The 114,194-nt window shown below is 62.1% G+C and carries 103 protein-coding genes, 2 tRNA genes and 12 pseudogenes (1 of these 117 only partly in view); 78 read left to right on the top strand and 39 right to left on the bottom strand.

Annotated features, from left to right (window positions below):
• Positions 1–747: 747 nt before the first annotated feature.
• On the bottom strand, positions 748–1,527 hold the full coding sequence (coxB, locus tag K6I40_RS10630; protein WP_222918976.1) for a cytochrome c oxidase subunit II: 780 nt from the start codon (positions 1,525–1,527) through the stop codon (positions 748–750).
• A 220-nt stretch (positions 1,528–1,747) separates the two neighbouring features.
• On the opposite strand from coxB, the pseudogene K6I40_RS10625 reads away from it, so the two are divergent.
• Together K6I40_RS10625 and K6I40_RS10620 are read left to right on the top strand one after the other, a co-directional pair.
• Positions 1,748–4,029, top strand: a pseudogene (locus K6I40_RS10625) (DUF6789 family protein).
• Between the two features lie 2 nt (positions 4,030–4,031).
• Positions 4,032–4,616, top strand: coding sequence for a hypothetical protein (locus K6I40_RS10620; RefSeq protein WP_222918975.1), 585 nt, complete (start codon positions 4,032–4,034; stop codon positions 4,614–4,616).
• A gap of 142 nt (positions 4,617–4,758) precedes the next feature.
• On the opposite strand, the gene K6I40_RS10615 is transcribed toward K6I40_RS10620, so the two are convergent.
• Positions 4,759–5,664: a manganese catalase family protein gene (locus K6I40_RS10615; RefSeq protein ID WP_222918974.1), complete on the bottom strand. Its 906-nt coding sequence runs from the start codon at positions 5,662–5,664 to the stop codon at positions 4,759–4,761.
• A gap of 210 nt (positions 5,665–5,874) precedes the next feature.
• Between K6I40_RS10615 and K6I40_RS10610 the strand changes: the two genes are divergently transcribed.
• Together K6I40_RS10610 and K6I40_RS10605 are read left to right on the top strand one after the other, a co-directional pair.
• Entirely contained in the window at positions 5,875–6,276 is a 402-nt protein-coding gene (locus K6I40_RS10610; protein WP_222918973.1) for a hypothetical protein, read from the top strand.
• Positions 6,277–6,393: 117 nt separating this feature from the next.
• Positions 6,394–6,576: a hypothetical protein gene (locus K6I40_RS10605; RefSeq protein ID WP_255681959.1), complete on the top strand. Its 183-nt coding sequence runs from the start codon at positions 6,394–6,396 to the stop codon at positions 6,574–6,576.
• Between the two features lie 63 nt (positions 6,577–6,639).
• Here K6I40_RS10605 and K6I40_RS10600 read toward each other — a convergent pair whose 3' ends face one another.
• The gene (locus tag K6I40_RS10600) at positions 6,640–7,548 is read right to left on the bottom strand and encodes a heme-copper oxidase subunit III (protein WP_222918971.1); all 909 of its coding nucleotides are present in this window, start codon (positions 7,546–7,548) and stop codon (positions 6,640–6,642) included.
• 163 nt (positions 7,549–7,711) lie between these two features.
• A pseudogene (locus K6I40_RS10595) lies at positions 7,712–9,102 on the bottom strand (NAD(P)/FAD-dependent oxidoreductase).
• Between the two features lie 397 nt (positions 9,103–9,499).
• Here K6I40_RS10595 and K6I40_RS10590 point away from each other — a divergent pair.
• Both K6I40_RS10590 and K6I40_RS10585 read left to right on the top strand, forming a co-directional pair.
• Positions 9,500–10,471, top strand: a complete 972-nt coding sequence (locus tag K6I40_RS10590; protein WP_222918970.1) for a D-2-hydroxyacid dehydrogenase — start codon at positions 9,500–9,502, stop codon at positions 10,469–10,471.
• Between the two features lie 158 nt (positions 10,472–10,629).
• Positions 10,630–11,061, top strand: a complete 432-nt coding sequence (locus K6I40_RS10585; RefSeq protein WP_222918969.1) for a universal stress protein — start codon at positions 10,630–10,632, stop codon at positions 11,059–11,061.
• Between the two features lie 88 nt (positions 11,062–11,149).
• Here the strand turns inward: K6I40_RS10585 and K6I40_RS10580 are convergent, their stop codons facing one another.
• From K6I40_RS10580 to asd, 3 genes are all read right to left on the bottom strand, one after another.
• Positions 11,150–11,458, bottom strand: coding sequence for a HalOD1 output domain-containing protein (locus tag K6I40_RS10580; RefSeq protein WP_222918968.1), 309 nt, complete (start codon positions 11,456–11,458; stop codon positions 11,150–11,152).
• 53 nt (positions 11,459–11,511) lie between these two features.
• Positions 11,512–12,156: a helix-turn-helix domain-containing protein gene (locus K6I40_RS10575; protein ID WP_222918967.1), complete on the bottom strand. Its 645-nt coding sequence runs from the start codon at positions 12,154–12,156 to the stop codon at positions 11,512–11,514.
• A 197-nt stretch (positions 12,157–12,353) separates the two neighbouring features.
• Positions 12,354–13,388: an aspartate-semialdehyde dehydrogenase gene (gene asd / locus K6I40_RS10570; RefSeq protein WP_222918966.1), complete on the bottom strand. Its 1,035-nt coding sequence runs from the start codon at positions 13,386–13,388 to the stop codon at positions 12,354–12,356.
• Between the two features lie 215 nt (positions 13,389–13,603).
• Between asd and K6I40_RS10565 the strand changes: the two genes are divergently transcribed.
• Positions 13,604–13,870 (top strand): hypothetical protein, encoded by a 267-nt coding sequence (locus K6I40_RS10565; protein ID WP_222920340.1) that lies wholly within the window; start codon positions 13,604–13,606, stop codon positions 13,868–13,870.
• Positions 13,871–14,018: 148 nt separating this feature from the next.
• Here the strand turns inward: K6I40_RS10565 and K6I40_RS10560 are convergent, their stop codons facing one another.
• The 3 genes from K6I40_RS10560 to K6I40_RS10550 all read right to left on the bottom strand — a co-directional run bounded on the left by K6I40_RS10560 (position 14,019) and on the right by K6I40_RS10550 (position 15,965).
• Positions 14,019–14,210: a 30S ribosomal protein S17e gene (locus K6I40_RS10560; protein ID WP_222918965.1), complete on the bottom strand. Its 192-nt coding sequence runs from the start codon at positions 14,208–14,210 to the stop codon at positions 14,019–14,021.
• Between the two features lie 277 nt (positions 14,211–14,487).
• Positions 14,488–15,117 (bottom strand): DUF447 domain-containing protein, encoded by a 630-nt coding sequence (locus K6I40_RS10555; protein WP_222918964.1) that lies wholly within the window; start codon positions 15,115–15,117, stop codon positions 14,488–14,490.
• Complete coding sequence (locus K6I40_RS10550; RefSeq protein ID WP_222918963.1) at positions 15,114–15,965, bottom strand: triphosphoribosyl-dephospho-CoA synthase; 852 nt, start codon at positions 15,963–15,965, stop codon at positions 15,114–15,116. Before K6I40_RS10550 ends, K6I40_RS10555 begins: the two co-directional genes overlap by 4 nt.
• Before the next feature lie 114 nt (positions 15,966–16,079).
• On the opposite strand from K6I40_RS10550, the gene K6I40_RS10545 reads away from it, so the two are divergent.
• Entirely contained in the window at positions 16,080–16,424 is a 345-nt protein-coding gene (locus K6I40_RS10545) for a cupin domain-containing protein (protein ID WP_222918962.1), read from the top strand.
• A gap of 247 nt (positions 16,425–16,671) precedes the next feature.
• Here K6I40_RS10545 and K6I40_RS10540 read toward each other — a convergent pair whose 3' ends face one another.
• The 3 genes from K6I40_RS10540 to K6I40_RS10530 form a co-directional block, all read right to left on the bottom strand.
• Positions 16,672–17,433, bottom strand: coding sequence for a tRNA-dihydrouridine synthase (locus K6I40_RS10540; protein ID WP_222918961.1), 762 nt, complete (start codon positions 17,431–17,433; stop codon positions 16,672–16,674).
• A gap of 1 nt (position 17,434) precedes the next feature.
• Positions 17,435–18,427: a 2-phospho-L-lactate transferase gene (gene cofD, locus K6I40_RS10535; RefSeq protein WP_222918960.1), complete on the bottom strand. Its 993-nt coding sequence runs from the start codon at positions 18,425–18,427 to the stop codon at positions 17,435–17,437.
• A 100-nt stretch (positions 18,428–18,527) separates the two neighbouring features.
• Positions 18,528–19,961, bottom strand: coding sequence for an FAD-binding oxidoreductase (locus K6I40_RS10530; RefSeq protein WP_222918959.1), 1,434 nt, complete (start codon positions 19,959–19,961; stop codon positions 18,528–18,530).
• Between the two features lie 255 nt (positions 19,962–20,216).
• Here K6I40_RS10530 and K6I40_RS10525 point away from each other — a divergent pair, with 255 nt between their 5' ends.
• The gene (locus K6I40_RS10525; protein ID WP_222918958.1) at positions 20,217–21,614 is read left to right on the top strand and encodes an FAD-binding oxidoreductase; all 1,398 of its coding nucleotides are present in this window, start codon (positions 20,217–20,219) and stop codon (positions 21,612–21,614) included.
• A 36-nt stretch (positions 21,615–21,650) separates the two neighbouring features.
• Here the strand turns inward: K6I40_RS10525 and K6I40_RS10520 are convergent, their stop codons facing one another.
• Complete coding sequence (locus K6I40_RS10520; protein WP_222918957.1) at positions 21,651–23,204, bottom strand: hypothetical protein; 1,554 nt, start codon at positions 23,202–23,204, stop codon at positions 21,651–21,653.
• Positions 23,205–23,678: 474 nt separating this feature from the next.
• On the opposite strand from K6I40_RS10520, the gene K6I40_RS10515 reads away from it, so the two are divergent.
• From K6I40_RS10515 to K6I40_RS10465, 11 genes and pseudogenes are all read left to right on the top strand, one after another.
• Positions 23,679–24,884: a DUF4157 domain-containing protein gene (locus tag K6I40_RS10515; protein WP_255681958.1), complete on the top strand. Its 1,206-nt coding sequence runs from the start codon at positions 23,679–23,681 to the stop codon at positions 24,882–24,884.
• Positions 24,885–24,887: 3 nt separating this feature from the next.
• The gene (locus K6I40_RS10510) at positions 24,888–25,802 is read left to right on the top strand and encodes a hypothetical protein (protein WP_222918956.1); all 915 of its coding nucleotides are present in this window, start codon (positions 24,888–24,890) and stop codon (positions 25,800–25,802) included.
• Positions 25,803–25,941: 139 nt separating this feature from the next.
• Positions 25,942–27,711, top strand: coding sequence for an ATP-dependent DNA ligase LigA (gene ligA / locus K6I40_RS10505; protein ID WP_222918955.1), 1,770 nt, complete (start codon positions 25,942–25,944; stop codon positions 27,709–27,711).
• A gap of 397 nt (positions 27,712–28,108) precedes the next feature.
• Positions 28,109–28,888, top strand: a complete 780-nt coding sequence (locus tag K6I40_RS10500; protein WP_222918954.1) for an SDR family oxidoreductase — start codon at positions 28,109–28,111, stop codon at positions 28,886–28,888.
• Between the two features lie 388 nt (positions 28,889–29,276).
• Entirely contained in the window at positions 29,277–30,431 is a 1,155-nt protein-coding gene (hisC, locus tag K6I40_RS10495; RefSeq protein WP_222918953.1) for a histidinol-phosphate transaminase, read from the top strand.
• Positions 30,428–30,981 (top strand): annotated as a pseudogene (locus tag K6I40_RS10490) (adenylate kinase family protein). The gene hisC and the pseudogene K6I40_RS10490 overlap by 4 nt, the downstream one beginning before the upstream one ends.
• Positions 30,978–31,592, top strand: coding sequence for a CDP-alcohol phosphatidyltransferase family protein (locus K6I40_RS10485; protein WP_222918952.1), 615 nt, complete (start codon positions 30,978–30,980; stop codon positions 31,590–31,592). Before K6I40_RS10490 ends, K6I40_RS10485 begins: the two are co-directional and overlap by 4 nt.
• A gap of 85 nt (positions 31,593–31,677) precedes the next feature.
• The gene (locus tag K6I40_RS10480) at positions 31,678–32,223 is read left to right on the top strand and encodes a multiprotein bridging factor aMBF1 (protein WP_222918951.1); all 546 of its coding nucleotides are present in this window, start codon (positions 31,678–31,680) and stop codon (positions 32,221–32,223) included.
• A 76-nt stretch (positions 32,224–32,299) separates the two neighbouring features.
• Entirely contained in the window at positions 32,300–32,944 is a 645-nt protein-coding gene (tpiA, locus tag K6I40_RS10475) for a triose-phosphate isomerase (RefSeq protein ID WP_222918950.1), read from the top strand.
• 81 nt (positions 32,945–33,025) lie between these two features.
• Positions 33,026–33,451, top strand: a pseudogene (locus K6I40_RS10470) (hypothetical protein); the annotation flags it as partial.
• 85 nt (positions 33,452–33,536) lie between these two features.
• Entirely contained in the window at positions 33,537–34,175 is a 639-nt protein-coding gene (locus K6I40_RS10465; protein WP_222918949.1) for a toll/interleukin-1 receptor domain-containing protein, read from the top strand.
• On the opposite strand, the gene K6I40_RS10460 is transcribed toward K6I40_RS10465, so the two are convergent.
• Positions 34,148–34,921 carry a J domain-containing protein gene (locus K6I40_RS10460; RefSeq protein WP_222918948.1) on the bottom strand — a complete coding sequence of 258 codons (774 nt, stop codon included), beginning with the start codon at positions 34,919–34,921 and terminating at the stop codon, positions 34,148–34,150. The two genes, K6I40_RS10465 and K6I40_RS10460, sit on opposite strands and share 28 nt — an antisense overlap.
• Before the next feature lie 450 nt (positions 34,922–35,371).
• Here K6I40_RS10460 and K6I40_RS10455 point away from each other — a divergent pair, with 450 nt between their 5' ends.
• The 4 genes from K6I40_RS10455 (at position 35,372) to K6I40_RS28370 (ending at position 38,155) form a co-directional block, all read left to right on the top strand.
• On the top strand, positions 35,372–35,797 hold the full coding sequence (locus tag K6I40_RS10455; protein WP_222918947.1) for a DUF3054 domain-containing protein: 426 nt from the start codon (positions 35,372–35,374) through the stop codon (positions 35,795–35,797).
• Between the two features lie 296 nt (positions 35,798–36,093).
• Positions 36,094–36,309: a hypothetical protein gene (locus K6I40_RS10450; RefSeq protein ID WP_222918946.1), complete on the top strand. Its 216-nt coding sequence runs from the start codon at positions 36,094–36,096 to the stop codon at positions 36,307–36,309.
• A 69-nt stretch (positions 36,310–36,378) separates the two neighbouring features.
• Complete coding sequence (locus K6I40_RS10445; RefSeq protein ID WP_222918945.1) at positions 36,379–37,377, top strand: ornithine cyclodeaminase family protein; 999 nt, start codon at positions 36,379–36,381, stop codon at positions 37,375–37,377.
• Between the two features lie 139 nt (positions 37,378–37,516).
• Positions 37,517–38,155, top strand: a complete 639-nt coding sequence (locus K6I40_RS28370) for a hypothetical protein (RefSeq protein WP_255681957.1) — start codon at positions 37,517–37,519, stop codon at positions 38,153–38,155.
• Between the two features lie 278 nt (positions 38,156–38,433).
• Here the strand turns inward: K6I40_RS28370 and K6I40_RS10435 are convergent, their stop codons facing one another.
• On the bottom strand, positions 38,434–39,864 hold the full coding sequence (locus K6I40_RS10435; protein ID WP_222918944.1) for a zinc ribbon domain-containing protein: 1,431 nt from the start codon (positions 39,862–39,864) through the stop codon (positions 38,434–38,436).
• Positions 39,864–41,042 carry a thiolase domain-containing protein gene (locus K6I40_RS10430; protein WP_222918943.1) on the bottom strand — a complete coding sequence of 393 codons (1,179 nt, stop codon included), beginning with the start codon at positions 41,040–41,042 and terminating at the stop codon, positions 39,864–39,866. Before K6I40_RS10430 ends, K6I40_RS10435 begins: the two co-directional genes overlap by 1 nt.
• Before the next feature lie 259 nt (positions 41,043–41,301).
• Between K6I40_RS10430 and K6I40_RS10425 the strand changes: the two genes are divergently transcribed.
• A complete protein-coding gene (locus tag K6I40_RS10425) occupies positions 41,302–42,300 on the top strand; it encodes a bifunctional oligoribonuclease/PAP phosphatase NrnA (RefSeq protein WP_222918942.1) in 999 nt (332 codons plus the stop codon).
• Between the two features lie 100 nt (positions 42,301–42,400).
• Here the strand turns inward: K6I40_RS10425 and K6I40_RS10420 are convergent, their stop codons facing one another.
• Complete coding sequence (locus K6I40_RS10420; protein WP_222918941.1) at positions 42,401–42,865, bottom strand: Hsp20/alpha crystallin family protein; 465 nt, start codon at positions 42,863–42,865, stop codon at positions 42,401–42,403.
• Positions 42,866–43,017: 152 nt separating this feature from the next.
• Here K6I40_RS10420 and K6I40_RS10415 point away from each other — a divergent pair, with 152 nt between their 5' ends.
• The 9 genes and pseudogenes from K6I40_RS10415 to K6I40_RS10375 all read left to right on the top strand — a co-directional run bounded on the left by K6I40_RS10415 (position 43,018) and on the right by K6I40_RS10375 (position 52,526).
• Complete coding sequence (locus K6I40_RS10415) at positions 43,018–43,707, top strand: type 1 glutamine amidotransferase domain-containing protein (RefSeq protein ID WP_222918940.1); 690 nt, start codon at positions 43,018–43,020, stop codon at positions 43,705–43,707.
• Positions 43,708–43,840: 133 nt separating this feature from the next.
• Positions 43,841–44,875 carry an ABC transporter ATP-binding protein gene (locus tag K6I40_RS10410; protein WP_222918939.1) on the top strand — a complete coding sequence of 345 codons (1,035 nt, stop codon included), beginning with the start codon at positions 43,841–43,843 and terminating at the stop codon, positions 44,873–44,875.
• An 85-nt stretch (positions 44,876–44,960) separates the two neighbouring features.
• The gene (locus K6I40_RS10405) at positions 44,961–45,764 is read left to right on the top strand and encodes an ABC transporter permease subunit (protein WP_255681956.1); all 804 of its coding nucleotides are present in this window, start codon (positions 44,961–44,963) and stop codon (positions 45,762–45,764) included.
• A gap of 525 nt (positions 45,765–46,289) precedes the next feature.
• Positions 46,290–46,511 (top strand): DUF1918 domain-containing protein, encoded by a 222-nt coding sequence (locus K6I40_RS10400; RefSeq protein WP_222918938.1) that lies wholly within the window; start codon positions 46,290–46,292, stop codon positions 46,509–46,511.
• Between the two features lie 90 nt (positions 46,512–46,601).
• Positions 46,602–47,054, top strand: a complete 453-nt coding sequence (locus tag K6I40_RS10395; protein ID WP_222918937.1) for an RNA-binding protein — start codon at positions 46,602–46,604, stop codon at positions 47,052–47,054.
• 167 nt (positions 47,055–47,221) lie between these two features.
• The gene (locus K6I40_RS10390; RefSeq protein WP_255681955.1) at positions 47,222–47,848 is read left to right on the top strand and encodes a TetR/AcrR family transcriptional regulator; all 627 of its coding nucleotides are present in this window, start codon (positions 47,222–47,224) and stop codon (positions 47,846–47,848) included.
• Positions 47,845–49,283, top strand: a pseudogene (locus K6I40_RS10385) (MATE family efflux transporter). Before K6I40_RS10390 ends, K6I40_RS10385 begins: the two are co-directional and overlap by 4 nt.
• 144 nt (positions 49,284–49,427) lie before the next feature.
• The gene (locus K6I40_RS10380; RefSeq protein ID WP_222918936.1) at positions 49,428–50,666 is read left to right on the top strand and encodes a cation:proton antiporter; all 1,239 of its coding nucleotides are present in this window, start codon (positions 49,428–49,430) and stop codon (positions 50,664–50,666) included.
• Between the two features lie 96 nt (positions 50,667–50,762).
• A complete protein-coding gene (locus K6I40_RS10375; RefSeq protein ID WP_222918935.1) occupies positions 50,763–52,526 on the top strand; it encodes a YcaO-like family protein in 1,764 nt (587 codons plus the stop codon).
• Between the two features lie 22 nt (positions 52,527–52,548).
• Here K6I40_RS10375 and K6I40_RS10370 read toward each other — a convergent pair whose 3' ends face one another.
• Complete coding sequence (locus K6I40_RS10370) at positions 52,549–53,076, bottom strand: hypothetical protein (RefSeq protein ID WP_222920336.1); 528 nt, start codon at positions 53,074–53,076, stop codon at positions 52,549–52,551.
• Between the two features lie 271 nt (positions 53,077–53,347).
• Between K6I40_RS10370 and K6I40_RS10365 the strand changes: the two are divergent.
• The 6 genes and pseudogenes from K6I40_RS10365 (at position 53,348) to K6I40_RS10340 (ending at position 59,212) form a co-directional block, all read left to right on the top strand.
• A pseudogene (locus tag K6I40_RS10365) lies at positions 53,348–53,826 on the top strand (cupin domain-containing protein).
• 72 nt (positions 53,827–53,898) lie between these two features.
• Positions 53,899–54,510: a (d)CMP kinase gene (gene cmk, locus K6I40_RS10360; RefSeq protein WP_222918934.1), complete on the top strand. Its 612-nt coding sequence runs from the start codon at positions 53,899–53,901 to the stop codon at positions 54,508–54,510.
• Between the two features lie 352 nt (positions 54,511–54,862).
• Positions 54,863–55,372 (top strand): hypothetical protein, encoded by a 510-nt coding sequence (locus K6I40_RS10355; RefSeq protein ID WP_222918933.1) that lies wholly within the window; start codon positions 54,863–54,865, stop codon positions 55,370–55,372.
• Positions 55,365–56,951 carry a sodium/proline symporter gene (locus tag K6I40_RS10350; RefSeq protein ID WP_222918932.1) on the top strand — a complete coding sequence of 529 codons (1,587 nt, stop codon included), beginning with the start codon at positions 55,365–55,367 and terminating at the stop codon, positions 56,949–56,951. Before K6I40_RS10355 ends, K6I40_RS10350 begins: the two co-directional genes overlap by 8 nt.
• Before the next feature lie 75 nt (positions 56,952–57,026).
• The gene (locus K6I40_RS10345; protein ID WP_222920335.1) at positions 57,027–57,485 is read left to right on the top strand and encodes a hypothetical protein; all 459 of its coding nucleotides are present in this window, start codon (positions 57,027–57,029) and stop codon (positions 57,483–57,485) included.
• A gap of 71 nt (positions 57,486–57,556) precedes the next feature.
• Positions 57,557–59,212: an AMP-binding protein gene (locus tag K6I40_RS10340; RefSeq protein ID WP_222918931.1), complete on the top strand. Its 1,656-nt coding sequence runs from the start codon at positions 57,557–57,559 to the stop codon at positions 59,210–59,212.
• 35 nt (positions 59,213–59,247) lie between these two features.
• Here K6I40_RS10340 and guaB read toward each other — a convergent pair whose 3' ends face one another.
• Positions 59,248–60,750: an IMP dehydrogenase gene (guaB, locus tag K6I40_RS10335; protein WP_222918930.1), complete on the bottom strand. Its 1,503-nt coding sequence runs from the start codon at positions 60,748–60,750 to the stop codon at positions 59,248–59,250.
• Between the two features lie 587 nt (positions 60,751–61,337).
• On the opposite strand from guaB, the gene K6I40_RS10330 reads away from it, so the two are divergent.
• The 4 genes from K6I40_RS10330 (at position 61,338) to K6I40_RS10315 (ending at position 65,268) form a co-directional block, all read left to right on the top strand.
• Positions 61,338–62,255: a DUF5794 domain-containing protein gene (locus tag K6I40_RS10330; protein ID WP_222918929.1), complete on the top strand. Its 918-nt coding sequence runs from the start codon at positions 61,338–61,340 to the stop codon at positions 62,253–62,255.
• 57 nt (positions 62,256–62,312) lie between these two features.
• A tRNA-Trp gene (locus K6I40_RS10325) sits at positions 62,313–62,487 on the top strand.
• 811 nt (positions 62,488–63,298) lie between these two features.
• Positions 63,299–64,129 (top strand): IS5 family transposase, encoded by an 831-nt coding sequence (locus K6I40_RS10320; RefSeq protein WP_222912741.1) that lies wholly within the window; start codon positions 63,299–63,301, stop codon positions 64,127–64,129.
• A gap of 110 nt (positions 64,130–64,239) precedes the next feature.
• Entirely contained in the window at positions 64,240–65,268 is a 1,029-nt protein-coding gene (locus K6I40_RS10315; protein WP_222918928.1) for a hypothetical protein, read from the top strand.
• A 759-nt stretch (positions 65,269–66,027) separates the two neighbouring features.
• Here the strand turns inward: K6I40_RS10315 and K6I40_RS10310 are convergent.
• Complete coding sequence (locus K6I40_RS10310) at positions 66,028–66,291, bottom strand: winged helix-turn-helix domain-containing protein (RefSeq protein ID WP_222920334.1); 264 nt, start codon at positions 66,289–66,291, stop codon at positions 66,028–66,030.
• Positions 66,292–66,521: 230 nt separating this feature from the next.
• On the opposite strand from K6I40_RS10310, the gene K6I40_RS10305 reads away from it, so the two are divergent.
• From K6I40_RS10305 to K6I40_RS10295, 3 genes are all read left to right on the top strand, one after another.
• Positions 66,522–67,001 carry a helix-turn-helix transcriptional regulator gene (locus K6I40_RS10305; RefSeq protein ID WP_222918927.1) on the top strand — a complete coding sequence of 160 codons (480 nt, stop codon included), beginning with the start codon at positions 66,522–66,524 and terminating at the stop codon, positions 66,999–67,001.
• Positions 66,998–67,135, top strand: coding sequence for a hypothetical protein (locus K6I40_RS10300; protein WP_222918926.1), 138 nt, complete (start codon positions 66,998–67,000; stop codon positions 67,133–67,135). Before K6I40_RS10305 ends, K6I40_RS10300 begins: the two co-directional genes overlap by 4 nt.
• 290 nt (positions 67,136–67,425) lie before the next feature.
• The gene (locus tag K6I40_RS10295) at positions 67,426–68,124 is read left to right on the top strand and encodes a hypothetical protein (protein ID WP_222918925.1); all 699 of its coding nucleotides are present in this window, start codon (positions 67,426–67,428) and stop codon (positions 68,122–68,124) included.
• A gap of 53 nt (positions 68,125–68,177) precedes the next feature.
• Here K6I40_RS10295 and K6I40_RS10290 read toward each other — a convergent pair whose 3' ends face one another.
• On the bottom strand, positions 68,178–69,203 hold the full coding sequence (locus K6I40_RS10290) for a M48 family metalloprotease (RefSeq protein WP_222918924.1): 1,026 nt from the start codon (positions 69,201–69,203) through the stop codon (positions 68,178–68,180).
• A 69-nt stretch (positions 69,204–69,272) separates the two neighbouring features.
• On the opposite strand from K6I40_RS10290, the gene K6I40_RS10285 reads away from it, so the two are divergent.
• Complete coding sequence (locus tag K6I40_RS10285) at positions 69,273–69,641, top strand: hypothetical protein (RefSeq protein ID WP_222918923.1); 369 nt, start codon at positions 69,273–69,275, stop codon at positions 69,639–69,641.
• Here K6I40_RS10285 and K6I40_RS10280 read toward each other — a convergent pair.
• Together K6I40_RS10280 and K6I40_RS10275 are read right to left on the bottom strand one after the other, a co-directional pair.
• Entirely contained in the window at positions 69,585–69,794 is a 210-nt protein-coding gene (locus K6I40_RS10280) for a hypothetical protein (RefSeq protein WP_222918922.1), read from the bottom strand. The two genes, K6I40_RS10285 and K6I40_RS10280, sit on opposite strands and share 57 nt — an antisense overlap.
• A gap of 89 nt (positions 69,795–69,883) precedes the next feature.
• Positions 69,884–71,674, bottom strand: coding sequence for an ATP-binding protein (locus tag K6I40_RS10275; protein WP_255682178.1), 1,791 nt, complete (start codon positions 71,672–71,674; stop codon positions 69,884–69,886).
• Positions 71,675–71,792: 118 nt separating this feature from the next.
• Here K6I40_RS10275 and K6I40_RS28365 point away from each other — a divergent pair, with 118 nt between their 5' ends.
• The 4 genes from K6I40_RS28365 to K6I40_RS10255 all read left to right on the top strand — a co-directional run bounded on the left by K6I40_RS28365 (position 71,793) and on the right by K6I40_RS10255 (position 74,851).
• Complete coding sequence (locus K6I40_RS28365; RefSeq protein WP_255681954.1) at positions 71,793–72,695, top strand: hypothetical protein; 903 nt, start codon at positions 71,793–71,795, stop codon at positions 72,693–72,695.
• Between the two features lie 255 nt (positions 72,696–72,950).
• A complete protein-coding gene (locus tag K6I40_RS10265) occupies positions 72,951–73,280 on the top strand; it encodes a hypothetical protein (RefSeq protein ID WP_222918920.1) in 330 nt (109 codons plus the stop codon).
• 163 nt (positions 73,281–73,443) lie between these two features.
• A complete protein-coding gene (locus tag K6I40_RS10260; protein WP_222918919.1) occupies positions 73,444–73,842 on the top strand; it encodes a hypothetical protein in 399 nt (132 codons plus the stop codon).
• A 415-nt stretch (positions 73,843–74,257) separates the two neighbouring features.
• Positions 74,258–74,851, top strand: a complete 594-nt coding sequence (locus K6I40_RS10255) for an NAD(P)H-dependent oxidoreductase (protein WP_222918918.1) — start codon at positions 74,258–74,260, stop codon at positions 74,849–74,851.
• A 21-nt stretch (positions 74,852–74,872) separates the two neighbouring features.
• Here the strand turns inward: K6I40_RS10255 and K6I40_RS10250 are convergent, their stop codons facing one another.
• Positions 74,873–75,517, bottom strand: coding sequence for a hypothetical protein (locus K6I40_RS10250; RefSeq protein ID WP_222918917.1), 645 nt, complete (start codon positions 75,515–75,517; stop codon positions 74,873–74,875).
• A 472-nt stretch (positions 75,518–75,989) separates the two neighbouring features.
• On the opposite strand from K6I40_RS10250, the gene K6I40_RS10245 reads away from it, so the two are divergent.
• From K6I40_RS10245 to K6I40_RS10210, 8 genes and pseudogenes are all read left to right on the top strand, one after another.
• Complete coding sequence (locus K6I40_RS10245) at positions 75,990–76,544, top strand: hypothetical protein (RefSeq protein WP_222918916.1); 555 nt, start codon at positions 75,990–75,992, stop codon at positions 76,542–76,544.
• A 179-nt stretch (positions 76,545–76,723) separates the two neighbouring features.
• Positions 76,724–77,779, top strand: coding sequence for a site-specific DNA-methyltransferase (locus K6I40_RS10240; RefSeq protein ID WP_222918915.1), 1,056 nt, complete (start codon positions 76,724–76,726; stop codon positions 77,777–77,779).
• A gap of 113 nt (positions 77,780–77,892) precedes the next feature.
• Positions 77,893–81,047 (top strand): annotated as a pseudogene (locus K6I40_RS10235) (PAS domain S-box protein).
• A gap of 109 nt (positions 81,048–81,156) precedes the next feature.
• Positions 81,157–81,456 (top strand): HalOD1 output domain-containing protein, encoded by a 300-nt coding sequence (locus tag K6I40_RS10230; RefSeq protein ID WP_222918914.1) that lies wholly within the window; start codon positions 81,157–81,159, stop codon positions 81,454–81,456.
• 370 nt (positions 81,457–81,826) lie between these two features.
• A complete protein-coding gene (locus K6I40_RS10225) occupies positions 81,827–82,987 on the top strand; it encodes a DUF4367 domain-containing protein (protein WP_222918913.1) in 1,161 nt (386 codons plus the stop codon).
• Positions 82,988–83,192: 205 nt separating this feature from the next.
• Positions 83,193–84,070: pseudogene (locus tag K6I40_RS10220) on the top strand (universal stress protein).
• Between the two features lie 111 nt (positions 84,071–84,181).
• The gene (locus K6I40_RS10215) at positions 84,182–85,582 is read left to right on the top strand and encodes an aryl-sulfate sulfotransferase (protein WP_222918912.1); all 1,401 of its coding nucleotides are present in this window, start codon (positions 84,182–84,184) and stop codon (positions 85,580–85,582) included.
• 245 nt (positions 85,583–85,827) lie between these two features.
• Positions 85,828–87,378 (top strand): ATP-binding protein, encoded by a 1,551-nt coding sequence (locus K6I40_RS10210; RefSeq protein WP_345779429.1) that lies wholly within the window; start codon positions 85,828–85,830, stop codon positions 87,376–87,378.
• 94 nt (positions 87,379–87,472) lie between these two features.
• Here the strand turns inward: K6I40_RS10210 and K6I40_RS10205 are convergent, their stop codons facing one another.
• Positions 87,473–87,994 carry a VTT domain-containing protein gene (locus tag K6I40_RS10205; protein WP_222918911.1) on the bottom strand — a complete coding sequence of 174 codons (522 nt, stop codon included), beginning with the start codon at positions 87,992–87,994 and terminating at the stop codon, positions 87,473–87,475.
• A 181-nt stretch (positions 87,995–88,175) separates the two neighbouring features.
• On the opposite strand from K6I40_RS10205, the gene K6I40_RS10200 reads away from it, so the two are divergent.
• On the top strand, positions 88,176–88,703 hold the full coding sequence (locus K6I40_RS10200; protein ID WP_222918910.1) for a metal-dependent hydrolase: 528 nt from the start codon (positions 88,176–88,178) through the stop codon (positions 88,701–88,703).
• Here the strand turns inward: K6I40_RS10200 and K6I40_RS10195 are convergent.
• Both K6I40_RS10195 and K6I40_RS10190 read right to left on the bottom strand, forming a co-directional pair.
• On the bottom strand, positions 88,700–89,212 hold the full coding sequence (locus K6I40_RS10195) for a metal-dependent hydrolase (RefSeq protein WP_222918909.1): 513 nt from the start codon (positions 89,210–89,212) through the stop codon (positions 88,700–88,702). The genes K6I40_RS10200 and K6I40_RS10195 overlap by 4 nt on opposite strands.
• Positions 89,213–89,280: 68 nt before the next feature.
• Positions 89,281–90,300, bottom strand: coding sequence for a lysylphosphatidylglycerol synthase transmembrane domain-containing protein (locus tag K6I40_RS10190; RefSeq protein WP_222918908.1), 1,020 nt, complete (start codon positions 90,298–90,300; stop codon positions 89,281–89,283).
• Positions 90,301–90,673: 373 nt separating this feature from the next.
• On the opposite strand from K6I40_RS10190, the gene K6I40_RS10185 reads away from it, so the two are divergent.
• The 8 genes and pseudogenes from K6I40_RS10185 to K6I40_RS10150 all read left to right on the top strand — a co-directional run bounded on the left by K6I40_RS10185 (position 90,674) and on the right by K6I40_RS10150 (position 99,180).
• Complete coding sequence (locus tag K6I40_RS10185) at positions 90,674–92,350, top strand: sulfatase (RefSeq protein WP_222918907.1); 1,677 nt, start codon at positions 90,674–90,676, stop codon at positions 92,348–92,350.
• A gap of 127 nt (positions 92,351–92,477) precedes the next feature.
• Complete coding sequence (locus K6I40_RS10180) at positions 92,478–93,341, top strand: hypothetical protein (RefSeq protein WP_222918906.1); 864 nt, start codon at positions 92,478–92,480, stop codon at positions 93,339–93,341.
• A gap of 93 nt (positions 93,342–93,434) precedes the next feature.
• Positions 93,435–94,418, top strand: a complete 984-nt coding sequence (locus K6I40_RS10175) for a glycosyltransferase family 4 protein (RefSeq protein WP_222918905.1) — start codon at positions 93,435–93,437, stop codon at positions 94,416–94,418.
• Positions 94,419–95,514 (top strand): annotated as a pseudogene (locus K6I40_RS10170) (glycosyltransferase).
• 176 nt (positions 95,515–95,690) lie between these two features.
• Positions 95,691–96,275 (top strand): FixH family protein, encoded by a 585-nt coding sequence (locus K6I40_RS10165; RefSeq protein WP_255681953.1) that lies wholly within the window; start codon positions 95,691–95,693, stop codon positions 96,273–96,275.
• A gap of 134 nt (positions 96,276–96,409) precedes the next feature.
• Positions 96,410–97,843 carry an FAD-dependent oxidoreductase gene (locus tag K6I40_RS10160; RefSeq protein WP_222918904.1) on the top strand — a complete coding sequence of 478 codons (1,434 nt, stop codon included), beginning with the start codon at positions 96,410–96,412 and terminating at the stop codon, positions 97,841–97,843.
• A gap of 135 nt (positions 97,844–97,978) precedes the next feature.
• A complete protein-coding gene (locus K6I40_RS10155; RefSeq protein ID WP_222918903.1) occupies positions 97,979–98,233 on the top strand; it encodes a hypothetical protein in 255 nt (84 codons plus the stop codon).
• 437 nt (positions 98,234–98,670) lie between these two features.
• Positions 98,671–99,180 (top strand): hypothetical protein, encoded by a 510-nt coding sequence (locus K6I40_RS10150; RefSeq protein WP_222918902.1) that lies wholly within the window; start codon positions 98,671–98,673, stop codon positions 99,178–99,180.
• 87 nt (positions 99,181–99,267) lie between these two features.
• On the opposite strand, the gene K6I40_RS28360 is transcribed toward K6I40_RS10150, so the two are convergent.
• Positions 99,268–99,393, bottom strand: coding sequence for a hypothetical protein (locus tag K6I40_RS28360; protein ID WP_255681952.1), 126 nt, complete (start codon positions 99,391–99,393; stop codon positions 99,268–99,270).
• Positions 99,390–99,656, bottom strand: coding sequence for an SWIM zinc finger family protein (locus K6I40_RS10145; protein WP_222920332.1), 267 nt, complete (start codon positions 99,654–99,656; stop codon positions 99,390–99,392). The genes K6I40_RS28360 and K6I40_RS10145 overlap by 4 nt, the downstream gene beginning before the upstream one ends.
• A 165-nt stretch (positions 99,657–99,821) precedes the next feature.
• On the opposite strand from K6I40_RS10145, the gene K6I40_RS10140 reads away from it, so the two are divergent.
• The gene (locus K6I40_RS10140; RefSeq protein ID WP_222918901.1) at positions 99,822–100,862 is read left to right on the top strand and encodes a hypothetical protein; all 1,041 of its coding nucleotides are present in this window, start codon (positions 99,822–99,824) and stop codon (positions 100,860–100,862) included.
• 61 nt (positions 100,863–100,923) lie between these two features.
• Here the strand turns inward: K6I40_RS10140 and K6I40_RS10135 are convergent, their stop codons facing one another.
• Positions 100,924–101,295: a hypothetical protein gene (locus K6I40_RS10135; RefSeq protein WP_222918900.1), complete on the bottom strand. Its 372-nt coding sequence runs from the start codon at positions 101,293–101,295 to the stop codon at positions 100,924–100,926.
• Positions 101,296–101,529: 234 nt separating this feature from the next.
• Between K6I40_RS10135 and K6I40_RS10130 the strand changes: the two genes are divergently transcribed.
• On the top strand, positions 101,530–101,757 hold the full coding sequence (locus K6I40_RS10130; protein ID WP_222918899.1) for a hypothetical protein: 228 nt from the start codon (positions 101,530–101,532) through the stop codon (positions 101,755–101,757).
• Positions 101,758–101,850: 93 nt separating this feature from the next.
• Here the strand turns inward: K6I40_RS10130 and K6I40_RS10125 are convergent.
• Positions 101,851–102,001 (bottom strand) — tRNA-Met (locus tag K6I40_RS10125).
• Between the two features lie 102 nt (positions 102,002–102,103).
• Between K6I40_RS10125 and K6I40_RS10120 the strand changes: the two genes are divergently transcribed.
• Positions 102,104–103,285 carry a hypothetical protein gene (locus tag K6I40_RS10120; RefSeq protein WP_222918898.1) on the top strand — a complete coding sequence of 394 codons (1,182 nt, stop codon included), beginning with the start codon at positions 102,104–102,106 and terminating at the stop codon, positions 103,283–103,285.
• On the opposite strand, the gene K6I40_RS10115 is transcribed toward K6I40_RS10120, so the two are convergent.
• On the bottom strand, positions 103,282–103,692 hold the full coding sequence (locus tag K6I40_RS10115) for a DUF5830 family protein (protein ID WP_222918897.1): 411 nt from the start codon (positions 103,690–103,692) through the stop codon (positions 103,282–103,284). The genes K6I40_RS10120 and K6I40_RS10115 overlap by 4 nt on opposite strands.
• Positions 103,693–103,885: 193 nt before the next feature.
• Between K6I40_RS10115 and K6I40_RS10110 the strand changes: the two genes are divergently transcribed.
• Together K6I40_RS10110 and K6I40_RS10105 are read left to right on the top strand one after the other, a co-directional pair.
• The gene (locus tag K6I40_RS10110; protein WP_222918896.1) at positions 103,886–104,860 is read left to right on the top strand and encodes a TFIIB-type zinc ribbon-containing protein; all 975 of its coding nucleotides are present in this window, start codon (positions 103,886–103,888) and stop codon (positions 104,858–104,860) included.
• Positions 104,857–105,120, top strand: a complete 264-nt coding sequence (locus K6I40_RS10105; protein WP_222918895.1) for a MarR family transcriptional regulator — start codon at positions 104,857–104,859, stop codon at positions 105,118–105,120. The genes K6I40_RS10110 and K6I40_RS10105 overlap by 4 nt, the downstream gene beginning before the upstream one ends.
• Before the next feature lie 125 nt (positions 105,121–105,245).
• On the opposite strand, the pseudogene K6I40_RS10100 reads toward K6I40_RS10105, so the two are convergent.
• From K6I40_RS10100 to K6I40_RS28355, 3 genes and pseudogenes are all read right to left on the bottom strand, one after another.
• Positions 105,246–106,403, bottom strand: a pseudogene (locus K6I40_RS10100) (multicopper oxidase domain-containing protein).
• 163 nt (positions 106,404–106,566) lie between these two features.
• Positions 106,567–107,646, bottom strand: a complete 1,080-nt coding sequence (locus K6I40_RS10095) for a trypsin-like peptidase domain-containing protein (RefSeq protein WP_222918894.1) — start codon at positions 107,644–107,646, stop codon at positions 106,567–106,569.
• Between the two features lie 125 nt (positions 107,647–107,771).
• A pseudogene (locus K6I40_RS28355) lies at positions 107,772–107,945 on the bottom strand (aldehyde dehydrogenase family protein); the annotation flags it as partial.
• A 231-nt stretch (positions 107,946–108,176) separates the two neighbouring features.
• On the opposite strand from K6I40_RS28355, the pseudogene K6I40_RS10085 reads away from it, so the two are divergent.
• Positions 108,177–108,533, top strand: a pseudogene (locus K6I40_RS10085) (cupin domain-containing protein).
• Here the strand turns inward: K6I40_RS10085 and K6I40_RS10080 are convergent.
• Positions 108,494–109,126: a uracil-DNA glycosylase family protein gene (locus K6I40_RS10080; protein WP_222918893.1), complete on the bottom strand. Its 633-nt coding sequence runs from the start codon at positions 109,124–109,126 to the stop codon at positions 108,494–108,496. The pseudogene K6I40_RS10085 and the gene K6I40_RS10080 overlap by 40 nt on opposite strands.
• A gap of 136 nt (positions 109,127–109,262) precedes the next feature.
• On the opposite strand from K6I40_RS10080, the gene K6I40_RS10075 reads away from it, so the two are divergent.
• Positions 109,263–109,754, top strand: coding sequence for a metal-dependent hydrolase (locus tag K6I40_RS10075; protein WP_222918892.1), 492 nt, complete (start codon positions 109,263–109,265; stop codon positions 109,752–109,754).
• Between the two features lie 122 nt (positions 109,755–109,876).
• On the opposite strand, the gene K6I40_RS10070 is transcribed toward K6I40_RS10075, so the two are convergent.
• Positions 109,877–110,755 carry a cytochrome oxidase assembly protein gene (locus tag K6I40_RS10070; protein ID WP_222918891.1) on the bottom strand — a complete coding sequence of 293 codons (879 nt, stop codon included), beginning with the start codon at positions 110,753–110,755 and terminating at the stop codon, positions 109,877–109,879.
• 201 nt (positions 110,756–110,956) lie between these two features.
• On the opposite strand from K6I40_RS10070, the gene K6I40_RS10065 reads away from it, so the two are divergent.
• A complete protein-coding gene (locus K6I40_RS10065) occupies positions 110,957–112,081 on the top strand; it encodes a M24 family metallopeptidase (protein ID WP_222918890.1) in 1,125 nt (374 codons plus the stop codon).
• A 24-nt stretch (positions 112,082–112,105) separates the two neighbouring features.
• Here the strand turns inward: K6I40_RS10065 and K6I40_RS10060 are convergent, their stop codons facing one another.
• Complete coding sequence (locus K6I40_RS10060; protein WP_222918889.1) at positions 112,106–112,807, bottom strand: helix-turn-helix domain-containing protein; 702 nt, start codon at positions 112,805–112,807, stop codon at positions 112,106–112,108.
• A gap of 363 nt (positions 112,808–113,170) precedes the next feature.
• Between K6I40_RS10060 and K6I40_RS10055 the strand changes: the two genes are divergently transcribed.
• Positions 113,171–114,194: the 5' portion of a dicarboxylate/amino acid:cation symporter gene (locus tag K6I40_RS10055; protein WP_222918888.1), read on the top strand. It continues 296 nt past the right edge of the window; only the first 1,024 of its 1,320 coding nucleotides appear in the window; the start codon lies at positions 113,171–113,173; its stop codon lies off the right edge, out of view.

Here is a 114,194-nt window from a genome sequence, read left to right as displayed (position 1 = left end):
ATCACTAATACATAATCACCTTCCGCGGCTCGCTGATCACGGAATCATTACGTACGATCACCGAAGTGGCGATTTCGTTAGTGGGGAAAACTTCGATATGATACGGGTGACTATCGAGCATGCGAGAGATCTCGAGTCGGTAGGCCTGACAGGTAGTAATCCGACTGAGTCGTTTCTCTATAGTGATCCGTTGACGGAATCGACGAACGATGAGAGTTGATTCACTCATCACACCGCTCCGTACCTCCCGACAATCGTTTCCGAAGTCACAAACGGAAACGTGAACTCTCAGCAGCTATTCCGCCCGTATTCGATAGGATTGGAAACTGATCTAGCAACCAATAATGGTAGTCGATCTTCTCTCGAGGCCGAGTGGTCCGTGTCTCTCGGTTTGAGTGTTTGGGAATCCACAAACTCGACCCTTGAGGATAGCCGCTCTATGAAAATGTCACCCGGAACACTAACGTCCAGCCTCATCCCGTGGCGGCGTGCCGCGTCGGCTGGCTAACCCTCGTGCCGGGCGGAGGGACTCGTGGGAGTTCCTCGAAGTACTACTGTCGCGTGCCCGGGTTCGCCGTACTGTCATCGCACCCGAATGGGTTTGCTCGGACGGGGACTGAAGGCACGCACTGTTCCTAGGAACGGGACCCGTTTAACTCTTGCAGGCTTGCCCTCGCCGCGCAGTCGACCGTAGCCGCAGGGAGATGGACGCCTCGGACTCGAGTACTGATCGAACATTGCCGGTGATCATCCGGGTTCCGGTGCCGCGGTGACGTTGTCGTTGCCCGCGTTGTCCTCGAGCCACTGGTCGTAGGTCTCGGGTTCGACGACGACGACCGTGGCGTCCATCCGTGAGTGGCCGGCACCACAGAATTCGGAACAGACGGCGTCGTAACGGCCGGGTTCAGAGACGATGGTCCGAGCGCGGGTGTAGTCACCGGGGAACGCGTCCTGTTTGACAGCCAGATCCGGGACGAACAGCGAGTGGATGACGTCATCACTGGTGAGCCAAAACGTGACATCCTTGTCGGCTGGTATCACGATCTCGTTCTCCGTCGTTACGTTCGTGCCGGGATAGGTCGCCTGCCACTCCCACTGGTAGCCGCGGACGTGTACCACCTCGTCGTCGGTTTCGGGGAGGTCCTCGAACGAGTCGAATCCCTCCTGACTGCGGTCATCGTCCTCGAGTGCTTGCGACGGCGACACGTAGGGATTAACGAGGACGCTGTAGCCCGAGAGCCCGACGAACAGCAGGATGATAGCCGTCGCGGCGGTCCAGGTGATCTCGAGGGCGGGATCCTCCGTAGTCGGTTGGGGATCATCGTTGTCGTGGAACTTCACGGCCGCGTAGATTAGGATCATGAGGACGAACAGGGTCAGCGGCAGGGCGACGTAGAGGAGTTGGTACTCGAGGGAGTCGATGAGGTCGCGGTTTTCCGACTGTGCAGCGACTGTTCCGGTCAGTATGAGAAAACTCGAGAGCGCCGTGACGAGGAGTGCGACGATCGTGCGTCGGCGGCTACCCATTGGCGGCGATTCGACGACCGGCGTGATATACGGCCTTCATGGATTGGTAGAATATCATGATTACATACCAATTATAGGCGACAGATAGACGTGCGTAGACCCATCATGGACGAAGATATTCACGAAATTATCAATTCATCTTTATTGGGTGCGATGGTGAGCCAACGGCTATGCACGGCGACGAGCAGTGCGGTCGATCAGCCGGTGGTGATAGGCGGCGATGAACCGTGCGCTTGCAGAGGTTTCGCTGTTCGGTGTCGTCGTCGTGAGCTGTCTGCTAGTCGTCCTCTTCGCCCAGCGCTTCCGAGCCGAGGCGTCGCCGGACGGGGGGTACGCGACGGGGCGTCAGCGACGGCTCGGTCTCGGGGACGCGAAGGCGGCCGCTGTCCGCTGGACGACGACGACGAACCACCGCGAAATCGGTTTGCTCTACATTGCGTTCGGCACCGTCGCGGCAATCTGGGGTGGGATTGACGCGATGATGATCCGGACGCATCTGTTGACACCCGAGGCGAACATCTGGACCGAGCAGACGTACAACGAACTGTTCACGATGCACGGGTTGACGATGCTGATCTTCTTTGTCACCCCGGTGTTCTTCGGGATCGGGAACTACTTCCTGCCTCTATTGATCGGGGCCGACGACATGGCGTTTCCGCGGCTCAATGCCATCGGGTTCTGGCTGTTGCCGCCCTCGCTCTTGCTCGCCCGATTGGGGATCGTCGCTGAAGTGACGGGAGCGGTGCTCGCAGTCGTCGTTCCAACGGACTGGATTTCGGTCCTCTTGGCGTTTCAGGAGCCGGCGATCGGGTGGACGATGTATCCGCCCTTATCGCTGGCACCGAATCCGCAGACGAACTTTCTCTTGCTCGGACTCCACTTGAGTGGCATCGCTACCACGATCGGTGCGATTAACTTCATTACGACGATCATCTATGAGCGAGACGAGTCAATCGGCTGGGCGAACCTCGACATCTTCTCGTGGAACATGCTCATCACAAGCGCGATCATCGTCTTTGCGTTCCCCCTGCTCGGGACTGCCTTGCTCATGTTGCTGTTCGATCGGAACTTCGGGACGACGTTCTTCGCGGTCGAGGGCGGCGGTCCGATCCTCTGGCAGCACCTCCTCTGGTTCTGGGGCATCCTGAGGTCTATATCATCTTCCTGCCGGCGACCGGGCTGATGAGCCTCATATTACCGAAGTTCGTCGGCCGCAAGCTGTTCGGATTCAAGTTCATCGTCTACTCGACGATCGCCATCGGCGTCCTCTCCTTCGGTGTTTGGGCCCACCACATGTTCGTGACCGGCATTGACCCGCGCGTCCGGGCGAGTTTCATGGCTACCTCGATCGCCATCGCCGTCCCGAGCGCGATCAAGGTATTCAATTGGATCACCACCATGTGGAACGGTGATGTGAGACTCGCCGCGCCGACGATCCTCTGTATCGGCTCAATCGGTCTGTTCATCGTCGGCGGCGTCACCGGTATCTTCCTCGCCGTCATCCCCGTTGACGTCATCTATCACGGGACCTACTACGTCGTCGGTCACTTCCATCTCATCCTCATGGGGATCATCCCGCTCATGATGTTCGCCGCCAGCTACTACTGGTATCCCATGCTCACCGGCCGGATGTACGATCGCCGGCTCGCGATTTTCCAGTCATCGCTGCTGGTCGTCGGCTCCGCGCTCACGTTTATGACGCTGATGGCGCTGGGGTTCCTCGAGCTCCCCCGCCGGTACGCGACCTACCCGCCGGGGTACTCGGGGCTGCAGATCGTCGCAACCATCGGTGCGTTCATCATCGGGCTCAGCGTTCTCATGTGGCTCTATAACATGCTCTGGTCGTACTTCCAAGGGACGCCGATCGAGACCGCTGATCCCTGGGAACTCAAAGCGACCGAGCAGTTCACGCCCGAGTGGCAGTGGTTTGAGGACCGCCTCGAGCGCGAGCGCGGAGTGCCACCGAGCGAACCAGACAAAGTCCGCCCGTCGTACGTGCCCGCACAGGACGAGCGACCATTGTCGATCTACGGGCGGATCAAGCCGGTTGCCCGAACCGTTGCGAACGATGCCGGTATCGGTGCGGCCGGCGGGTTCGTCGGAACGATGCTCATGACGGGGGTCCTTCTCGTCGCAGTGGCACTCGGCGTGTTCAACCTCGAGTCGTTCGCGACCCTTGCGACGTTCGTCGGGTTGCCGTCGAATCTCGCGTTCGGGTACGGACTCTTCGTCGTCGGTGGAATGACGGTCTGGCCGCTTCTGTTCCTGTCATTGGGAGAGTATTTGCCGGGCGAGCTCACGCTCGTAACGGGGCTGTGGTATGCGACGGTCATCGCCTCGGGGTTCGCGCTCGCCTTTTACACTGGTCAACCCGGCCTCGAGTTGGTCGCGTACCTGTTGTTCGTCCTGCTCGCTCACTGGATCTATGGACTGGGACTTGCGGGAGCGATCGCGTTTCTCGGTGGCCGTCAACGCCGTCCGTCGACAGGGGAGGACGAGTAGCGATGAGCGCCGGTGACAATTCGTCCCCCGATACGACCAAGCCGCCCGCGACCGACGAGACGGGACCGGTCGAGCCGACGACGTCGTCCGAATCGCTAGTGTTGACCTACGCTGCGCCCTTTCTGGGCGTCCTCCTGATCGCCGTCGGCCTCCCCCTCGCGATCGCCGGCGGCTACGTCGTCATTCAGGACGGGATAGGACTCTGTGGGAACCCCAGTATCACGGCCGACCCCGTCGCCGAGGGCGAGACCCCACCGGAGACCGTCGAGACACTGCCAGCCACGGAGCTCTCGTCGGCCGAGCGAGCGGCCCTTGAGGAGGCGATCGATAGCCCGCTTCAGGAGGCGACAGTTGACGGCGAGATGGCGAACAGACAGGCGCTGCTCGAGGGGGCGGTTGTCGACTACGAGGGCGAACGCTACTACGTCCAGATTGCGTCCCAGAACTCCTGTCTCGAGGTTTCACCGTTGCTGTTTCCGATCGGCGCGATCGCGATCCTCATGGGTGTCATCGGCGTCCTGACGCCGCCGATATACCGGAAGATGGCGGGGTTCGAAGAGCGGATGCGGCGCGATCGGACGGACTGATCGGCTGCTCAAAGGCGGTGACACGGACGGCTGGCGATGGCCGACAGTCCTCGCCACTGAAAGAGAAACCCGACTGCGACCGAGAAGCGATCTCGAGCGGTGTCGATCGCGGGACCCGACTGCGATGGAACGATGTAACGCGTCAGTCCGACTCGTTCGAGTCGGTGGTGTTTGACTCGTTGGTAGCGTCCGAGTCGGTGGTGGCTGAGTCATCCGTCTGATCCGACTGGGCGGTCCCGTTCGGCTCGTTGTTCGTCATCGGATCCGGTTCGGGCGCGACGACTTCGCCGTCACCCGGCTGTTCGGCTGCGTAGGAGAACTGGCCCTTGCCGTCCGGCGCTTCGCCCTCCGTCCACGGGTAGCCGGGATCCGGTTGCTCCTCGCGTCTGGTTGAAATGAACGTGTAGTTGAACTCCTGGTTTTCCTGTTCCTGCGGGAAGCTCGCGGGCACCGGAACTGGATCGTCGAGTGTTTCCAAGGCCTCAAGCCACTGGTTTTGATGCATAGTGTCCCGGGCGATGAGATAGGAGAGCATGTCCTTCATGCCGGGGTCGTCGGTGTACTCCCAGAGCCGTGTTGCGAGGGTACGGCCGGTCGCCTCAGCCATCACGTTCGCGTAGAGGTCGCCAGCGAGGTTTCCCGATGCAGCGATGTAGCCACCGGTGAACGGGACGCCGTTACTATCGACTGGCATCGCCGACTGGCCGGCCGAGAGAAACTGCCGCGGGTTCTGTCCGGTCATCGACGCCGCAGCGGCCGCCGTCTCCTGAGCATCATCGCTCATCTGCGTGGGCGAGCCGCGCAGGTTCTTCGTCACGGCGGTCGCGAGCATTTCGATGTGGCCGAGTTCCTCGGCCGCGGTCTCCATCAGCAGGTTCCGGTACTCCTCGTATTCCTCGGGCAGTGCCCAGGCCTGGAACATGTACTGCATGGCGACGCGCATCTCGCCTTCTTGGCCGCCGATCGCTTGTTGGAGGAGTTTCGCGAAGTGTGGGTCCGGTTGTTCGACGGTAACCTCGTACTGGAGTTCCGGTTCTTGGAAGAACATCCACTGGTCCCTGCCCACACCCAGAGGGATAAACAACTGTTGTGACTGATAGTGAAGTTTCCACCGACTGGTAATAGTTCGATATGATCCGTTCAGATCTGGCAGAAGACAATCTGATACGTGTGATATCGACACTCGAAAGACCGTACACCCATCGTTGTGTCATCATGGCAAACGGTTATAATGGCGTCGGTGGTCGGGGATCAGCGCATGAGTGAGGATCCATGGTCGACGTCACGACGCACGTTCGTCAAATACGGCGCGGTATCGACGGGAACGCTGTTCGGGGCCTCTGGGGCGAGCGCCGACGTAGGATCGGGCTCGACTGAGCCCGACGCCGAGCCGGCCGATCACGGGGTGGTACATCCATACCAGTTCACCCCGGACAGCCGATTCACCGTCGTCGAGTCGGGCCTCGACTGGCAACCGGACCGATTCAGCGACACCTATCAGACCAATGTGATAGCCTACGACCACGCGCCGTCGTATCGTGCGTTCCTCTTTACTGAGCCCGACGCGGCCCTCGAGCCGGACCAGTCGCTCGAGTTCGGGGCTGTTCAGGGATCGCCCGGAACCGCCGGCCGACGGTTCGTCACCGTCGGTCTCGAGTGACCGGCCGGTGCCAACGGAGCGGTGGGTCCGCTGGGTCGGACCCGTTACTCGTGTCCGATCGGACACCGGGTTTTTCCTCGGTGGCTGTGGTACGGATCAGTCCCAGAGGTGACTCTAGTGGGCAACAACGAGGATAAACAGCGAGCGGCGGCTGAATGCGACGACTGCGGGGAGATCGGCATCGTTCAGATCTGGCCCGATGGCAGTCTCCAACCCCTCGGTCAGTCGAATTTCTGTGACTGTGAGTCACCGACGCTGGAGGTTCTCGAGACCGATCTCGACCACGACGAGATACCGTGAACTACCCCACTCTATTCGCTGTTCGCCGATTCTGATGGCGATGGCGATCGGCGGCGAGACCTGTTACACCGACGCGCCGACGTAGAGGACGACGACAAGGAAGAGCCAGACGACGTCGACGAAGTGCCAGTACAGCGAGACGGTCGCGACCGACGTATCCCGATCTGGGCCGTAGTGACCGCGGAACGCTCGCCAGCAGAGCACGGCGATGCCACCGACGCCCAACGCGACGTGGAGTCCGTGGAGTCCGGTCAGTCCGAAGAAGGCGGTCCCAAAGATACCGCTCGCGAGAGTGAATCCCTCGTGAGCGACGAACTCGTAGTACTCGTAGACCTGCCCGGCGAGGAAGACTAGGCCGAGCGCGAGCGTCGTCCCGAGCAGTCCGAGGAATCGTCTCCGGTTGTCGTGTTCGAGTGCCTCGTGTGCGTAGTGGAAGGTGACGCTACTAGCGACCAGAATGGCGGTGTTGACGATCACGAGCGAGCCGAGCAGCGGCGGCAACTCCTCGGGCGGCCAGGTCCCAATTCTGACGAAGAAGTAGTAGATAAACAACGCGCCGAACGTCGAGACGTCGGTCGTGAGGAAGAGCAGCGTCGTCGAGACGTACGACTCCCGGGATTTGCGTGCTCCCTGTGCATCGCGAGCGGGTGCCAGAAACGCCTGGTCGATCCAGCCCGCGATGCCGGCAAGCAGGACGATCGTCCCGACGACAGCGAGGCCAACGCCGAGTAGCGGCGGGATGAGATCAGTTTCGTCCCCGAGGATGAAGACCGCGACCCCGCCGTAGAGTCCGGCCGCCCCGGCGGCGGCGACGAGCGGCCAGCGGCTGCGGTGCTCGTGCTCGTCGTGATCGCCGCGACCGCGGTGGTCGCCGTACTCCTCGGGTGCCTGCCCCTCGGGAACACGGTGGCCGGAGCCATCGGCTCGAGGAGCGTCCTCGTCGGGCGGATCGGTGTGTCCACCAGAGGTCATAGGGCCGCTTCCACGTCGATCCGGAAAAAGGATCACCGCGTATAGGCAGTTAGGCCGTCGTTACATTGCGACGATTCCCGACCGATACGCGATCGCCTGTCTCGCTCGAGTTCCTCGAGTTCGCTCGCGTGACCAGCGACGAGGAGTCGGCGACTCGGCTGATTCAGTAGAAGTAGTCGTCCTCCGAGAGCTGCACGTAGCCACCGTCGCGGTATTTGAACTTCTGGCGCTTGTACGTCGCCATGACCTTGGCCGCGCCGAGGCCGGCGGAGTACGTCTTGCTCACGAGGCCGTCGGTCGAGCCGCTGCCCTGCATGTCGGTGATGGTGTCGAATGCCCAGTCCCAGTCGTCGGGCCCGTAGTCGGCGACGATGTCCGCGAAGGCGACGTTACGCAGGATCTCGTCGCCGATCGCGCGTTTCCAGACATCGTTGTAGTTCGCGATGGAGTTCGTCGCGGCGAGTCGGCCAGCGATCTTGCCGGTGCGGACGGCGACGTGATAGCCACCCTCGTGGAAGGCGGAGGTAGTGCCCATCGCACCGCCGGCGACGGCGATGTTTGCTCCGACGGGCGACTCGATCGGCCGCGTCGAGGAGATCGGATAGGTTTCGGTCCCCTTCGACTTGCCGCGGTCTTCGACGCGCGGGATGTCCGCTTCGATGTCGTATTCGTCGCCGTACTCCTGCTCTAAGAGGCGAGTGATGTACTCCGCGCCCGAGGGAATCCGCTCGTCGTCGGGCCGCAGGAGCTTGTAAGAGCCGGGGTCGTCGACGTCCGCGAGATCCATGCCGATCGGCATCGTCAGCCCGACGCGGGCGACCGTGCCGTCGTTCGGGAACACCCATGGGTAGGCGGTCTCGCCGGGCATGTACCCCCACCAGAACTTCAGTCGGTCCTTGAACTCTTCGAACAGTTCGGGGGGAAACTCCCGATACTCTTGGTAGGCGATGTGATTCGCTTTCGGCGGCGAGAGGTGATCGGAGACGCTCCGGCCGGGTGCCGTGAACTGGTCGAGCGCGTCAAGCGTGATCCGCCGTTGTGGGCCGTCCGCGAGGACGACGTACTGGGCCTCGAGTTCCTCGCCGTTCGAAAGCGTCAGCGTATGGGTCGGTCCCTTCGAACTCGAGGCGCGAAGGTCAGTCTCGAAGTCCTTCACGCCAGTCCCGACGCGCAAGTCAGCGCCCGCATCGACCGCGCGTTCGTGGAGCCAGTCGTCCATGCGCGTGCGATGGAAGGTGTAGCCGAACTTGGGGTAGCTGGCCTCCATCCCGGTCGAGGTCAACTCGACGTTGCTGTTCGGCCCGACGAACTCGGTTGCCTCGAGTTCCCGGTGGATGACCTCGTCGGGGATTTCCCGGTAGTCAAAGCCCATGATATCGATCCAGTAGTCGAGCATTCCAGCGGCATCGGTCGAATCCGGCCCTGGCCCTCGCGGTCCTCTCGAGGGACCCCCTGCTCGAAGAGGACCGTCTCTGCGCCGTGAGCGGCGGCCCGTTCGGCCGCGGACGCACCAGCGGGCCCTCCGCCGACGATCGCGACGTCTACGCGTTCCATACGCCGTTTGGACTCATTGGGTCATTATAAAAACTGCGAGGTGAACTTTCAGTTCTTCGAGTCATCCGTCATATCAGTCAGGATCGGCCAACTGCGGTGCAGTAGCGTACGATGTCGGCCGTCCGAGCGTCGCGAGGTCGAGCCACGCGAGCACCTCGGAAAGCAAATAGCACGGGATCGACGGTCCCGCGGACCATGCGAACGGGTGCGTCGCACCCGTAAGAAAAATCGGCTGAGGAGGATGTGGAAATCCCCTGTTGCCGGCGTGAGAAGTCCGTCCGCTCCAGTTCGGTGCGCCCTGACTCCGTGACGCTCGAGTGCTACTCCCGACGATCTTCGAGTCGATGAGGGTGCCGCGAGACGAACCCTTTTGATTGCACCGACCGACGGCTGGGACATGAGCGACGACGCGCCGGACATCCTCGTCCTGCGAAAGGGAACCCACGGGACGCCGATCGAACAGTACGCCGACGCGATCCGCGATCGGCTACCGGACCACACTGTCGACCTCGCACGAACGCCGGCCGAAGAGCGAGAGCGGATCGAAAACGCCCGCTTCGTCACCGGCATGACCCTCGAGGATGACTTGCTCGAGGCCGCAGAATCCCTCGAGGTCTTCGCCTGTGCCTACGCGGGCACCGGACATCTGCCACTCGAGAAACTCGAGGAGCGAGGCGTCGCGGTGACGAACGCCTCGGGTGTCCACGGGCCGAATATCGGCGAGCACGTACTGGGTGCGATCCTCCATTTCACCCGGCGGTTCCACGTCGGCGAACGCCGCCAGCGCCGCCGCGAGTGGCGTCACTATCAGGCTACCGAACTACAGGGATCGACGGTCACCGTCGTCGGCCTCGGTGCGATTGGGCAGTCGGTCTGTGATCGTCTCGAGCCCTTCGGCGTCGACACGATCGGCGTGCGCTACACCCCGGAGAAGGGCGGCCCGACGGACGAGGTAATCGGCTTCGAGGACGCCGAATTCGATGACGCGCTCGCGCGGACGGACTATCTCGTCCTCGCCTGTCCGCTCACGGAGACGACGCGCGGACTGATCGACCGCGAGGCGCTCGTCACGATGGATCCCGAGTCAGTCCTCGTCAACATCGCTCGCGGTCCGGTCGTCGACACTGACGCGCTCGTCGCGGCGCTGCGCTCGAATTGGATCCGCGGCGCGTCGCTGGACGTCACCGACCCCGAACCGCTGCCCGAGGAACACCCGCTGTGGACCTTCGAAAACGTTCAGATAACGCCGCATAACGCGGGTCATACGCCGAAGTACTACGATCGGCTGGCTGACATCGTCGCCGAAAACCGCCGTCGGTTCGACGAGCCGAACTCCGATTCCGACCTCGAGAAGCAGGTACTCCCCTGACGGGGCCGTTCGACTGCGTTCGAACCCGGACGATCGCCGCTCGAGTCATCCGACTTACTTTTTGACCTCCTGTGACGAACCACGAATGTGACTATCTCATCAGGTGCGGAAATGAATCGAACGGGATGTACCGCGCAAGTGGACGCGGGAGGTACACGATGCCGCTGACGTTCGATGGGACGATCCTCGTCCCTGCGGCCGATCCCGACGACGGGGAGCAGACCGCGGCAGCACTCGCACCGTACCTCGAGCCCTCGACCCGGGTGATCGTCGTCAACGTAATCGAGAAAGCGGGGGGCGCGCCCGACAAGGCCTCGGTCGAACAGCGCGAGGAGTACGCGCGGGAAATCTTCGAGCGCGCCCGCGGGCCACTCGAGGAGCGAGCGGGGTCGGTCGAGACGGCAATCCTCTTCGGAACCGACGTGGTCGAGACGATTTTCGAGGCGGCGGAAGAGCGCGACATCGACGCGGTCGTCTTCGAGCCCCGCGACGGGAACCGGTTCGTGGAACTACTGACTGGCGATGTGGCTCGCCGATTAGTAAAGGAAGCCTCAGTGCCGGTGGTCGCGCTGCCGAGAACCGACAGCTAGTCGGGATACTGGGACGGACCTCGATCGGTATCCGTTCCCCTCCGACGTACTTGTGCGGCCGGTCTCGGCTCGCTCGTTCGAAGAACGGTTACTCTTGATCCTCGAGCAGTACCTGCCCCGTTTGATCGACCGTGACTCGGTAGGCAGCGTATTCGAACGTGACGGACCCGACGGACCGCTTCGTCCGTTCCGTCGACTGGAACAGCGAATCCAGCGCGGTCGGATCGACCGCGTCGTAGAGCGGTCCGAACTCGTCCGCGATTTCGAGCACGTCCATCCCCGATTCCGACGCGAGTGCGGCGATGACCGTTTCGCTGAGAGGTGTGTCCGGTTCGAACTGATACGTAGTGTTCCCCTCTTGTAGACGTGACTCGCCGGTTGAAGGCTCAGTTTCCATACCCCCTTTACTGGTCCAATGTGGGAAGTGACTACGATTGAATGGTCAACCTATTAAGTGGGGGTCCGTTCCCCGATCGTATTTTGGAGCAGATTGGCCTCCCCTCGCCGAAGACGAGCGGACAGGGCTTGATCCGAGATATCGAGTTTCGTGGCGACCGCCGATAGCGTCGTTCCCCGCGGCACGTCAAAGTATCCCTCCTCGAGGGCGATCTGGAGCGCTTCTCGCTGTCTGTCGGTGATCCCGTATCGGTCTCCGGAAGGGTCTGATCCCTGAAAGATACGCTGAATCCGAAACGGAATATCCTTCTCTTGACAGACGTCGCGATACGCGAACAGCGCCTCTCGCGTCGGGACGCGAGCGCGAATCTTCGTATTCCTCGTGACGGTGATTTCGTGGTAGCTGATATCGTACTCCGCCGCCGTGGGATAGGTCAGCTGTGTCTCTCCCCGCTCCGATAGCGTGACGCTGTAGAGGCGACGATCTTCCTCGACCTCGAGCAGCGAGAACGTCTGTATGGTGTCGTCGTCATCCAGCGCCGTCTCGACGCTCTCGAGTTCGTCGCCATAGACCCAGCAGATGAGTTTCGTCTCCTCCGCTTCGGACTGATAGATCTCTTCGACGTCGATCCTCGAGACGGCGTCGACCGTCCGCCGGAGGATTGGCGTTGCGATTTCGAACTCGACGATCAGAACCATGGCGAGCTCACTCTCTCGACTACGCGACGATGGTTGTTATAGTATAGCAATACGTGAGAGCCGGTCGCGTCACGGCCGGCCGGGGCTCTCGAGGCGAGGCCTCAGCTGAGAAGATCCGTTTCAAGCGGTCTTACGAGTCTGCAGGAGTCGACATTCGACGCCGAACGAACGTCGACCGCGGAACACGGGTCGCGTCCTCAGATGTAGCCGTTCTCGAGCAGGAGTTCGCCGTTGAGTACGCTCGCACCGGCGGCACCGCGAATCGTGTTGTGGGCCAGACAGTTGTACTGCAGGCCAAAGGGCGACTCTTGGAGACCGCCAGCGGCGATGGCCATCCCATCGCCGAGCGTGCGGTCCATTCGAGGCTGTGGTCGGTTAGGTTCCTCAAAGACGTGGATGAGCGGGTCCGGCGAGGAACGCAGATCCAGCGAGGGGTACTCGCGCATGGCTTCGGCGGCCGCGTCAGCGGTCAGCTCCTCGTCGGTCTCGACCCAGACGTTCTCGAGGTGGCCGTCGATGGTCGGGATGCGGTTACAGGAGGCCGCGACGTCCATACTGTTGTGCGACAGTTCGGCCCCGTCGAACTCGCCGAGCAGTTTGCGGGACTCGGTCTCGAGTTTGTCCTCTTCGCCGCCGATGTAGGGGATGGCATTGTCGATGATCTCCATCGAACTGACGCCGTCGTAGCCCGCCCCGGAGACGGCCTGCAGGGTCGAGACGTGGACCTTCTCGAGGCCGAAGTCGGTCAGGGCCGCGAGCGTAGGAACGAAGGTGATCGTCGAGCAGTTGGGGTTCTTGACCATCGCGCCGTCCCAGCCGCGCTCGTCGCGCTGGACCTCGAGCAAGTCGAGGTGTTCGGCGTTGACCTCCGGAATCACGAGCGGGATATCGTCGTCCATGCGGCCGTTCGAGGAGTTCGACGAGACGACGTACCCCTCTTCACAGAAGCCGGATTCGACCGCCGCGCCGACGCTCGAGGGGAGCGACGAGAAGATCAGGTCGACGTCGTTGGGGACCTCGTCGGGATCGGTCGCCGTGACGGTCATGCCGGCGACGTCGTCGGGGATGGGGCTGTCGACGCGCCACTTCGCGGCCTGTCGATACGTCTTGCCGGCGCTAGAGTCGCTCGCGGTTAGTGCAGCGATCTCGAAGTCCGGATGGGGATCGAGTAGCTGAATCAGTCGCTGTCCGACGGCTCCGGTCGCACCGAGTACGCCTACTCGTACTGCCATTTTCCGCCACTCCGAGTTGTGTCCGCAAAACCGTTTGGGTTTACGGTAGCGCGTGTCAATCGCCGGAGTTGCTCACGTTGACTCAGTTCTACGGCATGATTCGACAGTCGTCTGTAGCGGCGTGCTGTGGACGGATAGAAGATATTAAGAAACGGGAGCGCCAGCTATCGACCGATGCATTATCGACAGGATCGACTCGAGGCCGTCGGCCAGTGGTGGTCCCGATGACGAGTTCGACTGCGAACACCAGTGACCGAGGACTGTTCGACACCCGGTTCAGCATCGGTGCGGCAGCCATCGCGGCCGTCGCGGCGCTGCTAGGCGTCATCTTCGCCTGGACGGGCTACAACGATGGGATGCTCCCGGTAATCGGCCTGGATCTGAACATCCTGACCGGCGTTATCGGGCTCCTGTTCGGGTTCGGGATTGCTCTCGTCGCGTTCGTCGCCGCGGTGTACATGGAACCCGGCCTCGACCAGTAGCGGCGCGTATCGAGTCAGACTGTTCTCTGGGCGCTCGGTCGATGATGGAACTGTCCGTTCACTCGGCGATTACCCGTCTCGAGAAATCCAGCCGACTGCAGTTGCTCGCTCGTGATCACGGAGACTCGCTCAAGGTGAGAATATCGACTTACGCGGGAACTTCTGCGCCTTTCTTTCGCGTCACGTAGCCCGCGATGCGGTTGCGGACGCCCTTGGACTCGACGTTCGTGAGCTTGGTGACGCTCTCTTTGTTCTGCTCGAAATCGGTCGTGAACGCCTCCGGATACCGCTCCAGGAGGAGCTTCCCGGTCTTCTTGACGTAGGCCGGTTTGATTGCCATGTAGAGTGGTTCCGTCTAGAGGCTCTTAATCCCTTTCTCTTTGGCGCTCCGGCGCTGGGGTGTGGGGCAACCACCCAAACGACTACAAGGGCGATAATAGTCACTGTAAAGCCGATTTCACGCTGATGTGGGATCGGTATGATGATTTCAGTCGACACTGGAGGGGATGGAACTCGTGTCTCGGTCGTAGTCCGTCCCCGTCCATGATCGAGGGATTTGGCTGCTTCTCTCACTCGCCACCGCGGTGTCCCGACGGACCGAGCATAGCCACTCGAACTCACCAAGACGAGTGCTCACGCACGCGCTCGAGCGCCTCGCGCTCCCGGGGCCCGCCGGCGCGGTCGACGACCGAGGCACAGTACGCGAGGCGGTCCCGAAGTTCGCTCTCGTCGTAGTCGGGGACCGCGAGTCGCGACGCGGCGACGGTCGCCTCGACGACGGCCCCGAACCCGCGATTGATCGTCGGAACGGTTTCGCGTTCGATTGTCGACTCGACGGGGCGTAGCGTCCACTCTTCCCAGTCGGTGTCTCCCTCACAACCGCTATCGATCCGTTCGACGGTGACGCGTGCCCAGGCGTTCGCGGACGCGAGGATTGGATCCTCGCGCTCGACGATCGAAAGGGCGGCCTCGGCGAAGTCGACGGGGTCGTCGACGAACTGAACGTACCCCTCGCCCTGTCGGTGGAAGTTCCGGCGGGTGCGAGTGTTCCCCCATGTCCGTGCGGTGACGGGGTCGCCCGCGTGGAGGCCGAGCGCGGCAGCGTTCCACAGCCCGTTCGGCCCCAGCGTGGTCACGACCGACTCGGTGACGCCCGAGAGCGCGACGGGCCACTCCACGAGTCCCGTCCCGTCGACCTTGCCGTCAGTCACTGCGTTGTCCGCCGCGGCGTCTCGCTCGTCGCTCATATCTCGACCGCCTCGTGCTCGAGCGCGATGAACAGTCCGGCCGCGGTCATATCGGCCGTCGTCCCGGGGTTAATCCCACGATTGACGAGACTGTCGGCGAAGGATTCGACGGCATCGGGGTCCGTCTCGAGGGCGTCTGCGTCGATCAGTTCCGCGGCGCGGTCGGTCACCTCCTGTGCCGTCGCCTCGTCGTGGCGCGTCGCGACGAGCGTGTCTGGTCGGTCGGCGAGCATTGAGAGGAAGACCGCCGCGGTCCGATCCGACACCGGGCCGTCGGCCTCGGCGAGCCGTTCGGCCGCCGCAAACGAGCGGTCGAACCCGCGGACCCACTCGCGAGCGACGTCGTCGCCGGGAACGCTTCGATCCATGATGTCGAAGAGCGTCAGCCCGCGGGCCTCTACGGCCGGAACCGCGTCCGCGCCGCGGCGCACGTCGAGGGCCGCCATGTCGTCAGGCGGGTCGGCGACGGCGACATCGACGTGCTCGAACGCGCGGTAGAACGATGCCGCGTCGCCGACGGTCGTCTCTCGGACGACGGATTCGACGACGGGCTGTGAGAGGTCCTCGCGAGCGGCCCGCACTAGCGGGACGAGCAACAGGAGTGCCCCGAACTGCGTGTTCCCGCCCTCCTGAGCGGCCATCTTCTCGACGGCCCGCTCAAACGCCGGCCCGACCGCCGCGCCGTCGGCCGCGATCTCGAGCCCCTCACGGGAACCCACCGCTCCGGCCATGAAGTGTTCGAACCGCAGATCCGCGAGGTCCCGGTGGCGGTCGACGTTCCCCGGCTTTGGGGTCGCCGCGACCTCGAGAAGCAACGCCAGTTCCGCGTTCTGAGCCGACGATCGCATACGTGTCGCTGCGTACCGGGGCGGCTTAGGGGTAGGGGTTATCGCGCTCAGTTGCAGCCGGCAAACGGGGTCGTAGTCCCATCGATTTAAGTTTCGAAACGAAAATCATCGACCATGGGCTACGACACTGTCGCTAAGACCGATCCGGAATCAGTTATCGACGAGGAGTGGGGTGGCATGTGGTTCCTCGAGGAGGAACTCGGCACCGAGGAACTGGGCATCTCAATCCTCGAACTCGAGCCCAACGGGAAGGGAATGGAACACGACGAGACCGACTCCGGGCAGGAAGAGGTCTACTACGTCGTCGAGGGAACGGTCGACGTCGAACTGGCCGACGCCGACAAAACCGTGACGCTCGAGACGGACGAGGCGATCCGGCTGGATGCCGAGGAGACCCGCCAGATCCACAACCGGGGCGACGAACGCGCGAAGCTTGTGTTAGTTGGCGCGCCGCTGTAGTCATCGGACGGAGTCGTCGATGTTTTTCGGAGCGTTGTTCCCACGGTCGTTCGACTGAGACACGTGTCTACACTCCGTTCTGAGAGCGACTCGACCGCGGAGGGGCGTCCTGCTATCGTGGCTGTACGGAGTTGCCACGCTCTCCTCAGACGACTGCGGTTCTCGCTCCCGCGGCCGGCTGTGGTTCATCCCTCGCGTGCGTTCGAGCGAACGGTTCGCTGACGGCTCTCTGTAGTCACCGCAGCCGTTACCGGTTCACCTCGAGCCCCAGCCGTTGCTCCACCGCGTCGTGAACGCGCTCGAGCACGACCGGGTTGTCGCTGGGACGACCGACGCTGACCGCATCCGCGCCGTAGTCGACGTACTCGCGGACGGTCTCGTCGTCGCGGACGCCGTTGTTGGCGATCACGAACAGGTCGGTCGCGTCGACTATGTCGGCGATAACTGATTCGCTGTCCATCGCATCGACGTGGACGAAGTCCGCCCCAGCGCGCTCGAGGCGACGAGCCAGTCCCGGCAGGTCGACGCCGGGGACTTCCGCGCGGACTTTCGCGCCGACGGTCACGCCGGTCGCGGCCGCCCGGTCGACGTATCGTGCGAGTCGCTCGTCGTCTCGCAGCAGTGTCTCGCCGCAACCGACGGCACAGAGTTCGTTCTGTCGACAGTGGGCGTTTATCTCGAGGTACGCCTCCCGATCGCGACAGATTCGGGCGGCGTCGACGACGGGGTCGACGGTCGCGCTCCGGACGTTGAACGCCGGTTTGATCGGCGTCTCGGCGAGCGACTCGAGCTCGCGGTCGATGAAGGCGAGCGGGTCGTCGGGCAGGAACTCGGTGCGATCTCGGTCGACGAGTTCGCTCGCGGCCGCGCGAGCGTCGGCGTCGAGGGCGATGCCGCCGAGGAACGCGCTACCGGCGTACTCCGCGCCGGCCCGCGCCCAGTCGGCGTCGGCCTCGCCACTGAGGCTCGCGAGCGCGAGCGGTGGCGTAAACGACACTGTCGATGCCATGTCAGTCCACGCGCTCGATCGCGTCGTCGACTGCGCGGATCACGCGCGCAGCGTCCTCGCGAGAGTCGATCGTGATATCGGTCCGGACTGTCGTTCGGTCGAAGTCAGCATCGTCGTCGTCGTCGATCACGAAGGCGTCCGCGAACGGATAGGCGGTCGCCAGTCCCTCAGTGCTTGGATCCGCGTTGACGGCCGCCATGAGGTCGCCGGCGGGCCCGGAGAACGCGTCGTCGCCGAGGAACGGTGAGACGGCGACGACCGTCGTCTGGGCGAGCGCGTCCGCGACGCCCGGCAGCGCGAGCATCGGCCCAATACTGGTGACCGGGTTCGACGGGCCGATGACGACGGCGTCCGCGAGTGCATCGAGGACACCAGGCGCGGGTTCGGCCTTCGACGAGCCACGAAATTCGACGGTTTCGACGGCCGGCTCGCCGCGATGACCGACCCAGTACTCCTGGAAGTGCATGAGTCCCTCGTCGGTGTGGACGAGACTGGCGACGGGATCGTCGCTCATGGGAAGGAGGTCGATCGTCAGACCGAACGCGCTCGTGAGTCGCTCGGTCGCCTCGCTCAGCGTGTGCCCCTCGTCAATGAGGCTCGTCCGCGTGAGGTGGACGGCCCGATCGCGGTCGCCGACCGTCATGAACTCGGCGATGCCCGAGAAACGACGCCAGTTCGCGAGTTTTCGGCCCTCGGTCTGTTTTTCTTCGGGTAGATACTGTGGCCCGTCAGGCAGTCCCGCTGCCGACGCGATGTCCATCAGCGCCGAGTTGGTTCGATGCGTGTCTCCCTCGATGCCCCACCACGTCTCTCGGTCGAGGATCCCACCACCCTGAAACAACAGCGTATCGACGTCCGGCGAGACGAAGAGCCCGCCGAGTTCGATGTCGTCGCCGGTGTTGGCGACGACCGTGGTCTCCTCCGGCGAGAACGCGGCGGCAGCACCGTCTAACAGCTTCGGCGTTCCAGTGCCCCCGGAGAGGAAGGTTACCATACCTACACCTCTCGAGCGTGGCTACTTAATCGCTTTCGGCCGTTTCGGGCGACCGGGGCGGACTCGAGACGTGGCCCGGTCGCGTCTCGGCATCGACTCCTCAGTTCCCTGCCGTTCGAGGTGGGACGTTCGAGTTCGATCGGAACAGATTGTCAGGATCGTACTCGGTCTTGACGTCGACCAGTCGCTCGTAGTTGTCGCCGTAGAGCAGTTTCGCTGGGTCCTCGTTCATCCCCGGGAAGTTGCCGTATCGGCCGGATGCGACCGGCAGCGCTTGCACGGCGGCGAACCCCTCGCGGACCCAACTCACGTTCGCATCGTCGTCCGCCGCGTCGTCCCAGTTCGCCTCGAAGTTGAGCATGTACGGCTTGTCGCGGTGCCAGAACGCAGTTGCATCCTGCGGAACGTCGGCGACCGCGTCGCCGAGGTGCCAGACGTCGATCGTCGAGAGCATCGACGGGGTCGACTCGTTGTACCGGCCCAGGAGTTCGAAGACCTCGTCGGTGAGTTCCTCGAGGAAGATCGACTTCCAGTAGTATCGTAGCCCGTCCGGATAATCCTCGTCGAGCATCGACTGCAGGTCGACGTACGCGGTCGGGCCGCTCAAGTCGGCGACGGGCGTCGCGCTCTCTCGGAGTGAGCCGAAGACCGCGTCGGCGTTCGCGAGGTCGCCTCGGTAGGAACCGAGGAGCCCAACCGCCGGTTCGCCCCATGATTCCTCGGGGAATTCTTCGAGATCGGGGACGTGGGCGGTGAACGCGAGGATGCCCGCGTCCCGCGGCGCGGTCTCAGTCCACTCGCGGAAAGCTCTCATCGTCATTTCAGTGTCGTCGCCGTGGAACCAGACGAAGAAGGCGTACACCTCGGGGCCGACCTCGTGGAGTGCGTACTCGAATGAGGTAACGACACCGAGGTTACTGCCGCCGCCGCGGATCCCCCAGAAGAGATCCGGGTTTTCGTCTTCGCTGGCGGTACGAACCTCGCCGTCGGCCGTTACGATGTCGACGCTGACCAGATTGTCCAGCGCCAGCCCGTACTCGCGGCTCAGATGGCCGTACCCGCCGTTGAGGGTCAGCCCGGCGATCCCCGTCTGCGACACCGCACCGAGCGCCGTCGCGAGTCCGAACGCCTGCGTCTCTCGGTCAACGTCACCTAGCGTCGCACCCCCTTCGGCGCGGACGGTCCCCGCCTCGCGGTCGACCCGGACGCCGTTCATCGCCGTCAAGTCGACGACGATCCCGCCGTCGCAGACGGCCGTCCCGGCCACGTTGTGCCCGCCGCCCCGGACTGCAAGGGGCAGATCGTGGCCCCGAGCGAAGTTCACGCCTGCGATGACGTCGGCAACGCCGGAACAACGCGCGATGAGCGCCGGGTACTTGTCGATCATACCGTTCCAGACCTGGCGATCGTCGTCGTACTCTTCGTCGGACGGGCGGAGGACATCACCGTGGAAATCCGCTGTAAACGCTCGGACAGCATCACTCGGGAGATTCTCGAGTGCCGCTTCACCAACAGACTTGTTCATTGATACCATATGACACAATATGCGCCAGGTGGAGATAAAACAGTAGTCTATCCAACACGACGCTCTGTCCGGCGGATATGTCGGTCGTCCGCGAACGGAACCCGTCTCCGGAGCGACTATCGCTCGCCGCGAAATCGGAAATTGTCTTTCCTCATGCCATCGACCAACGCATTGCCCCCGAGTGTGTCTCGACCGGGACCAAAATAGTATTATTAATAATGTATAACTATATCTCCGAGCGAGGCGTATGATTACTGAGGGACGATGGCAGTAACAACCACACCCGTAGACGACGGTGCAATAGACGGATTCCGCGAGGGGCTTCACGGCGAATTGCTTCGGCCCGAGGATCCGAACTACGACGAGACTCGAGCGATCTGGAACGGAATGATCGACAAGCGTCCGGCACTCATCGTTCGAGCGATGGGCGTGTCGGACGTAATCGCGACGGTGAACTTCGCCCGCGAGCAGGACGTGTTGCTCGCAGTCCGCGGCGGCGGGCACAACATCGCAGGTAACGCAGTCTGTGACGACGGACTGATGCTCGATCTCTCGGCGATGCGGTCGGTTCGCGTCGATCCGGAGGAGCGGACGGCTCGAGTCGAGTCGGGGGCGACCCTCGCCGACTTCGATCACGAGGCGCAGGCGTTCGGGCTGGCGACGCCGTTGGGAATCAATTCAACGACCGGGGTCGCGGGGCTCACGCTCGGGGGCGGGTTCGGCTGGCTCACCCGCAAGTTCGGCATGAGCGTGGACAACCTGCGCTCCGTCGATGTCGTCACCGCGGACGGCGAACTACGTCACGCGAGCGAAGACGAAAACCCGGACCTCTTCTGGGGGATTCGGGGCGGCGGTGGCAACTTCGGCGTCGTCACGTCGTTCGAGTTCGACCTCCACGAGGTCGGGCCCGAGATCCTCTCGGGACCGATCGTCTACGCAGGTGAAGACGCGCGAGACGTCATCCGACACGTCCGGGACTTCAACGAGGATGCGCCGGACGAGTCCGCCGTCTGGGTCGTCCTCCGGAAGGCACCGCCCCTTCCGTTCCTTCCCGAGGACGTCCACGGCGTCGGTGTTGTCCTTGTCGTGACGTTCTACGCCGGTGACATGGACGACGGCGAGGAAGTCTTGGCCCCGCTCCGGGAGTACGGCGATCCGATCGCCGACGCCGTCGGGCCACACCAGTACGCGGCGTTCCAGCAGGCGTTCGATCCGCTGCTCACCGAGGGCGCCCGGAACTACTGGAAATCGCACAACTTCAGCGAGCTCTCGGACGACGCCATCGACACCGCGGTCAAGTACGCGGCCGACCTCCCATCGCCGCTGTCCGAGATCTTCTTCGGGCAGATCGGCGGTGCAATGGGGCGCGTGCCGTCGGACGCGACGGCGTACCCACACCGAGACGCCGAATATGCGATGAACGTCCACACGCGCTGGGAGGATCCCGCGATGGACAACGAGTGCATCGCCTGGTCCCGGGAGTTCTTCGACGCGATGGCATCGTACGCGACCGGTGGCGTCTACGTGAACTTCATCAGCGAGGACGAGGGCGAGGAAGACCTCGCCTACGGAACGAACCAGGAACGGTTGGCTGAGATCAAGGCCGAGTACGACCCGGAGAACCTGTTCCGGATGAACCAGAACGTCGAACCGGCCCGGTAACTTCCTCTTTTCGCGCTGGTGGCCGCTTTCGAGCCGCTACTCACCGATCCAGTCCGCAAAACTCCCCTCGAGCAACGTCTCCGACTGTCGACTGACGTACTCTCGTTGCATCGCTGCGATCGCTTCGTCGAGGGCCGATCCGTCCTCGAGCGCCGCTGCCACGTGCTCGTGCTTCCAGCTGGCAGGAGTGACCTCCTGACGGACGCGCCGCCGGAGCGGGTAGAGGTACTTCGCGGCGTCTTCTTCGCTCAACCCACGGTTGGTCAGCCCGTCCTCGGCGTGGGCCAGTAGGTCTTCGTAGAGCGCTAGGCTGTCTGTCGTCTCCTTGCCGTCATTGGTGATCCAAGTCAGGTCGGCCTCGAGTCCGTCGACCATCGCGGCGTAGAAGTTCTCCCGTGCGATCTCCCAGTCGAGTTCGATGACGGGGTGCTCGAGGCGGGTCAGACTCTCCATCAGGCCGGCAAAGGCGGCGAGGAAGGAGATCGAATCGCGGACCGTGGGCTGGGCGGGGATCGGGCGGAACTCGATACGGGCGTTGGCGGCCGATCTGGTGGGGCCGCCGAAGACCGGCCGGACCCACCGCCAGTAGGTGCCATGTTTGCGGCTGAAGTGGTGGAACTGATCGTCGAAGCGCTCGCCGGATTCAACCGGCATCGGGACGATAGTGTCGTCGTCGGCAACTCGGTCGATCGCTTCGTCAACCGTCTCTAAGTCGTGGGGAAAGCGAACCTTTCCTTCGCCCGTCGTGGGATCGTTGAGGACGTTCTCGAAGACGCTGATACGGTGTTCCATCCAGGCGTCCCGGATGATTTCGGCGGCGGTCGCTTCGTCGTCGTAGAGATCGGCGGGGAAAAACGGGGAGTTGACCCCGAGCGCGAGCAGCGGCCCAGCGACACGGAGGGCGTAGTTGAAGTTCTCAGGGAGATCGGGGGCGTGAGCCACCTGATAGTGGGGCTGGATCGACGTGATGAGACTCTCGGGCATGACGGTGTCGGCCTGCAGAGAGACGTGCGGTGCCTCAATGCGCATCCCCGCAGAGTCGGCCTGATCGGTGTTGGCCATCGCGTGATACCGGGCGGAGTCGCTCATGTTCGTCGCGATGCGAATCGTCCGTTCGGTTCCGTCCGGTGCAACCGTCGTCCGTTCGACGCTGTCGGTGAGGTAGGTCCCTGTCTCCTCGCCTTCGGGCGGGAGCGTCCAGATCGCGTCGCTGACCAGCCGCATCCGCTCGGAGTTCGTGACGTCGAGTGCGGTCTGTAACCGGGCCTTGACCTCCGACTCCTGCGCTGCCAGTCCAGGGCCGTTCAGCGGCTGTGGACTCGTCGTCATCTCCGCGTTGTGCAGGCCGAGTTCCTTCTCGAAGCCGATCAACTCGAGCAGTCGGCGCGGGACCCGCCGCAGCGCACAGTCGTCGGCCTTGACCGCGTAGAACTCGTACTCGAGGCCGACGATCGCCTGGGGGTTGTCGAAGACCCCCTCCTCGACGGCGTCTTTGATGACCGCCGCGTCTGCTTGGGCCTGTTCGCGGAAGTCGATGGCGTCGGCCGCCAGCACGTCCGCGACCCGTGCGGCGAGTTCCTCCTCTGGCATACCTCCGAGTGAGTCATCAACTGTCTTTAAAGCACGTCTCTCATCTCCTTGCACTTATTTAAATAGCGGCGCGGGGACGCATCCGACGGACACATATGTGCCATAGGGCCACATGATCAAGTTCGGCAATCGCGTCTGATTTCCGTCTCGCCGAGGTTCGCTTTGCGATCGGCTCAGCTGACACGAGGTAGGTCAGATTTGCTTGAGGTCGTCCACCAAGTAGGCGCATGTGGTTTTGTATAATATTCAGCTGGCGAACGGGTCAACACATCGAATTCAAACCAACCTGGGTGTCTTTTAATAGTAACTGCTATTAATGAAGAACAAAGAGATGTGAGTATCACAGCGATGGGACGATATTCCTCGCGTTCGCAGCGATCGTCCGAGGAGTCGGACTCGGAGTCATCGACCTCGCTTTCGAGACGGCAGTCGTTGGACTCTCTGGAGTCAGTTCAGCAGACGAGCGACGAGACGATGTCGACGAATTCGACAGACATGCCGAAGTCACTGGGCGGGCTGGGTGCTGCCGAACGGCTTGAGCGCATCACGGACCAAACGGACGCTTCGGCCTCGAGCAGCGGGATCAAATCCCTGGGCGGGTTAGGTGCCGCAAAACGTTTACAGCGAATCAAAGAACGGACCAGTCCGCCGGTCGAGCGATCACCCAGGGATCCGCGTGTCGACGAACAGCCGGCCACTGCACGCCACGCATCGAACTCCCTGCAGCGGAGTACGAAAGCCACACGAGCCACCGGCCCCGCAGGCGAAACGCGAGTTCCCGGCTCAGTTCGAGATGTCATTTCTTCGCCCGGCCGGTCACTGGACACGTCGATTCAGCACGCGATGGAAGATCGAATGGGTGATTCGCTTGGTGACGTGCGCATTCATACCGGGGCAAAGGCTGCCCGGGCCTGCCAGCAGATCAATGCGCGGGCGTTTACGGTCGGGAGCCACGTCGCGTTCAATGCCGGCGAGTACGATCCAGAATCGCCAGAAGGCCAGCACGTTCTCGCTCACGAGTTAGCCCATGTTCGCCAGCAGACTGGTGGCGCAGTGTCGATGCTTCCCCAAGAGAATCTCGGTCTCGAGATCGATCCGGATCCGCAGTTAGAACGAGAGGCAGAGGAAACCGCCCAGCGCGTGATACAGGGTGAGGAGTTGGGGATTCAGCGGATGGCAACAACTGATATCCACGTCCAGCGGAAGGATTGGAACTCGGGGCCATCGAACGCCGAGCGCTTGTCAACGGGTGAGGGACCGGGGCTCGTCGAGGAGAAAGTCGACGATCTCACGACCAAAACCTACAGGCTGACACGTGACCAACTGGCTACTCTGGTCGAGCACGTTGACAGTGTCGACGAGCTACCGGCCTATCTCGAGGCAGCCGATCTCGAGGTCGCGAGTCGGTTGCAAGACTCGATGGGCAGCGGTGTCAAAGGCGCGACCAAAGGCTGGAAAGCCGGTTCGATGGCGGGATCGTTTGCTGGGCCGGCGGGTGCTGTCGCCGGCGGGCTCGCTGGAATGCCTCTCGGCTACGTCTTCGCGAAGAAATTCGGTGATACCACTGCTGACGAAATACAAAAGCGTCTCCGAGACTTACTCGACCTCAACACGGATCAGGAATTCGACACGGAGCAAGAAAAGCAAGACAAGAGCGGCTGGTTCAACGGGTTAAGATAACACATGAACGCCACCATTCTCGGAGAAGACGAAGAAGGAATTGGAGTGTTATTAACGGATAGTGGAGGACGAGAACATGAGGTTGGTCTGAATATTACGGGCGAAATCATCCACCACTTAGTAGACGAAATACCCGATGATCCCTCGGCTAGAACCAGGGAACAAAATGAGGCGGTCTCCAATGCCCGCCACTATGCGAAATATTATGTCACCCAAGAAACAGGGTACGACACCGCTTCGTGGGACCTGAACCCAGATCGGTTCGAGGAGGTCCGCCAGGCCCTTATGTCACTCTCGACCGGCGAAATCAACGAGCTATTCGGAGACTTGCTGGCCCAAAGTTTGAGCCACTATCGCGACGATCCGAACGTGGATACCGACACGATCTCTCGCCCGTTCGATCTCCCCGCGGACAAGATCGGCCCAGAAGACGCGGTCCTGTACAAACAGGAGATCTATCTGGACGAAAGTGGCGAAACCGAGGCCGTCTCGGGCGTCCTGATTACTTATTATGTCGCGAAAGGCGAGCGAACGACCGCTCGCCACGGTGACACGCCCGACCGCAACCCCGACGCGTGCGTGGAAGTTTCGCCCGCACCGTTCGTGGCACCTGAACCCTTCCGTGATTACCTCGTCTACAACCTGCGCTGTCAGATCCGAGACTGCTACGTCGGGATGGGTCTGGAACCGCCTGAAAAGTACAAAGTCCTCGGCCCCGGCCAGTACCGCTTTACCGGTAAGTATCAGCACTTCGATTGCTATCCCACGTACTACGACAAAGACGCTGATATTCCCGGCTACAGTCACGATTTCGTGCCTGAACTACCGATTGCAGAAGCGAAACTTAGTGGACTAGTTGATCCGACCAGTGAGACGTCTCTCTACGATCAGATCAAGGGCACGCTCTTCAGCAGGTGACTGGCTTTCCTACCGCCGGCTCGGCGGTTTCGGGTTGACACTCAACTGTCCGTGGTAGGCCACTACAATTTCGTCGGATCCAAAGCGATAGAGTCCCGACTCAGAACCGTTTTACTCTCCCCGGCGATACACTCCGCCGATGGAGTTCGCCACGTTCGCCGACCGCGCCGGGACGATCGAAGCCGAACCCGCGGATCTCGAGATCGTGGCTCACGTTCGGGACCTACTCGAGGACGCGGGCGATGATGGCGAGGAACGTCGTTCCTCGGGCGCTGTGGTAGAACTGCAGACCCTCGAGATCGTCGCCCGCTTCGCACAGGGGCGGGTGTTTCCGGCCTGGGACTCGACGACGCTCGATATCGGGCCGAGCGCGTGTTACGAGGCGATCGCCCGCGCGGCGGGGACGAACGTAAGTAGCGACGACGTTGAGGATCGGTTGGCGGAGATCGGTGAGATCGGCAAGGTGGCGGCGAGCTATGATTTCGGCGGCCAGCAGGGGCTCGGTGCGTTTACCGGCGGTGGCGCTGACGATTCTAGCGCCGATAATAGCGGTGGTCTCACCGTTCGCGAGGTCTACGAGACGCTCGAGGACCTCGCCGCTGCCGAAGGCGCTGGCAGCCAGGATCGCAAGGTCGATCTACTCTTCGGGCTGTTCAACCGCTGCTCGAGCGAGGAAGCGCGCTATCTCGCACGCATCGTGCTCTCGGAGATGCGCATCGGCGTCGGTGAGGGAGCGGTTCGGGATGCCATCGCCGAGGCCTTCGGCGTACCCGAGAATCGAGTCGAGCTCGCGCTGCAGGTCTCGAACGACTACGGCCAGGTCGCGCGGATCGCGCAGGACGAGGGGGCCGAGGGGCTCGATTCAATGGATCTCGAGGTCGGGCGGCCCGTTCAGGCGATGCTCGCCCAGGCCGGGACGGTGACCGACGCGCTTGAGGAGTGGGAGGCGACCGGCGTCGAATGGAAGTACGACGGGGCTCGGGTGCAGTTACACTACGATCCCGGCGACGATGGGAAGACGCGAGTCTTCTCGCGGAACATGGAGGACGTCACCGACGCTCTTCCGGAAGTGGTCGAATTCGCCGAGGCCCACCTCGAGGAGCCCGTGATCCTCGACGGGGAGGTCGTCGCGATCGACGAGGACGGAAGCCCGCTGCCGTTTCAGGAAGTGCTCAAGCGGTTCCGGCGGAAACACGACGTTGCGAAGGCCCGCGAGGACGTCTCAGTGCGGCCGGTCTTCTTCGACTGTCTGCACGCTGACGGTGAGGACTTACTCGAGGAACCGCTGACGGCTCGGCACGACCGGCTCCGGTCGGTGCTGGTGGATGCTGATTCGGACGCCGACGACGAGACGGACGATGCGGACATCGAGGGGCTCTCACTGCTCTGGCGGACCGACGACCCTGACGAGATCGAGTCGATCGACGCCGACGCGCTCGAGGCCGGCCACGAGGGGATCATGCTCAAGAACCCCGATTCGACGTACTCGCCGGGCCGTCGGGGGAAAAATTGGCGCAAGCGGAAGCCGGACGTCGAGACGCTGGATTGCGTTGTGACTGGTGCGGAGTGGGGGGAGGGGCGACGCGCGACCTTCCTCGGTACCTTCGAACTCTCTGTACGAGCGGGCGACGACCTCGAGACCGTCGGCAAGGTCGCAACCGGCATCACCGACGAGAAACTCGCGGAGCTGACGGAACTGCTCGAGCCCCACATCGCAGCTGAAGAGGGGCAGGAAGTGGAACTCGAGCCCGCGGTCGTCTTCGAGGTCGGCTATGAGGAAATCCAGTCCTCACCGACCTACTCGTCGGGGTACGCGCTGCGGTTCCCGCGCTTCGTGGGGGTTCGATCCGACAAGGCCCCGGATGATGCGGACTCGCTCGAGCGTCTGGAACGACTACAGGGCCAGTGAACGACGGGTTGTTGGTCGCTCGACTTGTCCGCTGAAGATGAGAGGTATAGAACTAGTCTCACAAGGTGAATAGAACGGTACCTGCGCATCAGAAAACGGCAGTGAGTGCGTCAGAAACTGGCGGCTGGAACGGGAAACCGGCCGTGTTGAGGCGTTATTCTTCGGACGTGATGCTGTCGGTGGCCAAGTCCGAATTCACCGCTGTGACGAGCGTGTCCGCTCATTTGACCCGTGATTCTGCCGCTGGTATCGACGTTCTGATTCTGGACCGAGGATGACATTCGGCCGTATGAATGAGGGTGACAGACGTGATAACTGAAGTATATGAACTGAGTGGCCTCTGTTTGTCCACGATCAAAATAACTAAGCGCGTTTAGGAGGGGCTGTTAATTATATTATGGCTAGTGGACCGGATACGCGAACGGTGATCGTAACAGGTTCGACGAGAGGTTTGGGAAAGAGTATTGCGAATCGATTCGCGGAAAACGGTGATAATGTCGTTATCTGTTCGCGATCACTCGATGACTGTGAACAAGTTGTCGAAGAATTCGAAGAGAACGACGGCTCAACTCATGCAATCGAAGTCGACGTGAGTGACAAATCGTCCGTCGAAAATTTGATCGATGAAACCGTCGACCGTTTCGGTCATCTCGACGTAATGGTGAACAACGCGGGTATTAACATCCGCGGTCCTGCAGAAGAGCTGACAGCCGAGGACTGGAAACAGGTCGTTGATGTGAACTTGACGGGAGTCTTCTTCTGTGCACAGGCGGCCGGAGCCCAGATGATCGAACAGGGAGACGGCGGTGAGATCGTCAATATTTCGAGCATGATGGGGAGTATGGGACAGCAAGACCGAACTCCGTACAATACGACAAAGGGAGGCGTCAACAATCTCACTCGGTGTCTCGCCGTTGAGTGGGCAGAACACGATATCCACGTAAATGCGCTCGCACCGGGATATATCATGACAGAGATGGTCGAACAGGCTCAAGATGAGACGGGATTCGATACACAGGATGTCAGGGATCGGACACCGCTTGATCGGTTTGGGACACCGGATGAAGTCGCGAACTGTGTCGAGTTCCTCGCTTCGGAAGACAACTTCGTCACAGGAGAAGTGCTTACTGCCGATGGTGGCTGGACGGCGTTCGGTTGGGGTTGTAAAGATAACTGATCGGCGCGAATTCAATAGTCCAGTGATCGTCGAGTATGCCAACTGGGATTGGGATCGGTCTCCTCTTGACCGGTCAAAAACGGGCATCAGAACCGACATAGACGGAAGTATGCCCCATGACATTTTGATACATTCGATAGCATCGCAGGGACATGTGAACAGTTCTCCGGCACCCCGGTCTGAAGATAGCAACGACAAGCGTTCTGCTCACGCGGAAACAAGGCATCGCCTGCCCTCTCCAGCCGATTCACTTGCTCATCCCTCGTGGCGAATTCGGTCCGCCGCTCGCTATTTGCTGGCCGCCCCACAGCGCGCGCCGCGACAGTCAGCAATGAGCGACTGACCATATGTAAGCACCCTTAAGAGCCACCGGGAACTGAATCCTCGTATGCAACCGCGCGACCTGTCCGATCACGTCGCATACGAGGCGGGTCGAGGCATCGAGGAGGTCGCCCGCGAACTTGGGCGCGATCCCTCGGAGTTCGTCAAACTCGCCTCGAACGAGAACCCACACGGTCCCTCGCCGGCCGCCGCCGTGGCCATCCGCGAGACGGCCTCGAGCGTGAGCTCCTATCCGAAGGCCGCTCACGCGGATCTCACGAGCGCCGTCGCCGACCGCTGGGACGTCACCGATGAACAAGTATGGCTGGCAAACGGCGGTGACGGGGCGATCGATTACCTCCACCGGGCGGTTATCGAACCCGGTGATAGCGTCCTCGTCCCCTCGCCCGGCTTCTCCTATTACGGGATGAGTTCCCGGTATCACCACGGCGACGTCCGCGAGTACGAACTCTCGAAGGACGACGACTTCACCCAGGACGCCGAGACCGTGCTCGAGAGCTACGACGGCGACCGGCTGCTCTTCCTCACGAGCCCGCACAACCCCACCGGTTCGACGATTCCCCTCGAGGAAGTCGAGCGCCTCGCCGAGAAAACCGACGACGAGACACTGCTCGTGGTCGACGAGGCCTACGGCGAGTTTGCCGATCGCGACAGCGCCGTCGCGCTGATCGAGGGTTGCAACGGATTCGAGGCGCGGGATGACGTTGCGGTCCTTCGAACGTTCTCGAAGGCCTACGGACTGGCCGGTGTTCGCCTCGGCTATGCCGTCGTTCCCGACGAGTGGGGCGACGCCTACGCCCGCGTGAACACGCCGTTCGCGGCGAGCGAACTCGCCTGTCGAGCCGGTCTCGCCGCCATCGACGACGAGGAACACGTCCGGCGCACCGTGGAGACGGCCCGCGAGTCTCGCGCGTACATGAGCGCACACATCGACGCTCACGTCTGGGAGAGCGAGGGGAACTTCGCTCTCGTGGACGTCGGCGACGCCGCGGCCGTTAGTGAGGAGATGCAAGAGCGCGGTGTCATCGTCCGCGACTGCTCGAGTTTCGGCCTTCCGGGCTGTATCCGCATCACCTGTGGCACCGACGAAGAGACCGAGCGAGCGGTCGCGACGCTCAACGACGTGCTCGAGGACCTCGGTCTCGAGACGGAATCAACGGAGGAAGCCGAGGATCCGAACGCGGAGGTCGCTGATCCATGAGGGTCGCCGTCACTGGCACCCCCGGAACCGGGAAGACGACCGCGACGGAACTGCTCGAGTCCCGGCTGGCCGCTGCGAAGACGGCCGCCGACCGCGAATCGACGCCCGACCTTGAGGTGATCCACCTCAACCGAGTGCTCGAGGACGAGGAACTCTACACCGAGGTCGACGCCGACCGCGAGAGCAAGATCGCGGATCTCGAGGCCCTGAACGAGTGGCTCGAGGGCCGCGACGATGTCATGATCGAATCGCATCTTGCCCACCACGTCGACGCGGATCGAGTCGCCGTCCTTCGGTGTCACCCTGAAACGCTCGAGGAGCGGCTACTTGAGCGCGGTGAGACCGTCGCAAAGCGGCCGAAAACGCCGAGAGCGAGGCCCTGGACGTGATCCTGTCGGAGGCAGTCGAGGAACACGGCCTCGAGTCGGTTTACGAGATCGACACGACCGACAGCGATCCGGAGACCGTCGCGGACAAACTCGCGGCAGTCGCGGCGGGCGAGCGCGACCCGAGCGCCGGCGAGGTCGACTTCATGGGGTATCTCACATGACGCTGGACAAGTTCCGGCCGTACGTCTCGCGGTTCCTCGATCCGTTCGTCAAAGGGTTCGATCGCGTCGGGATGACGCCCAACGGGGTGAGCGTCGTCGCATTCGGGATGGCGATTCTGGCCGCGGGCGCGTTCGCCCTTGGCGGACTCGAGGACCCGATCTGGTACGCCGTGGCGGCAATACTGGTCTTCCTGAACGGGTGGCTGGATATCGTTGATGGCGCGCTCGCACGCGAACAGGAGGTCGCCTCAGCCGGCGGTGACCTACTGGACCACGTCCTTGATCGGTACGCGGATATCGTCGTCATCGCGGGGCTGGCCGCAGGTATCGAGGACTACCTGCTCGGCTTCCTTGCTGTCACGGGCGTCGTCATGACCTCGTATCTGGGGACCCAGGCCCAGGCCGTCGGCCTCGATCGGGTCTACGGCGGACTCGTCGGTCGTGCAGACCGGCTGGCGATCATCGGCATCGCCGGCTTCCTCGCTTATCCGCTGGCGGGCACGCCGATCGCCGGGTTCACGCTGGTCGGCTGGCTGCTCGTCTTCCTCGCGGCCGTCGGCCACCTGACGGCGCTCCAGCGCTTCTACTACTCCTGGGCTGCCCTCGAGTAGGCCCGTTTCGACCCGGTAATGAGGCTTTTCTGCGGACCGGAATCGCGCCGCATACTTTATCCCTTACCGCGATATAGTGACGGACATGGTTCAGTGCGAGATGTGTGGGGCCGAGACGTCGTCCCCGAACACCATCAAAGTCGAGGGCGCGAAGCTAGACGTGTGTTCGAACTGCACGGACTTCGGCACTGAAGTCAAAGACACGTCGAGTTCGAGTGGGTCGACGAAGTATTCGACCAGTTCGAGTTCGTCCTCGTCGAGTGGGGGTGGCCAGTCGAGCGGCTCGAGCGCGAGTTCCTCGAGTTCGGGTGGCTCGAGCCAACGCCGCTCGGATATGTTCGACGACATGGACGAGCTCGCGACTGATTACGACGACCGCGTCCGCAAGGCTCGCGAGGACACGGGGCTCAGTCAGTCCGATCTCGCGAACGAACTCAACGAGAAGGCGAGTCTGATCCGCAAGATCGAACGCGGTGACACGCTGCCGAGCGACGAGGTACAGACCAAACTCGAGGACTTCCTCGAGATCAGCCTGAGCGCGGAGGGGAGTTCCGGCGAGGACTCGGAGTGGTCGGGCGGCTCCTCGACGGGGAGTTATACGCTGGGCGACGTCGTCAAGCGGAAGGACTGACGCCGACCGCTGTCTCCGTCCTCGATAGCGTCGCTGACTCGCAAACTATTTCTTTCGGGCGGATGCGGTTGTCGATATGTTCGTCCTCGTTAACCTGAAGACATATCCGTGTGACCCGATCAAAGTCGCGGAAGCCGTCCGCGACGTCAACGATACGACTGATGCCCGGGTGGCCGTTGCGCCGCAGGCGGCCCACATAGAGCGCGTCGCCGAGACGGGTGCGGAGACGTGGGCCCAGCACGTCGATTCGATCGAGCACGGGAGCAACACCGGCCACACACTCGCCGAGAGCGTCGCCGACGCCGGCGCAGTCGGGACCCTGGTCAATCACTCCGAGCAACGGCTGAAACTGGCCGACATCGACGGTGCCGTCCGAGCGGCCGAGCGGGCGAACCTCGAGACGGTCGTCTGTGCGAACAACCCGGCCCAGATCGGTGCGGCCGCCGCGCTCGGTCCGGACGCCGTCGCCGTCGAGCCGCCCGAACTCATCGGCACCGGCACGCCGGTCAGTCAGGCTGATCCCGACATCGTCGAGGACGCTGCCGAGGCAGCAGCGAACGTCGATTCCGAAGTCCCGGTCCTCTGTGGTGCGGGCATCAGCACGGGCGACGACGTCGTCGCCGCGGGCGAACTGGGTGCCGAGGGCGTCTTGCTCGCCAGCGGCGTCGCGAAGGCCGACGATCCGAAGGCAGCACTCGAGGATCTCGTCGAACCGCTCTGATCCCGATTTCGACGCCGACCGCGTATCGGAGACGCAGACAGCGCCGACCGACTTTTCTCGGTCCCCGTCGAAGAGAGCCATATGACTGACGAGGGGCCGGAATCCGAGAGTGATCTCGGGACCGAAAACGAGTCCGCGACGGGGGAGCGATCCGTGGCCATTACGCTCGAGAATCGATTGATGAGTCACGGGCTCTACCTGACGTCGTTTACGTGGATGGACGAGCGCGAACCGCCCGGTGAAGACGGGGCCGGGATCGAACTCGAGTACGAGGCCGTCTCCGAAGCGCCCGTCGTCACAAGTGATGAGGTCGGAGCCGTCCTGCGGACGCTCTTGACCGTTGGTGACGAACGGGAGTGGACGCCGGGTCGTCTTGAAGTAACGTCACTGACGACCGACGGCGACATCCGCGGGTGGTGGTACGTTGAACGCGAGTGGTTCGAACGGCTCGGTGCGGACATCTCCCAACGCGAGTTTTCCCAACGTGTGCTAAGCACCGTTAAAAATTACCAGGGGAACAAGACAATTGTTAAATACGATAGCGGGGATAGATTAATGATGGTTCATACGCCTGTGTATCGTAGACGATCTAATGACTGGAGAACAGGTGTATGTTTCACACGCGCCCGGTAACCTCGACCTCGTTCAGGACCTGTTCTCGACGGTCAAGAACTTCCCCTTCGGCGTCCACATCGCGCTCGAGGAGATCGAGTCCGGCCGCTCCCGACAACGACTCGAGGGCCGTCTCGCCAACAGCGACCTCGTCGTCGCAGTGTTGACCGAGGACGCGGCCGAGAACACGTGGATCAATCAGGAGGTCGGCTACGCGGTGGCGAAAGGAATTCCCGTCTTGCCGGTCCGCGACGACGGAGTCAGTTGTCGCGGGTTCATCAGCGACATCGAAGGCGTGACGATCGATCGAGAGAACCTCTCGGTCACCATCTTCAACCTGCTCTGTCGGCTCCGAAGCGAACTCGCACCGCTGGGGGCGCTGTCGGTTCCGAACTGGTATATCCGATTCCCGTGTACCGTTCCTGACTGCGATCACCCGGTCACGCTCGAACTCGAGCAGGGCCAGACGAAACTCTGGAAGCTCCACAGTCACGGGAAACACCTGACGGCATCGTGTGACGTCTGTGAATCGACGTACTACTTCAACCCGGCGACGATCGGATTCACAGGCCGGAAGGACGGCGTTCCCACTCAATCCTCCTCTCGGAGCCGTTCGTAGGCCTCAGTGACGAGATTGAACGCCGATCGACTGCCGGTTTGACGGTCCGGATGGGCGCGTTTTACTTGCCTATGAAACGCCTCGCGGATCGCATCATCGCTCGCGTCCGTATCGACGTCGAGTACCTCGCGGGCCCTCGTCTTTCGCATGGCGACGTCGACGATGATACCCGCTGCTTCGGTCTCGGTCTTGCAGTCGGGACAGAGTCGTTCTGTCCGTTCGTCGATCGTGGTAACACGGAAGCGTTCCTCGGTGACCCACTCCTGACACTGACTACAGATGGCTCGATCCCCGTCGGACTCGTCATCGGCCGTGTCCGACACTGCGGCTGTGCCCGCTCCGTCGGTTCCAGCGTCGTCCACATCGCTTTCGCCGCTTTCGTCGCTTTCGCCGTTTTCGTTGCTTTCGCCGCTTTCGTCGCTTTCGCCGTTTTCGTTGCTTTCGTCATCACCGTCACCAGCCGGTGCTTCGGCAACACACGACCGACAGCAGGTCAGGACGGTCCCGTCCTCGAGCACGATGTCCTCGAGTTCGGCCGCGAGATAGGTTTCAGTACAGCCATCACAGGCCTCTCGGCGCTGATTGAGCGAGTCGCCCTTTCGCGCGGCCGCTCTCGCGTGTGGTTCACATGCCGGACAACAAGCGACCTGTTCGCCGTCCGGCATCGTCACTGTCGTCAGGTCCTCGAGTGCGACCGTTCGGCCGCACCCATCACAGCCGACCCGCCGATCACCGACCACAGCCATTACTCGAGCGGTTCGAGGTCGTCCTATATTAGTTCTTCTGCTGACAGTCACGACCACCGGTCTTCCGTCGCGACGAGGAACTGTCGAAATCCGACACGACTAGGAGCCAAAGTCGGACGAGGACGATCGTAGGATCCGCCTACCCCACGGTTGAAACTCCCTCACGTGGAGGGCGACGCTGAACGGTGTCGATAACAAAGTATCTAGCCGCCAATCAGCCGATCGTGCGAGGCGACCCTCGCACGGAGACGCTCTGTCCGTTGGACGGCACTCGGCGGCCGGCCGTCGCCGAGTTCCTCCTCTCCTGTCAGGGATACTGGTGGCTGTCGCGATCGAGACGAATTCGGTCCATGGCTTGACCGAATTCATTTCTTACTCGTCGCTTAGTTGCGAGTTCCTTGATCAAGTGGAATCGGGAAATCAATACGACCACGGAACCGACGGTCAAATATGGACACGGCAGTTCAGACGGGAGTCCGTGACAGCGCGGCCGGTCGAGAGCGAATCGCCGCCGTCGTAATCGACGTCAGTCTCGTCGCCACGATGGTCCTCTACGGCTACATCGATCACGGGGGCGATCCGATCGCCGACCCGCTCGCATCGCTCAAGACGATCGTCCCGTTCGCAATCGGCTGGCTCGCAGTTGCATTGCTCGCAGGCGTATACACGCGCGATCGCCTTCTGGGTCGGGACGACCTCCGACTGACGGCGATCGCCTGGATCGCAGCGGCCAATGTCGGGCTCATGATTCGGGGGTCACCGTTGTTCCAGGGGGGAACGAGTTGGCCGTTTCCGGTCGTGATCACCGTCTCCGTGCTGGTCGTTCTGCTCGGATGGCGGCTCGGCTACTCCCTGTTTCTATCAGTGACGAACTAAGTCGTCACGCCGCGTCTTGCTATCATCAACGTGATTGAAACCAGACTTGTACGTAATAGATACGTTCAGTTACGTTGGGCCGTAAGAGATCCTCTTCTGGACGAATCTCATCGGATACGTCATTCTCATTGGTAGTATTCGTCCCTCGAGAAGTAACATATCAGTATACGTGGGTTGGATTAGTTTTCTATAAGTTATGCAGATCCACTAAGTGAGATACTCATTATGGACGAGTCTACCACGAACTAATTATGGGAAACACTTATATGGATATTCCGCATACTATTGGATAGATTATGACTGGATATTACGACATTGTTCTCGCCCTCATCCCAGTCGCACTGCTCGGTATCACCGCAGCCCTCACTTTCGTCGGGGTATCGTTGACTGCGGCGATCCCGCTCGGTTCGCTGGTCGCGATGGGAATTATCGGGCACGCAATGTTCGTCAATACGCCAGCAGATACCGCCGACGAGCCTCGGTCCGCGCGTTCGCCAGTTAATGCGGACTGATTCTCCCTCGTTCCCGTCTCTATCCCCGCTTTCGGTTCTTTTTCCCGTCTCCGTTCCGTGCTATTTGATATGACTGAGACACTGTTTTTGACCAGTGCAGACGTCGATTCGCTCGCGACACCGGCCGAATACGTCGACGCCGTCCGCGAGGGATATCGCCAGCGCGGTGAGGGCGCTCCCGCTCAGCCACGGTCGAAGTTCCTTCGTGGTGATCCCGAGGGAATGCTCACGAGCTATGCCGCCATCCTCCCCGAGACAGGCGCGATGGGCGGCTACATGTACAGCGCCGGCTTCGGTGCGGCCGATGCCTGGTTCATGACGCCACTGTTCGACGCCGAAAGCGGCGCGCCGCTCGCCCTGCTCGATGGCGCGAGCATGAACCCCTTCAAGACCGGTGCGGCGGGGGCCGTCGGCGTCGACGAACTCGCCCGCGACGACGCCGACACCCTCGCGGTCATCGGTAGTGGCGCGCAAGCGCGGGGGCAGCTCCACGCGACCGCGACCGTCCGTGACTTCACCGATGTCCGCGTCTACTCGCCGACACCCGAGAACCGCGAGGCCTTCGCGTCCGACTTCGACGACTCGCTCGAGGCCGCGGTCACCGCTGTCGAGTCGAGTACCGCCGCCGTAACGGGCGCAGACGTCGTGATCACGGCGACCCAAGCCAGCGAGCCGGTCTTCGACGGCGACGACGTAGAGCCCGGGACCCATATCACCGCGATGGGTCAGTACTCGCCAGATAAGCGCGAACTGGATGCGAAGACGATCGAGCGGGCGACCTACGTCCCCGACCTCCGCGAGCGGGCGACGGTCGACGCCGGCTCGTTCATCCAGGCCCTCGAAGCGGGCGCAATCACCGAGGACCACGTCCACGCGGAACTGGGCGAGGTCGTCGCCGGGAAGACATCCGGTCGCACGAGCGAGGATGAGATCACGGTCTTCGATAGCGGTGGGACGGGCATTGAGACGGTCGCGGCGGCGTATCTGCTCTACGAGCGCGCACAGGAGAAAGGGCTCGGCACCGAAATCGAGTTCTCGCCGGCGAGTGAGGCGCTGACGGGGAACTGAGCGCTCGAGAGCCGGTCGTGACAGGCAGTGTGCCCATGGCAGAGGGAACGCGAGCGATTACTCAAATCGTTGTTTCATCTTGTGTGAAATTTACTATTCCCCGCCCATTCGGGAATAGGTGATGCAGCGACGCTCGTACATGACAGGTTTCGGCGGTGCCCTCGCAGTCGGCCTCGCCCACGGCGTACCGTTCGGTCGCAGCGACTCGAACGATGGGACAGACCAGCGAAACGAATCCGGCGACTCGGAACCGTCTTCGGGAGTCACGCATCCGACGCCATCCCCGGCGAGTCTGCAAAACCCGTCGTTCGAGGAGTACCTTACCGGATGGAGCGTCGGCACGGACCTCCCGACGGCTCCTGGGGAGTCGATTGATTCGGTCGAACATTCTGTTGCGATCACCTCCGAACGGGCAGCGGACAGCGAACACTCGATGGCGCTGTTTATCGACGGCGTCGCCGATGACGGGACGATCTGGGTCGAACAGCCGGTGAACATCACGCCTGTCGACACGGTGACTGTCGACGTCTACAGTCAACAGGAGTCGTTCAACCGCATGTCACAGGTGGCATTCTTCGCCGGGAAGAAGCCACGTGATGGGCTCTCGGAGAGAGATTTCAACCGCGAGAAGGACATCGAAGACCACGCAGGATGGAAGACGTACTCGTATTCGGTGAGCGATCTCGAGGGCGTCGTCACGCTCGCCATCGGCATGAATGTCGTCTGGGAGACCGGTGTTCGACGGTTCTTCGACGACATTCGACTCGTCACGGAGTAGGCCTCACAGAGAGACAACCCACGAATTTTTCACTGGCATCAACTGCCATCTGCGATGCTAACCGCAACACCCACCACGAAACGTCGACAAAGAGTCCTATCGCGAGTTTTCAGCCCGATCTGGCGGAAAACCGCTCGCTTCGCCGCGGCTGCTACTCGCTCTCCGCTGCAGTACGTTCGTACGCGTAGTGAGGCCGTTTCGCGCCGGAGTTCGTGCGAAAAACGTGGTCTCGACGGGGAGACAAAGGCGTTTTCGATAGCGGTGTGAATTCGAGTTCGTTACTCGCCGGCGGGCCGAATCTTGAACCCGTACCGAGTAACGCCTTCCTGCGTGTAGATCCGGCGGATCGTCGTCTCGATCCGATCGCCGACCGTGAAGTCGGCGGGATCAGCGTCGGTCCCCATCGCCGGGGCGCTGACGGTTTCGTCTCCACCGTCAGTCTCGAGCGCGACGATCGCGGCCGCGTAGTCGCCCGACTTCGCCTGCTGTTCGGCGAACTCCGGCGGTGCACCGCCCTGTGAGATGGTTGTCACGGCCTCGATTGTTCCCTCGCCTGCAAGTTCGACGGGCTCGTACTCGGCGAGCGCGCCGCAGTCGTCACAGGCACCTTCCGGCGGGAACGAGAGCGCGCCACATTCCGAACAGCGACCGGCCTCGAGCCGGTAGCGCTGGGGAATCGAGCGCCGCCAGGAGGGGACGCTGACGTACGCGCCGCCGCCCGACGGCGGGCCCGTGGTCACGACGCCGCGCTGGCGCAGGTATTCCGCATATGAGAGCGGATCGTTGCCCTCGAGTGCGGTCACGGCCGGCACGTCGCCGTCAGCGTCGATGACGAACGCGTCCGCACCCGCTCCGCTCCCGTGGGAGACGGACAGGATCGACTCGTACCCGTCCTCGAGTGCGGTCGCCAGTGAGAGCGGGACGCTCGCAGCGCCGAGGTCGCCGAGGTCGTGAACCGTCGCGGCGGCCTGGATCTCGTCAGTCCCGACGCCGGCCGCGCCTGCGGCGCGGTAGGGAAGCTTCCCGTCGGGTGCTTGGATTACGGCCGCTTCGGGATCGGGTTCGACCTCGAGGCCGGCGACGGCACCGCCGATCGTTTCGGTGAACGCCTGCCGGTCGTACTGGGTGACGCCTAGTTCTTGAGTCTCGTCCTCCCCGGTGTTGCGGAACCGCGTGCCCGGATACGGCGCGGAGTACTCGGCTCGAGCGACGATTTCGGCCGGCCCGTCGGGCTCGAGGACGAACGCGGCCCCGCCGGCTCCGGCGGCGTGGTCCACCCCATCGTCGGGATCGCCCTTCGGCGCGTCGGCCGCGATGACGAGCGCGGTCGTCGACTCGGCCTCGAGCGCGTCGAGGCCGGCCCAGAGCGCACGGGTTCCGGCTCGCGTGCTGCCGGTGAAGAGCTGCTGGGTCGCTGACTCCGAGAGGGCGAGCATCGCGCCCAATCGGGCGGTCAGGTCCGTCTCGGCCTCCGGCGGCCGCGAGGAAGCAAACGCGAGCCAGTCGATTTCAGCGGGATCGGTCTCGGCCGCCTCGAGCGCGCGCGTCGCGGCCTCGTAGCCCATCGTCAGGGCGTCCTCGTCGGCCGAGGGAACAGCCTTCTCGTTGACGCCGGCGGCGTGGAACTGCCCCCACGCTTCCTCGAAGGCCTCGCTACTGATGCGGAATCGCGGCGCGTACGCGCCGACACCGGTGATTGCAGCCGTCATCACGCGCTCACCTCCGATTCCTTCTCAAACACGTGAACGACGGCGGCACCACCGCTGCCGCCGACGTTATGGGTTAGCCCGCGCGTCGGGTTCTCGACCTGTCGATCGCCTGCTTTGCCGGAGAGCTGCTTGTAAGCCTCGACGACCTGACCGGCACCCGTCGCGCCGATGGGGTGGCCCTTGGACTTGAGGCCGCCGGAGGTGTTGACCGGCAACTCGCCGCCGAGTTCGGTCTCACCGGACTCGATGAGCTGGCCGGCCTCGCCCGTCTCACAGAAGCCCAGATCCTCGTACGCCAGCAGTTCGGCGATGGCGAAGCAGTCGTGGACCTCCGCGAAGTCAAGCTCGTCGGGCTCGACATTGGCCATTTCGTAGGCAGACTCGGCCGCTCGCTGACTCGCCGGCACGCCGGTGTAGGTGTCGCGCTGGAAGAGGCCGACGTTGTCGCTGCCGGCACCGACGCCGGCGATGCGGATCGGATCGTCCGTGTACTCGTCGACGACGTCTTCGCTGACGATCAGCGTACAGGCCGCGCCGTCCGAGGTCGGACAGCAATGATAGAGGTTGAGCGGATCCGCGACGACCGGCGCGGACTGGGCGTCCTCGAGCGAGCACTCGAACCCAAGCTGGGCGTGTGGGTTCTTGGCCCCGTTCGCGTGGTTCTTGACGGCCACCCGCGAGAGCTGTTCCCGCGTCGTCCCGTACTGTTCCATGTGGACCGAGGCCATCTGAGCGTAGACGCCGGAGAACGTGGTGCCCGAGAGCCGTTCCCACTCGGTCTCCCCGGAGACGCCGAGCCAGTACTTCGTCGCGTCCGAACTCATATCGGACATAATCTCGAACCCGCCCGCGAGGACGACGTCTGCCATTCCCGACTTGACGGCCTGGACGGCCTGCCGGACGGCGAAGCCGCTGGCCGCACAGGCGTTCTCGACTCGAGTACAGGGGACGCCGTCGAGACCGACGTGTTCGGTCACCGCGGGCCCGGAAAGGCCGAGTTGTCGGCCGCCGACGCCGAGGTTGCCGACGAACGCCTCGTCGACATCTGCAGCCTCGAGCCCCTTCGGTACGCTGTCCGTCGCCGCGTCGAACGCCGTACGGAACAGGGATCGGTAGCTCTCCGAGGGGAAGGCCCCGTAATCTGACTGCCCCGCACCGACGAGATATGCGTCTCGCATACACACCGTTTAGCGATCTAGATGAAATAAATGTCCGATACAAGTGGCCCAGGCCGGACAGCCAGTTTCGGAGCGGTTTACGACCGTTCCGCTGTGCGAAACCAACTCCGAATCCGCCCGGCCATCTCGAAACCACCGTCGTGAACGCCTCGAACAATGACCCGGTCGGACGGGAACGGAATCGAGACATCTCGATCCGGTAGTTGTTGCTACTGAGACACGACGCGGGATTCAAGCGTCTCGTTCCCGTATATCGACTATGTCTCGCGCGGCCGACCTCGTGTCCGTCCTTGAGCGGACCGACTCGCTGGCGATCGTCTGTCACGACAATCCGGATCCGGACTGTCTCGCTAGCGCGCTCGCACTCGAGGCGATCGCGTCCGAACACGCGGTCGAGGATGTGACGATCGCCTACGGTGGCGAAATCTCTCACCAACAAAACCGTGCGTTCGTCAACCTACTCGAGATTGATCTGCAGACGCTTTCGAAGACTGCGATCGGGGACTACGAGAGCGTCGGGTTCGTCGACCATACAAGGCCGGGAGCGAACACCGAAATACCGACAAGCGTCACTCCCGACATCGTCGTCGATCACCATCCGGGCGAGTCGGCAGGCGCCGCGTTCGAGGACGTTCGCGCCGGGTACGGCGCGACGGCGACCATCTTCGTCGAGTACCTCCAGGAACTCGAGATCGACCTGACATCGCGGCTCGCCTCCGCGCTCCTCTTCGCGCTCCACCGCGAGCGGCTAGATTTCGTCCGTGAACCCACGCGACGGGAGTACGAGGCCGCGCTCGCGGTTTACCCCGACGCGGAACTCGAGATCTTAGAGCAATTGTATGGCAGCGCGTTCTCGCCGGGGACGCTGGATGCGATCGGACGAGCCATTGCCAGCCGGGAACGCCGGGGCTCGTCGCTCGTCGCGAGCGTCGGCAAGACCGGCGAAACGGACGCGTTGCCGCAGGCAGCGGACTACCTGCTGAATCTCGAGGGGGTCGATACAGTGCTGGTCTACGGCATCATCGGCGACGCGATCCGGCTGAGCGGCCGCTCGATCGACCCGCGGGTTCACATGGGCGAGACGCTGGAGGAGGGGTTCGACAAACTGGGTGCAGTCGGCGGTCACCACGACATGGCCGGCGGCCGGATCGAACTCGGCCTCTTTGCGGACGAGGATGACGACGAGGACGAACTGCTCGCGTTCGTGGGCGGCCGACTCACCCGCCGCTTTTTCGACGCGCTGAACCTCGACGAGTGACGGTGACGAGAATCGGCGGGAACGGCGACCGAGCGACGATGTCGCTAACAGTGATCGACGCCGAACGCGAGCGATCGGCCCGGTCCACTGCCGCAGGCCGTTATTCGATGTCGATCGAGTGTGCGTCGTCGTCGGGCTCGTGCTTCGGGAGCCGGATCGTCAGGATGCCGTTGTTGACGCTCGCTTGAACCGCGTCGACATCGACTGGCTCGGGCAACCGGATCTGTCGGCTGAACGACTGTATCTCCCGTTCACGTCGAATGTAGTTCTCCTCGTCGCCACCATTTTCTTGGCGATGCTCCCGCTCACCGGACACTGCCAGCGTTTGACCGGAGAGACGCAGCTCGAGGTCGTCGCTCTCGTACCCGGGGACATCGACGGTGACGACGAACTCGTCACCCTCGTCCGCGAGGTCCAGACTCGTCTCCGCGCCGCTCATCGAGAGATCGAGCTGGCTTCGGTTGTCAACCTGCGATTCCCACGATCGAGTCGCCGTTTCGATCTGGCGGTTCAGTCGGTCAATCAGATCGTCGATGCCGTCGAACGGACGCGGTCGATCTGCCATGATATCACCTATCGAAGGTAGGGCGTCGACGGCGAAAAAGGCCACCCTCGGCCAGTGTGAGGGTCCCACATACTAACATGTTAGCGCAGGGACTTGCGGCAGAACCGAAGGGTGGGCTGGTCGTTTTTAGGCTGCCCGCCGTACCGATGAGTATGACGGACGCACTATTCGTCGTGAGCGAAGAAGGGTACTGGGGAGAGGAATGCGTCGAGCCGCTCGAGACGCTCTCGGACGCGGGCGTCGAGATCACGGTCGCGACGCCATCGGGGAGTCCGCCGGTCATCGACGAGCGATCGCTCGATCCCGAACAAGTCGGCGAGGAGACCGCCGAACACGTCCGAGAGGTTCACGAGAGCGACGAGCGACTGAACGATCCGATCCCGGTCGCACAGGCCGACGCTGAGGGGTACGACGCCGTTGTCTTCCCCGGCGGTCACGGCACCGCGTGGGACATCAATCAGGACAAACACGCTCGCCAACTCCTCCGAGACATCGTCGAGGGCGACGGCAAGGCGCTCGTCGTCTGTCACGCCGTCGGCATGCTCGGGTTCGCCCGCGACAGCCATGGCGCGTTCATCGTCAACGGGTGCGACGTAACCGGCTTCCCCAACGAGTGGGAAGAGGGCATCGTCGACGAGGCCGACCGGATGCCCGACGGCCGCAAACTGCCTTACTGGACTGAGGACGAAGTGAAAGCCGCCGGCGGTAACTGGGATGCCGAACTCGACGCCGACACCAGCGTCACCGTCGACGGCGATCTCATCACCGCCCGTGGCCCCGGCTCTTCGAGCGCAGCGGCCGAGACGTTACTCGAGGAACTCGACGTCGAACTCGAGGCCTAAACGGACCGTCGTTCGATCCGGCGCGATCGTTTTTCGTCCCGCGTCCGATCCGCGAAACCAGACACAGTGGTTCTAAGTTCGCCGTTCTAACAACCCCAAGGCTATTTTTACCTGTTCGTGTTGAGCGCCTCACATGCCGGCAATACGAACGCGGGGACTTACGAAACGCTACGGTGCCGGCGACGAGGCCGTCGTTGCACTCGAGGAGTTAGACCTCGAGGTTGCCGAAGGGGAGGTGTTCGGCTTTCTCGGGCCGAACGGTGCCGGGAAGACGACCACGATCGACCTGCTCTTGGATTTCGTCCGGCCGAGCGAGGGCTCTGCGACTGTCCTCGGCTACGACACCCAGGACGAGACGGACGCGGTGCGCGATCGCGTCGGTGTCCTTCCCGAGGGCTTTGACCTCTGGGACCGCTCGTCGGGGAATCAACACCTCGAGTTCGCGATCGAGTCCCAGGATGGCGACGCGGAGCCGAATGCGCTCCTCGAACGGGTCGGCCTCGATCCGGCGGACGGACGGCGGCCGGTCGGGGACTACTCGAAGGGGATGCTCCAGCGGCTCGCGATGGCGATGGCGCTCGCGGGCGACCCGGATCTCCTCGTCCTCGACGAACCGTCAGGCGGGCTCGATCCCCACGGCATTCGGACGATGCAGGAGATCGTCCACGAGGAGGCTAACGCGGGGACGACCGTCTTCTTCTCGAGCCATATCCTTGGGCAGGTAGCGGCGGTCTGTGATCGCGTGGGCATCTTAGACGACGGCGAACTGGCCACCGTTGACACCATCGAGGGGCTTCGCGAGGCGGCCGGCGTCGGCTCGCGACTCGTCGTCGAAATCGCCGACGAACCCGGGGAGCCGGTCGCCGACCTGACTGCGATCGAGGGCGTCACCGACGTGACTCGCGCCAAAGACGGACTCCACGTCTCCTATACGGATCCGCGTGCCAAGGCGCCGATCGTCCACCGGCTCGTCGAGTCAGACGCGGTGGTTCTGGACTTCGATATCGAAGAGGCGACGCTCGAGGACCTGTTCACGGCGTTTACCGGGGTCGGGGCCAACACTTCGGGATCGGGTATCGGGGCCGATCGCCGAACCGACCCGGACGTCCGGATCGACGAGAGCGAGACGGAGCGGTCGCTCGAGACGGACGAGGAGGTGGACCAATGACCTGGGTTGCGATCGCGCGCAAGGACTTCGAGGATGTCGTCCGCTCGCGGATGGTCTGGGGATCACTGCGATCTTCCTGCTCCTGATGGGGATCGTGACGCTCGGCGCGTCGGCCCAGATCGAGGATCCGAGCGCGACGGACGTCATCTTCTTCTTCACGAACGTCGGCGGGCAGATATTCGTCCCCATCATCGCCTTAGTCGTCGGTTACATGGCGATCGTCGGGGAACGCCAGTCCGGGAGCCTCCGGATCCTCTTCGGGCTCTCCCACAACCGCCGCGACGTACTCTTCGGGAAGCTTGCGAGTCGTACCGGCGTCATCGTCGTCGCAACGCTCGTAGCCTGTGCCTTCGCCGCCGCCCTCATGGTCGCCCTGTTCGGCTCGCTGCCCGTCAGGACCGTCCTGGGGTTCGTCGCCCTAACGCTCCTGCTCGGGGCCGCCTTCACCGGTATCGCCGTCGGCGTCTCGGCGATGACCGACACCCGAATGCGGGCGATGGGCGGCGCGATCGGCAGCTACATCCTGTTTACCATGCTTTGGCATCCGCTGATCGCCGGCCTCTACTACCTGCTCGAGGGGGAACTCGTCGGGCTCGAGGCACCGGCGTGGTACCTCTTCGCACTCCGATTGAACCCACTCGAGGCCTACCGGCAGGCTGTGGCCTCGCTGATCGATGCCTACGTGCCGGCGCTGGTCGGCTGGGAAAACATCGTCGAGGATGTGCCGGCAGGCTCGTTCCAGGAGGGGACGTTGCTTACCGCGGACCGCGTCGTCGGGGAGGTCCCGTTCTACCTGACGGAGTGGTTCGCCGCCGTCATCATGCTGGTCTGGATCGTCGTCCCGATCGCGATCGGCTACCGGCGCTTCGAGCGGGCCGATCTGAATTAACCACCCTCCACGCTCTGTGACAACCCACCGTGCGGTGGCGCGCACTGGAGGCGGTGAGCCGTGAGGCCCGACCAGCGGGAAGGGCTCGGTATTGCGAATAGTGCGAACGGCGCTTCGCGCCGTGATCAGACGGTGACTAATGGGAACCGTGAGCCATCGGTGAACCGCCCCGCCGGTTGACTATGCGCGAGGTCTTCGCGAACGCGTGAGCGACGGCGTGGAAGACGCAGAGCGTCTGCCTGTGGATGAGAGAGGGAGCGTAGCGACCGAACGATATCGACTGGAGAGGGTGTGGAAATTCCTATAGTAGCCACTGAAAGTCACTGCACACCTGATCGCATGACAGCTGTGCGATCAGCGTGTGACTCGTTTCAGTGGCTACTATAGTCGTCACGTGAGTAGAACTCCCGTCGTCCTCGTTTCTATCGAAGCCCACTCAGTAGGATATCCAACGTCCTTGACAGAGCATCTGGTTACCTGCCGCAAATCAGTCCCTTTTTACACGCAGACGGGGAATCACCACCTATGAGCTTCGAGGAAGACGATCGCGTCGTCCTGCACGACGAGCACAGCGAGTTCGACGGCGAAACCGGCACCATCTCCCAGACGATGGAGTCGATGTTCGGCGACGTTACCTACACCATCAGCTTCGACGACGGCCAAGAGGCCGGCGTCCCCGAGGACGACCTCGAGGCGGCCGACGACGAAGCTGATGCCACCGACGCCGAAGACGCCGACGAGGAATAAGCACCGCTCGCGGGCCGGCTCGCCGCTCGAGTCCCGTCACCGACCGACACTATCGCGCCCGCACCGACCATACCGAATTTCGAATCGCAGATGTCACAAATCCCGCTTCACTACGTCGATTTACGGACGTTCTGCTACGCCACCGAGGACGAAAAGCGCGTCGAGGAGGCGCTTCGAACCTTCCTCCCCGATAGCGACGATGACGAGCCATTCGAGATTGAGCGCACCGAGAGCGAGGGCCACTACGGCGACCGGATCCTCGTCCTTTCCGCGCGCGTCGAGAACGCCGACGACGTTCGGCACGTCCTCTCGCGGCTGGCCGACCTCGAGAGCTTCGACGACCTGATCGATGAACTCGACGAGCGGGTCACCGAGAACACCGAACTCTTCTTGCGACTCGACAAGCAGGCGGCCTTCGCAGGCGACGTCCGCCTCGGGCAGGGCATCACCTTCCGCGGGAAGGTCGAGGCCTACCCGGCAAAGAAGGAACAGGCCGTCGAGAACGCCGAGGACGTCCTCGAGCGACTGCGCGAACAGGACTGAGGGCTCTCGCGTTCGAGCACCGATTTCACCATTTCTGCAGCCCGAGCCGATTCCGATGCGTCTCTGCGCTCTCGAGCTGTCGTCCGACCTCATCAGCCGAACGTAATCGCCCGGGTGCGAAGCGCTTTTGACTGGCCAGTCAGTAAGTTCGTGTAGACACTTTCTGAATGACGGACGAGACGATTGACGATCTGATGGAAGCGACGTATCGCGCGCTCTGCAAGCATGGATACGCGGACCTGACGATGCAGGATATCGCCGAGGAGTCGACCAAGAGCAAGGGCACCCTTCACTATCACTTCGAGGGGAAACAAGACCTCCTCGAGTCCTTTCTCGAGTTTCTCCTGGACCGGTTCGAGGAGCGGACCGAGACGATTCCCGGCGAGACGCCGGCCGAGCGGCTCCACGAGTTCATCGACGAACTGCTGACGCCGTCGGACGACGAGTCGGCCGAGGAGTTTCGGACGGCGATCCTCGAGATCAAGGCCCAGTCGCCGTACAACGAGGCCTACCGGGAGCAACTGGCCGAGTTCGATAGGGCGCTCCACGATCGCATCGCGGGCCTCGTCACGGACGGCCTCGAGGCGGGGGCGTTCCGCGAGGATGTCGATCCGGATGAGACGGCTGACTTCCTCGTGACGCTGTTCCACGGTGCACAGACGCGGTCGACCGCGGTCGATCGCCCGCCCGAGCAGACGAAACGCCACGTCCACGAGTACATCGATGAATTTCTCCTGGCGGACGGGACGGACACGGTGACGGTGGACGACGATGAGACGGAGACCGTCGAATGAGCCTCCTGGATCGGATCTCTGGACTGTTCAAGGGCCGCGACGAGTTCGACCTCACCTCGGGCGACATCGCGGGACCGTTGTTCTACCTGTCGCTGCCGATCATCGTGACGAACCTGTTGCAGACGGCCTACAACCTCATCGACACGTTCTGGCTCGGCCAGTACAGTACCGAAGCGCTCGCGGCGATCAGCTTCGCGTTTCCGATGGTCTTCCTGCTTATTTCCGTCGGGATGGGGCTGTCGGTCGCCGGGAGCGTCCTCGTCGCCCAGCACATCGGTGGGGACGAGGAATCGGCGGCCGAGTACGCCGCCTCCCAGACCGTCGCGCTGTCGCTGCTCGGCGCGGTCGGGCTCGGACTCGTCGGCTACGCCTTCGTCGAGGAACTGCTCGGCCTCCTCGGCGCGTCGCCGGGCGTGTTGTGGCGGGCGACCGACTACATGCAGGTCATCACGCTCGGGATGCCCTTCATGTTCGGCTTCTTCGTCTTCATCGCACTCATGAGAGGCTACGGGGACACGATCACGCCGATGCTCGTGATGTTCGGCTCCGTCCTCCTGAACGTCGTCCTTGACCCGTTCCTGATCTTCGGCTGGGGGCCGTTTCCCAGACTCGGGATTGAGGGTGCGGCGATCGCGACGGTCTTCTCCCGCGCGCTCGCGCTCGTTGTCGGACTGGCGATCATGTTCCGCGGAACGCGAGGCGTCCGGATTCGGCTCCGCCAGATGCGTCCGGACCTCTCCTTTGCCAAGAAACTCGTGTCGATCGGGTTTCCGGCATCGATCGAGGGAATGGGGAGAGCCCTGTCTATCAACCTGTTACTGGTGATCGTCGGGTTGTTCCCGACCTACGTCGTCGCCGCCTACGGGATCGGCACGCGCGTCTTCTCGGTTATCTTCCTCCCGGCGATCGCGGTCGCCCGCGGCGTCGAGACGATGACTGGACAGAACGTCGGTGCCGACAAACCGGAGCGTGCGGAAGCCGCAGCGGACTTCGCCGCCCGCACTATGTTTGTCATCCTCGGAGCGCTGGGTGTCGTGGCGTGGCTTGGCGCACAGCCTATCACCGCCGTCTTCACCGACGATCCCGAAGTCATCGAGGTTGGGGTTACCTTCCTCCGATACGTCGCCCCTCATTCGGCTTTATCGGCGTGATGCGGGCCTACAATGGCAGCTTCCGCGGGACCGGAAAGACGCTCACCGCGGCGGCAATCGTCCTCGTGACCTACGCCGTCGTCCGCCTCCCGATCGCCTACGGTCTCTCGCAGGCAGCGATGGAGTACCGCGGAATCTGGATCGCCTTCGCCGCCTCGAACGTCATCGGTGCCGGTCTCGCCTACGGCTGGTACCGACGGGGAACGTGGCGAGATGCCGATATCACCGAGGGTCCGGCGGGGCCAGCGATTGGCGACGACCTCGAGACCAGTACCGATGACTGATCCCCCTATCCAGTAAAGTGGCTGTGTGCCGTCACAGCAGACCGAGCCGCGTTCCGATAGGTGATCGCTGTGAATCAACACTGGCAGGTCCGCAAGCAGACCACGCGACACGCTCGGCCGACAGGCGGTAGGCGGGTGTAATCAATGGTCGAAACCGTCTCGATTGATATCCTGAGCCTCCTGCTCGTTCTCTCGGTCGCATGGGTGTTCGGCGCGCTCGCCGAGCGATTCGGCTATCCAACGATGATGGGGGAGCTGTTCGCCGGCATCGCCTTCGGCCCCGCGTTGCTCGGTCTCTTACATCCCTCGGAGCTGCTCTCGGTGCTGTCCGAACTCGGCGTGTTCCTCCTGATGGTCTACGTCGGCATGGAGGTCGATCTGCGAGAGCTGTTCGAACTCGGTCCGCAGTCGCTGCTGATCGCCTTCGGCGCATTCGTCATTCCGTTCGGCCTCGGCTACGCGGCCGGCGTCTGGCTCGGTGTCTCCGTCGGCGCGGCGCTGTTCCTCGGGCTCGCGATGGCCGCCACGTCGCTGGCAACGAAATCCCGTATCCTCGCCGACCTCGAGCTCCTCGATACCCGGATCGCGAACGTGTTACTCGGCGGTGCCCTCGCCTCCGACGTGGGCGTTCTCATCGCGTTCGCGGGCGTCGACAGCTACGTGACGGCGGGCACGCTCGACTCGACCGAGATCGGCGTGATCCTCCTGCAGGCGATTGGCTTCTTCGCGGTGACGCTCCTGATCGGGTATCGGTTCCTCCCGATCGCGTGGCGGTATATCGAGCACCAGCGCGAACGGTACGGGTTCGTCGATCGGACCACCGCCTTTACCTTCGCCCTGCTCGTCTCCCTGCTGTTCGCTCAACTCGCGACGTTGGCGGACTTACACATGATTATCGGCGGCTTCATGGCGGGCATGTTCCTCCGGCAGGCCGATGTCGAACCCAGCCTGTACGAGCACATGCACACGGTCATGTACGACCTCGCGATGGGGTTGTTCGCACCGGTCTTCTTCGTCACGGTCGGGTTCCAGATCACGTTCGACGTGTTCTTCGATTCCTTCGTCGTGCTCGCGGTGCTGGTCACCATCGCGTTCCTCGGGAAGATAATCGGCTCCTGGCTGTTCTCGTTACCAACATCGCTCACCTCCCGCGAGGGCTTGGTCGTCGGCTTCGGCATGAACGGTCGCGGGACCGTCGAGATCATCATCGCACAGGTCGCCTACGAGGCCGGAGTCATCGACGCCAAAATGTTCTCGATTCTCGTGTTCATCGCGATCTTTACCACCGCGCTCGTCCCCGTCACCGTCACCTGGGGCGTCCACCTGCTCGAGTCGGCGGACGAACTGGTCTACGTCGATTCGCCGGCCGCGGCCGAGGACTGAGAAGCAGATCTGACTCGCCGGCGTCCTCGGGCCCTCCGAACCGTCCGGCGACGCTCGAGCGGGGCGTTTTTGCCGTCCGCGCCAGCAGGTAGGGGTATGCAAGTCCACGTCGTGGGTGACGATCCAGTTCGGGAAGCGGTCGTCACCGCGCTCGATGACGTCGACATCGGCGTTCGTGACGCCGATCCGATAGATCTCACAGACGCTCGCTTCGCGGTCGTCAGCGACGTCACCGGGTCGCCCGCGTTCGACCGGGCCAACGAGGCCGCCCGGACGGGCGGAACGCCCTGGATCGCCATCGAGATCGGCGGCGGCGGCGGCCACCCGATTCCGGACATCGACGCCGCGATATCCGGATTCGCGCCCGCAACGGGCTGCTTCGACTGTCTCCGCGCGCGCGTCGCATCGAATCTCGAGGAGCGGGCAGACGGCCCACAGGCCGATCGTAGTGCGGCGCGACTCGCCGGCGCGATCGCCGGCCGGGAGTGCGTGCGCGTCCTCTCCGGCGATGAGCGATCGATTCTGGGGCAGGTACTCGAGGTTCCTCACGCTCGACGCCGGTTCCTGCCCGTTCCCGGGTGTGAGTGTGCCGACGGCGACCGGGATCGGCAGCTCGAGCGCGACGCGGAGACGCTCGCTCTCGATGCCGCGGTCGAACATGCCGAAGGGGCGATCGACGACCGCGTCGGACCTATCACGAGCATTGGCGAGATCGAGTCGTTCCCGGCCCCCTACTACCTGTCGACGGTCGCGGACACGGCCGCGTACAGCGATGCCAGCGCGCCGCGACAGGCCGCCGGCGTCGCGATCGACTGGAACGCCGCGCTGATGAAGGCCGTCGGCGAGGGGCTCGAGCGCTACTGCGCCGGCGTCTACCGCGAGGACGACTTCGTCCACGCGAGCGAGGCCGACCTCGAGAACGCGGTCGCCCCGACGGCACTCGTCCGGCCGGACGACGCGCCGGCCGACGACGCGAGTGACGAGCACCGCTGGGTTCCGGGCGAGGACCTCACGACCGGCGAACAAGCACACCTGCCCGCTGCGGCGGTCCAGTTCCCCCAGCCCGGCGAGTCGCTGGTCCCGGCGATCACAACCGGGTTGGGGCTGGGTTCCTCGACCGTCGACGCGCTTGTCTCCGGGCTGACGGAGGTCATCGAGCGCGACGCGGCGATGCTCGCGTGGTACTCGACGTTCGACCCGCTCGGATTATCGGTCGAGACGGACGCGTTCGACGCGCTCGAGCGACGCGCCCGGAGTGAGGGGCTGTCGGTGACGCCGCTGCTTGTCACGCAGGATATCGACGTCCCAGTCGTCGCCGTGGCGGTTCACCGTAAGCCGGACGCGCTCGAGGGAACCGACGCGGTCTCGGCCGATGACGACTCCTGGCCGGCTTTCGCCGTCGGCTCGGCGGCCGGGCTCGACGCCGCGGCGGCCGCGACGTCGGCGCTCGAGGAGGCGCTGCAAAACTGGATGGAGCTGCGGAACCTCGGTCCCGAGGACGCCAACGATGCCGGCGGAGAAATCGGTGCGTACGCGTCGTTCCCGGAGCGCGTACGAGCGTTCGTCGACACCGAGCGAACGGTTCCGGCGGCGAGCGTCGGTCCCGATCCCGTGCCGACCGGTACCGATCGGCTCGAGGCGCTGTGTTCGCGGACGGCCGATGCCGGACTGACGCCGTACGCGGCCCGGTTGACGACCCGCGATATCGACGAAATCGGGTTCGAGGCCGTCCGGGTGCTGGTCCCCGGCGCACAACCGCTGTTCACCGGGGAACCGTTCTTCGGCGAGCGGGCGCGGACCGTCCCGAACGAACTCGGCTTTGAACCGCGCCTCGAGCGGCCGTTCCATCCCTACCCCTGACCGCGGTCGCCGTTCGCGCTCGTTACTCGTCGGTCGAAGTGTTGCTTTCGTTGGCTGGCGCGTCGCTGTCGGTCGTCTCGGGGTCGTTCGGACTGGACTCGTTCGCTGGAGATCCGTCTGGTCCAGATTCGTTCGTCGCGGGTCCCTCCGGTTCGGGCCCGGCCGTCGGACCTGAGTCGTCCGCTCCCTCACCACGTTGGACGTCCAGTATGAGGTCGTCGTCGGTGAGCCGGACGTTCACGAGCTTCGTGCTCGGCGTGATCGTGGCCTCCTTGAACGCCAGCTCCTCGCCGTCCCGTCCGTACTTGACCACGCGGAGGGTCTGTTCGATCGCTTCGAGGTGCGGGGGCGACGCCGACTGGTTCGCCGTGACTGTGTAACTCTCGTCGTAGGTCTGCCGGTTCGTTCCGGTCTCGTAGGCCTCGAGCGTAAGGTCGTAGTGGTGCTCAGCTTCGCTGTGGATCTCGATGGGGACCAGCCCCTGGAAACTCCCCTTATAGTGCTCCTTGAACGCCTCGAGACAGCCCGAGAGTCCCACGATCACGGCCACCCCAGCGGTCCGAAGTACCGTACGGCGATTCACGTATCGGTCTCCGGGTCGGACGACCGTATGCGTTACTCTTCCGGCTGGGACATAGCCGGCAGCGACCTGTTTTCGCGCCCGCTCTGTCCCGGCGGTCATCGACCGCGAGTCCCCTCGAGGAACCTCTTCGAGACTGAGCGAGCGATTCGTCACTAGCAGTCATAGGGCAGACCCCACGGCGCTCCACGTCAGTTATCCACACCCACTGAATTTTGCATCGAGAGATGAACAACCACGCATGGAGAAAGTCGCAATCGACGACGTTGACACCGAAATCAATCCGATGGAAGTCCACTCGGTCAGACGGCCCATCTCCGACGCGCTCGGGTTTCGGACTTCGCGATGAACTACTTCGAACTCGAGCCTGACGAGTCGTTCTCGGGCGGGATGCATACCCACCACGATCAGGAGGAGGTCTTCTACGTCCAAGAGGGGACCGCGACGTTTGACACGGAGGACGGAGAGGTCACCGTCGACGAGGGCGAGGTGATCCGGTTCGATCCCGGCGACTTCCAGCACGGCTACAACAACACCGACGAACGAGTCATCGGCTTCGCCTTCGGCGCGCCCAAGTCCAAACACGACTGGGAGCAGATCGAGTCACTGGTCTACTGTCAGGACTGTGAAGCCGAGATTGGCCACGGCCTCGAGCTCACCGACGAGGGGGCCTTTCGGCTGACGTGTACCGAGTGCGGGAACACGTTCGTTCCGCAGTAACTCGAGTGACAATCGGTTCGCGCTCGAGCGAGGAGGGGAAGCTTGTTGATGAGGGACCGAGACCATCGACGTATGCCTGTACAAGACAGTTCGAGTGAGGGTATCGACACGACGCTTTTCGTGACCGTGTCTGGACCACCGGGCTGTGGCGCGACGACGCTGTGTAAACGGCTCGCCGATGCGATGGGCTGTCCGTACGTCTCCGGCGGCGACATCTTCCGCGAACTCGCCGACGATCGGGACATGAACCTCAACCAGCTGACCGCGAAGGCCGACGAGTCCGACGAGATCGACCGTGCGCTCGATCAGCGGCTCCAACAGATCGCCGAGAAGTGGGGCATGGCCAACAAACCATTTATCCTCGAGTCGCGGCTGGCGGGCTGGCTCGCCGGCGACCGCGCGGATCTTCGGATTTGGCTCGACGCGCCAGAAGACGTCCGACTCAACCGCATCGACGACCGCATGGAAACCGAAGCGGAAATGCGAGTTCGGGAGGTCAGCGAGGCCGGTCGATACCAGTCCTACTACGAGATCGACATCGGTAACCGGACGTTCTACGACCTCCACATCAATACCGCACGCTGGAGCAAGACCGGCGTGTTCACTCTCGTCCGAGCCGCGATCGAAGAGTACGATCCGGAACTCGACGAGGGATCGTTCACGACCCCGTCCATGGACGTCTAGGGTCCGCCCGTCGCGCGGGCCGCCGTCGAGCCACACTCGTGATCGACCTCGAGCAGCTCATCGCCCAGTTCGGCCGACCCCCTGTGGCCGTATCGACAGATATCAGGTGAGATCACGCTCAATTCGCCGATAAGATGTTCTTACTCACTCATAGCCGCCGTACTGTCGAATTATTCAAATAGTAGTCCGTATTTTCGTGCGTGGTACAGGGTCATGGTGGTTGCTACCGATAGTATCGAAGTCGGCGATCGGGACGGATGTATCGGTCGCGGCGCGAGCGACCGGGTGCGCCAGTTCAGTGTGCGCGAAACGGAATGGGAGAGGATCCCGGACCGCGGACGGGAGGGATAGTGTGGCCCGAAACACGCTGATGGCGGCGATCGGCGTTCTCGCAGCCGGAGCGCTGCTCACGGCGAGCCTCGGCTGGTATCGTGTCTTTTCCTACGTCGCCGCGATATTCATCCTCGCAGTCGTCGCCGGCGCATCGACCGAACATCGCGGCTCCTTCCTCGAGCCGTACACCGGTCTCATCGCGGGGCTCGCCGGCATGTTCCTTGCGGGGCTCACAGGGATCTGGCTGCTGTGGAACCCGGACGTCACGAGCTACACCTACGTGCTCGGCGTGCCGATGCCGACGCTCGTGTACTTCGGGCTTCTGTGGCTTGCGCCAGCGTTCGCGGCGATCTACTACTCGTTGATTTTTGACCGGATCGGCGGCGAGCCGATCGTTGACGACATCATCGATGAGGCTCGAGACCGACAGCGCGATGCGGAACTCCCCCTCGCACCTCGGAAAATCGATAGGACGACGGGAACGGACGGACTCGACGGCACGGCCGACGTGGAGGGCGACGATGACTGACGGAACTGCACTCTCGTTGAGTCCGCTGCAAACCGAAGGGATCCCGGTTGCAGACGATCCGATCATCCTCGGGTTCGGCGCGGTGTACCTATTGATCGTCGTTCTGATCGGCGTGTGGGGATACACGCGCACGCAGACGACCGGGGACTTCCTCATCACCGGGAAGAGCATCGGGACCTGGGTGCTCGCGATGACCGCATTCTCCGTCATCCAGTCCGGCTTCGGCTTCGTCGGCGGCCCCGAACTCGTCTACGAGTTCGGGACGACGTCGCTCTGGATCTTCTTTACCGCGCCGCTTGGCTTTCTCATCACCTGGGTCGTCCTCGCCAAGCGGCTGCGATTGCTCGCGGATATCAGAAACGTTCTGACGCTGGCCGACGGGATGTACGTCCGCTACGAGAGCGACTGGGTCCGCGGGCTCACCGGTCTCGCAGTTATCGTCGGCGTGATCGCCTACCTCGCGACGAACCTCGCGGCGCTGCAGTTCGTCATGCGTGCAATCTTCGGGATTCCGGTTATCTGGGGACTGCTCGGTGGCGCACTCATCCTATTGCTGTACAGCATGCTCGGCGGAATGATCGCCGGCGTCTGGACCGACTTCCTGCAAGCGCTGACGATGATCACCGGCGCGGTGTTTGTCTTCGCCTACGCCATGTCCTTTGGCGGCGGAATGGAAACTATCTCCCGCAATCTCGCGACCGCCGACCCGGCCCTCGTCTCGCCGTTCGGTGCGATGGGGGGCACGACGACGGCCGTCCTCGTCGGCGTCGCGTGGTGGATCCTCTTCTCGGTCGGCTCCGCCGGTCAACCCCACCTGATCACGAAGTTCTACATGAGCCGCAACCTCGAGATCCTGAAGTGGGGCGCGCCGATCGCCGCCCTCTCCTATGCTATCTCGAGCCTGATCGCCTTCTCGGCGGGGCTCTCGATGCGCTCGATGGTCGAGGCCGGCGAGATTCAGGAGACGTTCAGTGCGAGCGAGGTCGGCCCCGTCTTCGTCCTCGAGTACACGCCGAGCGTCGTCGCCGGACTCATCCTCGCAGCGTTGCTCGCTGCGATCATGTCGACGAGCGACTCGTTTCTCAACATCGGTGCGGCAGCCATCTCTCGAGACATTCCGCGAGCGCTGGGCAAACCGATCGAGGACGACAGGACCGAGCTCCGGGTCACACAGGCGGCGCTGGCTGGCCTGACGATCCTCGCGACGGGCGTCGTCTACTTCTCCGACGCGCTGGTGGGGATTCTCGGAACGATCGGCTGGGGCTTCTTCGCCGCGGCGTTCGTTCCGATCGCCGTCTTCGGGATGAACTGGAAGGGCGCGACGAAGTGGGGCGCGATCGTCGCGATCCTCGGCGGACTCGCCGTCAACATCGTCTACAGCGCCGTGCCGATGGCTGCAGACGTCGCCGGCTACGGGGCCCTCGCCGAGGGGATCATGGCGACCTACCCCTTCCCGGACGTGTTCCCGGTCGGCACCGTTGCACTGCTCGTCGCAATCGTCCTGTTCATCGGCGTCTCGCTCGCGACGCAGACCGGCGACGACCTGCCCGTGGACCTCCACGCACTGCTTGAGCGCTAATCTATGCGTTCCAATCACACACCTCATTCGACCGACGAACGCACTGATCCCGAACCGAACGCGGCCGACCCCACGATGCCGACCGAACCCGTCATCGCCCGGCTTACGCACTGGTTCCGCCAGCGACCGAACTCGATCGAGTTCTGGGAGCTGGTCTTGACCAACGAGCGGCTGCTGTGGTGTTTCGTCGGTGAATCCTATCGATCGCTGCTCTTGCGAGCAGACATGGGCGAACGCGACCGAGACGTGGTCGCAGACCTGCCGCCCGACGCCGTCGCGACCTACGACGAGCGAAACTTCGCCGTCCCGCTCGAGGCCCTCGAGCAACTCCACCTTGTTACCGGAACGCGGCTTCGCCGAGCGCGACTCGCCGTTGAGTGGCGGTCGGGCGATGACATTGAGCCCGAGGAGCGGACGCTGTACCAATCACGAACCGCAGACCCGCAGCGGGAACTCATGACCGAACTGGGGTCTGATCCGCGACTCGAGGGCGTCGACGTAACCGTCGAGACGCCGCGGTTCCCACGCCTCTGATCTCGATACTGTTCTCCCGCGGCGATCACCCTGCCCGACCGTTTATCCCGAACTTCGTTGTACGATCTGATATGGCGTGGCACATCACGCTCGACGAGGACTCGTACGACGCGGCACGCGAGTCGTTCGCGTGGGACGTTCCGTCGGATTTCAACGCTGCAATCGATCTGGTTGGCAAGCATCCGGACGGTGATCGGCCGGCGCTCTTTCAGGCGCGTCCGGACGGTCGCCGCGAGACGTACACCTTCGACGACCTCGATCGGCGATCGAACGCCGTCGCGAACGCCCTCGAGTCGATGGGCGTCGACCGTGCGGATCGAGTCGCGGTCGTCGTCCCGCAGAAACCGGCAAACGTCCTCACGCATCTCGCCTGCTGGAAGCGCGGCGCGATATCGCTCCCGCTGTCGGTGCTGTTCGGCGACGACGCCCTGCGCTATCGCCTGCGGGACAGCGAGGCTCGAGTCGCCGTCGTCGACGCCGCCCAGTGGGAGACAATCCGAGCCGTTGCACCCGACTGTCCCGACCTGGAGCACGTACTGGTCGTCGATGCCGACCCGGTGGCAGCGCGCGTCGGCGAGGCGGACGTCCGAACATTCGAGGGAGCGGTCAACGGTCGCTCGAACGAGTACGAGACCGTCGAAACGGACGCCGACATGCCCGCGATCATCATGTATACGAGCGGGAGCGCCGGCGATCCGAAGGGGGTCCTCCACACGCACGACGTCTGGGTCGGCCACTGCCCGGCGTTTTCGATGTACTTCGAACGGGACGTTCGTGGCGACGCGGTCTACTGGACCCCCGCCGACTGGGCATGGATCGGCGCGCTGGGCGACCTCGTTTTCCCGGCGTGGCACTACGGCCGGCCGGTCGTCGGCTATCCGATGGGGTCGTTCGACGCCGAGAGGGCGTTCGAAATCGCCGCGGAGTTCGACGTCACGAACGCCTTCATCCCACCGACGGCGATCCGGATGCTCATGGCGATCGACGATCCGACCGAGCGGTACGACCTCTCGCTCGAGGCGATCTGTTCGGGCGGTGAACCGCTGACCAGCGAGATCCTCGAGTGGGCCGACGAAGAACTCTCGGGAACAGACGTCAACGAACTGTACGGGCAGACGGAGGCGAACCTGCTGGTCACGAACTGCCGCGACTGGTTCCCCGCGAAACCGGGGAGCATGGGAAAACCCGTCCCGGGCCACGACGTCGACGTCATCGATCCCGACAGCGGCGAGCCCGTCGAATCGGGAGAAATAGGTGAGATCGCTGTCCGGCGTGGCGACGATCCCGTGATCTTCGAGGAGTATTGGAATGCGCCCGAGAAGACCGCGGCAGTGACGCTGGACGCGGGTGCGGACGTCTGGCACCTCACCGGCGATCTCGCGAAACGTGACGAGAACGGATACGTCTGGTTCGTCTCGCGTGACGACGACCTCATCATCACGAGCGGCTACCGCGTCGCGCCCCGGGAAGTCGAGGAGGCGATCCTCGAGCACGCAGCTGTCGAACAGGTCGGCGTCGTCGGGGTCCCCGACGAGACCCGCGGCGAGATCATCAAGGCAGTCGTCCAGCCGGTCGCGGGGGAGACGGGATCGGACGAGTTACGGGCTGAGATCCGCGATCTCGTCCGCGAAACGGTCGCAGCGTACGAGTACCCGCGCGAAATCGAATTCGTCGACGAACTGCCGACGACCACGACGGGGAAAATTCGGCGGACGGAATTGATCTGAGTCGGTCCTCGAGTGTCGTGCCGAATCGGCGCGTCTTATTCGCTGTCGGGCGAGTAGTTCGGCGCTTCGTCGGTGATCACGACGTCGTGGGCGTGGCTCTCGGCCTGACCGGCCGAGGAGACGCGGACGAATTCGGAGCGCTCCTTGAACGCGGGAATCGTCTCCGCGCCGACGTAGCCCATGCCCGACTGCATCCCGCCGGCGAGCTGGTGAAGTTCGGACTTGAGCGTTCCCTTGTATGGCGTCGCGGCCTCGACGCCTTCGGGCACGTACTCGTCTTCTTCCTCCGGCTCATCTTTGAGATAGCGGTCGCCGTCGCCGGATTTCATCGCACCGACGCTCCCCATGCCGCGGTACTGCTTGTACTTCTTGCCGTTCATCGTGACGACGCGACCGGGTGCCTCCTCCGTGCCGGCGAAATAGGAGCCGAGCATGACGGCGTCTGCACCCGCAGCGACTGCCTTGATCGCGTCACCGGAGTATCGAATGCCGCCGTCGGCGATCACGGGAACATCGTGTTCGGCAGCGACGTCCGCAACCTGTGCGACGGCCGTGATCTGGGGCATGCCGGAGCCGGAGACGATGCGCGTGGTACAGATCGATCCTGGACCGATCCCGACCTTGAGACCATCCGCGAACTCGACGAGGTCCTCGGCTGCCTCTCGAGTGCCGATGTTTCCCACGACGACGTCCGCGTCGACGGACTCCTTGATCTCGCGAGCGCCCTCGATGACGTTCAGGTTGTGCGCGTGCGCGGTGTCGATGAAGAGGATGTCCGCACCGGCCTCGTCGGCGGCCTCGGCGCGGTTCTGCTCGAACGGACTGACGGCGACGCCACAGCGGAGGCGACCGTCCTCGTCGCGGACGGCCTCCTTGTACTCGCGGCGCTGGAGGATACCCTGCATCGTGACCAGTCCCACGAGGAGGTTCTCGTCGTCGACGACCGGGACGCGCTCGATCTTGTGGTCGTACATCAACTCGAACGCGTCGCGGGAGTCAACGTCCTCGTGGGCCGTGATGACCTCGTCGGTCATCGCTTCGGTCACCGGGTCGTCCTCGTTGACCTCGAGGTGAGGTCGGATGTCCGTACTCGAGATGATCCCCAGGACTTCACCGTTGGTGTTGACGACGGGTGCGCCGCCGACGCCCTTGTGGGCCATCAGTTCATCGACCTCGCGGACGGACATGTCGGGGTCGGCGGTGACGACCGAATCCAGCGGGATGATAAGTTCGTCGGCGCTCTTGACGCGGCCGATTTCCTCGACCATCTCGTCGACGTTCATGTTGCGATGGAGGACGCCGAGGCCGCCGTGGCGGGCCATCGCGATCGCCATGCCGCTCTCGGTGACGGTGTCCATCGCCGCCGAGATGATCGGAACCGAGACCTCGACGTTTTTCGAGACGTGCGACGTGAGGTCGGCATCGTCGGGTTCGACACGGCTCTCCTTGGGACGGAGAAGGACGTCGTCGAACGTTAGCGCTTCCGGTACTTGGAGTTTCGAAGAATAGGGCTCGTGCTCGGGAACGTCGTTCGCCATGTAAACCGTCCGGACCCCTGGGCAAAAAGCGTTGCGAGATATATTTGGGTGTCAACGGGTGACGAGGCTGTCAACGGGCGATTCGTCTAGCCACGCTGGTATCCCGTGCCGGTCTCGGTTCGGGTTCGATCGCCCGCAGTGCATTCGGTTCCGGCTCGCCGTCTGCGCTCGTTCTCGAGTGCTCGGCGTCCTCGCCGTCATCTCGGTTATGGCGAGCGTCGCGTTGGATATCAGTACCCGAGTAAATCTCCGGAACGAGTGCACATGTCCGTGCCAGATCTGTGCATTTCCGTTCGGATCTGCCAGCTACTGCCGGAGCGTTGGCGGATCGTGAAATGCAGTCCCACGCAACGTTTATTGACAGTCCTCCCATCTGTCTGGGTATGTTCGCTGTGAGTGCAGCCAACGCCCGAACCGCAGGCCGGACGAGCTCCGACTTCGTCGCTACCCAGTTCGGGAATTTTACACAGAAACTCACAGCACGAGGCCCTAACCCGAACGCGATCGACTGGTGTGCGGACCGGTCGGTACGGGACCGTCCCTCATATCGCCCACAGGCCTCGGGTCATGGCCATCGGCCCTGACCGATGAGTACGTCACAACACCCGGTTGCGCTCCAGATGGAGCGCATCGTCGGGGGTGACGCCAGGCTCCTCGCGCTGGTGATGATGCTGCCGTTAGTCGACGGTGTCTTTCCAGCGTTGATCCTGGCCGGTGCGCTCAACGAGCCACTGGGCGCGATTCAGGTCGGCCTGCTGATCTTCGGCGGGAGCGCCACCGTCGCAGTGATTCTGGCGGACATGGACGGCACGCCCCGCGAACAGGCGACGGTCGTCTTGCTCGTCGGGATCCCACTGATACTGCTCGCGGCGGTCCAGGCCGCGTTTGCGCCGGCGATCGGCAGCGTCCTCAACGATGCCATCATCACCCGATTCGCGGCGCTGGTTATCCTCGCCATCGCGGCCAAGACCGCCAGTGCGACGATCGGCGAGTACCTCCCCAACCCCGTCGTCGTCATCGGGCTGGGACTGGTCGCGAGCGTCGACCCCTCCGGGGCGACGTTCTCGGTGATGACCGATCCCGAACTCATGATCAACGCGACGCTGGCTGCGGCCGTTGGGGTGGGCTTCGCGCTGACCATCGCGCTGACCGGACCGTATCTACGGGAGTACATGGACATCGACCGGTTCCGCTTCGGGAGCGCCGTCGCGCTCGGCCTGCTACCGCTGTCCCTGCTCGGGATGGCCTTCGGACAGGCCCCGCTGGCCGCCCTGATCGTCGCCGCCCTGTTCGCCATCGACTTCCCGTTCCGGGACGCCGACGACGCCGACTCGAGCCCCGATTCGGGTGCTGACGCGACCGACGCGGCCGCTCAGATGGGCGCGGTAACCGACGGTGGGGACGAGGGCTCGAGCGAGTCACCAGTCATGGAGCGTGAGGACGAGCCGAACGCGTATCCGGGCGACGACGGGACGGACACCGCGGGGCGGGCCCCGTGGCTGTAGGGCGATTCCACTCCGAATCGAAACCACTTTAGGTTGGATAGCCCAACTGGGACTCGAGGGGTCGTGGCCAAGCCAGGCATGGCGGCTGACTCCAGAGGCAACGCGCCCGGGACGACACTCCAGACTGATATACTGATCGGGCACCTGATCAGTGCTCGTGTGATGACCCTCTGGAGTTCCGAGGCGCACCGGAGATATCAGTAGATCGGGGGTTCAAATCCCTCCGACCCCATATTCTCGCCGCTCGCAAATCCGCGAGCGGCAGGTATGCCAGAGGAGGGATTTGAACCACGGTCGCAGCAAGCTGCTCCCTGATTCAAATCCCTCTGCCCCCATTCTCAGCTTAATTATTTCTTAACCTTACTGGGGCAAATATCTCGTAGAAAACTCTCTATTCCAGGGTGTTCGGTGTGAACGCCCCGGAAAGGACTCAATTCGCACAATTCTTCAGTTACCGGTGCCGTGAGTTCGCTTGTCGATGGGATTGTCTCAACTGTGCAGATGATCTTGCACCTTGGGCTGGCGTCTGTCGTGACTGCCTCCAGGAGAGATATCGACGCAGATCTCCTTCGCGATCGGCTTCACCCTGAGTTGTGTCTCATCGGGATCGCGCTTGAGGAAAATCCCGTCTCTAAACCAACCACCCCCAACGACGGAGAGTCGGCGGTCGCCTGGACCGACCGCCGGAAGCGGGGGTTTACCCGACCCGGAAGACGTCGCGCACAGCGCGCCCCGCGGGCGCGCAAATCGTGTGCGGGGCGGTAGTTGTAGTGAGCGAGTGGTTGAGGCTGATAATGACAATCATTCGACGCACAGCGCCCTTGGCCAAGGTGAATGAGTTCGGCTACGCAGACGCCTATCAACACTGATAGATGTAACACATTCCTGGACGTCGACGCCGTGATTGCGTTCAATAAGATCTGTGGTTTGAAAGAGGCGTTTTTCTCAATTCAATACTCATTAAACGGCTGTGTTGAATCACTAGACAGCGGCGGAATGGTTCGCTAAATCGAAGGTCTTGAAGCGGGAGACTTCAGTTGTTCATGACCCAAATCTCCCGCTTCATTGGGGCAGTTGTGCCGATTGCTCAAAACGTTACTGGCGATGGAGACGAATCCGCCGCCCCGAAAGGTGGCGGCGGATTCACCGACTATGCCCTCGTTTCCCTGCATTGTCTGCGGATTTACCTCGATACGTCCTATCGAATGACGATCGATCTGCTGAAGGAAATGCCGCAAATAACAGGGGAGATCGGCCTTGATACGGCCGATCTCCCCGCACCATCTACGCTGTGTAAGGCGTTTGATCGGATCGAGATGAGCGTTTGTCGAGTGTTGCTGTGCCAGTCGGCGCAGCTACACGACCTCTCTGAGCACGCTGCGATCGACGCTACGTTCTATGAACGAGATCGTGCAAGCCGTCACTACTGTCAACGAACGAATTATCGCGTTCAGACGCTCAAAGTAACCAAACTCGTCGATACAGCAACGCAAGCTGTGCTTGATCTTCACTGCTCGACGACGTTAGAAGGCAGCGACGCAGATCTCTGTGAGCAGATCGCCCGCCGGAACGCGGGCGATCTGCGGTCTCTAGCCGCTGATAAGGGCTATGACAAGCAACAACTCCGCGAACGACTCCGTGAACTCGACATTCGCCCGCTGATCAAACACCGGATCTTCGCTCCGTACGATCACGCACACAACGCCCGCATTGATGAAGATCGGTACGCTCAGCGGTCAATGGCCGAAACCGTCAACTCAGCCGTCAAGCGCTCGCTCGGCTACGCCGTGCGAGCGCGTAGCTGGTATCGAGAGTTCCGTGAAATTTCTCTGATGTGTGTCGTCTACAACATCAAACGTGCCGTCAAACAGTGAAATCTACCGCCTTACAGCGATTCAACAGAGCCCATTAAACCGTGTCTCAGCCAAGACCAGTAAACCAGTAGAACTTACATTGCTGTTGATAATGATGATGTAATATCGGAATGGCAACTCGTATCTCCCGTATCTTCGGATCCTATGACTTGTTTGCAAAATCATTCCCAGGGGTCATATTATTAATCCTCACAGTTACCTTGCTACCTGTATGGGAAATGAATATTGAAACATCGCTAAATAATACAACAATAGTTCTATATGGGATATTAATGGCGGTCTTTGGTTTTACTATTGGGCAAGCATTACATTCAGTTGCAGTAGATATTGAGAAGACCGTTTATGCTTTTGGTTCTTTTTATTACAAGATTGTAATAGAGTTGATGTATTTTAATTCGTACGCGAGATCTGCATTACAGAGCAGACTCCCTTGGAAAAAACAGGATATCGATGTTACTAAAGGCGCAAAAATGTCAAGAGTGGCATTGGTTTGGGCGATTTTATTTGCAATTGTTACGCTCTATATGGTAATATATGCCATTATATCACGAGAGTTCACGTTGATGATTTCAGTTTTCTCAGGTTATGTCCTTGGCGTCGTTATTGTATCTGATAGGCTTCGAACGTGGTTCTATAATGTACTAAATCCTCACAGACGTATTTTCCAACAGTATTTATATAAAAATGACCAACTAGCTACTAGGTATTTAGAGCGATATATAGATGTGTTTGATAGTGACGGAGAGATCAAGGAACAAGACGACCAATATTTGATATATATGATGACAATGAGTTACTTAGAGAATATCGGCTCAACTCGATCAAGACAATTCCAAGCAACATTTTCCTTCTGCCGGAGTATTTGGGTTATTCTAGCGTGGTATGCGGTAGTATGTGTCACTATATCGATCGGTATGATAGAGAAGGCAGTGAATTTAGTATATATTATCTATCCTATCGATAGCTCTGTGTCTTATACACCAATGATATTGAACTGGACAAACTCTGAAGGGACATTCATCATTGGTTTGATAATGGGTATACTTTCACTCTGTTTTATGGAAGGAGAGAGACAATACAAATATCTATTTATAAAATATCTAATGGTGGATTTCTTGACAACCACAAATGAAAAATAGGTATCCATAATAACGATGAGTAGTATTATTCTGCTTCAATACAGATTATTGCTTCCTCTAAACTTAGTCCATGCTCTGCAGCAAGATCTGCAGCAAGTCGCCAAGCACGACCTAATTTCCTATAGTTCATGGCCAGAGTTATTATTGATTCAATGATTATGAGGTCATCTTGATTATATATTACTAGCACTACCGTTACATTTGAATAGAAGTATATCATAAAATAATTCATTGAGTTGGTTGAAAATGGGCTGTAGAGGGCTGTGCCGGTGAAGTGAATCTATCCCTTTATTCTATATCATTTAATCTTAGATCGTAGAACAGACTTTCGACATCTCACATTAATTAATAAAAACAAAGTTCCGATCACACGTAACAGAGATATCCTGATTTAAATTCGCCTTTTCAAAACAATAGACTACGGATTCTCCCTGAGGTTGTACGCCGACAGAATCCGATTCCCGATATGCACACGAGAGTTCACGTCTCGTGTGCATATCTCGAGTCGTCCATCGTTTGAGGCAATGTTTTCTCGGGATAGCAGACAAGTTTCTCAGTTTGGAGCCGAAGTAGCCCATTCTATCAGTCGAGAAAACTAGAATCTCGGGGGCCGTGTGTGCGAGTCTGCAAATTAGAACCGACGGTGACTATGTATACCGACGAGACGCCATTGAACGTGCAGCCGACTTCTACGACTGTATCAAGACGAAAGCTATGGTGAGTGCCTGCGACGACGTTCCGGAGTGATTCACGTTTCAGTCAGCGATTGTCCGACCCGAGCCCGTCCGCATCTAGCTCCCCATTCAGATACTGCTCCCCGAGATCAGTGATAACGTAGTAGCCTTCATCGACCCGATCGACAAGCCCGTAATCCACCAACTCAGAAAGCCGTCGGCTGACGCCGGTCCGATCGCGATCGATGTTTCTCCCAATTGTCGTCGGACCAAGCTCTAACCCGGTATTCAGCACCTCGAGAATCCGATCATCTGTCGGATTCTGCATCCAGTCCCCGGGTTTTCGCATCATATACCCGTTTCTGACCGGCTTCTTACATCGTTCGGAACGCTCGAGAGGTTAGACGATAACGTAGATAAAATTCTACAATATCGTAGAAGACTTTATTGCGACTCGAGAAGAAATAGCAACCGCGAGCTTCGCAGAGATTCGACTGCCCGTCGGATCGATCACGAAAATGCGGGCCGGTGCTTCAGACACCGGGACCGCGCGGCTCGCGTACGTAGGGTCCGCAAGCCATGCACGACAACGATTCGCGGGACCTTGAAAACCCCGCTCGAGCAGACGCATCACCCCACAACCAACTCGTAACAGACGGTGGTGAGCCGAGTGACACGAGCCGATCCTCCTCAGATCTCCATTCTGACGGCGGCACTCGCTGGACCGACCTCACTGCCTTCCAGTGTGACTGTCTCGAGGCCGTCGCCCGCCTCGAGCGCGACGACAAGCGATCCCACGAAGCCGAGATCGTCCGCGAACTCGAGCACGCGAATCCCGAACTCAATCGCAATCGGCTCTACCCGAATTTGACGGTGCTCGTCGGGCACGGTCTCCTCAAGCGACGCGAGCGATCCACGGACGACCGGGTCGAGTACGTCCCCACCGCTGTGGGCCAGGCCCTCCTCCGAGCGCGCGTCGAACGCCTCGCGGAGACCTGCGAACTCGTCGTGCTCGATCGCACCGACGACGCGACCGCTCGAGGAGCTGGCGACGGATGATCGAGGCTCGAGACGGCGAACCGATGCAGTGTCCGAACTGCGATACGGTCATCAAACGCGACCCGCTGGTGGGCTGGTGGCTCTGTGACGACTGCGCGCTCGCGGTCGACGGCGACGGCGAGCGGGTCGCGTGATCGATTGCCCGACACCACGGTTGACCGTTCCGAGTGGGGATGTGGGCGTCCTCGAGCCGCCTCGAGAAAGCAGTGGGACGTCGTCGTGTATCCAGTGACGTCAAACAATCAGTCCAACAGTAACGGCTACAGGTAATAGATTACACATATATTGTCTCGAGACCGATCATCGGTCGTGAGGAACCATGGCCTGTGAACACTGCGTCCTCACTTGTTCTCGCACACCACTTTGTTCTACATAACTGATACAGTAATATTTATTAACGGATTTGATAGTCGTGTATACGAATATGTCATCAGTCCATAGCAGTACACAGACCAGGCAGTACACCCCGACAGTCAACGTCTCGAAGGTCGCGGGGATCGCGACCGCGCTCGTCGCAGTGAACATCCTGTTGATGCTGGTGGGAAGTTACACGCCGCTCGCGGACCTCGGAGGCCTCCTCTTCTCGAACTACTTCGTCGGAATCGCCACCTTCGCCGCCACGATCGGTGGCGGCTTCTGGGTGTCGAACAAGGGCGTCAAAGCGGGGAACGTTCCGATCGCGGGCGCGGGCGTCACGCTGATCCAGTTCGGGTATACGCTCCTCGGGTCCGCGATCCTCATGCTCGTACCCGCTGCGCTTCGAATTCCGGCCCTCGCCATCACGACGGTCATTACGGGACTCCTCACGGCCGGTATCGTGGTCGTCGTCTACCGCACTGACCGGTCGTTCGTGCGCTGGCAGACCTACTCCAGAGGACTGTTCATCGCCGGATTCGCCGCGGGTGCTGTGGGGTTCTTCATCAATCCCATGCTCATGATCTTCGCCTCCGTCCTGTTCTTCCTCGGGTTCGTCACGGATCTCGTGTACGAGATCTGGGCCGTCAAGGAGAGCAAGTACGCGAGTGCCCTGCGGAACGCGATCGGCATCTACGTCGCCGTGATGGGTGTCTTCATCCATATCCTGCGGTTAGTGCTGTACGTTCTCTCCCTTCTCAATAATTAACACCGGCGGTCCACGCTTCTCGAGACAGCTCCCGACCGTCGCCGCAACCGGCCTCACTGACCGCCGCTCGTTCGCTCGACGACCATCGTCTCGAGGTGCTCGATCCGCGTGTCGGTACTCGGGTGTGTTCGGAATAGCCCCCGCGACCCCACCGCTGCTTCGCGCGGGAGGATATCCAGTGCGCCGGCTGACTTCGCCCAACTGCGTTTGTCCTCGTTCGGGCGCTCGCGGCCGTCCGCGAGCGTCTCGAGCGCGCTGGCAAGATTGCTCGGAGCACCGGTCAGTTCCGCGGCCCCCCTGTCGGCTGCGAGTTCACGACTTCGCGATAAGACGGCGATGCCGAACTGACAGCCCAGTCGCTGTATCGTCGTGGCGACCGTCAGGAGCGCCCAGAGGACGACGTGTGCCAGATAGGCGAGTGGCTGGTGGACGAGCACCGTCCACGACGGGGGGTCGTCCGATCCCACGCGTTCGGCGACGAGCATCGGGACGAGGACGAGCGTCATGATGCGGCTGTCGCCGTTGATGAGGTGGCTGAGTTCGTGTGCGAGGACGGCCTCGAGCTCTCCCTTGGAAAGCCGGTTTACGAGTCCCGTCGTGACGATAACGGTGCCGCTCGAGCGGCCACCAATGGCGTAGGACTCCGGCCGCCGTCGGTCGGCGACGTAGACGTCCGGTTCAGGGGTGTCCGCCTGCTGGGCGAGCCGGCGAACCGCGTTCGCCAGTTCGGGGTGGGTTTCGGATGCCGGCGCACCGGTGCTCCCCAGTTCCGTCCGAAACTCGCGGATCTGGGTTCGGGCCGGCCGGTAGTAGAGGATCGGAAGCAGGACGATTCCGCTCCCGACGACGACGGGGAGGGGAGTCGTCAGCGTCCAGTGGACCAGCCCGTAGGAACCGCCGAGAACGGGTAAGAGGAGCGTCTCGAGCACGTAGACGAGCACGAGCGACGCGAGCCAGGCGAGGACCCCGCCCGCGAGGATCGCCGTGACGGCGATGAGTATCGAGACGACTGCCAGCACGGCCAGTGCGAGGCCCATTCGGGAGAGCAGCGACGCACGCAGCCGGACATTGTGTGTCATCGAGTTGCTATCTCCGGGCGGATTCTTCTGTCACCAGCGTAATCAGTTTTCCGTATCGTCGTTCTTGAGATGCCACTCGGACGCGGCCGAGACCACGGCGACGCCAGCCGTGGTCACGGTGCCACCCACGGGACGTCGCTCCTCAAGCGGGTCTTCCCACTGTCGACTTCGACGCCGGTTCCGACGAGCGATCCGCGGTCGCTTCGCGATAGTTCGGGCGGCGATGCGTTCCAGTACGGTATCGGCGAGGTGGCTACTGCTCCCGAGCGAAACGGGTGCGGCGAGCCCGGTCCCAGCGAAGCAAGCCGATTCGCGTCGGCCGAGGCCGGGCGGCTTCGAGACGGAGCGGCCACTCGGAGGCGGATCGGTCGAGAACGCGTTTCAGGATCTCTTCCTGTCGATATCGTTGAACTCGTGCCAGACGGCGACCAGCGATAGCAGGAAGAGGGCGACGAGGGCGGCGAGTCCGACGGTTTGCATCCAGCCGGCCATTCCGGCCATGACGAAGCCGCCGAACCACGCGACGATCAGGCTTCCGAGGCCAACGACCGCGATAATCAGGATCAGGAGGCGATCAGTGAATTCACTCATACGCGGCCGTTCACACCTGACTCCGATAAGCGGCCAGCCTGAATGAGCCAGATCAACACGGTCAGTGCGGCTCGGGAGACCAAAGACGATCAGTCGTCGCTCCCGAGTGACGGAGCGGACTCGTTTTCGCTGACTGCGGGGACGGTAAACGAGAACGTCGCGCCCTCACCGACGGCGGAGTCGACCCAGAGATCGCCGCCGTGGCGCTCGACGATGCGCTGACAGAGAGCGAGCCCAATACCGGTTCCGGCATACTCCTCACGGCTATGGAGGCGCTGGAACACCTCGAAGATCCGGTCCTGTTCCTCGGGTGCGATCCCGATCCCTTCATCGCGAATCGAAACGACCCACTCGTCGCCGTCGCGGTCGGCCGAGATGTGGACCGTCGGGGGGTCGTTGCCGCTGTACGTGATCGCGTTGGACAACAGGTTCTGGAACACCTGGCGCAACTGGTCTGCATCGCCCTCGACGCGCGGCAGTTCGTCCGCGGTAACCGTCGCATCGGTTTCCTCGATCTGGAGCCACAGGTCCTCGAGGACGTCCTCGAAGACCACCTCGAGCGCCACGGGCTCGAGCGGGTCGCCCCGGGTCTCGATCCGGGAGTACTCAAGGAGGGCATCGATCATGTCTCGCATGCGCTCGGCCCCGTCGACGGCGTAGGCGATGAACTCTTCCCCGTCCGCATTGAGGGCGTCTCCGTACCGCCGTTCGATCAACTGGAGGTAGCTCGAGACCATCCGCAGCGGTTCCTGGAGGTCGTGGGAGGCGGCGTAGGCGAACTGCTCTAACCGTTCGTTTGATTCCTCTAACTTCGCGACGAGTTCCTCGAGTCGCCGTTCGCGTTCGACCTGCTCGGTGACGTCCTGAGTCAGACTCAGGCCAGCGGCGGGCTCGCCCGCGGAAGTCCGAAGCGGTGCGGCCCACACGCGCCAGCTTCGGCCGTCGAAATCGGTCGTGGTGCTGCCGGTCTCGCCGTCCTCGACGGCGGCCCGAAACAGCGGCTCGAGGTCGTCGACCGTTTCCTCAGGGAAGACGGCCGGCATCCGGCTCCCTTCGAGGCGGTTCGCGCTGGGGAGCCGATCGCCGAGGACCGCGCCTCGGGTCAGCGTGTACCGGAGGTCCTCGTCGTAGACGCCGACCGCACCGTTCGGGAAACTCTCCGCGAGGGTCCGGTACCGCCGCTCGGATTGCTCGAGGGCGCGTTCGCGCTCCGTGCGCTCGGTGATGTCCTCGGCGATGCCGACGATTCGGCTGACGTCGCGATCGTCGTCGTGAACCAGCGTTGCGCGAGCGTGTATCCAGCGCACCTCCTCGTCGGGCGTGATGATACGGAACTCCTCGTCGAACCCGCCGTCGGATAGGTCCCCATAGGCCGTCATAACGCGCTCGCGGTCGTCCGGATGGATGCCCTCGATGAACGCGAGTGGTTCGTCGTACAGGTCGTCTCGATTGCGCCCCCAGATCTCCTCGTAGGCAGGATTGACGTAGAGGATTTCTCGCGGCTCGGGCGTCGTGATCCAGACGATGTCCTCGAGGTTGTCGGCGAGCATCCGGAACCGGGCTTCGCTCTCGCGGAGGTCCCGTTCGATCCGTTTGCGATCGGTGATGTCTTGGACCATGATCATGCCCGCAAAGATCTCGCCGTCGTCGTTTCGGACGGGGAGGGTGTGGGCCCACACGTCGCGACCGAAGGCTCGATACTCGAACGTGTTCGACTCGCCCTCGAACGCCGCCTGAAAGTGTGGCTCGATCTCCGCGACGAGATCGGCCGGATACCGGTCGCCGAGGGTGGAGCCGACCACCTCCTCTTCCTCCCGAATGTCGAGGTCGTCGAACGCCTCGCCGCCAGCGACGATGTACTCGAGGTCCTCGTCGTACAGGCCGACCGCACCGTCCGGGAAGTGGTCGATCAGCGTCCGGTAGCGCTGTTCCGATTCCTCGAGCCTGCGTCGCTGTTCCTTCCGATCGGTGATATCGCGGACGACGCCGATCTGTTTCGTGTCCCCGTCTTCGGTCCGAAGCGTTGCGAACGTTCCCTCCGTGGGAACCTGCCCCCCCGTCTGCTCGCTGGATCATCGCCTCCAGAGTCGGGTTCGTCGTCTCACCGTCCATCACTGCCCGCTGGGCCGCGGACCGTTCGACCGTCGCTTCGTCGACGACGAGCGAGGCGTGTTCGCCGACGAGTTCCTCGCGGGAGTAGCCGGTCAGGTCCGCGTACGCGTCGTTGACCATCGTAAACCGACCGTCATTGTCTTTGACGTAAATGCCGTCATTGATCGTCTCGACGATCGTTTCGTACTTGGCCAACTCTCGTTCTCGCTCCTTGCGCGCCGTGATCTCGCGGGCCACGGTCATCCCGGCCGAGACGTCGCCGCGCTCGTCCGTGATCGGAACCGTCCGAACGAGCCACACTCGATCGTCGAACTCGAGTTCGACCGACCGCTCCGCTCCCTCGAGCGCCGCCCGGAAAGCAGGCTCGAGCATGTCGGCGGTTTCGTCGGGCACGATGTCTCGGAAATATCTGCCCTCGATGTCGGCCGGATCGGCGGGGAGGTCCGCGAATCCCTGGCCGGCGGCCAGCGTGTACTCGAGGTCGTGATCGAACAGCGTGACGATCCCGTTCGGGTAGGACTCCGCGAGCGTGCGGTAGCGTCGCTCCGATTCCGCGAGATCGCGTTCGCGCTCCGTGCGGTCAGTCACGTCCTGAACGATGCCGTCGAAGTACACCTCCCCGTCCTCCTCAGTTCGGATCGCGGTCACGGAGACCCAGATCGACTCGCCGTCGAGTGTCTCCTGTTTCAGTTCGACGTCTCGAACGATCCTGTTCCGGGAGAGTTGCTGACTGAGTTCCCGTCGCTGGGACGGCTCCGGATACAGATCGCTGACGGCGTGCGTTCCTAACTCGTCGGGGGAGTCAGCGTCGAATATCTCGGCCAAGGCGCCGTTGCTCTCGACGAACTCGCCGTCCGGACCGGGCGTGTTTCGGTAGACCCCGACGGGAAGGTTCTCGACGATCCGTTCGTATCGATCGAGTTTCCGTTCGCGCTCCGTCCGTTCGGTGATGTCGCGGGCGAGACCGAGGACGCCGCGGCGCTCACCGTCGACGATGAACGACTCTAGTCGCAACTCACACGCGAGCCGTCCGCCGGTCGCCGTTTGAACTGTCGTCTCGAGGGTCGTGACGCCGTCGGCCTCGCGACAGTCACGGAGCGCATCGCGAAACTCGTCACCGTCGCCATCGACGAGTATCGACGCGTGTTCGCCGAGCAGATCGCCGCGAGCGTACTCCAGTCGCTCGAGCAGGCTGTCGTTGATCGCGACAACACGGCCGTCGGTATCGAGCTGGTAGAGGCCGTCGTCGAGGAGGTCGGTGAGCGTTCGATACCGCTGGAGCGTCGCCGCTTCGTCGTCGCCCTCGAGAACGGTCGCTCCAGTCACTGCACCCCGGTCACTCATGGAACGGGCAATGTTTCCTCAATCGCATAAACCTCCCGACGCTCGCGGGAATCGCACTCTCCGACGAGGGCCGGGTCGACCGGTTTGGCGTCGAGTCCGGGCCCGATCGACGCGTCTCTCGAGGCCAGTGAAGTTACCAGATGTGGGATACTATCGACGGCCTCAAATAGGTGGCGCTCACTACGCTCCAAGCATGAGCCGGACACGACCTGCGGACAGCTCGTCGGTGTTAGTCGAACGAACGGCCGGACTGTCGGCGGTACTCGGCACGTTCGTCATGGTATCGACGGTCGTCTTCACGATCACGGGAACGATGGGCATCAACAACGTCCTCGTCGGTGCAGTGACCGCGCTCCTTGCGTCGGTCCACGCATATCGAACCGGTGAGCAGCGGTCGCCGAGTATCGTCCTCGCGGCAATCCTCGCGGTGCTCGGTATCTGGATCGCGATCTCGCCGACGGTCGCGTTCGGCGTTGACCGGACACTGGTGCTCGGTCTCAACGGCGTCGCCGGCGCACTCATCGCGGTCCTCTCGCTCGCCGGCGTCTACGGCACCGTCAAGACGTCGAACGCGAACACATCCGCCGCGTAACGCACGCTCCCTTTCGCAGTATTTCGGTTTCGTATCCTCGTCATCGCGTAGCGATTCGCGTCGGCTCTCGGTGCGCGCGGCCGTCTGCCGAGAGCGCCTAGAAGACGAAAAGGACGCTAACCGTGACGAGTCCGTACTCGACCACGAGAGTGGCCAGCCCGACGCCAGCGCCGATCAGGAGCGTGAACGGCACCGTCATCAAGGTCGACGACCGCGAGGCCCGCGAGGTTGTCAGTACGCGCGGGAACGCCTCCTCGAGCAGACGGAGCGGATCGACTGCGCGGCAACCCGTTCGAATTCTCGGGAGAAGGGCCGTCGGATCGCACGACTGAAACGGCCCACTGCGACTGGTCACGCTCGTATCAACATCTGTCCTTTCGGGCGGCTTTTCCCGCTGCCGGTCATCGGGACGGCCATGACTGACAGCGATGTCCACGTGGCCGCACTCTGTGGCAGCCTCCGTGCGGAGAGTCACACGCGGACCGCACTCGAGGGCGTCCTCGCCGCCGCCGAGCGGGCCGGCGCGACCACCGAACTACTCGATCTCCGCAAGTACGAGTTACCGATCTTCGACGCGGACCGCGACCGCGAAGACGCGGGCGACGCCGAGTTGCTGGCCGAGCGCGTCCGTGCGGCCGACACGATCATCCTCGGCTCGCCGATGTACCACGGCTCCTACGCCTCGCCGCTCAAGACCGCGATCGACTACTGCGGGTTCGACGAGTTCGCGGACAAGACCGTCGGACTGCTCGCAGTCTCTGGCGGGGCCTTCCCCGTGACGACGCTCGAGCACATGCGTTCGGTCTGTCGGGCGCTGAACGCGTGGGTGATCCCCCACGAGGCGGCGATTCCGAACGCGAGCGCCGCCTTCGAGGACGGCGAGTTCGCCGATCCGAAGCTCGAGAAACGGGTGCGAACGCTGGGCCGGCGTGCGGTCCAGTACGCGACGATCGAACCGGATCCAGACTCCTTCGAGAGCGACCAGAACGTGGGTGCACAGGGGAAGTGACAGTCCCGTCTACGTGACGCGTCAGGAACCGAGAATCCGCTGGAATCGGCGCTGGTGGGCGAGAAAGGCGAAGAGCCCGAAGACGAGGACGCCGACATGCAGGGCGATGAGCTGGACGACGACCGTCGTGAAGCCGAGCGAGAGCGGCGGTGACGAGACCCCCCAGTCAGTAAACCAGGCCGTCGCGAGTAGGGCCGATGCACCAGCGGCCAGCAACAATCCGGGAACCACCGGGGTGTACGTCACTCCGCGGTTCGCCGGCAGTCTGAACACGTATCGCTCGAGGATGAACTGTACCGTGAGGACGCCAGCGAGCACGGTCGTTCCGACGGCGACACCGACGCTCCCGCCGATCAGTTCGGCGACGAGCAGCCAGACGACCCAACCAGTCGTCAGCACGATCGCCGCACCGAGTCGGTGGGGCTCCAAGAGGTCGCCAAGGTCGCTGACCGTCGCACTGAAGACCCCCGCTCTGAGTAGCGATCCACAGAAGAGAACCCCGAGTCCCGCGAGCGCGGTCGATGTCGTCCGCGAGCTGACGACGAGGCCGAACCAGAGCCCGACGCCGACCGTCTCGACGGCCGCGGCCGAGAGCGCGGCGGTGATGCCGACGACGCGTCGTCGCGTCGTTCGGCCGAGCACCTCCGGTTGGCGGATGACACTCATATCCTGACTCCTTTCGCTCGGATCCCTTTCGTTATGGAAGGCGTTCTCCCGATCGAGCCGCGATCAGCGCACCGATATGTTCTTATACCACGGGAAGATCCCTATTTATCGATCGCCATACGTCTCGACAGGGATGGACGGCCATCGACATGGACTGTTGATCGCGATGGTCGTCGCGCGTCTGCGATGAAGCCGCGAATTCAGGGGTCGAAATCAGTCGCTCTGAGATCAGGCTCCGGTTGAAATCCTCCACGATCGTACCCCGTCCTGTGTGACATGTTGACGGACCTCACCTCGAGTCGGATTCTCGGACGGAATCGCTGGCCGCTCGCAGACGAGCGGTCGGCTGCGAAGTAGACAGTAGTTATATGTCGTGTGATGGTGATTAATTTCTGAATAATCCATGACGAAGACGGGTCGCTATCGGAAACAGTGAATAGAACTATGTACGGTGGTGTGGTCGGGGCGAATTATGCCCGAGATGGAACAACAAGACAAAACGTTGTCCGAGCTCATCGTCAAGGAAGCAGTCAATAGAGGGATGGAGTCACCGATGCGCGATTCGATCCTTGAGGCCGTCGAGGAGTCGGGTGGCCCTCGCTCCGGCGGTCGGTTCCCACTCGCGGGGGCACTGTTCGGCCTCGGCGCGGTCATCGGCTTTTTAGTGGGACGACAGTCACCGGAACTCGAGGAGTCACCGATCGAGGACTTAGAGGAGCCGGAGATCATCGAAGATGTAATGGAAGCTGCGGATGAAACAACCGAAACGACACCTGAAATGACCAGTGAATCCGAGGCTACCGAAGACGGGTCCAGTTCGCGACTGCCGAAACTCCTTCTGGTAGTTGGTGCCGTTGTGGGGGCCGTGGTCCTCCGACGTCGCCTCTCATCCGGCGAGGAAGAGGAGTGGGAACCGATCGAGGAGTTCGAACCGGCGACGAGCGGGGAGAGCGATGAGGAAAGCGAACCCGAGGAGGAGATGGAGGAGGCCGAGACCGAGGAGACGGACGAGGAAACCGAGGAATAGGATCCCATCTTCGTCCATCGCTACGATTGAAATTGATTTGACCGATTTGCGCCGTTTTTTGCGTCTGCTCGAGGTGCTCCACGACGTGATCAGCCACTACTATTTGCTCTCGCTATCGGTGGCCTTGAGTCGCCGCCTTGACGAAGAAGCTAAGGGAGCCACGCCGACAGTGTGTGCCAATGGAGACGACCCATCGCGTGTTCGTCGGTGACTCTCGCGATCTCTCGGCGGTCGACGACGAGTCCGTCGAACTCGTCGTCACGTCCCCGCCGTATCCGATGATCGAAATGTGGGATGACCTCTTTACGGAGCTCGATCCCGCCATCGGCGACGCACTGGCGGCCGGGGACGGCTACGACGCCTTCGAGGCGATGCACGCCCAGCTCGAGCGCGTCTGGGACGAGCTCGAGCGCGTCCTAGTCGACGGCGGTATCGCCTGTATCAACGTCGGCGACGCGACCCGGTCGGTCGACGGGAGCTTCCGGGTCTACCCCAACCACGCCCGCGTGCTCGAGTCCTTCGAAGAGCGAGGGTTCGAACCGCTGCCGGACGTGCTCTGGCGCAAGCCAGCTAACAGCGCGGCCAAGTTCATGGGCAGCGGGATGATCCCGCCCAACGCCTACGTCACGCTGGAGCACGAGTACATTCTGGTGTTCCGGAAAGGAGCTGAGAGCCGCGGATTCGAGCCCCGAGCGGATCGGCGCTACGAGGCCGCCTACTTTTGGGAGGAGCGCAATCGCTGGTTTACCGACATCTGGACCGACGTGACCGGCGAGTTACAGGCGATCGACGAGCCGGCCGACGACGAACTCCGCGAGCGGTCGGCGGCCTACCCGCTCGAGATTCCCTATCGCCTAATCTGTATGTACTCGGCCTACGGCGACACTGTCCTCGACCCGTTCTGGGGAACGGGGACAACGACGCTGGCGGCGATGTCCGCCGGTCGGCACTCGGTCGGGTCCGAACTCGAGGACGCCTTCCTCGAGGTATTCGACGACGGCGTCGACGAGGTCCCGGCGCTGTCGCGCTCGATCGGGCAGGCGCGCCTCGAGCGCCACCGAGAGTTCGTCGAGAGCCGGCGCGACGAGGGGAAAGGGTTCGAATACGAGGCCGACTACTACGAAACGCCGGTCATCACCAAGATGGAACGCGGCATCCGACTGCGCGAGGTGAGCGCCGTTGATGAAATCGACGACGGCTACCGGGTCGAACACGCGCCACTCACCCTCGAGTAAGCCGGACCGCGCCGCAGCGCGGCCCCCGCCGGTTCGGTGCGGGAGACGGTTGTTTCGATCACTGCAACTGAAACCGACGCGAACTTTTTACCCGTTCCCGCCCACGCAGCAGTATGGCTCGCGGTCTCGAGGACGCCGAGACGACCCCGGTACACGCCCTCGCCATCGGTTCGTCCGAGTGGATACGGACGGCAACGGCGGGGCTCGCCGACGAATCAGTTTTCGTGACCGACTCGGTCTCGACTGTGTCCGACCTCACCGACGAACGACTCGACGGGGCCGATTGCGTCCTGACTGACGACCGGGACGTTCTCGGCATCGTCGACGAGACGTATCCCGTCGTCTACGCCGTCGATCCGGCCCGAAACGAGTCGATCGACGACCTCCGCGGCGATCCCGAAGTGATCGCCAAGACGACGATTCAGGAGCCGCGGCTCCTGGCTCAGCGGCTCCAGCGGGCGGTCGAGTTCGCCGTGATGCAGCAATCGACGACCCAGCAGACGGAGTGGTACCAGACACTGATCGAACACTCGTCGGATCTCCTGCTCGTCGTCGACGCCGACGGTGAGATCACGTACATCAGTCCGGCAGTCGAGCGCGTTGGAGGATTCAATCCGGACGATCTCTGCGGGAACGACATACTCGAGTACGTCCATCCCGACGACAGTCAGGCAGTGGGCGACGAGTTCGACGCCCTCTGTGAGGCCGACTGCGGAACGACGCGGACCATCGAGTACACGTGTCGACATTCCGATGGCTACTGGTACGTCCACGAGGCCGTTCTAACGAACCGACTCGAGGACGGGATCATCGATGGCGTCATCGCGTCGATTCGGGATATCACCGAGCACCACCGCATCGAACAAGAGTTGAACGAGTCGTTCAAACGGGTCACCGACGCGTTCTACGCCCTCGACGCGGACTGGCGCTTTACCTACGTCAACGACCGCGCGATCGAGCAACTCGATTTCACCCGGTCCGATCTGCTCGGCCGACGAATCCTCGATGCGTTCCCGGAAATGGAGGGAACGGTGTTCCAGCGCGAGGCAATCGAGGCGATGGAGCAACAGGAGCCCCGAACGTTCGAGGGCTATCTGGATCGCTATGACGCCTGGATCGAGGCCCGTATCTACCCGTCGCCGTCGGGCATCTCCATCTACTGGCAGGACGTGACCGAGCGCGTCAAACGCGAGCGGGACTTGACCGAACGGACGGAACGCCTGCAGACGTTAGTCGAGAACGTCCCGGTCGTCCTGTTCGTCCTCGACGACGAGGGAACCTTCACGCTCTCGGAGGGACGCGGGCTCACAAATCTCGGCTTCGACTCGACGGACGTTGTCGGTCAGTCGTTCGTCGACCTGCTCGAGGAGTACCCGGACGCCTGTGCCGACGTGCGGAGAGCACTCGAGGGGGAGACAGTCCACTCGCAGCGACCGCTCGGGGACCGGGTCTTCGAGGCATGGTATCGGCCGATCACGGATGAGGACGGAGCCGTCGATCGAGTAATCGGCGTCGCGAACGACGTCACCGAACGGGTCCAGTACCAGGAGGCGCTCAACGCGTTACACGAGGCGACCAGTCATCTGCTGACCGTCGACTCGAAAGGGGACGCCTGCGAGTACATCGTCGACGTCGCGACCGACGTGCTGGATCTCGACAGCGTTGTCTACCGGTTCGACGACCAGCACAACGAACTCGTCTCGGCGGCGTGTTCGCCGGCCCTCGAGTCGGCGCTCGGTCCGCCCTCGCGGCTCCAGCCCAACGGAAGCATCGCCTGGGAGGCCTTCGTTACCGGCGAATCCGCCGTCTACGATGATATCAGTGACAAAGCCAACGTCTACGATGAGGCGACGGCCGCTCGGAGCGGTCTCTACGTTCCGCTGGGCGAACACGGGGTACTGGTCGCCCTCTCGACCGCTTCGGGCGAGTATCACGAGGACACCATCGAACTCGCCCAGCTGTTCGCGACAGCGGCGGAAGCCGCGCTCGATCGAATCGGCCGGACCCGTAGACTCCACGACCGCGAGCGCGAACTCCAACGACAGAACCGCCATCTCGAGCGGCTCAACGACGCCAACGAGGTGCGCCAGGACATCGAACAGCTACTCCTCTTGGCCGACTCCCGAGCCGAGATCGAACGCGGCGTTCCCGAGCGCCTCGCCGACCTCGAGTCGTGTTCGCTGGCCTGGATCGGCGAACCGGACCCGAGCGGGAACGAACTCGAGTCGCGGTCTCATGCCGGGTCCGATCGGGGCTATCTCGACGCAGTGACGGTGACGACGGTCGACGAGTCAGCCGCCGAACCGACGGGACGGGCGGCTCGGTCGCGAGAACCGGTCTCCGTCGACAACGTCGCCGCGTCGGTCCACGACGGCGAGTGGCGAGGCGATGCGCTGTCGCGAAACTTCCAGTCCGCGTACGCAGTCCCGCTCGTCTACGACGGGTTCCTCTACGGTGTCCTGTCGATCTACGGCGAGGACCGGGACGCGTTCGACGAGACGCTTCGATCGATGTTGGCGGAACTCGGCGAAACGATCGCCTATGCGATCGATGCCGTCAAGCGGAAGAACGCACTCGTGGGTGACGACTACACCGAAGTCGAACTCGAGGTTGCGGCCGACGAGACCCTCTGTCGGCTCGCAGACGTGCTCGACCGATCCGTTAGGTATGAGGGCGCAACGAGGCGGGAAGACGGGTCACAGATCGTATTCGTCGCCGTCGACGCACTCACAGACGATCCCGCAGTAGGTATCGATCGCGCTGCGGTCGACGGTATCTCCGGGATGTCGACGATCGCCGACCACGAGGACGAGACGCTCCTCCAGGTGCAACTGACCGATCCGTTCCTCGGGTCGATCGTCGATACGCACGGGGCGCGGTTGCGAGCGTTCGCCGCGGACCCGTCAGGGGTCGTGCCATCATCGACGTTCCGGAGACCGCCGAGATCCGTGACGTTCTCTCCGAAATCACCCGGAGCGGTCCAGCAGTGTCGATGGTCGCCCGACGCGAACAGTCCACGGAGAACCCGTCGACGCTCGGCGGCCCCGCGCGCAATGCCTTGCTCGAGCGGTTCACTGATCGACAGCGCGAAGTCGTCCAGACGGCGTACCACGGCGGGTTCTTCGAGTGGCCGCGACAGGCCAACGGCGAGGAAATCGCGTCATCGCTCGATATTTCCTCGCCCGCCTTTCACAAACACGTCCGGTCCGCCGAACGGAAGCTCTTTGCGGCGCTGTTCGAGGGGGCGGCTGCCACGGACGTTAACTGATTAACCACCCCTTCCGAAGACCATTACACAGTTAACGGTCAGGCTCTTTGCAAGGACTCGTGAACAGAGGGATAGCTTCCCACGGACGTACTGGGGGTACGTACAATAAATGACAGAGATGAGTTCACGATCGCCATCTACTTCGATAGGGGATCACTATGCCGTGCAGTATGATCGACTCGACGACGAACCGCTGAGCGTTGCCGTGGCGGACGCCGTCGCAACGTTCCAGAACGAAGCCGTCACCAAGCTCGAACCACTCCATTACTCGATCAACGCCGACGCGCTCGAGCGGCTGTTCGAACCGCGAGCGGATGGACTCCGGTCCAGTGGATCGGTGACGTTCGAGTACAGCGACTGTCTGGTAACAGTCACTGCGGACGGCGAGATCCGCGTCGAATCGGCGTAGCCGTCCCGTCCAAGGTTCATCGGACGGTTCGCATACTCGATGACTATCGCTTGGCATCGCTACGAAATCGATTGAGTACGAGCGACGGGTCCGATCAGTTCTCCTGACTCGAGGGTACCATTACGCTTGCAATCGCCGAACGCGAACACTCGTCAGCGTCGGCGGCGAGCATATCACGTGTGCGCGCTGCCATCGAACGCGATGACGCCACCGCTCCCACCGATCTGGATTGCCGACGAATCTCCTGACTGCACAGCAACTCCCTAATTTTAGCCAAATATAGGTGTACACTTATATTTTGGGTGGAGCGTTCCGAACCGGAATGTCGCTGATCCCGTTTATGCGATCACGGACTCGAGAAAGGGACGCAATGGCTCCCGATTCACTCCGTGCTGCCCTGATCGCAGTCACCCTCGGATCGCTGCTCGTTTTCTCGAGCGTTGCCACCGGGGCGGGTGCGATTTCCGGCCAGCCCGCAACTGTCGAACAGCCCGCACAAGCAACGCAGTCGTCGACGACAGACACAGCCAACGGGTCGTCGCCCACCGACAGTGCGGTCGTCGAGACGTTCACGGACCGCATGACGTCGCTGGACATGGTCGCAATGACCTACGAGATGAACATGACGTTCGATACCGACCGGACGACGACCACCGAACAGCAGATGTGGATAGATTCCGAGAATAACCGAACTCGGACGGAGAGCAGCTCCGAGCAGACCGAAACGATCACCGTCAGCAATGAGAGCGAGACGGTAACCTACGACGTCGAGAACAACCAAGTCAGTCGATTCGACCACTCCAGCGATACGAGCCCACAGTCGCCGGTCGAGCAACTGGTTACCGACAACGAGTTCACCTACGAAGGGCAGGAGTCCCTCGACGGCGAGGAGACCTATCGGCTGGACGTGAACCAAACGGACGGGGAGACGATGGCCGAATCCGTTGACACGACCCTCTGGCTTGACACGGACACCTACTTCCCCACCAAGATAGTACACGACGTGAGTGATGACGACTACGAGTACGAGATGGTCGTCGACATCCGAAACGTCAGCCTGAACGAGCCGATTTCCGACGAGCGGTTCACGATCGACATCCCCGAGGACGCGGAAACGCCCGACAATTCGCCGTTCGACCGAACGACCTACGATTCGCTCTCCGATCTTCGGGACGACACGAACCAGTCGATCACCTCTCCTGACGTGCCTGAACGATACAGTTTCGCGGAGGCAAGCGTCATCAAGAGTGACGACTTCTCGATGATCACGTTCCAGTACGTGACCGACAGTGACGACGTGGTCCACGTCACGAAACGTCCGGACAGTAGGAGTAGCTACGATTACGACCAGACCGACCGGTACGATGCAGTCGACGTCGGGGACCACACCGGCTATTACGCGGAGTTCGAGCACGACGGGGCCACCACGTCCATCCTACGTCTGAACTGTACGAACGCCGACTACAGCATCTCCGGTGACCTCTCGAAAGAAGAGAGTATCGACGTCGCCGAGTCGCTCCCGTGCGAGTAAGGCCCTGCTGACACGCCACTGCTCCCAGCACTGACGATCGTCCGGCCCGCTGGATGAACACCGCCCGTTTTTTCCATAGCTGACGGCTGCTTCGAGACGGTACCACTTCGACCGATAAGCGCAAAGCCGATCCGGGTGGCCGCTATCCCGGTCTGGAATTTGCGTTTCCACTAAACGTAAGCGGGTTCGCGTTGAACCCGAACCCATGATTAGTCAAATACTCGTCCCGATGGACGGGAGCGACCCCGCGACGGCAGCCCTCGAGCACGCGCTGGATATCGCCGCCGATCGGGAGGCGACGATCCAGTTGCTCTACGTCGCGGACACGAAAGAGCCGAGTCTGACCCGGCTCGGCACCGATGTCATCGATGTCCTCGAGCGGGAGGGTGATGAAATACTCGACGATGCCGCTGCGCTGGCGGCGGATCGGGGCGTGTCCGTCGTGACAAACGTCGTTCAGGGGGACCCGCGAACCGTGATCGCCGACCACGCCACTGCTGACGAGTTCGATCTCGTCGTAATGGGGCCCACGGACGGCGCGGCATCGGCGAGTACGTCCTCGGCAGCACCACGGACTGCGTCGTCAACCAGTGTTCGGTCCCCGTAGTGACCGTTCGCGCGGCCGAGGACGCGACGTGGACGTATCCCTATACAGATGTGCTCGTTCCGACCGACGGGAGCGACCACGCGGGGGCAGCGCTGGAGCTGGCATCGACGGTCGCCGAACGACACGACGCGACGTTACATCTACTGTCCGTCGTCGACGAACTCCCGGAGGTGTTCGATGCGGGGTCGACGCCGCTCCCAGAGCAACTCGAGGAGAACGTGCAGGCGGTTCTTGACGAGGCCAAAGCGACCGCGAAACGAGCGGGTGTCGTCGATATCAGAACCACCATTCGAGCCGGCTCGGTTCCACGAGAGATCACGTCGTACGCCGACACGGAGGGGATCAATCTCGTCGTGATGGGGACGCACGGTCACACCGGACTCGACCGCCACCTCCTCGGGAGCTTCACTGAGCGCGTGATTCGGACGTCACCGGTCCCCGTCCTCACCACGAGAGAGGCCGAGGTGGAAGACTGAACGAGTATTTGGACGGCTCTCGTCGCCGTTCGATCGGTCGACGGATGGCACTGTCAGGAATTGCAAACGACGAACAATGCTACCTCGGACGGCGGGAGAGTACGTAGTGAGATGATTGCCCGATCGCGCGCCTCGCTCGCTCGCGCCGGCTCGCTCCTCTCGCGAAACCGGCTCCGAGTCGCGTTTCTCGTCGTAATCGTCCTCTCGGCGGCCGTGGTCGCCAACGCGTCCACGAACAGCCTCTCGACGGCGTCGGCCGAGGACGTTCCGGACGCACCGCCGACGGAGAATCACACGGTCGTGACCGAGTCGGGTCGTGCCGGGACGATCACTGCCTACGCCCCCGACGGCGAGGTCGTCTACTACAACAACACGCGGACGAAGTACTTCGACGTCGACCCCGTCGAGAGCGAGCCGCTGACCGTCGAGTACACCGCGACGGACACGATCCACGACGAGGGACCGACCTGTAGCGACCCGCCGTGTGCGCTGAACGTCATCGAGCGCGCGAACCTCTCGACCGGCGAGGTTGAGGTGCTCTATGAGCGCTACGACTACAAGGAGACCGCCGGTGAGTGGCACGACGCGGACCGCATCAACGAGACCCACATCGTCGTCGCCGATATCGTCGCGGATCAGGTGTTCGTCGTGAACACCGAGACCGAGGTCGTCGAGTGGCTCTGGGACGCCCAGAGCGAGTTCCCCGTCGAGGGCGGCGGCGCGTATCCCGGTGACTGGGCGCATATCAACGACGTCGAATACATCGAGGACGGCGAGATGGAGGGCCGGATCATGGCCAGCCTGCGGAATCAGGATCAAGTCGTCTTCCTCGATCCAGCAGAGGGCCTGCTCGAGGACTGGACGCTCGGCGCGGAAAACGAGCACGATGTCCAGTACGAACAGCACAATCCCGATTACATCCCTGAAAGCCGGGGCGGGCCGGCTGTCGTCGTCGCAGACTCCGAGAACGGCCGCGTCCAGGAGTTCCAGCGCGAGGATGGCGAGTGGACCCGCACCTGGGAGTGGTCCGACGACCGGATGCAGTGGCCGCGTGACGCAGACCGCCTGCCGAACGGGAATACGCTCGTCACCGACACGCACGGCAACCGCGTCATAGAGATCAACGAGTCCGGCGATATCGTCTGGCAGGTCGAATCCACGCTCCCCTACGAGGCCGAACGCCTCGAGACCGGTGACGAGAGCGCAGGCGGGCACAGCGCCCGGGAACTCGGTCTCGAGTCGCGGACAGCGGCCGAGAGCGACGACGAAGGCGGGGATCTGTTCGGATTCGATCCGTTCGGGTTCCTCGGTGATCTCATCGAATCGATTCTCCCCCACCGGATCTACAACGGTCTCCTCTTCGCGACGCCGGTCTGGATCGGTCCGTCGGAGTTCGCGGCGATCGCCATCGCGCTCCTAACGGGACTGCTCTGGGTCGGCCTCGAGGTCAGGTGGCAACTCCGAGACGCCGGAGTCAGATTCCGGCTGCCGGTCTATCGTGAAGGCGACTGAGATCGACGAATGGTGTCGGAGAGTCGTTTTAGTGGCTTCGTTCGACCGTTCGCTGCGGGACGAATGATATGTACTGGGAAAGGATGTAACGCTGCCGGTTGTAACCCACTCAGTACCTGATATAAACCGCGTGCTGAATACAGAGAATACAGCAACATGGTACTGTCATTCATTACAAATATTCGGGTGGGAACGCTCACTGCATGTGCGTAACGACCATATCTCTCGAAGCAGTGGACATATTAATGACTGGCCCAGAGACACCGGGCAAATCCTCCCGTCAAAGTTCTCCAGAAGCTGTCCTTGAGCGTGTCACTGATGCTGTCTTCGCGCTTGATGAGGACTGGCGATTTACGTATTTTAACGACCGAGCCGAAGCCATGTTTCAGCGAGAGCAGGCGAAACTCCAGGGGAAGGGTATCTGGGAGGAGTTTCCCGTGATGACCGATTCGACATTCCAGTGGGAACTCGAACGTGCGATGGAGATTCAGGAACCTGTCAGGTTCGAGGCGTACTATCCGCCGCAGGATAGCTGGTTCGAGGTACGTGTCTACCCCTCTGAAACCGGTCTTTCAGTGTACGTACGCGACATCACTGACCCGGATGACCGTCAGCAGGAACTCGAGGAGCGTGAGCAAGCCCTCCGGCGTGCTTCTGATGTGATGGCGGCCCCAGACCAACCGTTCTCCCAGCAGATTACATTGCTCCTCGAAGTGGTCCGCACGGCAATCGGGACCAAGTTCGCGACGCTCTCGTGCGTTAATGAAGATTATGGCGAGTACATTTTTGAGCACGTGGCTACTCCGGAGGAGGTGGACCTCGAGTCAGGTGACACGACGCCGCTGGAGACCCTTCCCAACTGTTCGCATGTCGTCGAGACTGCGGAGACGCTCGTCCTCCAGGACGTTGCGGCGGAGGCTCCAGAATTGGTCGACCCTGAGTGGGGTATTTCCTGTTATCTCGGTACACCGGTCATCGTACACGGAGAAGTGTACGGAACGTTCTGCTTCTACGGGATGGAGGCACGGACCGAGGAGTTTTCCGATTGGGAAGTGGCGTTTGTCGGCCTGCTCAGTAACTGGGTGAGCAATGAACTCGAGCGCAAGGCGTATGAGCGAGAGCTCGAGGAGTCCAACGAGGAGTTAGAGCAGTTCGCCTATGCCGCCTCGCACGACCTCCAAGAGCCGTTGCGGATGGTCACGAGTTACCTTGAACTCATCGACCGTCGCTACAGCGATGACCTCGACGAGGACGGCCGGGAGTTCATCGACTTCGCCGTCGACGGTGCCGACCGGATGCGTGACATGATCGATGGGTTGCTCGAGTATTCGCGGGTTGAAACACAAGGCGATTCATTCGAGGTGGTTAATCTGAACGATGTTCTCGAGGATGTGCGCGAGGACCTCCAGGTGAAAATCGAGGAGGACGACGCGGAGATAGTCTCGGAGGATCTCCCCTGCGTCGAAGGCGACACCGACCAACTCCGGCAGGTGTTCCAAAATCTGCTGGATAACGCTATCGAGTATAGTGGCGAGGAGCCACCGCGGGTTCATGTCGCGGCCGAGCAGGCAGACGACGAGTGGACGGTATCGGTTCGCGACGAGGGTGTTGGTATCGACCCCACGGATACCGACCGCGTTTTCGACGTATTCCAGAGCCTCCACACTCAAGTGGAGGGTGGGGGGACGGGAATCGGGCTAGCGCTGTGCGAGCGCATCATCGAGCGCCACGGCGGCGACATTGGATCGACTCCGACCCTGGCAAGGGGACAACGGTGTCTTGTACTCTTCCGGTAGCAGTTGACTCCGATAACTAAGTACGTATTACTAACCGATTATTTCCAGCGTCTAACTCGAGAAATCACGGCCGCTTTGACGTTTTCAGACGCCCTCAGACGAGGAGATAGCCGCCGAACAGGTAGAGCGCGGCGAGGATCGACTGGAAGGACAGCGAACCGGCCGCCGACAGCACGAGGAACGACCGCCGATCCATCTCCGATAACCCGGCGGGAACGGTGAGCAGCCCCCGGACGAACAGCATCGTATTGCTCACCGGAACGGCGACGGGTCCCCAGCGGTCGAACCAGCCGTCGAACCGCTCGAGTCGCGACTCGCTGATCGGGACCCACCGCGTCTGCATGATGTACTCCCGGCCGGCGCGCCGGACGAGACCGAATAGAAGCAGTTGTCCGATGGTCGTCCCGACGACCGCGAGGACGACGATCGCGACCGCCTCGGCGATCGACGAGCCGATCAGTGCCAGCGCAGCCGGCACGACGAGTTCGCTGGGCATGAACCGCAGCAACATCGCTCCCTCGAGGACACAGACGCCGAACAGGATCGCGAATCCGATCTCCGAGGTGAACAGCGACTCGAGCCAGGGCGGCGTCTCTGTGAGTTGGAGCGGGACCATTGGTGATCGGAATCCGCCTTCAAGATGACTCCGTTCGGCGACTGAAATCGTGGGCTTGCAGTTGCAGCCCGCGTAAGTACCCGCACTCGCACGCTCGCTCGAGCGACGATCGGTACGGAAGTCAGGATCGAATCGCCGAGGGACACAAGGTATATTCCACTTCCAGTCGAAGGTCGAACCAATGGAGGGAGGGCGGATTCTCTTTCTGACAGTCGCGTTCGCGACACACGCTGCCGTCGGCATCGCGCTCGCTCGCGGATTCACCGGCGTCGGCCCGCGGACGGGGGCGTGGATGGGTATTGTTTTCGCGCTTCTCCCGGACGCGGACTTCCTCTTTCCGGCCGACTGGGGGTGGCCGTTCGTCCACCGCGGGATCACACACTCGCCGCTGTTCGCGCTGGTGGTCGTCGCCGGCGTATACGCAGTGGCGGTCGGGACGGCCGGCGTTCGTCGAGCGCGGGCGACCGCGCTCGCCGCCGCGCTCGCGATCAGTTCACACCTCCTCATCGACGCGCTGTCGCCGATGGGCATTCAGTGGCTGTTCCCGGTCAGGACGACGTGGAGTCCCGGCCTTGATGTCCACGGCGTGATCGCGACGACCGTGCTTTGGTCGGTCTCGCTGGGGATTCTCGCGTTGCGGACGAATGATCTGGACGGCGTCAGCGAGTGGGCCCGGACCGACGATACCTCTCAGCAACGGTCGAATTAACCGGCGGGCGTCACCAGGACCGGCCGATAGATCGCCAGCAGCAACGCCCCTAGTAACGCTGCCGACCCGACGAGCAGGAACGCCCGATTGAGCCCCTCGTTCTTCGATTTGAACCAGTTGAGCGTCATGTGGGCCCGCGAGACGGGCGCAAACGGGCTGATCCCCATCGGCGTCACGACGTCTCCCACGAGGTGGGCGAGGATCCCACACGTCCCTATGACGAACCCGAAGCCGAAGGTGAACCCGCCACCGGAACCGAAACTCGAGCGGGCAACGAGTACCGTCCCGGCACCGGCTATCAGACCGAATAGGAGGGCGAACCAGACAGTATGGGTCGGCCCACGGTGGTCGATCCACGGAATCCCTTGATCAAAGTCGGGGAGGGTCGCCGCGGCAAGTGCCAGCACCGCTCCCCAGAGGGCCGCCTCGAGCGAGTAGCTGGCGCTGACGAGTGGGACAAAGGGTGCATACAGGAGCGCATTGAATCCGGCGTGGCCGTCTCGGTACATCGATTTCGGGCGGTTGTTCGCATTCGGGCCTCGGACGGGTTAACTGCTCGGAACCGGCCAATTTCGACTCACTGTACCCGCCCGATTCCCAGCGCCGACACCGAGATACCACCGATGAGGATCGGCATCCAGTAGACCGCGCCTCTGAAGAGCAGCACGGCCGCCGTGACGGCCGACGCTTCGATCCCCGTCGTCGGGACGAGCAGCGTGACGAATGCGGCCTCGATCCCACCGAGTCCGCCCGGGAGCGGGGCTGCACCGGCGATATTCGCGAGCGGAATCGCGAATAACAGGACGTACACCGGGACGCTGTGCCCCAGCGCGGCGAATGCCGCCAGCAGCGCCGCGGTCTGAAAGAGCCAGCCACACAGCGAGAGTCCGATAATCGCGCCGAGACGCCACCGGTTCGTCGCGATCCGTTCGATGTTCTCGAAGAACCGCCCCATTCGGTCTGTGAGGTCGTCCTCGAGCGTGTCCGAATCGAATCGCTCGAGGCCGAGTCGACCGATACGGGGCGCGATGACGGCTGGGACTCGCTCGATGATCGCGTCCCGGTACCGCCAGACGAGCCCCATCGCGAGCAAGATTGCGCTGATCAGCACGACGGCCGATCCGACGGCCGTCTCGAGGCGGTCGCCGATGGCGGCGGTGGTCGCGTAGTAGCCGACGCCGACGAAGACGAGCGAAATCGAGGGGATGACGTTGAGGACGTCGACGCTCGCGATCCCAACGAGTCCGGTCTCGTAGCGTGAGTCGGAGACCTTCGAGATGAGCAGCGCCGCGACCGGTTCGCCGCCGGCCTGACCGAACGGGGTGACGTTGTTGGCGAAGACGGCCCCGGCGTAGACGAAAAACGACCTGATGAGTGGAATCTCGATGCCGAGCGTGGCGAGGACGGTTCGGAGCATTAGGCTCCAGACGGCCAGCCAACAGAGCGCGAGACCGAACGTCGCCGCGACGAGGAAGGGGTCGGCTGAGAGCAACGAGTCGAGAATCGGGCGTGCACCGACGATGAAAAACAGGACGGCGAGGACCGCGATCGCACCGAAGGCTCCGATGAGATATGCACGCCGGTTTCGCTCGTCCATGGCTGGTATGAATCATCAGGTGACTTGAAACGTCTGATTGCTGCCAGCCCTTGCTTCGATCGATTGCTGACTCTCGGTCGATCTCTCTTTCCGGCTCTCGCGGTCGAATCTGGAACGGGCGTGATTCGGCGCTACCAATCGAGTATTATCCGTCGGCGGCACACGGAGAGATCGGTTACTGACCAGTCACCGGCTTTCGTACCGGCTTTTGGAGCCGCTCGCACCGATGAAACCGATACGCGGTCTCGAGGCGGGGAGATCGACTCAACTGTTGAACACGGGTCAATGATCCACTACGACAGTGTGCAGTCGGTTTCCGTGGTGTACCTGCTCCATAACAAATTGCGGACCGTCCGAGTAACGCAGTAGTCCCATGACCGATCTCGCTCTCCCGGCAGCGTCGTCTTTGCTCTCCAGCGACGGGGTGTACTCACGGTCGACGGCTCGAGGAAGCGGAGCGGACCCTGCGAGGCGAGACGAGACGGCTCCGTCGAACGTCCTGTTCGTCGTCCTGGACACGGTCCGGAAGGATCACCTCGGCCCGTACGGCTACGAACGGGAGACGGCGCCCACCCTCTCGCGGTTCGCTGAGGAGGCGACCATTTTCGAGTCGGCGGTCGCGCCCGCACCGTGGACGTTACCGGTCCACGCTTCGCTGTTTACCGGTCTCTATCCGAGCCAACACGGGGCCGATCAGGGGAGTCCGTACCTTGACAACGTCACGACCCTCGCATCGGCCCTGTCGTCTGCAGGGTACGACACGGCATGTTACTCCTCGAACGCGTGGATCACCCCCTACACCAGCCTCACCGACGGGTTCGACGAGCATGACTCGTTCTTCGAAATACTGCCTCGAGACGTGCTCTCTGGGCCGCTGGCGAGCGCGTGGCAGACCGTCAACGACAATGACTACCTCCGCGAGCTGGCGTCGACGCTCGTCAGGCTCGGGGCGATGGCACACGAACGACTGGCGAGCGGTGAAGGGGCCGACACGAAGACACCGTCGGTCATCGATCGGACGAGGTCCTTCGTCGACGACAGCGAGAGCGACCGGGGCTGGTTCGCGTTCGTCAACCTGATGGACGCCCACCTGCCGTACTACCCGCCCGCCGAGTACCGCGAGGCGTTCGCTCCCGGCGTCGATCCGGACGCCGTCTGTCAGAACTCGAAGGAGTACAACGCCGGCGTCCGGGACATCGACGACGAGGAGTGGGACGACATTCGGGGGCTGTACGACGCCGAGATCGCCCACATGGACGCCGAACTCGGTCGCTTATTCGACTGGCTGCGCGCGACCGACCAGTGGGAAGAGACGACCGTCGTCGTCTGTGCGGACCACGGCGAACTCCACGGCGAGCACGACCTCTACGGTCACGAGTTCGCGCTCTACGACGAACTGATCAACGTCCCGCTGCTGGTGAAACACCCCACCCTCGAGGCCGGGCGGCGCGACGATCTCGTCGAATTGCTCGACCTCTATCACACGACCCTCGATGCGCTGGCAGTCGATCCCGACACTGTGGTCGGGACGAGGACGGAGAACGGCCCTGTCGCTCGCGACCCGACACGTTCGCTGCTCTCGAGCGAGTATAGAGCCTTCGACGGGGCCACGGATCCGGATCCCGGCCAGCAGGCCGTTCTGGATGGCAACGACGATACTGAGTACGCGTTCGTGGAGTACGCCCAACCGGTCATCGAACTCCACCACTTGGAGCAGAAGGCCAGCGAGGCCGGAGCCACGCTCCCGGCGGATCACCGGGCCTACTCGCGACTTCGGGCCGCCCGCAGCACCGACGCGAAGTATGTCCGCGCCGATCTCGTACCGGACGAAGGCTATCGGCTCGACGACGATCCGCGCGAGGAGTCACCGATCGACCCGATGGACGACGACGTCGTCGCCGCGACCGAACGGGCACTCGCCCGATTCGAGGACGCCGTCGGCGGTGCATGGGACGATCCGAGTGAGATGGTCGCCGACGACGCGGACGTCCTGGCCGACGCCGACGAGGCGACTCAGGATCGGCTCCGCGAACTCGGCTATCTCGAGTGAATCACCGAATCGACCTGCCGGCGGAAACAGGTGCAAGTGCGGATAAACCGGGTCTATCGGGGCGATAACGGTGACTTTCAAGAACCAATAAGAATACAGGGGTCGAATCGAAAGGTAGCCGCAACGAATGGACGACCAGCACTTCCTCGAGTCGGAGTGGGACTACTGTCTGGTGCTGGATGCGTGCCGGTACGACGTGTTCAGCGACGTTTACGACGAGTACCTCGACGGGACCTTAGAGAAGCGCTGGAGTACGGGTTCCTCGACACCGGAGTGGGCGTATCGGACTTTCACCGACGAGCACGATATCGCGTACTTTTCGGGGAATCCCTTCATCAACGATCTCGGGATTCCGCTGAACGAACTCAAGTGGGGGGCGAGTTGCGACTACGAGTGGTCGGCATCCAATCACATCAGCAACGTCTTCGACGTGTGGAAGTCCGGTTGGGACGATGATCTCGGAACGGTGCCACCCGAGAGTATGGCGGAGGCGTTCCGAAACAACCCCGAGGCCGTCGAGGGGGCCGAGCGGACGGTAATTCACTACATGCAGCCACACGCCCCCTACCTCTCCCGCGGAAAGGGACAGAAGCTCAAGCAGATCCAGAAGGGGATCCGCAAACAGGAGGAGGCCGAAAAGGGCGACGGCGGTGACGATAGCGGTGCGCTCTCGTCGCTCGGCGACTCGATCCGGCCGAAAGTCGAGAACACACTCGAGGGCAGCGAACTCGCCCAGAAGGCAGGACTCTGGCTCGAACTCGACCCGGCCGATCTCGTCAAGAACGGGACGCGAGAGGCAGCGTTGGAACTGTACGAGGAGAACCTCCGGATCGCACTCGAGTCCGTCGCCGACCTAGTCGAGGAACTGGACGGCCGCGTCGTCGTGACCGCCGACCACGGGGAGGCATTCGGCGAGGAGGGGGTCTGGGAACACCATATCGAAACACACATCCCGCCGCTCATGGAGGTACCGTGGCTCGAAGTCGCGTAGATCCTGCATGTTCGGACGGGGACAGTGATCGCCGGTTCGCGCCGGCGATCTCAAGCATCAGGCGGTAACTATCTCTAGTCGGGGGAATCCGCTATGAAGATCAGCCACTACTTCGAGTTCGAGGACCACGTCACCGGCGGGATTCACGAATCCGTCGTCCACCAGCGAAAGATGCTGGACCGACTGGCGGTAGAGTATACGATCGAGCCGACGCTCGACGTCGACGTGTTCCACTGCAATCTCATGGGGCCTCGGTCCGTCTGGTACGCAAAGCGGGCCCGTTCTCAGGGCGTGCCCGTCATCGCGAACACGCACGTGACCGCGGAGGATTTCGGGGACAGTTTCCGGTTTACTAACGCCCTCGCGAAACCGCTGCACCCCTATCTCCGGTGGGCTTACGGGCTGGCCGACGCACTGGTCTGTCCGTCGGAATACAACCGAAAGCTGATCGAAACCTACACCGACACGCCGCCGACGGTTATCTCGAACGGCGTCGATCGCGAGAAACTTGATGGGTTCGAGTCGCTCGAGGCCGAGTACCGCGAGCGGTACGATCTCAGCTCGCCGACCGTCTTCCTCGTCGGCCACGTCATCAAGCGCAAGGGCCTCGAGACGTTCGTCGAACTGGCGCGTCGGCTGCCGAACCTGGATTTCGCGTGGTTCGGTCCGCTGGATCTCTCCCTGAAGGGGCGAGAGACGACGACCCTGATCGAGGAGGCCCCGGACAACTGCACGTTCACCGGCTTCGTCGACGATATCCGTGGTGCATACGCAGCGGGCGACATCTTTTGTTTCCCCACACACGAGGAAAACGAGGGGATCGCGCTGCTCGAGGCGATGACCGCCGGCAAACCCCTTCTCGTCCGGGATATCGAGACGTTCTCCTGGCTCGAGGATGGGGAGGAGTGTCTGAAGGTGGCCGACTCGGGGGTGAGCGGGTTCGCGGACGCGCTCGAGCGGCTCAAAGACCCGGCACTCCGGAACCGGCTCGGAACGAACGCGGCCCATCGGAGCGAGGAATTCTCGCTGTCGATGGTCGCGAACCGATACCAGTCGCTGTACGAGGAGGTGGCCTAAATGAAAATCGGATTCTTCACGGACAGCTATTTTCCCGAGATAGATGGCGTAACGTATACGATCAAGCTCTGGCGCGAGGAGTTAGAACGGAAAGGCCACGAGGTGTACGTCGTCTACCCCGATGGCGACTACGAGCCCGGTGATCGCGAGTTCCCCGTCAGATCGCTGCCGAACCCGTTCTACGCCGGCTATCGGATCCCGCTCACCAGACGCACGTCAACGCTTCCCGAACTCGATGTCGTCCACTGTCACGGCCCCGCACCGATCGGCATCCTCGGCCGGTACTACGCCTGGAAACACGATCTGCCGACGATTTATACGCATCACACGCCCCTCGAGGAGTACTTCCACCAGAGTATCAAACTCGAGTCAATCGCGGGACTGCTCTCGAAGCTGTACGTTCCCGGCGAGAACGCCTTTCTCCGAAGCTTCGACGTGGTAACCGCCTCGACGGAGCGAATCGAACGGGACGTGGAACACGTCCAGTTACCGGTCGGGATCGACATGGACTTCTTCCAGTCGACCGAGGAGGACTGGTATCCCGACCGGACGGTGATCGGCTACAGCGGCCGGCTCAGCATGGAGAAAACGTCAACGAAATCCTCCGGGTCGCCGAGGAGTTGCCGACGTACGACTTCGTCATCGTCGGCGAAGGTCCCTATCGTGACTCCCTCGAACGGAACGCACCGGATAACGTTGAACTCCGTGATTTCCTCCCCGCGAGGAGCTTCCGATCTTTTACTCCTCGATCGACGCCTTCGTCACCGCCTCGACTGCCGACACGCTCGGCCTCTCGACGCTCGAGGCCAACGCCTGCGGGACACCCGTTGCGGCCACCGACGCGCCGCCGTTCAACCACACGATCGGTTCCGACAACGGCGAGCGCTTCGCCTACGGCGACCTCGACTCGATGGTTGAGGCTATCGAGACGTGTCTGACGACCGAGCGAGAGACCAGAGCGGCCGTCGAACGCTATTCGGTCGGCTACACCATGGACCACCTCGAGCAACTGTACCACAACGTGCCGCTCTCGAGGGACGAGGCCGCGACGGAAGTCGAGAGCCCGTGGCGGTTCTCCGAGGAAGAGCGGAGTTGAGGAGCGACTGATCCGCGACTGCTCACCATTCGATTCTCTGGATACGTCGACGACCGGTCGGTCCGTCAGACCTCGGTGACATACCCCTCGTCAGTGGACGTGTCTTTCACGGTACAGCACCATCCGAGAATTGAACCAGAACAACCTCGATACGGGACCCCGTCCCTCCGTCTGTGATGATCCATACGAAACGACTACTCGTCGCCGGACTGGTCGCGCTACTGCTGGTCGGTGCCGTCGGACCGACCGTCGCTCACGAGAGCCAGAACGTCGCCGGAAACGAAGTGACCTTCGGCGGGGCGGACGAACCACTAATCACCGACGAGCGGATGTGGCTCGAGTTCGAGATCGTCGACGCGGAGTCGGGCGAACCCGCTGAGAACCTCTCCGAGAACCTGACCGTCTCGGTCCAGACGGCCGACCACGAGAAGACGGCGCTCGAGGTCAGCGAAAAGCACGGCGAACCGGGCGTATACGAAGCGCCAGTCGTCTTTACCGAAGCGGGCGACTATGTCGTCCACTTGGAAGGGACCATTGACGGGGAAGCCGTTCACACGCACTTTGAGAAGACGGTCCACGACCGCGCAGACCTTGAGTACCCCAGTGACGGCTCCCAGTCCAATGTCAACAGTGGCGAGTCACAGTCCGACGAGAACGAAACCCAAGCAGCCGGATTCGTATCGGGTACCACCGTCGCCGTTGCCGTCGGTGCAGTCGGGCTCGCCGCGGCGGGTGTGACGGTCCTCTTGCGCCGACGATAACAGCGATACGACCCTTCCGTCTGCGGAGTCCGTCACCGCCGCTTTGAAACCCGACCAGCGAGTGGTCGACGGTCTGGTAGCGTCCATGCACAGTCAGTTAGCAATTATATGACTCACTGGCCACTAGTACCGATATGAGCGATCCGTTCGTCGTCGTCGGCGGTGACGCAGCGGGGATGTCCGCAGCAAGCAAGGCCAGACGCGACGATCCCGACCGCGACATCGTCGTCTTTGAGAAGGGCGAGTGGGTATCTTACGGTGCCTGTGGGCTCCCCTACTACGTCAAAGGAGAGATCCAGTCGCTCGAGGAGCTCGTCTCAGTCACGCCCGAGGAGTTCCGCGAGGAGCGTGATATCGATCTCCGGACGGGCCACGAGGTCGTCGATATCGATACCGACGAGCGGACGGTCACCGCCGAGACCGAGTCCGGGTCGGTCGTCCAGCCGTACGGCCACCTATTGATCGCGACCGGTTCAGAAGCGGTGGTGCCGCCGATCGACGGCGTCGACCGCGAGGGCGTGTACACGCTCGGCTCGATGAGCGACGGCAAGGAACTGCGCGAGTACGTCGCCAGAGCGCGCGACGGCGAGGACCTCCAGCAGCCCGACCGAGGGCCGGCCTGTCGATACCTCGAGGACTGTACCGGCCCCGTCGGTGTCGTCGGCGGCGGCTACATCGGTATCGAGATGGCAGAGGCGCTGGCGGCGAACGGGTTCGAGGTGAACCTCTTCCAGCGCGGCGACCGCGTCCTGAAGGGGTTCAGCGACGAAACGAGCGAGTACGTCGCCGATCACCTCCGAGAGGAGGACGTCGCGCTCCATCTCGGTGCCGAGGTTCGGGAACTGTCGGGCGGGGAGCGGGTCGAGGCGGTCGTCACTGCAGACGACCGAATCGAAGTCGAGATGGTGCTGATCGGAACCGGCGTTCGTCCGCGGACGGATCTCGCCGAAGACGCCAGGATCGAACTCGGCAAAACTGGGGCAATCGCCACCGACGCCTATCGCGAGACGAGCGCGCCGAACGTCTATGCGGCGGGCGACTGCGCCGAGGCCACGCACGTCGTCACTGGTGAACCGGCGTACGTCCCGCTGGCGCTGACCGCCAACCGACACGGCCGCGCGGTCGGGCAGACGGTCACCGGGACGCCGACCAAGGGCGGCGGTATCGCCGGCACGGCAGCAGTCAAGGCCTTCGACGTTGAGGCCGTCCGAACCGGTATTCTGGACCCCGAGGAGGCCCGCGATGCTGGGTTCGATCCGGTGACCGAGACGGTAACGGCGAAATCGCGTGCGGGCTACTATCCCGACGGCGGGAACGTTACCGTCACGCTGACCGCCGATCGCGACTCCGAGCGCATCCTCGGTGCGAGCCTCGTCAGCGAGTACGGCGAGGGTGCGGTCCACCGGAGTCACGCCATCGTTGCGGGACTTGAGGCCGAAGCCACCGTTACCGACGTGGAGAACTACGACCTCGCGTACGCGCCGCCGTTCAATTCCACGTGGGATCCGATCTTGGTCGCCGCGAAGGTGCTCTCCGGGAGGATGCGAGGGACCAGCTCTGATCCATGAGCTACTCCTCAATCGAATTCCGGCGGGATCGACGCAAATGACGGAACGGGACCGACAACTACCAAGTGGCTCTCCCACGATAGATCGAAACCTCATGACTGACGACAGCGACTCGCTCGAGGAGGTCGACCGACTGTGACCAACGGGCGTCTCTCACGCATCCGAACCCGGATACAGGACCGTCTCGAGGGGCTTCGCTGGTGGGTCGCCTTACGAGTCGGCGGCGCGCCGCGATGTGCAGAGTGCGGTGACGAGGCGGCGTGGATTGCCGAAGCGGAGGCCGAGCCGCGCTGTTTCAAACACATTCCGAGCGAGGGAATGGATGCGATACGGGACGTCGAACCCGAGGACTGCTTCACTGACTGGGACGAGACGTCCGCCGACGCCTGATCGGGCTCACGATTGTCTTCGCGGTGAACACAGATCACGACAGCGTTGCCGTTTCAGTTGACTCCGCGGGACCTCTTCGAGAACGGAATCGGCAGGATTCGGCCGACTTTACCTAGGTATCTTGTGTCGGCTCGAGTAGCCGAAATCGCGAGCCGTGCTATTCGTACCGATGGAACATTTGTCGGGTGCCCGTCGAAGACTCACTGGAATTCAGCCGTTCGCGACCGTTCTGATAGATGTTATGAAAGTTTGCTCCGGTCAGAATTTCGAAATAGTGGCCCCATCTGTGTTAATTCAAAAAATTAATTATTGGATGATAGTAATGATCCGAGGAATGCAACGACGAACGCTGTTGGCGGGGGGTGGGACCGTACTCTCGGCGTTGGTTGCTGGCTGCGCAGCCGACGAGATCAAAGACATCGATGGTGGCACACGCGATGAGTCGGATGGAAATGGCGGAGAGTTTATCGGATCAGCTGACGATCGCCGCGGCACAGCACACCGGCGAACGCAACTTCATCGTTGAGCTCGTCCCGGACGACGGAAGCTTCGAGGAGATCCTGGTCAACCAGATCGGGAGATATGCCGGCGCGACGGCAGCGCTCGTCGGCGAAGGTGCGTACCAGCTGTCCGTCGAGGCCGACGGTGATTGGGAGATCGAACTCTCCCAGCCGCGGCCGGACGGTGGCGAATCGCTCCCCTTCGAGTGGGAAGGTGAGGGTACGAACGTCTACGGCCCGGTCGCGTTCGACGGCTCGCACACGATCGGGGCAGCGCACAACGGCCAGCGGAACTTCATCGTCGAGATCTACCCACCGCATGGGGACTTCCCCGAGATCGCGGTCAACGAGATCGGGCAGTACGAGGGAACGACGACGTTCCGTCACTCTGGCGTCGGCTTCATCGCCGTCCAGGCTGACGGCAACTGGACGATGCGAATCGAGTAAAAGAAGTCGCTGTTTCTATTTGCCGATCACGGCGCTGTCGGCACACTTGAGTACGACGTCCTCGACAGGTTCGCGACCAACCGGCACTCACTGCTCACCGCAGCGAGTGTACTCGATCCGCATATGCTCGCCATCGGCGAGTGGCTCGAAGACGAGCTTCCGAGCACGACCGTTGACGCCGCGCCAGCAGACATCGAATCCGCGGTCGGTCATCGCGACCACCGCGGTTCGCTGCTACAGTGCTCGCCGAGTTCGCCAGCAACATTCTCCGGTCCGAAGGCCGCCGGCACGGGTTCGGCGCCGATCGCGAAGGCAACCCGTCGGATGTGCTTGCACCGACGGTTGCGATACTCGAAGTCTCGACACTCGCAGGCCTCGAGCCACGTATCGACGAGGTATTCCGACCCTAAATGAGAGACAACGCTGTACTGGCCATTGCAGCCACGGACGCGGCTGACGTCTTCGCGAACGGTCAGATATTGGGAGAGTGTACGCCCATCAGATTACATTACTCCGGTTCGGAAACGCTCTCAGATTGATTAGCCGTCGAATCCGTGAGTTTCGGTCTCGTCGTTCCCTATTATCTCCAACAGCATTTATGGAATAAATTTATATATGTGAGTATAATAGTCTTAGATTCGATGACAGAAGAAAACACTGATGGAAGAAGAGTTAATAACAAATCAAACCGAAGGTCAGTATTGAAATCTATCGGTGCTGGCGGCGCAATTCCGTTATTCGCTATGCAAACAGGAACTGCAGCAGAAAGTGATTGTGACGCTGAGCCATATTGGGCAGGAGATGGTAATGAATATCTTTACGATGATTTTGATTATGCAGATGAACATGTTAAAACAGGTGGTCTAATTGATGGAGCGTCTCCCTATGCATATCCTTGCCACATAGATAGTGGGATAGGTGTCAAGAAATACGATAACGATTCTGGTGATGTAATGTTCCGTGTAGGGATCTCTGGATACGGGTATCCTGATGAGTGTTATAGTGGTGGACCGACTTGTAATGGTGTGGACTATCATGGGGCGTCGATTGATGTCCAGACTGGTTCTCTCTATGCATCACTGAACTCTAACAAGATTTTAGTGTGGCCAGAGATAGACGATTCCTCTAATTCCAGTGTCCTCGCAGACATGGCCTGGACAGCAATTAAAGATACTGTTACGGCTGGTCTTACTACGATTTCTCCATATGCGAACTATCCGATCATCGCAGCAGACGTAATGGCATCCGGTGTCTTTAACAATGATGATTGTATGGTTGATGACAATTATGTGGAATATGTATTCGATCATACCAGTTTGGGCTGTAATTCGGAAACTACTAAGAAGTCAAAGTATGCCGGCCATTTTGTAGATGTGCAAATTGATCCAGTTAACCAATCAGCTTATCGACCCAAGCAGGCTACATTAGAACTGACTCAATATGTTAACTATAGTAGAGACGACTATTTCAATAACGTAACTACCGGTGATCAAACAGCCCTAGTCCAAGAAGAATATAAAATTACTTCGGCATCAATAAGGACACAATCCACCACACGTAGAGAACTCTCTGATGATGAAATCAAAGAAATGGATTTCCCAGATCACTTTAAAGAAGGCGGATCAATCTATGTTGATTCCGGTGGAAGTATAGAAAAAATTTCAGAGAACAAGGGCAACTAAGACAAATTTACCACTTATCATCTCTTATCCAAGGTAATAGGGTTGAAGTTTAAATTAGACACTAAATAGTATCTTCCAACACATATGTTCCTTCGTGGTCCTTATTAGTATGTAATATCTTTATTTCATTTATGTCTATATCTCTGTAAATAATATCACACATATAGTTGACACTGCCAGAACAACCAATTCCATCATTTTGCGAGTCGTGGGGACCAATTTCACATGCTATCGAATCGTCTGATGATGGTCCGTAAATAGAAGATCGTAGTTCTTGTCCTTCTCCAATACCACTTATAATTCCATCTACGACAATTTGCCCGTCTGATGGTTGATTAACTTCAGCTCGGTCTTCTGTTTCGTCACAAAGTTCGTTTGTCTCCTGTAGTCTAGATGAAACAGTCACCTCATTTTCACTTTCTAAGAAGTACATCCAGATGTTCCGACAACGATTGAAACTATTCCGAGGATGAGATTCCGTCTACGCATGTTAAATACATTCTTGTTCGCCATTATAAAAATTGCTTAAACTGCTCATGCTTATCGAGGGGTAATCCAATTGTGTGGAGTTGGATAGCGACGTCGCTCGCACGATCGCCTGCGACCACTATACGCGGGTTCAAGACAAACGCGGACAATCGGGCTCTACCTCCGCGAGAAGTGCAAGATGGAGAATCGGCCTGTGACGACCGGCCAGTCCGAGTTCGCGACCGCACGACTCCCGCCCGCCGACGGCGAGACGATCGCGGAGCCGCCGGCCTCGAGCAACGACGTCGGCGCCGTTGGTGCAGCCGAGTGCTCCGCAGAACGGGCCACCGTGGCCGTCGGTTGCGGAACTCACGCTGCGACACCTCTGTTACTCGAGGATAAATCAGATGACGCTGTACAGTCCTGAACCGGCGTTCTCGAGGCGTCTACCGCGCTGGTATCAGGAGTAGAGTGCCCACTCGAGGGGGTTCTTACGTGGGCATGTGAAGAATTTGATGAGTGCCCGGGGAGGGCTCCGAACCCTCGATCTCCGCATGTCCCAGGTCCGAGGCTCGGCAGTCCTCGAGGGACACGGAGGCTTCCAAGGCGAAACCGCACCGAATCTCTGAACCCTATGAGTGCGGCGCTATGTCCAGCTAAGCCACCCGGGCTCGATTACGAGTAGTGTGGTGTGTTTCTTTAAGCTTTGTATTCGGAGTCGCTATGCAACGTGGACCCACGGATTTATCACACGGTATTACGAACTCGGCTGCATGAGCGTTCCCGGTATCGTCCAGTCTACTCTCGATGGCGAGGAGATCGCGGCGCGAGTCTCTCTTGGCAGTGACGACGAACTCTTCATCACCCCCACGAGGACGATCGTCTATCGCGCCGACGGGCTCCTGAGCGACGAATCGGCAGACGAATTCCCCCACGACGCCGACCGGCTGACCATTTCCGAGGGCCGACGCAAGACGAAATTCACTCTCGAGTACGCCCTCGACGGCGAGCAAACCTTTACAGTTCCCGGCGGGAAGACCGACGACGTGCTTCACCCCGTCCTCGCTGGCGTATTGAATGGGAACGGGATCTCCGACCCGGGCGAGACGGTCGTCAAGACCTACCGCTTTAGCGAGTTAACGCTCATCATCACGAGCGATCGACTCGTCAAGCACATCGGCGGTGCGGTTTGGGACGGGGATTACGAGGAGTATCACTTCGGCGACGTGACCAATCTGGATTTCGAGGACGGGAGCGTCGCCACGCAGATCGTCCTCACGGCCAACGGTCGGCCCCAGCGGATCAAGGCCCCGAACGAGCAGGCGAACGACCTCCGGGAACGGCTCAAGCGGGCGCTGTTCGACTACCACGACGTCGGCTCGCTCGAGGAACTCAACGAAGCGGTCGGTGAGGACGACGAGTCGGCAGCCAGTAGCGAGGGTTCGGTCGACTTCGGCGGCGGTGTGGATCCGCTCGATGCCGACCCGCCCAAACCCGACGATCACGACGTAAACGCCGAGCCGACGACTGGTGCGGGGAGTACGGGGTCGTCCGACCCGCTCGCGAACGGTGGCAGAGACGATACTGCGGCCGCTGACACCCATTCGGCGACGACGGGAACCGACGGGAGCGATAGCCAGTCGGCCCGGTCGACATCACGAACAGCGTCGGCGACCGACGACCACACGCCCGACCGTGACGACGACACGACAGCGGCCACGGAGGCAGAGACGGGATCGGTTTTCGAGGCCGCCGAGACGGATGCGTCGGCAGCCGGCGATGCCGTCGCGGCGGACTCGGACCCGAACGGCTCGGCGGTCGCGACCGAGACAGATCCCGAACTCCTCGAGCGACTTGACTCGCTCGAGGCCGCGGTCGACCGCCAGAGCGAGGTCATCGAGCAACAACAGCAGACGATCGAGCAGTTGATCGCGGAACTCCGGCAGGGTCGCTAGCCGTCCCGGCCGGTCACTTTTCGAATACACGAGGAGCCGAAGGGGCCGAGTTCTCCGGCCTCAAGTTTAATGAAGTGGCCAGTCGAGAGGCTGGAGCCACAGCGCCGACAAGAGAACTCCCCGTCTTTCGTGATGACGTCCTGCTCGAAGCGAACGTACTGGCGGCTCTTCGGACGGATGATACCGTCGTCGCGCTCGATGATGCCGCGGAGTTCGGCCTCGTCGAGGATCGTCCGCGTCACCGTCGGATCGCTCGTGACCGTCTCGATCCGGTCGACGGCATCGGCCAGCGAGAGCGATTCGTGCTCGAGGTGGGCGAGCAATGCCAAACCGAGTGCGACGCGGTCGTCGTCGGCCTCGAGGTCGGGGTGGCCGTTGGCTCCAGTTCGATCACCGTCGTGGTCCATCGATCTGTGCTGTCGGCTCGGTGCGAATAAACGTTGTTGCTCTCGAGATCAATCGACATGATTCCGAGAGAGAAGAACGCCGACGGCCGTTCCCACGCGGTGGGAATCCGCCGGTCGTTGATACCCTCGCTCCACTGCAATCCAAGCGAAGGAATCACACGGCCGGGGCATGGACTCCGGCGGAGAGAGACCAATGAGTCAGACGACCGTCGATACGGCTGCCGAGGGATCGACCCGGAACGGAGAGCGCGACATCACTCCCGAGCGACGGGGGTCGGAGTGTCCGGAATGCGCAGGCTCGATCCGTCATGATGAGGAACACGGCGAGCGAGCGTGTGCGGAGTGTGGACTCGTCCTCGACACGGACGCGATCGATTACGGCCCTGAATGGCGAAACCTCGACGACGACGGTGAGGGCCGACGGGTCGGGCCGCCGGTATCGTCGATCAGACACGACAAGGGTCTGAGTACGACGATCGGCTGGCGAGACGAAGACGCATACGGCAACCGGGTTTCGGGACGCAAGCGCGAACGGCTCCAGCGGTTGCGGACCTGGAACGAGCGGTTCACCTCGAAGAACGCACAGGAACGAAACCTGAAACAGGCCTTCGGCGAGATCGAACGCATGGCGTCGGCGCTCGGCCTGCCGGAGCCGTGTCGTGAAACGGCTGGCGTCCTGTACCGTCGTGCCGTCGACGAGGGGCTGTTACCCGGTCGGTCAATCGAGGCGATGGCGACCGCTTGCCTATACGCAGCCGCCCGGCAACACGGCACCCCTCGGACGCTCGTCGTGTTCGAATCGGTGAGTCGCGTCGAGAAACTCCCCGTCCAGCGGGCGTATCGGTACCTCTCGAGCGAGTTGGGCTTACGGATCGAACCCGCCGATCCGATCCACTATCTCCCCCAGTACGCATCCGAACTCGAGGTGAGTGATGACGCCGAACGGCTGGCTCGGAAGATCCTCGAGGCGGCTAAGGCCCGCGGCCTCCACAGCGGGCGGAGTCCTGCCGGGTTGGCGGCGGCGGCGATCTACGGTGCGGCGCGGCTGACGAACGAACGAGTCACGCAGGCGACCGTCGGCGAGGAGACCGGCGTCAGTTCGGTGACGGTCAGGAACCGGTACCGAGAACTCTTAGACGCCTACGAGGAGGTTCGGGACCGTCAATGAGCCGTGACGAACTCGAGGAGACGATACTCGAGACGCTCGCCGATGAGGGTCCATCCTACGTCGTCGATCTCGCCGCAGTAATTGACGAACACCCGGTTGCAGTCGACCATGCATGCGAACGGCTTCACGACGAGGACGCGACTCGATCGATTGGCTGCCGTCGGTACGATATTACTGCCGCCGGGTATCGACGACTCGACGATGTGCGACCGGCAACCGGCGGCTCGGACGGTCGGGCGGGGACGGAAAGGCGGACCTGATATCGCCACGACTGTCTCGGCGGTAGTCGCAGTGGGGGTAACGGTCACAGTGTTCCGGTGTATCGCCGTCCAACAGACCGAAATTGCCGCAGTGAAAATTGTTTTCGTTCAAGTCTGGTCCGAGGTCAGCCCTCGTAGCCGGCGTACTCCATGAGATCCGCGAAGACGTCGGTGTCCATGGCATCGCGGTAGACGATGCCGTTGACCATTCCGCCGGGATAGGACTCCCCGTTCATCGCGTGGTTGACCTTGTGACAGTGCATGAGGTAGATGCCGGGGTCGGCGTTGGCCTCGAACTCGACGGTGTGGCGTTCCGCGGGGGCGATGTTGGTAACGTCCTGTTCGTACTGGGCCGCCTCGGGGATCTGGCCGCCGTCTTTCTCGACGAGACGGAACCGGTGGTTGTGCGTGTGCATCGGGTGGGACATGTAGCCCGCGTTGACCATATGGAGGCGGACGGTGTCGCCGTGATCGACGATGATCGGCGACCCCTCCTCGGGGTGGAGCGTTCGCGGGAGGCTCTTTCCGTTGATCGTGAACACGTCTGGGTTGCGATTGCGGGGACTGTAGTCGACGTCCTCGCCGGCGAACTGCCGGTTCACGCGGGAGTCCCAGTCCTTCAGCGTGAAGAAGTACTCCTTGTCCGCGGGCTCGTATCCCTTCGGATCAACACGGAAAATGCCGTACATCCCCATGTCGATGTGGCGATGGGTCTGGTAGTGGCAGTGGTAGAGGTGGGTCCCCGGGACGTTCGCCGGAATCGTGTAGGTGTGTTTCTCGCCAGGGTTGACCATGATGCCCGTCGTCGTAGGCACGCCGTCGTTCTCCCAAGTCTTCCGCGCGCCGTGGAAGTGCAGCGTGTGGGGGTGGTTGTTGCCCGTATTGTCCAACGTCACTTCCATATCGTTGCCCTCGGTCGTCCGGAGGATCGGCCCGGGAACGCTCGGTTTCCCGTCGTCGGCCTTGAACGCCCAGACCTGCGGGAGTTCCACCGGACCCCCCCATCGAGTCCATCGGGTGAACGGCGTGTTGGGCCGTCACCGACTGCAACGTCACGCTGCCGCCCTGCTCGTTGACCTGCACGACCTCCGGGGAACTCGTCCACGGGAATGCGGGTTCCGACGAATCCGACGACCCCTCGGACGGCTCCTCCGGCTGCGAGTCCTGTTGCGTCCCCCACTCGTACAACCGGCCAGGCCGGTCAGTGCCGCTGCCCCACCGGTCGCAGCAACGAATTCGCGTCGCGATACCCCCAGTCCGGGTGCACCGATTCGATCACTCATGACAACTGGTCCTACGAAGGGCCGGTGTATAACGAGAGAAGGCGGTTTTTACGAATCGGGAAGTCTCGAGAACATGTTCCGAGTTACTATTTAAATGGTCTCGCACAGTAGCCGACCAGCGGGACGCGATCGCGAGCAGCTTCCAATGAATGGTCGACGTCGCCTATCGATACGGCCCACGGCGCATTGGACGGCTCTCGAGTTCGAGCGAGACGGTCCGTTCGGAGCCGTTACGAACGATCGTCAGGTCGACAGTTTCGCCCGGCCGCGTCTCGAGGGCCAGATACCGTCCCAGATCTTCTTCGGTCGGTAGCTCCGTGCCATCGATCGCGAGGATGACGTCCCCGCCGACCGGGAGCCGCCCGTGGTCGCCGTAACGCGCATCGTCGCTGGGCTCGAGGATCCTCGCTGCGGGACCGCCATCGACGACTTCGACGACGAGCAGGCCGCGCGATTCCGCAAGATCGTTGGCCGTCGCGATGTCGGGCGTCACGTCGGTAACGGAGACGCCCGTGTAGGCGTGATCGTAGTCACCGGTCTCGACGAGTTCCGAGACGACGCGTTCGGTCAGCGCCGCGGAGATGCCGAAGGCGATGTTGTCCCCGCCGCCCGAGTTGATGACCGCCGCGACGCGACCGTCGAGGGTCAGTAGCGGGCCACCGCTGTTGCCGGGGTTGACCGCGGCGTCGGTCTGGATCGCGTCGGGGATGCTGTACCCAGTCGGTGCCGGGATCGATCGGTCGGTCCCGCTGACGATCCCCGTTGTGACCGTTCCCTCAAGATCGAACGGGTTCCCGATCGCAACGACTTCTTGCCCAACACGCGGTTGGTCGTCGACGAACGGGATCGGCGTCGCGGACGACGGTACGTCGTCGATCGCGACTGCAGCCAGATCGCTGTGTGGGTCTGTTCCGACGACCGTTCCCGACCGCCACTGCCCCTCGTTGAACCGTACATCGACCGCGGTCGATCGGCCGATGACGTGGGCGTTCGTGACGATATGTGCGTCATCGAAGACGAACCCGGTGCCCCGTCCCTGTGCCGTCCGAATCATGACGACCGAGTCGATCACCTCCTCGTAGACCGACGCATACGTAGTGTCGGCCGTCACGGAAGCCGATTCGTTCTGTGTGTCGTCAGTCGATTCCGGATCCGATGGGTTCGGGTTTGCAGTATAGCCGACAAGCCCGGCGATCAGTACGCTGCTGCTATACCTGAGCAACTGTCTCCAGGTAGCAGTCATTGGTTCGTTCGAACCTTTCGACTCGACCGGCATATATATTAGTAAAACAGACAGTCAGAGTGGTAGTCATAATGCCGTTCGGGGCGGTCAGCGGTCCGAACACAGCTCGAGGGTCGCTACCCGACCTAGATCGTCTTCCAATTGACGAACTCACGCATACCCTCCAGTGCGAGTTCGCGGCCGTCACTCGAGTCATTGACGCCGCCGAAGGGAACTCGCGGGTCGGACTTGACGAGCTGGGTGACGGAGACACGGCCGACGTCGGTCTCCCAGGCCAGTCACTCGCCGCGGTCGCGATCGGCCTCCTCGCGCTCGCGGATCGGCCGCTCGCGCCAATCCGTACCGGTCTCGGTCGTCCGCTCGAGGGCCCGCTCAACGTCAGACTCGGTGTGTGCCTCGACTGTCGCCGCTCGCTCACCGGTTCCGGTTCGACCGATACGACGACCGATCGGACGGCCATCGTCGGGATATCGACGCCCCCGAACGAGTTCGTCCGCAGGAACAAGTCCGCACCCCGTCTCCGTGTACGTATGCCCGACATCACATCCATCGAGGGCCTCGAGGAAGCGCCCCACGCAGAGGTATTCGAGGAACACAGCCCGCGAACGGTCCGCTTGCAACTCGCAGCGGACGAGCGCGTCCCCAAACACTGCCATCCGGAGTCGGACGTCGTCCTGTCCGTCCGCAGCGGTGCCATCGAGCTCACGCTCGGTGACGAGGTCTACGATCTCGAGTCGGGGGATGTCGTCCAGTTCGATGGCGATTAGGACGTGTCCCCCGACGCGGTCGACGACAGTACGGCGCTGGTCGTCTTCGCGCCGAAAGAAGAGTCTAGCGCACCGGCCGATCAGCCGACTGTCGTCGCGACGCCTTTCGTCTGCCGGTAATCGCTCGTGAGCACCGCCTCGAGTTTCGAGACGATGGCGTCGCGGTCGCCGTCGACCCACTCGACCGGCTCTTGAATCGGGATAACCATGAAGCCCCGCCCGCGGATGTCGCAGGCGTGGAGCGACGCCATATCGAGATCGAACCGGCGGCGTTGGGTCGTGTACTCCTGGAGGACGTGATCGGTCGCCCGAGCACCGACCGGCAGCAGGATGTGGGCGTTGATCGCTCGAAGCTCGGCATCGAAGAACCGCTCGAGGGTGGCGTACTCCTCGTCGGTCGGTGCCCGTCCCGTCGGGAGCGTACACATGTGAACGTAGCTCCAGAAGCTGTTCTCGAGGATGGGCTCGTCCCGTGGCCCGCTCGCGAAGCCGAGTTCGCGAAAGACGTTCTGGACGCCGAGCCCGTCTTCGGTTTCAGTGAAGGGGACACCGGTGGTTTCGCCGCCGTAGACGCCGGGGTAGTCGCCGATGACGTGAAAGTCGGCGTTGGCGTCACCGTAGCCGAAGACGGCCGCCCGGTCGCCGGGGTCGGAGCGGTCGAACGGCGGTCGCAGCCCGAACGGGTTACTCGTCCTGTCGGTGACGTTTTGCACGCACGGATGATGGCGATCCGTGGTCAAAACCCCGACGATTGCGGTGATTCACAGTCTCTCTTCGCTCGGCTAGTCGGTCGGAACAGGTAGACGAATGGCGGTGGGTTTATATTTCACCTTGCGTTTCATGTTATACATGTATCAGGTGGGGCACTACGGTGGTGCACTCCTGGCGTACGCACCGGTTGGCACTGCCGTTTCCCTAGGGGGTCACGCCGAGATCGCGATCGTCGGCGGCCTCGTCTGCGTGGGCCTGTCGACGCTGCCCGACTGCGATCATCGCCTCCCGCTGATCGACCATCGCGGTCCGACCCACACGGTCCCGTTCGCGCTGCTCGTCGGTGCCGGACTGGCCGCCCTAGCTGCCGTTCTCGTCGATGCCTCCTCGGCGTTCGCCGATGCCGGATTCGTCTCCTTCGCTTTCCTCGTCGGACTCGTCTCGATCGGCTCCCATCTCCTCGCCGATGCGCTGACGCCGATGGGCATCTGCCCGTTCTGGCCGCTCTCACGCCGTCGCTACTCCGCCGACCTGGCGACGGCGGCGAACCCGATCGCTAACTACGGACTGTTCGGCCTCGGTATCGTGGCCGTCCTCGCCGGGACTGCGATCGTCGTCACACTCAGCTGAGTTTCGTCTGCTATCGTAGCCACTGACAGTCACCGCACATCTGCTCGCATGGCAGTTGTCTAATCAGCGTGTCACTCGTCTCAGTGGATACTATAACTCGAGTGCATCCCAACGGCCCGGTGCTACCGCGAGAGTGCGTCGGCCGTCCCATTCGAGGCGTCCTCGCCGCGAGTGAGCGCGAGTCCGGCGACGAACGTCAAGAAGAGCGCGGCCGCGGCGACGAGGTACGGCAGCTCGAGCGCCGGATTGACCGCTTGGCGACCGAAGAAAAGCACGGCGATCACGAGCGGCGGTGCCGCGAGCAACGGTGCGAGGGCACGGCCGGTAAAGCGACGGCGACCGACCATCGTCGCGACGATGGCCGCACCCAACAGCGTCAGCGTCACGCCGTACTGTGCCATCTGCATCGTCGGCGAGTACGTCGATATCTCGGAGCCGACGACTGGACTGAGGGCGACGTGTGCGGGCAAGGCTACGATTCCGAGCGCAAGCACGCCGATGACGTGAGTCCCCGTCAGTCGCGGTGCCCAGACCAAAACGGTGGCGACGAGGAACAGCGTGAAGATGAGTACGGCCGTCCAGAAGTGCAGCGAGAGGATGTTTATCGTGTACTGCTGGACGGTTTCGCGGCCGAGTACGACCTGTACCGGCGTCAACACCATTCCGAGGGCGACCAGTCCAGTGATACGTCGGTTAATGTCTGGCAGTCGCCAGGCCGCGAGCGCGGAGCCGATGATGGCGAAGCCGGCGAACATCGCCACAAAGCGGTGGAACCACTCGTAGAAACTCGGCAGGCTCCCCGGCAACAGGTTGTACGGCCCGGCGTCACACTGGGGCCAGTTGGCTTCACAGGCCAGTCCGGAGCCCGTCGCTTTCGCCGCGATACCGAGCAGAATCGTCGCCGCGACCAGGACGAGCGTCGCGCTCAGCAGGTGTGGAAAGCCGAACCGATCGATCAACGACCGAAACCTCGAGTTGGGCGTGCGATTGTCATACGACACGGGCGTTCTGTCGAGGGTTAGGACGGCCCGTACTTATGCTGACCGAGTTATGCAGTGTGATGGGCCACGAATTCGTCGCCGACGTCGGGCCGTCGGTCTCGCGTCCAGACCCGGGTCGGCTGCGGCGAGGAGTCCAGCACTCACGCCGGACGATGACTCGGCGTTCGCCGCTTTCAAGACCCGTCCTCGCCAGCACCTGACATGGACAAACGCGAGCGACTCGAGGCCTCCCTCGAGTCTCACGATCTCGATTCGGTCTGGTTTGCCCGGCCGAACTCGTTTGCGTGGCTCACCGGCGGGAACAGCGTTATCGACCGCGAAAGCGATACCGGCGTCGCTGCGGTGGGGTATGACGGCGACGACGTGACCCTCGTGACCAACAACATCGAAGCCGACCGAATCGTAGCGGAGGAGCTGCCGGATCTCGATGCGAGCGAGGTTTCAGTGGAGCAGTTCCCTTGGTATGCGTCGTCGCTGGCCGAGGCCATCACTGACCGCGTCGGGAGCGACGATCGAGCCGCCGCCGATATCGATATCCCCGGCCTCGAGCGCATCGATCCGACGCCGGTGCGACAGCCGCTGACCGAGCGCGACTGCAAGCGGTACCGCGAGCTTGGCGAACAGACGGCGGCCGCCGTCGAGTCCGTCTGTCGGGAACTGCAGTCCGGAGATACGGAACACGAGGTCGCGTCGGCGCTGCGGATCGCCCTCTCAGCTCGAGAAATCGAGGCCCCAGTCGTGCTCGTCGGTGGCTCGGAGCGGGCCCAGCAGTATCGCCATTACACCCCGACAGAGGCCGAACTCGGCGACTACGCACTCGTTTCCGTCACCGCCGAGCGGGCCGGCCTCCACGCGAGCTGTACCCGGACTGTCGCGTTCGATCCCCCGTCATGGCTGGCGGAGCGCCACGAGGCCGCGGCTCGCGTCGAGACGACGGCGCTGGCGGCGACGCAAGCGGCAGCTACAAATGGAGGCAGCGGGGACGATAGCGCCGGGACCGCCGGCGATGTCTTCGCTGCCGTTCGAGACGCCTACGACGCGGTCGGATACGAGGGTGAGTGGGAACACCACCATCAGGGCGGCGCAGCCGGTTTCGCAGGACGAGAGTGGATTGCCACGCCGAGCCACGACGCGCCGGTCGAATCGCCGATGGCATACGCGTGGAATCCGACGGTACAGGGCGCAAAAAGCGAGGACACGGCACTCGTCACCGACGACGACATCGAGATACTGACGTCGATAGATCGCTGGCCGACGACGACCGTCGACGCGATTGATCGCGATCTCACGCTCGAGCGACACGATATCCTCGAACTCGAGGAGTGACGAGGGGACGACGACTGACGCGGCTTACTCGTCGTCCGGTCGCGCGTCGGAATCATTGCTCTCGCCCTCATCGCCGTCCGATTCCTCTTCGTCGGCCGTATCGATCTGCATGTCGTCCTCGAACTCGATGACACTGGCATCGTCGTCGTCGGTATCCGGCTCCTCATTTGGTTCGGATTCGACGCTCGTCGGTGGTGCCGTGTCGTCGACGGTGATCGTCACCGGTTCGACGTCATCGTCGAACTCGCTGCTGGACTCGCGTTCGACCTCGCGGTCGAGGACGCGATCGAGCGTGAAAATCGTGTTTAGTTCTTGCTGGACCTGATCGACGACGCCGCCGACGAGGTCGCTGGGCTGGATCGCCGTGTACTCGTAGGGGTTGTTCCCGGCACCCTCGTTGGCCCGTTTCTCTCGGGTGACGCGCTCTTCCTCGTGGAGCTCCGCGAGCGCCTCGCGGACGGTGCTGGGATAGAGGCCGGTCCCCTTCGCGACCTCCTCGGAGGTACTGCCGGGGTTCGCCAACAGGAACACGTAGATCTTCGCGCGGGTCTCCGTGTCCAGGATCCACGAGAGCAGGTCGATGATCCGCTGGTCGAGCTCCTCGGCGGCCGGGCTGCGACCGAGGTCGTCCCCGTCGTGGTCGACGAATTCGTCCGGTCCCTCGAGCGATTCGTCTCGGTCGTCCGTGCCGTCGACCGGGCCCTCGTCAGTGTCATCGGAACTCATGTGTCTTCTCGTACAGGATGAGTCCTCGAGCGGAGTTAAAGCTTTGTGGGGCCAACTCGGCAGTGTTCAGATACGGTTGAGGGAGTCAGGCGTGATGTTTTCAACGGGCTCTCTCACATCATTCGCGTTTGCATGGAACCAGCTTCTCTGAACACGACCGGAAATTTTGACCTCCCCATAAGCCAAGTTCTGTACGCCGCTTGTTGACAGTATACAGTCGAAAATCAACGTAATGCAGCGTATTTTACCCCAATTCCATTTCTATACTCGCCATTGTCGTAACTATTTATTATAGTGCTGTGAATGTAATCGTTCTAATCCGGAAGGACTATCACCTGATTCCAAATTTTCATATTGAAGGATATGGTAGGAGTATTTCGGTCGGCATGGCAACAATACCGGTCAGTTCCAATCGTTTATCGGATCGGGGTAGCGTTCGTTCTCGGTGCTCTCGTTGGACTGGTAGCCGGTCAGCCGGCAACGTCACTGCAGCCAGTTGGTGATCTGTTCGTCCGGTTACTCGAGATGATTATCGTCCCCATCATTATCTTCACGTTGCTGATGGCGACGCGAGAACTCTCCCCGAAGAATTTGGGGAAAGTCGGCGGGCAGGTTGTACTCCTGTATATCGCCACGACGGTCGTTGCTATCGCGATGGGACTTGGTGTGAGCAATCTCATCGATCCCGGCACAGGGATGACCTTGGAGCAGACGGACGTCCAGACCGAACAGACACCGTCGCTCGTGGACCAAGTGTTCAGTATCGTCCCTGAGAATCCGTTCGCTGCGATGGCCGAAGGGAACATCCTTGCGATCATCTTTTTCACGCTCATCTTCGGCCTTGGGATGACGATGGTACGAGCGGAAGTCGAACCGGACTCAGCGGTCCGGAACGGTATCGACACCATCTTCGACATCGTCGATGCCGGAGCAGAGGTCATGTTCAAAATCGTCTGGGGGATTATGGAGTTTGGCGTCCTCGGTGTGTTCGCACTTATGGCAGCATTGTTTGGGGAAGTTGGCGTTCAAGCGATTAGAGCGTACTTCACTCTCTCCCTGACTCTCGCGATCGCTATCGGCCTCCAGATTACCCTCGTCTATCTTCTCCTGCTCATCCGAGGGGCAGTCGGCGCTTCACCGCTGGCCTTCCTGCGTGGTATCAAGGAGGCACTCATCACAGCACTCAGTATTCGGTCGTCTACCGCGACGCTTCCCGTCTCGATGTCGGATGCCGACGAGAACCTCCGCGTCAAAGAACGTGTGTATGGCTTCTCACTCCCGCTGGGCGCGACTATCAATATGGATGGGACGTCGATGTACCTCGGCATTGTCGCGGTCTTCGCCGCGAACATGGTCGGTGTCTCCCTTACGCTGGCCGAACAGTTCG

The sequence above is a fragment of the Natrinema sp. SYSU A 869 genome (genome assembly GCF_019879105.1).
In the GTDB taxonomy this organism is placed as follows: domain Archaea; phylum Halobacteriota; class Halobacteria; order Halobacteriales; family Natrialbaceae; genus Natrinema.
The sequence above is the reverse complement of the archived record's forward strand: the minus strand, read 5'-3'. Positions and strand labels throughout refer to the sequence as shown.

Excerpts from the sequence above, each read along its gene's own strand:
- coxB (WP_222918976.1), bottom strand. The coding sequence starts at position 1,527 with ATGGGTAGCCGCCGACGCACGATCGTCGCACTCCTCGTCACGGCGCTC.
- K6I40_RS10620 (WP_222918975.1), top strand. The coding sequence starts at position 4,032 with ATGAGCGCCGGTGACAATTCGTCCCCCGATACGACCAAGCCGCCCGCG.
- K6I40_RS10615 (WP_222918974.1), bottom strand. The coding sequence starts at position 5,664 with ATGTTCTTCCAAGAACCGGAACTCCAGTACGAGGTTACCGTCGAACAA.
- K6I40_RS10610 (WP_222918973.1), top strand. The coding sequence starts at position 5,875 with ATGAGTGAGGATCCATGGTCGACGTCACGACGCACGTTCGTCAAATAC.
- K6I40_RS10600 (WP_222918971.1), bottom strand. The coding sequence starts at position 7,548 with ATGACCTCTGGTGGACACACCGATCCGCCCGACGAGGACGCTCCTCGA.
- K6I40_RS10590 (WP_222918970.1), top strand. The coding sequence starts at position 9,500 with ATGAGCGACGACGCGCCGGACATCCTCGTCCTGCGAAAGGGAACCCAC.
- K6I40_RS10585 (WP_222918969.1), top strand. The coding sequence starts at position 10,630 with ATGCCGCTGACGTTCGATGGGACGATCCTCGTCCCTGCGGCCGATCCC.
- K6I40_RS10580 (WP_222918968.1), bottom strand. The coding sequence starts at position 11,458 with ATGGAAACTGAGCCTTCAACCGGCGAGTCACGTCTACAAGAGGGGAAC.
- K6I40_RS10575 (WP_222918967.1), bottom strand. The coding sequence starts at position 12,156 with ATGGTTCTGATCGTCGAGTTCGAAATCGCAACGCCAATCCTCCGGCGG.
- asd (WP_222918966.1), bottom strand. The coding sequence starts at position 13,388 with ATGGCAGTACGAGTAGGCGTACTCGGTGCGACCGGAGCCGTCGGACAG.
- K6I40_RS10560 (WP_222918965.1), bottom strand. The coding sequence starts at position 14,210 with ATGGCAATCAAACCGGCCTACGTCAAGAAGACCGGGAAGCTCCTCCTG.
- K6I40_RS10555 (WP_222918964.1), bottom strand. The coding sequence starts at position 15,117 with ATGAGCGACGAGCGAGACGCCGCGGCGGACAACGCAGTGACTGACGGC.
- K6I40_RS10550 (WP_222918963.1), bottom strand. The coding sequence starts at position 15,965 with ATGCGATCGTCGGCTCAGAACGCGGAACTGGCGTTGCTTCTCGAGGTC.
- K6I40_RS10545 (WP_222918962.1), top strand. The coding sequence starts at position 16,080 with ATGGGCTACGACACTGTCGCTAAGACCGATCCGGAATCAGTTATCGAC.
- K6I40_RS10540 (WP_222918961.1), bottom strand. The coding sequence starts at position 17,433 with ATGGCATCGACAGTGTCGTTTACGCCACCGCTCGCGCTCGCGAGCCTC.
- cofD (WP_222918960.1), bottom strand. The coding sequence starts at position 18,427 with ATGGTAACCTTCCTCTCCGGGGGCACTGGAACGCCGAAGCTGTTAGAC.
- K6I40_RS10530 (WP_222918959.1), bottom strand. The coding sequence starts at position 19,961 with ATGGTATCAATGAACAAGTCTGTTGGTGAAGCGGCACTCGAGAATCTC.
- K6I40_RS10525 (WP_222918958.1), top strand. The coding sequence starts at position 20,217 with ATGGCAGTAACAACCACACCCGTAGACGACGGTGCAATAGACGGATTC.
- K6I40_RS10520 (WP_222918957.1), bottom strand. The coding sequence starts at position 23,204 with ATGCCAGAGGAGGAACTCGCCGCACGGGTCGCGGACGTGCTGGCGGCC.
- K6I40_RS10515 (WP_255681958.1), top strand. The coding sequence starts at position 23,679 with ATGTCGACGAATTCGACAGACATGCCGAAGTCACTGGGCGGGCTGGGT.
- K6I40_RS10510 (WP_222918956.1), top strand. The coding sequence starts at position 24,888 with ATGAACGCCACCATTCTCGGAGAAGACGAAGAAGGAATTGGAGTGTTA.
- ligA (WP_222918955.1), top strand. The coding sequence starts at position 25,942 with ATGGAGTTCGCCACGTTCGCCGACCGCGCCGGGACGATCGAAGCCGAA.
- K6I40_RS10500 (WP_222918954.1), top strand. The coding sequence starts at position 28,109 with ATGGCTAGTGGACCGGATACGCGAACGGTGATCGTAACAGGTTCGACG.
- hisC (WP_222918953.1), top strand. The coding sequence starts at position 29,277 with ATGCAACCGCGCGACCTGTCCGATCACGTCGCATACGAGGCGGGTCGA.
- K6I40_RS10485 (WP_222918952.1), top strand. The coding sequence starts at position 30,978 with ATGACGCTGGACAAGTTCCGGCCGTACGTCTCGCGGTTCCTCGATCCG.
- K6I40_RS10480 (WP_222918951.1), top strand. The coding sequence starts at position 31,678 with ATGGTTCAGTGCGAGATGTGTGGGGCCGAGACGTCGTCCCCGAACACC.
- tpiA (WP_222918950.1), top strand. The coding sequence starts at position 32,300 with ATGTTCGTCCTCGTTAACCTGAAGACATATCCGTGTGACCCGATCAAA.
- K6I40_RS10465 (WP_222918949.1), top strand. The coding sequence starts at position 33,537 with ATGACTGGAGAACAGGTGTATGTTTCACACGCGCCCGGTAACCTCGAC.
- K6I40_RS10460 (WP_222918948.1), bottom strand. The coding sequence starts at position 34,921 with ATGGCTGTGGTCGGTGATCGGCGGGTCGGCTGTGATGGGTGCGGCCGA.
- K6I40_RS10455 (WP_222918947.1), top strand. The coding sequence starts at position 35,372 with ATGGACACGGCAGTTCAGACGGGAGTCCGTGACAGCGCGGCCGGTCGA.
- K6I40_RS10450 (WP_222918946.1), top strand. The coding sequence starts at position 36,094 with ATGACTGGATATTACGACATTGTTCTCGCCCTCATCCCAGTCGCACTG.
- K6I40_RS10445 (WP_222918945.1), top strand. The coding sequence starts at position 36,379 with ATGACTGAGACACTGTTTTTGACCAGTGCAGACGTCGATTCGCTCGCG.
- K6I40_RS28370 (WP_255681957.1), top strand. The coding sequence starts at position 37,517 with ATGACAGGTTTCGGCGGTGCCCTCGCAGTCGGCCTCGCCCACGGCGTA.
- K6I40_RS10435 (WP_222918944.1), bottom strand. The coding sequence starts at position 39,864 with ATGACGGCTGCAATCACCGGTGTCGGCGCGTACGCGCCGCGATTCCGC.
- K6I40_RS10430 (WP_222918943.1), bottom strand. The coding sequence starts at position 41,042 with ATGCGAGACGCATATCTCGTCGGTGCGGGGCAGTCAGATTACGGGGCC.
- K6I40_RS10425 (WP_222918942.1), top strand. The coding sequence starts at position 41,302 with ATGTCTCGCGCGGCCGACCTCGTGTCCGTCCTTGAGCGGACCGACTCG.
- K6I40_RS10420 (WP_222918941.1), bottom strand. The coding sequence starts at position 42,865 with ATGGCAGATCGACCGCGTCCGTTCGACGGCATCGACGATCTGATTGAC.
- K6I40_RS10415 (WP_222918940.1), top strand. The coding sequence starts at position 43,018 with ATGACGGACGCACTATTCGTCGTGAGCGAAGAAGGGTACTGGGGAGAG.
- K6I40_RS10410 (WP_222918939.1), top strand. The coding sequence starts at position 43,841 with ATGCCGGCAATACGAACGCGGGGACTTACGAAACGCTACGGTGCCGGC.
- K6I40_RS10405 (WP_255681956.1), top strand. The coding sequence starts at position 44,961 with ATGGGGATCGTGACGCTCGGCGCGTCGGCCCAGATCGAGGATCCGAGC.
- K6I40_RS10400 (WP_222918938.1), top strand. The coding sequence starts at position 46,290 with ATGAGCTTCGAGGAAGACGATCGCGTCGTCCTGCACGACGAGCACAGC.
- K6I40_RS10395 (WP_222918937.1), top strand. The coding sequence starts at position 46,602 with ATGTCACAAATCCCGCTTCACTACGTCGATTTACGGACGTTCTGCTAC.
- K6I40_RS10390 (WP_255681955.1), top strand. The coding sequence starts at position 47,222 with ATGACGGACGAGACGATTGACGATCTGATGGAAGCGACGTATCGCGCG.
- K6I40_RS10380 (WP_222918936.1), top strand. The coding sequence starts at position 49,428 with ATGGTCGAAACCGTCTCGATTGATATCCTGAGCCTCCTGCTCGTTCTC.
- K6I40_RS10375 (WP_222918935.1), top strand. The coding sequence starts at position 50,763 with ATGCAAGTCCACGTCGTGGGTGACGATCCAGTTCGGGAAGCGGTCGTC.
- cmk (WP_222918934.1), top strand. The coding sequence starts at position 53,899 with ATGCCTGTACAAGACAGTTCGAGTGAGGGTATCGACACGACGCTTTTC.
- K6I40_RS10350 (WP_222918932.1), top strand. The coding sequence starts at position 55,365 with ATGACTGACGGAACTGCACTCTCGTTGAGTCCGCTGCAAACCGAAGGG.
- K6I40_RS10345 (WP_222920335.1), top strand. The coding sequence starts at position 57,027 with ATGCCGACCGAACCCGTCATCGCCCGGCTTACGCACTGGTTCCGCCAG.
- K6I40_RS10340 (WP_222918931.1), top strand. The coding sequence starts at position 57,557 with ATGGCGTGGCACATCACGCTCGACGAGGACTCGTACGACGCGGCACGC.
- guaB (WP_222918930.1), bottom strand. The coding sequence starts at position 60,750 with ATGGCGAACGACGTTCCCGAGCACGAGCCCTATTCTTCGAAACTCCAA.
- K6I40_RS10330 (WP_222918929.1), top strand. The coding sequence starts at position 61,338 with ATGAGTACGTCACAACACCCGGTTGCGCTCCAGATGGAGCGCATCGTC.
- K6I40_RS10320 (WP_222912741.1), top strand. The coding sequence starts at position 63,299 with ATGACCCAAATCTCCCGCTTCATTGGGGCAGTTGTGCCGATTGCTCAA.
- K6I40_RS10315 (WP_222918928.1), top strand. The coding sequence starts at position 64,240 with ATGGCAACTCGTATCTCCCGTATCTTCGGATCCTATGACTTGTTTGCA.
- K6I40_RS10310 (WP_222920334.1), bottom strand. The coding sequence starts at position 66,291 with ATGCGAAAACCCGGGGACTGGATGCAGAATCCGACAGATGATCGGATT.
- K6I40_RS10305 (WP_222918927.1), top strand. The coding sequence starts at position 66,522 with ATGCACGACAACGATTCGCGGGACCTTGAAAACCCCGCTCGAGCAGAC.
- K6I40_RS10300 (WP_222918926.1), top strand. The coding sequence starts at position 66,998 with ATGATCGAGGCTCGAGACGGCGAACCGATGCAGTGTCCGAACTGCGAT.
- K6I40_RS10295 (WP_222918925.1), top strand. The coding sequence starts at position 67,426 with ATGTCATCAGTCCATAGCAGTACACAGACCAGGCAGTACACCCCGACA.
- K6I40_RS10290 (WP_222918924.1), bottom strand. The coding sequence starts at position 69,203 with ATGACACACAATGTCCGGCTGCGTGCGTCGCTGCTCTCCCGAATGGGC.
- K6I40_RS10285 (WP_222918923.1), top strand. The coding sequence starts at position 69,273 with ATGCCACTCGGACGCGGCCGAGACCACGGCGACGCCAGCCGTGGTCAC.
- K6I40_RS10280 (WP_222918922.1), bottom strand. The coding sequence starts at position 69,794 with ATGAGTGAATTCACTGATCGCCTCCTGATCCTGATTATCGCGGTCGTT.
- K6I40_RS10260 (WP_222918919.1), top strand. The coding sequence starts at position 73,444 with ATGAGCCGGACACGACCTGCGGACAGCTCGTCGGTGTTAGTCGAACGA.
- K6I40_RS10255 (WP_222918918.1), top strand. The coding sequence starts at position 74,258 with ATGACTGACAGCGATGTCCACGTGGCCGCACTCTGTGGCAGCCTCCGT.
- K6I40_RS10250 (WP_222918917.1), bottom strand. The coding sequence starts at position 75,517 with ATGAGTGTCATCCGCCAACCGGAGGTGCTCGGCCGAACGACGCGACGA.
- K6I40_RS10245 (WP_222918916.1), top strand. The coding sequence starts at position 75,990 with ATGCCCGAGATGGAACAACAAGACAAAACGTTGTCCGAGCTCATCGTC.
- K6I40_RS10240 (WP_222918915.1), top strand. The coding sequence starts at position 76,724 with ATGGAGACGACCCATCGCGTGTTCGTCGGTGACTCTCGCGATCTCTCG.
- K6I40_RS10230 (WP_222918914.1), top strand. The coding sequence starts at position 81,157 with ATGACAGAGATGAGTTCACGATCGCCATCTACTTCGATAGGGGATCAC.
- K6I40_RS10225 (WP_222918913.1), top strand. The coding sequence starts at position 81,827 with ATGGCTCCCGATTCACTCCGTGCTGCCCTGATCGCAGTCACCCTCGGA.
- K6I40_RS10215 (WP_222918912.1), top strand. The coding sequence starts at position 84,182 with ATGATTGCCCGATCGCGCGCCTCGCTCGCTCGCGCCGGCTCGCTCCTC.
- K6I40_RS10210 (WP_345779429.1), top strand. The coding sequence starts at position 85,828 with ATGACTGGCCCAGAGACACCGGGCAAATCCTCCCGTCAAAGTTCTCCA.
- K6I40_RS10205 (WP_222918911.1), bottom strand. The coding sequence starts at position 87,994 with ATGGTCCCGCTCCAACTCACAGAGACGCCGCCCTGGCTCGAGTCGCTG.
- K6I40_RS10200 (WP_222918910.1), top strand. The coding sequence starts at position 88,176 with ATGGAGGGAGGGCGGATTCTCTTTCTGACAGTCGCGTTCGCGACACAC.
- K6I40_RS10195 (WP_222918909.1), bottom strand. The coding sequence starts at position 89,212 with ATGTACCGAGACGGCCACGCCGGATTCAATGCGCTCCTGTATGCACCC.
- K6I40_RS10190 (WP_222918908.1), bottom strand. The coding sequence starts at position 90,300 with ATGGACGAGCGAAACCGGCGTGCATATCTCATCGGAGCCTTCGGTGCG.
- K6I40_RS10185 (WP_222918907.1), top strand. The coding sequence starts at position 90,674 with ATGACCGATCTCGCTCTCCCGGCAGCGTCGTCTTTGCTCTCCAGCGAC.
- K6I40_RS10180 (WP_222918906.1), top strand. The coding sequence starts at position 92,478 with ATGGACGACCAGCACTTCCTCGAGTCGGAGTGGGACTACTGTCTGGTG.
- K6I40_RS10175 (WP_222918905.1), top strand. The coding sequence starts at position 93,435 with ATGAAGATCAGCCACTACTTCGAGTTCGAGGACCACGTCACCGGCGGG.
- K6I40_RS10165 (WP_255681953.1), top strand. The coding sequence starts at position 95,691 with ATGATCCATACGAAACGACTACTCGTCGCCGGACTGGTCGCGCTACTG.
- K6I40_RS10160 (WP_222918904.1), top strand. The coding sequence starts at position 96,410 with ATGAGCGATCCGTTCGTCGTCGTCGGCGGTGACGCAGCGGGGATGTCC.
- K6I40_RS10150 (WP_222918902.1), top strand. The coding sequence starts at position 98,671 with ATGAGTCGGATGGAAATGGCGGAGAGTTTATCGGATCAGCTGACGATC.
- K6I40_RS28360 (WP_255681952.1), bottom strand. The coding sequence starts at position 99,393 with ATGACCGACCGCGGATTCGATGTCTGCTGGCGCGGCGTCAACGGTCGT.
- K6I40_RS10140 (WP_222918901.1), top strand. The coding sequence starts at position 99,822 with ATGACAGAAGAAAACACTGATGGAAGAAGAGTTAATAACAAATCAAAC.
- K6I40_RS10135 (WP_222918900.1), bottom strand. The coding sequence starts at position 101,295 with ATGTACTTCTTAGAAAGTGAAAATGAGGTGACTGTTTCATCTAGACTA.
- K6I40_RS10130 (WP_222918899.1), top strand. The coding sequence starts at position 101,530 with ATGGAGAATCGGCCTGTGACGACCGGCCAGTCCGAGTTCGCGACCGCA.
- K6I40_RS10120 (WP_222918898.1), top strand. The coding sequence starts at position 102,104 with ATGAGCGTTCCCGGTATCGTCCAGTCTACTCTCGATGGCGAGGAGATC.
- K6I40_RS10115 (WP_222918897.1), bottom strand. The coding sequence starts at position 103,692 with ATGGACCACGACGGTGATCGAACTGGAGCCAACGGCCACCCCGACCTC.
- K6I40_RS10110 (WP_222918896.1), top strand. The coding sequence starts at position 103,886 with ATGAGTCAGACGACCGTCGATACGGCTGCCGAGGGATCGACCCGGAAC.
- K6I40_RS10105 (WP_222918895.1), top strand. The coding sequence starts at position 104,857 with ATGAGCCGTGACGAACTCGAGGAGACGATACTCGAGACGCTCGCCGAT.
- K6I40_RS10095 (WP_222918894.1), bottom strand. The coding sequence starts at position 107,646 with ATGACTGCTACCTGGAGACAGTTGCTCAGGTATAGCAGCAGCGTACTG.
- K6I40_RS10075 (WP_222918892.1), top strand. The coding sequence starts at position 109,263 with ATGTATCAGGTGGGGCACTACGGTGGTGCACTCCTGGCGTACGCACCG.
- K6I40_RS10065 (WP_222918890.1), top strand. The coding sequence starts at position 110,957 with ATGGACAAACGCGAGCGACTCGAGGCCTCCCTCGAGTCTCACGATCTC.
- K6I40_RS10060 (WP_222918889.1), bottom strand. The coding sequence starts at position 112,807 with ATGAGTTCCGATGACACTGACGAGGGCCCGGTCGACGGCACGGACGAC.